Origin of the sequence: Prochlorococcus sp. MIT 1304, from assembly GCF_047305015.1 — a bacterium.
Taxonomy (GTDB): Bacteria; Cyanobacteriota; Cyanobacteriia; order PCC-6307; family Cyanobiaceae; genus Prochlorococcus_A; species Prochlorococcus_A marinus_E.
Map to the genome: position 1 here is coordinate 1,257,901 of NZ_CP138974.1, position 115,343 is coordinate 1,373,243.

Annotated in this window: 127 protein-coding genes and 3 tRNA genes (2 of these 130 only partly in view); 69 read left to right on the forward strand and 61 right to left on the reverse strand. The window is 30.1% G+C overall.

All coding sequences use genetic code 11. The annotated features are described in order from the left end of the window. The 8 genes from urtE to ureE all read right to left on the reverse strand — a co-directional run. Window positions 1-129, reverse strand: the 5' portion of a protein-coding gene (gene urtE, locus SIB45_RS07130) for an urea ABC transporter ATP-binding subunit UrtE (protein ID WP_011862854.1). 582 nt of this gene lie to the left of the window's left edge; only the first 129 of its 711 coding nucleotides appear in the window; it begins with the start codon at window positions 127-129; its stop codon lies off the left edge, out of view. Window positions 130-131: 2 nt separating this feature from the next. Further along, the gene (urtD, locus tag SIB45_RS07135) at window positions 132-881 is read right to left on the reverse strand and encodes an urea ABC transporter ATP-binding protein UrtD (RefSeq protein ID WP_011862855.1); all 750 of its coding nucleotides are present in this window, start codon (window positions 879-881) and stop codon (window positions 132-134) included. Next, complete coding sequence (urtC, locus tag SIB45_RS07140; protein ID WP_011862856.1) at window positions 874-2,004, reverse strand: urea ABC transporter permease subunit UrtC; 1,131 nt, start codon at window positions 2,002-2,004, stop codon at window positions 874-876. The genes urtD and urtC overlap by 8 nt, the downstream gene beginning before the upstream one ends. Next, entirely contained in the window at window positions 2,004-3,158 is a 1,155-nt protein-coding gene (gene urtB / locus SIB45_RS07145; RefSeq protein WP_011862857.1) for an urea ABC transporter permease subunit UrtB, read from the reverse strand. Before urtB ends, urtC begins: the two co-directional genes overlap by 1 nt. Before the next feature lie 82 nt (window positions 3,159-3,240). Next, window positions 3,241-4,518, reverse strand: a complete 1,278-nt coding sequence (gene urtA, locus SIB45_RS07150) for an urea ABC transporter substrate-binding protein (RefSeq protein ID WP_011862858.1) — start codon at window positions 4,516-4,518, stop codon at window positions 3,241-3,243. 128 nt (window positions 4,519-4,646) lie between these two features. Continuing rightward, entirely contained in the window at window positions 4,647-5,258 is a 612-nt protein-coding gene (gene ureG, locus SIB45_RS07155) for an urease accessory protein UreG (RefSeq protein WP_011862859.1), read from the reverse strand. A 3-nt stretch (window positions 5,259-5,261) separates the two neighbouring features. Next, the gene (locus SIB45_RS07160) at window positions 5,262-5,948 is read right to left on the reverse strand and encodes an urease accessory protein UreF (RefSeq protein WP_011862860.1); all 687 of its coding nucleotides are present in this window, start codon (window positions 5,946-5,948) and stop codon (window positions 5,262-5,264) included. Then, entirely contained in the window at window positions 5,941-6,390 is a 450-nt protein-coding gene (gene ureE, locus SIB45_RS07165; protein WP_011862861.1) for an urease accessory protein UreE, read from the reverse strand. Before ureE ends, SIB45_RS07160 begins: the two co-directional genes overlap by 8 nt. 48 nt (window positions 6,391-6,438) lie before the next feature. Here ureE and SIB45_RS07170 point away from each other — a divergent pair, with 48 nt between their 5' ends. The 4 genes from SIB45_RS07170 to ureC are packed head-to-tail and all read left to right on the forward strand — an operon-like array spanning window position 6,439 to window position 9,731. Then, window positions 6,439-7,341 carry an urease accessory protein UreD gene (locus SIB45_RS07170; RefSeq protein ID WP_011862862.1) on the forward strand — a complete coding sequence of 301 codons (903 nt, stop codon included), beginning with the start codon at window positions 6,439-6,441 and terminating at the stop codon, window positions 7,339-7,341. A gap of 50 nt (window positions 7,342-7,391) precedes the next feature. Further along, window positions 7,392-7,694 (forward strand): urease subunit gamma, encoded by a 303-nt coding sequence (locus tag SIB45_RS07175; protein ID WP_011862863.1) that lies wholly within the window; start codon window positions 7,392-7,394, stop codon window positions 7,692-7,694. Between the two features lie 2 nt (window positions 7,695-7,696). Then, window positions 7,697-8,017, forward strand: coding sequence for an urease subunit beta (locus SIB45_RS07180; protein ID WP_011862864.1), 321 nt, complete (start codon window positions 7,697-7,699; stop codon window positions 8,015-8,017). A 4-nt stretch (window positions 8,018-8,021) separates the two neighbouring features. Continuing rightward, complete coding sequence (gene ureC / locus SIB45_RS07185; protein ID WP_011862865.1) at window positions 8,022-9,731, forward strand: urease subunit alpha; 1,710 nt, start codon at window positions 8,022-8,024, stop codon at window positions 9,729-9,731. On the opposite strand, the gene SIB45_RS07190 is transcribed toward ureC, so the two are convergent. Further along, on the reverse strand, window positions 9,728-10,954 hold the full coding sequence (locus tag SIB45_RS07190) for a glycosyl transferase (protein ID WP_011862866.1): 1,227 nt from the start codon (window positions 10,952-10,954) through the stop codon (window positions 9,728-9,730). The genes ureC and SIB45_RS07190 overlap by 4 nt on opposite strands. Window positions 10,955-11,004: 50 nt before the next feature. On the opposite strand from SIB45_RS07190, the gene SIB45_RS07195 reads away from it, so the two are divergent. From SIB45_RS07195 to SIB45_RS07220, 6 genes are all read left to right on the forward strand, one after another. After that, on the forward strand, window positions 11,005-12,765 hold the full coding sequence (locus SIB45_RS07195) for a sugar phosphorylase (protein WP_011862867.1): 1,761 nt from the start codon (window positions 11,005-11,007) through the stop codon (window positions 12,763-12,765). 2 nt (window positions 12,766-12,767) lie between these two features. Beyond that, complete coding sequence (gene yedP, locus SIB45_RS07200) at window positions 12,768-13,565, forward strand: mannosyl-3-phosphoglycerate phosphatase-related protein YedP (protein WP_011862868.1); 798 nt, start codon at window positions 12,768-12,770, stop codon at window positions 13,563-13,565. A gap of 4 nt (window positions 13,566-13,569) precedes the next feature. After that, a complete protein-coding gene (locus tag SIB45_RS07205; RefSeq protein WP_041484757.1) occupies window positions 13,570-14,514 on the forward strand; it encodes a kinase in 945 nt (314 codons plus the stop codon). A 90-nt stretch (window positions 14,515-14,604) separates the two neighbouring features. Then, complete coding sequence (locus tag SIB45_RS07210) at window positions 14,605-14,832, forward strand: DUF1830 domain-containing protein (protein WP_011862870.1); 228 nt, start codon at window positions 14,605-14,607, stop codon at window positions 14,830-14,832. Window positions 14,833-14,921: 89 nt separating this feature from the next. Beyond that, window positions 14,922-15,047 (forward strand): hypothetical protein, encoded by a 126-nt coding sequence (locus SIB45_RS07215; protein ID WP_011862871.1) that lies wholly within the window; start codon window positions 14,922-14,924, stop codon window positions 15,045-15,047. A 63-nt stretch (window positions 15,048-15,110) separates the two neighbouring features. After that, the gene (locus SIB45_RS07220; protein ID WP_011862872.1) at window positions 15,111-15,245 is read left to right on the forward strand and encodes a hypothetical protein; all 135 of its coding nucleotides are present in this window, start codon (window positions 15,111-15,113) and stop codon (window positions 15,243-15,245) included. A gap of 8 nt (window positions 15,246-15,253) precedes the next feature. On the opposite strand, the gene SIB45_RS07225 is transcribed toward SIB45_RS07220, so the two are convergent. Next, the gene (locus SIB45_RS07225) at window positions 15,254-15,526 is read right to left on the reverse strand and encodes a hypothetical protein (protein ID WP_011862873.1); all 273 of its coding nucleotides are present in this window, start codon (window positions 15,524-15,526) and stop codon (window positions 15,254-15,256) included. A 67-nt stretch (window positions 15,527-15,593) separates the two neighbouring features. Between SIB45_RS07225 and SIB45_RS07230 the strand changes: the two genes are divergently transcribed. After that, entirely contained in the window at window positions 15,594-16,394 is an 801-nt protein-coding gene (locus SIB45_RS07230) for an undecaprenyl-diphosphate phosphatase (RefSeq protein WP_011862874.1), read from the forward strand. A gap of 210 nt (window positions 16,395-16,604) precedes the next feature. Here SIB45_RS07230 and SIB45_RS07235 read toward each other — a convergent pair. From SIB45_RS07235 to SIB45_RS07245, 3 genes are all read right to left on the reverse strand, one after another. Then, window positions 16,605-16,678 (reverse strand) — tRNA-Pro (locus SIB45_RS07235). 27 nt (window positions 16,679-16,705) lie between these two features. Then, window positions 16,706-17,434 carry a peptide-methionine (S)-S-oxide reductase MsrA gene (msrA, locus tag SIB45_RS07240; protein ID WP_011862875.1) on the reverse strand — a complete coding sequence of 243 codons (729 nt, stop codon included), beginning with the start codon at window positions 17,432-17,434 and terminating at the stop codon, window positions 16,706-16,708. Window positions 17,435-17,471: 37 nt separating this feature from the next. After that, window positions 17,472-19,217, reverse strand: coding sequence for an ABC transporter ATP-binding protein (locus SIB45_RS07245; protein WP_011862876.1), 1,746 nt, complete (start codon window positions 19,215-19,217; stop codon window positions 17,472-17,474). A gap of 80 nt (window positions 19,218-19,297) precedes the next feature. Between SIB45_RS07245 and SIB45_RS07250 the strand changes: the two genes are divergently transcribed. The 9 genes from SIB45_RS07250 (at window position 19,298) to SIB45_RS07290 (ending at window position 29,069) form a co-directional block, all read left to right on the forward strand. After that, window positions 19,298-19,594 (forward strand): DUF3288 family protein, encoded by a 297-nt coding sequence (locus SIB45_RS07250; protein ID WP_041484758.1) that lies wholly within the window; start codon window positions 19,298-19,300, stop codon window positions 19,592-19,594. A gap of 33 nt (window positions 19,595-19,627) precedes the next feature. Beyond that, window positions 19,628-20,662: an anthranilate phosphoribosyltransferase gene (gene trpD / locus SIB45_RS07255; protein WP_011862878.1), complete on the forward strand. Its 1,035-nt coding sequence runs from the start codon at window positions 19,628-19,630 to the stop codon at window positions 20,660-20,662. A 14-nt stretch (window positions 20,663-20,676) separates the two neighbouring features. Then, window positions 20,677-21,816, forward strand: coding sequence for a glutamine-hydrolyzing carbamoyl-phosphate synthase small subunit (carA, locus tag SIB45_RS07260; RefSeq protein WP_011862879.1), 1,140 nt, complete (start codon window positions 20,677-20,679; stop codon window positions 21,814-21,816). 127 nt (window positions 21,817-21,943) lie between these two features. After that, the gene (locus SIB45_RS07265; RefSeq protein WP_413682147.1) at window positions 21,944-22,243 is read left to right on the forward strand and encodes an STAS domain-containing protein; all 300 of its coding nucleotides are present in this window, start codon (window positions 21,944-21,946) and stop codon (window positions 22,241-22,243) included. Continuing rightward, on the forward strand, window positions 22,240-22,638 hold the full coding sequence (locus SIB45_RS07270; RefSeq protein ID WP_011862880.1) for a ribonuclease III domain-containing protein: 399 nt from the start codon (window positions 22,240-22,242) through the stop codon (window positions 22,636-22,638). The genes SIB45_RS07265 and SIB45_RS07270 overlap by 4 nt, the downstream gene beginning before the upstream one ends. Before the next feature lie 4 nt (window positions 22,639-22,642). Then, window positions 22,643-23,647, forward strand: a complete 1,005-nt coding sequence (gene rlmB, locus SIB45_RS07275) for a 23S rRNA (guanosine(2251)-2'-O)-methyltransferase RlmB (RefSeq protein ID WP_011862881.1) — start codon at window positions 22,643-22,645, stop codon at window positions 23,645-23,647. A 145-nt stretch (window positions 23,648-23,792) separates the two neighbouring features. Further along, the gene (locus SIB45_RS07280; protein ID WP_011862882.1) at window positions 23,793-24,008 is read left to right on the forward strand and encodes a DUF1816 domain-containing protein; all 216 of its coding nucleotides are present in this window, start codon (window positions 23,793-23,795) and stop codon (window positions 24,006-24,008) included. A gap of 30 nt (window positions 24,009-24,038) precedes the next feature. Beyond that, window positions 24,039-25,487 (forward strand): Asp-tRNA(Asn)/Glu-tRNA(Gln) amidotransferase subunit GatA, encoded by a 1,449-nt coding sequence (gene gatA / locus SIB45_RS07285; protein ID WP_011862883.1) that lies wholly within the window; start codon window positions 24,039-24,041, stop codon window positions 25,485-25,487. A gap of 84 nt (window positions 25,488-25,571) precedes the next feature. Further along, the gene (locus tag SIB45_RS07290; RefSeq protein WP_011862884.1) at window positions 25,572-29,069 is read left to right on the forward strand and encodes a DNA polymerase III subunit alpha; all 3,498 of its coding nucleotides are present in this window, start codon (window positions 25,572-25,574) and stop codon (window positions 29,067-29,069) included. A 1-nt stretch (window position 29,070) separates the two neighbouring features. Here SIB45_RS07290 and SIB45_RS07295 read toward each other — a convergent pair whose 3' ends face one another. From SIB45_RS07295 to SIB45_RS07315, 5 genes are read right to left on the reverse strand one after another with little or no spacing between them, the layout of a single operon-like run. Continuing rightward, window positions 29,071-29,520: a PAM68 family protein gene (locus SIB45_RS07295; RefSeq protein ID WP_011862885.1), complete on the reverse strand. Its 450-nt coding sequence runs from the start codon at window positions 29,518-29,520 to the stop codon at window positions 29,071-29,073. 9 nt (window positions 29,521-29,529) lie between these two features. Next, on the reverse strand, window positions 29,530-29,799 hold the full coding sequence (rpsO, locus tag SIB45_RS07300) for a 30S ribosomal protein S15 (protein WP_011862886.1): 270 nt from the start codon (window positions 29,797-29,799) through the stop codon (window positions 29,530-29,532). A 32-nt stretch (window positions 29,800-29,831) separates the two neighbouring features. Continuing rightward, window positions 29,832-30,509 carry a Holliday junction branch migration protein RuvA gene (gene ruvA / locus SIB45_RS07305; protein WP_011862887.1) on the reverse strand — a complete coding sequence of 226 codons (678 nt, stop codon included), beginning with the start codon at window positions 30,507-30,509 and terminating at the stop codon, window positions 29,832-29,834. After that, window positions 30,510-30,872 carry a glycine zipper 2TM domain-containing protein gene (locus SIB45_RS07310; RefSeq protein ID WP_011862888.1) on the reverse strand — a complete coding sequence of 121 codons (363 nt, stop codon included), beginning with the start codon at window positions 30,870-30,872 and terminating at the stop codon, window positions 30,510-30,512. 19 nt (window positions 30,873-30,891) lie between these two features. Further along, the gene (locus tag SIB45_RS07315; RefSeq protein WP_011862889.1) at window positions 30,892-31,782 is read right to left on the reverse strand and encodes a DMT family transporter; all 891 of its coding nucleotides are present in this window, start codon (window positions 31,780-31,782) and stop codon (window positions 30,892-30,894) included. Between the two features lie 96 nt (window positions 31,783-31,878). On the opposite strand from SIB45_RS07315, the gene dnaG reads away from it, so the two are divergent. Next, window positions 31,879-33,912 (forward strand): DNA primase, encoded by a 2,034-nt coding sequence (dnaG, locus tag SIB45_RS07320; RefSeq protein ID WP_011862890.1) that lies wholly within the window; start codon window positions 31,879-31,881, stop codon window positions 33,910-33,912. A gap of 16 nt (window positions 33,913-33,928) precedes the next feature. On the opposite strand, the gene SIB45_RS07325 is transcribed toward dnaG, so the two are convergent. The 5 genes from SIB45_RS07325 to SIB45_RS07345 all read right to left on the reverse strand — a co-directional run bounded on the left by SIB45_RS07325 (window position 33,929) and on the right by SIB45_RS07345 (window position 36,973). Further along, window positions 33,929-34,396 (reverse strand): serine hydroxymethyltransferase, encoded by a 468-nt coding sequence (locus SIB45_RS07325; RefSeq protein WP_413682119.1) that lies wholly within the window; start codon window positions 34,394-34,396, stop codon window positions 33,929-33,931. 10 nt (window positions 34,397-34,406) lie between these two features. Then, window positions 34,407-35,693: a Y-family DNA polymerase gene (locus tag SIB45_RS07330; RefSeq protein ID WP_011862892.1), complete on the reverse strand. Its 1,287-nt coding sequence runs from the start codon at window positions 35,691-35,693 to the stop codon at window positions 34,407-34,409. After that, window positions 35,690-36,106: a LexA family protein gene (locus tag SIB45_RS07335; RefSeq protein WP_011862893.1), complete on the reverse strand. Its 417-nt coding sequence runs from the start codon at window positions 36,104-36,106 to the stop codon at window positions 35,690-35,692. The genes SIB45_RS07330 and SIB45_RS07335 overlap by 4 nt, the downstream gene beginning before the upstream one ends. Before the next feature lie 98 nt (window positions 36,107-36,204). Beyond that, a complete protein-coding gene (locus SIB45_RS07340) occupies window positions 36,205-36,621 on the reverse strand; it encodes a 23S rRNA (pseudouridine(1915)-N(3))-methyltransferase RlmH (protein ID WP_011862894.1) in 417 nt (138 codons plus the stop codon). Window positions 36,622-36,640: 19 nt separating this feature from the next. Beyond that, window positions 36,641-36,973 (reverse strand): hypothetical protein, encoded by a 333-nt coding sequence (locus SIB45_RS07345; protein WP_011862895.1) that lies wholly within the window; start codon window positions 36,971-36,973, stop codon window positions 36,641-36,643. A gap of 56 nt (window positions 36,974-37,029) precedes the next feature. Here SIB45_RS07345 and rsmA point away from each other — a divergent pair, with 56 nt between their 5' ends. From rsmA to secF, 6 genes are all read left to right on the forward strand, one after another. Continuing rightward, a complete protein-coding gene (gene rsmA, locus SIB45_RS07350; RefSeq protein ID WP_011862896.1) occupies window positions 37,030-37,854 on the forward strand; it encodes a 16S rRNA (adenine(1518)-N(6)/adenine(1519)-N(6))-dimethyltransferase RsmA in 825 nt (274 codons plus the stop codon). Window positions 37,855-37,867: 13 nt separating this feature from the next. Beyond that, window positions 37,868-38,803: a 4-(cytidine 5'-diphospho)-2-C-methyl-D-erythritol kinase gene (ispE, locus tag SIB45_RS07355; protein WP_011862897.1), complete on the forward strand. Its 936-nt coding sequence runs from the start codon at window positions 37,868-37,870 to the stop codon at window positions 38,801-38,803. A gap of 20 nt (window positions 38,804-38,823) precedes the next feature. After that, window positions 38,824-39,126, forward strand: a complete 303-nt coding sequence (locus SIB45_RS07360) for a DUF3082 domain-containing protein (protein ID WP_011862898.1) — start codon at window positions 38,824-38,826, stop codon at window positions 39,124-39,126. 179 nt (window positions 39,127-39,305) lie between these two features. Continuing rightward, window positions 39,306-40,289, forward strand: coding sequence for a pyruvate dehydrogenase complex E1 component subunit beta (locus tag SIB45_RS07365; RefSeq protein WP_011862899.1), 984 nt, complete (start codon window positions 39,306-39,308; stop codon window positions 40,287-40,289). Window positions 40,290-40,292: 3 nt separating this feature from the next. Next, a complete protein-coding gene (gene secD / locus SIB45_RS07370; protein WP_011862900.1) occupies window positions 40,293-41,756 on the forward strand; it encodes a protein translocase subunit SecD in 1,464 nt (487 codons plus the stop codon). Between the two features lie 27 nt (window positions 41,757-41,783). Beyond that, window positions 41,784-42,698, forward strand: a complete 915-nt coding sequence (gene secF / locus SIB45_RS07375; protein WP_011862901.1) for a protein translocase subunit SecF — start codon at window positions 41,784-41,786, stop codon at window positions 42,696-42,698. Window positions 42,699-42,902: 204 nt separating this feature from the next. Here secF and SIB45_RS07380 read toward each other — a convergent pair whose 3' ends face one another. Genes SIB45_RS07380 through mnmH form a run of 3 tightly spaced genes read right to left on the reverse strand, consistent with a single transcriptional unit; the run spans window position 42,903 to window position 45,414 of the window. After that, window positions 42,903-43,946 carry an AI-2E family transporter gene (locus SIB45_RS07380; protein WP_011862903.1) on the reverse strand — a complete coding sequence of 348 codons (1,044 nt, stop codon included), beginning with the start codon at window positions 43,944-43,946 and terminating at the stop codon, window positions 42,903-42,905. A 13-nt stretch (window positions 43,947-43,959) separates the two neighbouring features. Next, window positions 43,960-44,313 carry a photosystem II reaction center protein Psb28 gene (psb28, locus tag SIB45_RS07385; RefSeq protein WP_011862904.1) on the reverse strand — a complete coding sequence of 118 codons (354 nt, stop codon included), beginning with the start codon at window positions 44,311-44,313 and terminating at the stop codon, window positions 43,960-43,962. Window positions 44,314-44,373: 60 nt separating this feature from the next. Continuing rightward, a complete protein-coding gene (gene mnmH, locus SIB45_RS07390; RefSeq protein ID WP_011862905.1) occupies window positions 44,374-45,414 on the reverse strand; it encodes a tRNA 2-selenouridine(34) synthase MnmH in 1,041 nt (346 codons plus the stop codon). A gap of 36 nt (window positions 45,415-45,450) precedes the next feature. On the opposite strand from mnmH, the gene SIB45_RS07395 reads away from it, so the two are divergent. Continuing rightward, the gene (locus SIB45_RS07395) at window positions 45,451-46,170 is read left to right on the forward strand and encodes a GUN4 domain-containing protein (protein WP_011862906.1); all 720 of its coding nucleotides are present in this window, start codon (window positions 45,451-45,453) and stop codon (window positions 46,168-46,170) included. Window positions 46,171-46,218: 48 nt separating this feature from the next. Then, entirely contained in the window at window positions 46,219-46,653 is a 435-nt protein-coding gene (locus SIB45_RS07400; protein WP_011862907.1) for an ATP-binding protein, read from the forward strand. Here the strand turns inward: SIB45_RS07400 and SIB45_RS07405 are convergent. From SIB45_RS07405 to glnA, 3 genes are all read right to left on the reverse strand, one after another. Then, entirely contained in the window at window positions 46,632-46,895 is a 264-nt protein-coding gene (locus tag SIB45_RS07405; protein WP_011862908.1) for a DUF6439 family protein, read from the reverse strand. The genes SIB45_RS07400 and SIB45_RS07405 overlap by 22 nt on opposite strands. Before the next feature lie 12 nt (window positions 46,896-46,907). Beyond that, window positions 46,908-47,963 carry a class I SAM-dependent methyltransferase gene (locus tag SIB45_RS07410; RefSeq protein WP_011862909.1) on the reverse strand — a complete coding sequence of 352 codons (1,056 nt, stop codon included), beginning with the start codon at window positions 47,961-47,963 and terminating at the stop codon, window positions 46,908-46,910. Window positions 47,964-48,065: 102 nt separating this feature from the next. Then, window positions 48,066-49,487, reverse strand: a complete 1,422-nt coding sequence (glnA, locus tag SIB45_RS07415; RefSeq protein WP_413682120.1) for a type I glutamate--ammonia ligase — start codon at window positions 49,485-49,487, stop codon at window positions 48,066-48,068. A 213-nt stretch (window positions 49,488-49,700) separates the two neighbouring features. Between glnA and SIB45_RS07420 the strand changes: the two genes are divergently transcribed. Next, complete coding sequence (locus SIB45_RS07420) at window positions 49,701-50,885, forward strand: pyridoxal-phosphate-dependent aminotransferase family protein (RefSeq protein WP_011862911.1); 1,185 nt, start codon at window positions 49,701-49,703, stop codon at window positions 50,883-50,885. Here SIB45_RS07420 and SIB45_RS07425 read toward each other — a convergent pair. Further along, complete coding sequence (locus SIB45_RS07425) at window positions 50,860-51,375, reverse strand: nucleoside deaminase (protein ID WP_011862912.1); 516 nt, start codon at window positions 51,373-51,375, stop codon at window positions 50,860-50,862. The genes SIB45_RS07420 and SIB45_RS07425 overlap by 26 nt on opposite strands. Window positions 51,376-51,418: 43 nt before the next feature. On the opposite strand from SIB45_RS07425, the gene SIB45_RS07430 reads away from it, so the two are divergent. Next, complete coding sequence (locus SIB45_RS07430; protein WP_011862913.1) at window positions 51,419-52,804, forward strand: pyridoxal phosphate-dependent decarboxylase family protein; 1,386 nt, start codon at window positions 51,419-51,421, stop codon at window positions 52,802-52,804. 133 nt (window positions 52,805-52,937) lie between these two features. Here the strand turns inward: SIB45_RS07430 and SIB45_RS07435 are convergent, their stop codons facing one another. From SIB45_RS07435 to pyk, 5 genes are read right to left on the reverse strand one after another with little or no spacing between them, the layout of a single operon-like run. Then, window positions 52,938-54,437 carry a GTP-binding protein gene (locus SIB45_RS07435; protein WP_011862915.1) on the reverse strand — a complete coding sequence of 500 codons (1,500 nt, stop codon included), beginning with the start codon at window positions 54,435-54,437 and terminating at the stop codon, window positions 52,938-52,940. A 1-nt stretch (window position 54,438) separates the two neighbouring features. Further along, entirely contained in the window at window positions 54,439-54,897 is a 459-nt protein-coding gene (gene lspA, locus SIB45_RS07440) for a signal peptidase II (RefSeq protein ID WP_041484685.1), read from the reverse strand. After that, window positions 54,897-55,466, reverse strand: coding sequence for a biotin transporter BioY (locus tag SIB45_RS07445; protein ID WP_011862916.1), 570 nt, complete (start codon window positions 55,464-55,466; stop codon window positions 54,897-54,899). The genes lspA and SIB45_RS07445 overlap by 1 nt, the downstream gene beginning before the upstream one ends. Before the next feature lie 15 nt (window positions 55,467-55,481). Next, the gene (locus SIB45_RS07450; protein WP_011862917.1) at window positions 55,482-56,714 is read right to left on the reverse strand and encodes an ABC transporter permease; all 1,233 of its coding nucleotides are present in this window, start codon (window positions 56,712-56,714) and stop codon (window positions 55,482-55,484) included. Continuing rightward, window positions 56,707-58,497, reverse strand: a complete 1,791-nt coding sequence (pyk, locus tag SIB45_RS07455) for a pyruvate kinase (protein WP_011862918.1) — start codon at window positions 58,495-58,497, stop codon at window positions 56,707-56,709. Before pyk ends, SIB45_RS07450 begins: the two co-directional genes overlap by 8 nt. A 61-nt stretch (window positions 58,498-58,558) precedes the next feature. Here pyk and SIB45_RS07460 point away from each other — a divergent pair, with 61 nt between their 5' ends. Further along, a complete protein-coding gene (locus tag SIB45_RS07460; RefSeq protein WP_011862919.1) occupies window positions 58,559-58,888 on the forward strand; it encodes a nucleoside triphosphate pyrophosphohydrolase family protein in 330 nt (109 codons plus the stop codon). 2 nt (window positions 58,889-58,890) lie between these two features. Here the strand turns inward: SIB45_RS07460 and SIB45_RS07465 are convergent, their stop codons facing one another. From SIB45_RS07465 to ilvA, 3 genes are all read right to left on the reverse strand, one after another. Next, on the reverse strand, window positions 58,891-59,169 hold the full coding sequence (locus tag SIB45_RS07465; protein WP_011862920.1) for a YggT family protein: 279 nt from the start codon (window positions 59,167-59,169) through the stop codon (window positions 58,891-58,893). Window positions 59,170-59,207: 38 nt separating this feature from the next. After that, on the reverse strand, window positions 59,208-59,714 hold the full coding sequence (gene scpB / locus SIB45_RS07470) for an SMC-Scp complex subunit ScpB (protein WP_029969066.1): 507 nt from the start codon (window positions 59,712-59,714) through the stop codon (window positions 59,208-59,210). A 66-nt stretch (window positions 59,715-59,780) separates the two neighbouring features. Beyond that, window positions 59,781-61,322 (reverse strand): threonine ammonia-lyase, biosynthetic, encoded by a 1,542-nt coding sequence (gene ilvA, locus SIB45_RS07475; protein ID WP_011862922.1) that lies wholly within the window; start codon window positions 61,320-61,322, stop codon window positions 59,781-59,783. 116 nt (window positions 61,323-61,438) lie between these two features. Between ilvA and dxs the strand changes: the two genes are divergently transcribed. Then, window positions 61,439-63,328, forward strand: coding sequence for a 1-deoxy-D-xylulose-5-phosphate synthase (gene dxs / locus SIB45_RS07480; RefSeq protein WP_011862923.1), 1,890 nt, complete (start codon window positions 61,439-61,441; stop codon window positions 63,326-63,328). A gap of 19 nt (window positions 63,329-63,347) precedes the next feature. On the opposite strand, the gene psaK is transcribed toward dxs, so the two are convergent. The 9 genes from psaK to SIB45_RS07525 all read right to left on the reverse strand — a co-directional run bounded on the left by psaK (window position 63,348) and on the right by SIB45_RS07525 (window position 69,545). Continuing rightward, the gene (gene psaK, locus SIB45_RS07485; protein WP_011862924.1) at window positions 63,348-63,608 is read right to left on the reverse strand and encodes a photosystem I reaction center subunit PsaK; all 261 of its coding nucleotides are present in this window, start codon (window positions 63,606-63,608) and stop codon (window positions 63,348-63,350) included. Between the two features lie 66 nt (window positions 63,609-63,674). Next, entirely contained in the window at window positions 63,675-64,010 is a 336-nt protein-coding gene (locus tag SIB45_RS07490) for a DUF3593 domain-containing protein (protein ID WP_011862925.1), read from the reverse strand. After that, the gene (locus tag SIB45_RS07495; protein WP_011862926.1) at window positions 64,003-64,305 is read right to left on the reverse strand and encodes a DUF2499 domain-containing protein; all 303 of its coding nucleotides are present in this window, start codon (window positions 64,303-64,305) and stop codon (window positions 64,003-64,005) included. The genes SIB45_RS07490 and SIB45_RS07495 overlap by 8 nt, the downstream gene beginning before the upstream one ends. 4 nt (window positions 64,306-64,309) lie before the next feature. Next, window positions 64,310-64,843: a peroxiredoxin gene (locus tag SIB45_RS07500; protein WP_011862927.1), complete on the reverse strand. Its 534-nt coding sequence runs from the start codon at window positions 64,841-64,843 to the stop codon at window positions 64,310-64,312. 5 nt (window positions 64,844-64,848) lie between these two features. Next, complete coding sequence (rpmB, locus tag SIB45_RS07505; protein WP_011862928.1) at window positions 64,849-65,085, reverse strand: 50S ribosomal protein L28; 237 nt, start codon at window positions 65,083-65,085, stop codon at window positions 64,849-64,851. 39 nt (window positions 65,086-65,124) lie between these two features. Beyond that, the gene (gene htpG, locus SIB45_RS07510; RefSeq protein ID WP_011862929.1) at window positions 65,125-67,029 is read right to left on the reverse strand and encodes a molecular chaperone HtpG; all 1,905 of its coding nucleotides are present in this window, start codon (window positions 67,027-67,029) and stop codon (window positions 65,125-65,127) included. A 117-nt stretch (window positions 67,030-67,146) separates the two neighbouring features. Then, entirely contained in the window at window positions 67,147-68,298 is a 1,152-nt protein-coding gene (locus SIB45_RS07515) for an ATP phosphoribosyltransferase regulatory subunit (RefSeq protein ID WP_011862930.1), read from the reverse strand. Window positions 68,299-68,316: 18 nt separating this feature from the next. Next, entirely contained in the window at window positions 68,317-69,165 is an 849-nt protein-coding gene (locus SIB45_RS07520) for an inositol monophosphatase family protein (protein ID WP_011862931.1), read from the reverse strand. A 5-nt stretch (window positions 69,166-69,170) separates the two neighbouring features. Further along, window positions 69,171-69,545 (reverse strand): 2Fe-2S iron-sulfur cluster-binding protein, encoded by a 375-nt coding sequence (locus SIB45_RS07525; protein WP_011862932.1) that lies wholly within the window; start codon window positions 69,543-69,545, stop codon window positions 69,171-69,173. Window positions 69,546-69,594: 49 nt separating this feature from the next. Between SIB45_RS07525 and SIB45_RS07530 the strand changes: the two genes are divergently transcribed. The 5 genes from SIB45_RS07530 to SIB45_RS07550 all read left to right on the forward strand — a co-directional run bounded on the left by SIB45_RS07530 (window position 69,595) and on the right by SIB45_RS07550 (window position 73,697). Beyond that, window positions 69,595-69,681, forward strand: a tRNA-Ser gene (locus SIB45_RS07530). A 214-nt stretch (window positions 69,682-69,895) separates the two neighbouring features. After that, on the forward strand, window positions 69,896-71,893 hold the full coding sequence (gene dnaK / locus SIB45_RS07535; protein ID WP_011862933.1) for a molecular chaperone DnaK: 1,998 nt from the start codon (window positions 69,896-69,898) through the stop codon (window positions 71,891-71,893). After that, complete coding sequence (locus SIB45_RS07540; protein WP_011862934.1) at window positions 71,844-72,803, forward strand: DnaJ C-terminal domain-containing protein; 960 nt, start codon at window positions 71,844-71,846, stop codon at window positions 72,801-72,803. The genes dnaK and SIB45_RS07540 overlap by 50 nt, the downstream gene beginning before the upstream one ends. 33 nt (window positions 72,804-72,836) lie before the next feature. Then, the gene (locus SIB45_RS07545; RefSeq protein ID WP_011862935.1) at window positions 72,837-73,220 is read left to right on the forward strand and encodes a DUF3110 domain-containing protein; all 384 of its coding nucleotides are present in this window, start codon (window positions 72,837-72,839) and stop codon (window positions 73,218-73,220) included. 39 nt (window positions 73,221-73,259) lie between these two features. Beyond that, window positions 73,260-73,697 (forward strand): peptidylprolyl isomerase, encoded by a 438-nt coding sequence (locus SIB45_RS07550; RefSeq protein WP_011862936.1) that lies wholly within the window; start codon window positions 73,260-73,262, stop codon window positions 73,695-73,697. Window positions 73,698-73,701: 4 nt separating this feature from the next. Here SIB45_RS07550 and ribBA read toward each other — a convergent pair whose 3' ends face one another. Beyond that, the gene (gene ribBA, locus SIB45_RS07555) at window positions 73,702-75,426 is read right to left on the reverse strand and encodes a bifunctional 3,4-dihydroxy-2-butanone-4-phosphate synthase/GTP cyclohydrolase II (protein WP_011862937.1); all 1,725 of its coding nucleotides are present in this window, start codon (window positions 75,424-75,426) and stop codon (window positions 73,702-73,704) included. Window positions 75,427-75,514: 88 nt separating this feature from the next. Between ribBA and argC the strand changes: the two genes are divergently transcribed. Then, on the forward strand, window positions 75,515-76,570 hold the full coding sequence (gene argC / locus SIB45_RS07560; RefSeq protein WP_011862938.1) for an N-acetyl-gamma-glutamyl-phosphate reductase: 1,056 nt from the start codon (window positions 75,515-75,517) through the stop codon (window positions 76,568-76,570). On the opposite strand, the gene purN is transcribed toward argC, so the two are convergent. Then, entirely contained in the window at window positions 76,554-77,210 is a 657-nt protein-coding gene (gene purN, locus SIB45_RS07565) for a phosphoribosylglycinamide formyltransferase (RefSeq protein WP_011862939.1), read from the reverse strand. The genes argC and purN overlap by 17 nt on opposite strands. A 181-nt stretch (window positions 77,211-77,391) precedes the next feature. Between purN and SIB45_RS07570 the strand changes: the two genes are divergently transcribed. Beyond that, on the forward strand, window positions 77,392-78,975 hold the full coding sequence (locus tag SIB45_RS07570; RefSeq protein WP_011862940.1) for a glucose-6-phosphate isomerase: 1,584 nt from the start codon (window positions 77,392-77,394) through the stop codon (window positions 78,973-78,975). On the opposite strand, the gene leuS is transcribed toward SIB45_RS07570, so the two are convergent. Beyond that, a complete protein-coding gene (leuS, locus tag SIB45_RS07575; RefSeq protein WP_011862941.1) occupies window positions 78,972-81,542 on the reverse strand; it encodes a leucine--tRNA ligase in 2,571 nt (856 codons plus the stop codon). The two genes, SIB45_RS07570 and leuS, sit on opposite strands and share 4 nt — an antisense overlap. Before the next feature lie 107 nt (window positions 81,543-81,649). Between leuS and dapF the strand changes: the two genes are divergently transcribed. Genes dapF through SIB45_RS07595 form a run of 4 tightly spaced genes read left to right on the forward strand, consistent with a single transcriptional unit; the run spans window position 81,650 to window position 85,533 of the window. After that, entirely contained in the window at window positions 81,650-82,510 is an 861-nt protein-coding gene (gene dapF, locus SIB45_RS07580; protein WP_011862942.1) for a diaminopimelate epimerase, read from the forward strand. Continuing rightward, window positions 82,510-83,682 carry a cysteine desulfurase family protein gene (locus SIB45_RS07585; RefSeq protein WP_011862943.1) on the forward strand — a complete coding sequence of 391 codons (1,173 nt, stop codon included), beginning with the start codon at window positions 82,510-82,512 and terminating at the stop codon, window positions 83,680-83,682. The genes dapF and SIB45_RS07585 overlap by 1 nt, the downstream gene beginning before the upstream one ends. Then, window positions 83,682-84,308 (forward strand): DUF1995 family protein, encoded by a 627-nt coding sequence (locus SIB45_RS07590; RefSeq protein ID WP_011862944.1) that lies wholly within the window; start codon window positions 83,682-83,684, stop codon window positions 84,306-84,308. Before SIB45_RS07585 ends, SIB45_RS07590 begins: the two co-directional genes overlap by 1 nt. 7 nt (window positions 84,309-84,315) lie before the next feature. After that, the gene (locus SIB45_RS07595) at window positions 84,316-85,533 is read left to right on the forward strand and encodes a D-alanyl-D-alanine carboxypeptidase (RefSeq protein ID WP_011862945.1); all 1,218 of its coding nucleotides are present in this window, start codon (window positions 84,316-84,318) and stop codon (window positions 85,531-85,533) included. A 7-nt stretch (window positions 85,534-85,540) separates the two neighbouring features. Here the strand turns inward: SIB45_RS07595 and coaD are convergent, their stop codons facing one another. Beyond that, complete coding sequence (gene coaD, locus SIB45_RS07600) at window positions 85,541-86,014, reverse strand: pantetheine-phosphate adenylyltransferase (protein WP_011862946.1); 474 nt, start codon at window positions 86,012-86,014, stop codon at window positions 85,541-85,543. A gap of 59 nt (window positions 86,015-86,073) precedes the next feature. Between coaD and SIB45_RS07605 the strand changes: the two genes are divergently transcribed. From SIB45_RS07605 to SIB45_RS07620, 4 genes are all read left to right on the forward strand, one after another. Then, window positions 86,074-86,562, forward strand: a complete 489-nt coding sequence (locus SIB45_RS07605; protein WP_011818417.1) for a flavin reductase family protein — start codon at window positions 86,074-86,076, stop codon at window positions 86,560-86,562. Window positions 86,563-86,571: 9 nt separating this feature from the next. Then, entirely contained in the window at window positions 86,572-88,530 is a 1,959-nt protein-coding gene (uvrC, locus tag SIB45_RS07610; protein ID WP_011862947.1) for an excinuclease ABC subunit UvrC, read from the forward strand. An 88-nt stretch (window positions 88,531-88,618) separates the two neighbouring features. After that, complete coding sequence (gene hemJ / locus SIB45_RS07615; protein ID WP_011862948.1) at window positions 88,619-89,185, forward strand: protoporphyrinogen oxidase HemJ; 567 nt, start codon at window positions 88,619-88,621, stop codon at window positions 89,183-89,185. Continuing rightward, window positions 89,178-89,825, forward strand: coding sequence for a PHP domain-containing protein (locus SIB45_RS07620; RefSeq protein ID WP_011862949.1), 648 nt, complete (start codon window positions 89,178-89,180; stop codon window positions 89,823-89,825). The genes hemJ and SIB45_RS07620 overlap by 8 nt, the downstream gene beginning before the upstream one ends. A gap of 1 nt (window position 89,826) precedes the next feature. On the opposite strand, the gene cobN is transcribed toward SIB45_RS07620, so the two are convergent. Then, the gene (cobN, locus tag SIB45_RS07625; RefSeq protein ID WP_011862950.1) at window positions 89,827-93,564 is read right to left on the reverse strand and encodes a cobaltochelatase subunit CobN; all 3,738 of its coding nucleotides are present in this window, start codon (window positions 93,562-93,564) and stop codon (window positions 89,827-89,829) included. Window positions 93,565-93,636: 72 nt separating this feature from the next. On the opposite strand from cobN, the gene SIB45_RS07630 reads away from it, so the two are divergent. Together SIB45_RS07630 and metH are read left to right on the forward strand one after the other, a co-directional pair. Continuing rightward, window positions 93,637-94,551: a branched-chain amino acid transaminase gene (locus tag SIB45_RS07630; protein ID WP_011862951.1), complete on the forward strand. Its 915-nt coding sequence runs from the start codon at window positions 93,637-93,639 to the stop codon at window positions 94,549-94,551. A gap of 13 nt (window positions 94,552-94,564) precedes the next feature. Beyond that, window positions 94,565-98,131 (forward strand): methionine synthase, encoded by a 3,567-nt coding sequence (metH, locus tag SIB45_RS07635; RefSeq protein ID WP_011862952.1) that lies wholly within the window; start codon window positions 94,565-94,567, stop codon window positions 98,129-98,131. Between the two features lie 9 nt (window positions 98,132-98,140). Here metH and SIB45_RS07640 read toward each other — a convergent pair whose 3' ends face one another. After that, the gene (locus SIB45_RS07640) at window positions 98,141-98,359 is read right to left on the reverse strand and encodes a hypothetical protein (RefSeq protein WP_011862953.1); all 219 of its coding nucleotides are present in this window, start codon (window positions 98,357-98,359) and stop codon (window positions 98,141-98,143) included. Between the two features lie 99 nt (window positions 98,360-98,458). On the opposite strand from SIB45_RS07640, the gene SIB45_RS07645 reads away from it, so the two are divergent. Together SIB45_RS07645 and SIB45_RS07650 are read left to right on the forward strand one after the other, a co-directional pair. Then, window positions 98,459-98,842 carry a DUF2237 family protein gene (locus SIB45_RS07645; RefSeq protein WP_011862954.1) on the forward strand — a complete coding sequence of 128 codons (384 nt, stop codon included), beginning with the start codon at window positions 98,459-98,461 and terminating at the stop codon, window positions 98,840-98,842. 48 nt (window positions 98,843-98,890) lie between these two features. Further along, the gene (locus SIB45_RS07650) at window positions 98,891-99,721 is read left to right on the forward strand and encodes a DUF4922 domain-containing protein (protein ID WP_011862955.1); all 831 of its coding nucleotides are present in this window, start codon (window positions 98,891-98,893) and stop codon (window positions 99,719-99,721) included. 3 nt (window positions 99,722-99,724) lie between these two features. Here the strand turns inward: SIB45_RS07650 and SIB45_RS07655 are convergent, their stop codons facing one another. Further along, on the reverse strand, window positions 99,725-99,904 hold the full coding sequence (locus SIB45_RS07655; RefSeq protein ID WP_041484687.1) for a hypothetical protein: 180 nt from the start codon (window positions 99,902-99,904) through the stop codon (window positions 99,725-99,727). 146 nt (window positions 99,905-100,050) lie between these two features. On the opposite strand from SIB45_RS07655, the gene SIB45_RS07660 reads away from it, so the two are divergent. Next, window positions 100,051-101,061, forward strand: coding sequence for a molecular chaperone DnaJ (locus SIB45_RS07660; RefSeq protein ID WP_011862956.1), 1,011 nt, complete (start codon window positions 100,051-100,053; stop codon window positions 101,059-101,061). Window positions 101,062-101,482: 421 nt separating this feature from the next. Here the strand turns inward: SIB45_RS07660 and SIB45_RS07665 are convergent, their stop codons facing one another. Together SIB45_RS07665 and pheT are read right to left on the reverse strand one after the other, a co-directional pair. Further along, the gene (locus tag SIB45_RS07665; RefSeq protein ID WP_041484688.1) at window positions 101,483-101,731 is read right to left on the reverse strand and encodes a hypothetical protein; all 249 of its coding nucleotides are present in this window, start codon (window positions 101,729-101,731) and stop codon (window positions 101,483-101,485) included. A 105-nt stretch (window positions 101,732-101,836) separates the two neighbouring features. After that, complete coding sequence (gene pheT, locus SIB45_RS07670; RefSeq protein WP_011862958.1) at window positions 101,837-104,281, reverse strand: phenylalanine--tRNA ligase subunit beta; 2,445 nt, start codon at window positions 104,279-104,281, stop codon at window positions 101,837-101,839. A gap of 100 nt (window positions 104,282-104,381) precedes the next feature. Between pheT and rpmG the strand changes: the two genes are divergently transcribed. The 5 genes from rpmG (at window position 104,382) to lptC (ending at window position 108,264) form a co-directional block, all read left to right on the forward strand. Continuing rightward, window positions 104,382-104,576, forward strand: a complete 195-nt coding sequence (gene rpmG, locus SIB45_RS07675) for a 50S ribosomal protein L33 (RefSeq protein WP_041484759.1) — start codon at window positions 104,382-104,384, stop codon at window positions 104,574-104,576. 16 nt (window positions 104,577-104,592) lie between these two features. Then, a complete protein-coding gene (gene rpsR, locus SIB45_RS07680; RefSeq protein ID WP_002806014.1) occupies window positions 104,593-104,814 on the forward strand; it encodes a 30S ribosomal protein S18 in 222 nt (73 codons plus the stop codon). Window positions 104,815-104,859: 45 nt separating this feature from the next. Further along, a complete protein-coding gene (locus SIB45_RS07685) occupies window positions 104,860-106,044 on the forward strand; it encodes a ribonuclease catalytic domain-containing protein (RefSeq protein WP_011862960.1) in 1,185 nt (394 codons plus the stop codon). 68 nt (window positions 106,045-106,112) lie between these two features. After that, entirely contained in the window at window positions 106,113-107,657 is a 1,545-nt protein-coding gene (gene metG / locus SIB45_RS07690) for a methionine--tRNA ligase (protein WP_011862961.1), read from the forward strand. After that, complete coding sequence (gene lptC, locus SIB45_RS07695; protein ID WP_011862962.1) at window positions 107,641-108,264, forward strand: LPS export ABC transporter periplasmic protein LptC; 624 nt, start codon at window positions 107,641-107,643, stop codon at window positions 108,262-108,264. Before metG ends, lptC begins: the two co-directional genes overlap by 17 nt. Here the strand turns inward: lptC and SIB45_RS07700 are convergent. Further along, window positions 108,261-108,887, reverse strand: a complete 627-nt coding sequence (locus SIB45_RS07700; protein WP_011862963.1) for a cofactor assembly of complex C subunit B — start codon at window positions 108,885-108,887, stop codon at window positions 108,261-108,263. The genes lptC and SIB45_RS07700 overlap by 4 nt on opposite strands. Window positions 108,888-108,998: 111 nt before the next feature. On the opposite strand from SIB45_RS07700, the gene SIB45_RS07705 reads away from it, so the two are divergent. The 6 genes from SIB45_RS07705 (at window position 108,999) to SIB45_RS07730 (ending at window position 111,087) form a co-directional block, all read left to right on the forward strand. Then, complete coding sequence (locus SIB45_RS07705) at window positions 108,999-109,310, forward strand: hypothetical protein (protein WP_011862964.1); 312 nt, start codon at window positions 108,999-109,001, stop codon at window positions 109,308-109,310. 10 nt (window positions 109,311-109,320) lie between these two features. Next, window positions 109,321-109,881 carry a bifunctional adenosylcobinamide kinase/adenosylcobinamide-phosphate guanylyltransferase gene (locus SIB45_RS07710; protein ID WP_011862965.1) on the forward strand — a complete coding sequence of 187 codons (561 nt, stop codon included), beginning with the start codon at window positions 109,321-109,323 and terminating at the stop codon, window positions 109,879-109,881. 2 nt (window positions 109,882-109,883) lie between these two features. Continuing rightward, window positions 109,884-110,366, forward strand: coding sequence for a tRNA (cytidine(34)-2'-O)-methyltransferase (locus SIB45_RS07715; RefSeq protein WP_011862966.1), 483 nt, complete (start codon window positions 109,884-109,886; stop codon window positions 110,364-110,366). A 29-nt stretch (window positions 110,367-110,395) separates the two neighbouring features. After that, window positions 110,396-110,469: transfer RNA gene (locus SIB45_RS07720), tRNA-Met, on the forward strand. Window positions 110,470-110,536: 67 nt separating this feature from the next. Beyond that, a complete protein-coding gene (gene clpS / locus SIB45_RS07725) occupies window positions 110,537-110,824 on the forward strand; it encodes an ATP-dependent Clp protease adapter ClpS (RefSeq protein WP_011862967.1) in 288 nt (95 codons plus the stop codon). A gap of 11 nt (window positions 110,825-110,835) precedes the next feature. Continuing rightward, entirely contained in the window at window positions 110,836-111,087 is a 252-nt protein-coding gene (locus SIB45_RS07730; RefSeq protein WP_011862968.1) for a DUF1651 domain-containing protein, read from the forward strand. On the opposite strand, the gene SIB45_RS07735 is transcribed toward SIB45_RS07730, so the two are convergent. Beyond that, the gene (locus tag SIB45_RS07735; protein ID WP_011862969.1) at window positions 111,084-111,233 is read right to left on the reverse strand and encodes a hypothetical protein; all 150 of its coding nucleotides are present in this window, start codon (window positions 111,231-111,233) and stop codon (window positions 111,084-111,086) included. The genes SIB45_RS07730 and SIB45_RS07735 overlap by 4 nt on opposite strands. A gap of 205 nt (window positions 111,234-111,438) precedes the next feature. On the opposite strand from SIB45_RS07735, the gene SIB45_RS07740 reads away from it, so the two are divergent. Beyond that, on the forward strand, window positions 111,439-111,588 hold the full coding sequence (locus tag SIB45_RS07740) for a hypothetical protein (RefSeq protein ID WP_011862970.1): 150 nt from the start codon (window positions 111,439-111,441) through the stop codon (window positions 111,586-111,588). A gap of 23 nt (window positions 111,589-111,611) precedes the next feature. On the opposite strand, the gene SIB45_RS07745 is transcribed toward SIB45_RS07740, so the two are convergent. Continuing rightward, window positions 111,612-112,001, reverse strand: coding sequence for a hypothetical protein (locus SIB45_RS07745; protein ID WP_011862971.1), 390 nt, complete (start codon window positions 111,999-112,001; stop codon window positions 111,612-111,614). Between the two features lie 405 nt (window positions 112,002-112,406). Next, the gene (locus tag SIB45_RS07750) at window positions 112,407-112,769 is read right to left on the reverse strand and encodes a hypothetical protein (protein WP_011862972.1); all 363 of its coding nucleotides are present in this window, start codon (window positions 112,767-112,769) and stop codon (window positions 112,407-112,409) included. A gap of 76 nt (window positions 112,770-112,845) precedes the next feature. Here SIB45_RS07750 and SIB45_RS07755 point away from each other — a divergent pair, with 76 nt between their 5' ends. From SIB45_RS07755 to SIB45_RS07765, 3 genes are all read left to right on the forward strand, one after another. Continuing rightward, the gene (locus tag SIB45_RS07755; protein ID WP_011818444.1) at window positions 112,846-112,998 is read left to right on the forward strand and encodes a hypothetical protein; all 153 of its coding nucleotides are present in this window, start codon (window positions 112,846-112,848) and stop codon (window positions 112,996-112,998) included. A 996-nt stretch (window positions 112,999-113,994) separates the two neighbouring features. Then, a complete protein-coding gene (locus SIB45_RS07760) occupies window positions 113,995-114,165 on the forward strand; it encodes a hypothetical protein (RefSeq protein WP_011862975.1) in 171 nt (56 codons plus the stop codon). 63 nt (window positions 114,166-114,228) lie between these two features. Further along, the gene (locus tag SIB45_RS07765) at window positions 114,229-114,450 is read left to right on the forward strand and encodes a hypothetical protein (RefSeq protein WP_011862976.1); all 222 of its coding nucleotides are present in this window, start codon (window positions 114,229-114,231) and stop codon (window positions 114,448-114,450) included. A gap of 4 nt (window positions 114,451-114,454) precedes the next feature. Here SIB45_RS07765 and SIB45_RS07770 read toward each other — a convergent pair whose 3' ends face one another. After that, window positions 114,455-114,613: a hypothetical protein gene (locus tag SIB45_RS07770; protein WP_011862977.1), complete on the reverse strand. Its 159-nt coding sequence runs from the start codon at window positions 114,611-114,613 to the stop codon at window positions 114,455-114,457. 294 nt (window positions 114,614-114,907) lie between these two features. Here SIB45_RS07770 and SIB45_RS07775 point away from each other — a divergent pair, with 294 nt between their 5' ends. Continuing rightward, window positions 114,908-115,343, forward strand: partial view of a peroxiredoxin gene (locus SIB45_RS07775; RefSeq protein WP_011862978.1) — the 5' portion only. Its footprint extends 149 nt past the window's final position; the window shows 436 of its 585 coding nt (coding positions 1-436); its start codon is at window positions 114,908-114,910; its stop codon lies beyond the right edge, outside the window.

A 115,343-nucleotide genomic window follows, 5' to 3' on the forward strand; every position in this document is an offset into this window, starting at 1 on the left:
CTTGCCAACTCCATTTCTTCCAATCAAACAAACCATTTCTCCTGTTTGAACATTTAAATCTACATCTCTGAGAATATGACTTTCGCCATAATATGTATTCAATGACTTGATTTCCAGTAAGTTTTTCATAACTAATTCTCCGGCCTTCCTAGATAAACATCAATAACTTTTTGATCCTTTTGTATAGTTTCCATTGTCCCCTCGCATAATACTGTGCCTTGATTTAATACTGAAACATTACTATCAAGTCTTCTTATAAATTCCATATCGTGATCTATTACCACTACGGTATTTTCTCCTGATAATGATTTTAATAAATCAGCAGTAAGATCAGTTTCTTCATCAGTTAAACCAGCAACAGGTTCATCAACTAACATTAAATCTGGCTTCTGTCCTACTAACATGGCTATCTCGAGCCATTGTTTTTGACCATGTGATAAAGAACCAGCTTTAGAATCAACTTTTTGAGCTAAATTGACAATCTTCATAAGACGTTCAATCTCATTAAGCTGCTCATCCTTAATATTTTTATTTATAAGGTTTAAGGGACTTTTAGGTGTTGACACTGATATTTCAAGGTTTTCTTGTACTGTTAGATTTTCAAAGATTCTTGGACTTTGGAACTTTCTTCCCACTCCAAGTCGAGCAATCTTATGTTCCTTTCTACCTAGTAAAGATTTTCCTTTAAAAATTACTTCACCTTTTGTTGGCTTAACCTTTCCAGTTATTACATCAAGAAATGTGGTTTTACCTGCCCCGTTGGGTCCTATTACAGCTCTTAATTCACCTTTCTTTAAATTTAAATTAAGTTTGTTGAGAGCTAAAAAACCCTCGAAACTAACAGTAATATCTATTAAATTCAGAAGAACTTTATTATTCATTATTCCCCTCCTTATTGTTAATTTCTAAGCTTGGATAGGTTTCAATCTTCCTTTTTAAACCAAATCTTTGAAGAAGATTCCTAGGACCATCTCCTTGAATCCATCCTAAAACTCCTTCTGGCAGAGCTGTTACAACTAAGATAAATAACCCTCCTTGGATAAACATCCAGCTAGCAGGTAAAGCTTCACTTACTAGACTTTTTGCGTAGTTGATGAAAACTGCTCCTAGTATTGCTCCCAATAAAGTTCCTCTACCTCCAACAGCAACCCATATAACCATTTCTATAGAAAAGGGAACTGTCATAAATTGAGGAGATACTATTCCAGACTGAACAGTATATAAAGCTCCCGAAATCCCAGCGAGACCTCCAGCAATAGAAAATACTATCGTCTTGAATATAACTGGGTTATATCCTGTAAACCTAACTCTTGGTTCATCATCTCGTATTCCTATAAGAATATTTCCAAATCTTCCTCTGACTACCCACTTTGCAAAAAACCATGCAGCTATTACTAGTATGGCTGTTATCCAAAAGAATATTCTTTGCATGGACTCAGAACCTACCATCTGACCAAATAGTTGTGTTACATCTGTTTTTAATCCATTTGTTCCATTTATAAGTTTTTGTTGTCCATTAAAGAAGTTAAAGAACACAAGAAGAGAAGCTTGAGTAAGTATAGAAAAATAAACCCCTTTGATTCGATTCCTGAAAACTAGAAATCCAATTAAACCCGCAACCAATGCTGGAATTATCCAGATAGCGAAGAAGGTGAAAATTGGCGATTTAAACGGTTCCCAGAAAAAAGGCAATTTTTCAACACCATATAAAGCAAAAAATTCAGGAATATTATTTGGGAATTCAGAAGAGCTTGTTATTTGCAAAAACATTGCTGCGCAATATCCACCTAATGCAAAAAATATACCTTGTCCAAGACTTAGTAAACCTGTATATCCCCAGATAAGATCTACACCAAGAGCAACTATTGACAAAGATAAGTATCTACCAAGAAGATTTAGTCTAAATACAGGGAGTAAGGTTGGAGCTGCAATAATTAGAGCTAATAATATTATCCAGAATGACAATACTATTCTTTTATCAAATTTAAATTTACTTTGAGACATTAGTTTTCCACCATCCTGCCTTTTTGTGGAAATAAACCTGTTGGTTTAAATTGCAAGAATATAACTATTAGTGCAAATATCATTACTCTTGCCATACTTGTTGTGGCAAAAAAGTTGATTGTGTTTGAGAGTGGTAAAGGCATATCAGGCCATATTGATAAGAGCCTTCCAGCTCCAATTAAATCCGTCATTATTCCTATTCCAAAGGAAGCAAGTACTGTACCTAATAAATTACCCACTCCTCCAAGTACTACAACCATAAAACAACCTACTATATAATTTCCGCCAACATTTGGTCCTACAGAACCTAATAGTGACACTGCTACTCCAGCAACTCCTGCTAAGCCAGATCCTATCCCGAAAGTGATTATATCCACTTTTTCAGTAGATATACCAAGGCAGTCACTCATTTGTCTGTTCTGAGTAACTGCTCTAATACGCATCCCCCAAGCACTTTGGTTTAGAAATAATGTTATTGCTATTACAGAGATAAGTGTAATTACAATTATCATTAATCTTGTTTTAGGAAATGCAGTTCCTAAAATTTCTACTTGACCTCTCATCCATGAAGGAGCTGTTACATCAACATTACGAGCACTCGCTCTACTTAGTTTGCTTACTGTGGATGAAATAACGCCACCGGTAAGAACCCCTGTTAAAGCAGCTAATATCCAAGAACTAAATTTAAAATATTTAAAATTTATTGATTCTTTTATTTTTGGAGGAAACGTTGTTGGTAAAAATAAACCAACTATAAGACTTATAACTAGACCGGTCCCATAAGCCAATGGCACACTTCTGACAAATTGTTGAAGAATTAAGCTAACTCCCCAAGTGGCGAGAAGAGTTTCTAGTGGACTTCCATAAAGCTTCCTTATTATAGTTTTTTCCAGAAGAATGCCTACAACTCCACTAACAATAAAAGCAAGGAAAATTGAAACTATTATGTATGAATTGTAGAAGGGCTTTAATACAGGTAATTTGAAAATTAATTGTGTAACGTATGTTGTGTAAGCTCCAAGCATCATAAGTTCTCCATGGGCAAGATTAATAACACCCATAAGACCGAATACAATCGCTAGACCTAATGCAGCAACAAGTAGTACAGATCCGATCGCAACACCATTAAAAAGACTGTCGAGAAGTAACTCCAATTTGAAAAAGAAAATATTTGTTTATATAAAATAAAAGGAGGTGTTAACCTCCTTTTATTTTGAAGCATAGGTTTTAATTAAATTAAAGCTTATACTTTTCTCCTTTTGAAGGATCTGTCCAATCGCATGCAAATCCTTTTGAGCTTGGATGCTTTTGGTTCCATGCTTGAGGTAGAACAACTCCTGTCTCTTCAAGAATTGTAAAGCCACCTTCTGCATTAATCTCTCCGATTCTCACAGTTTGAGATAAGTGATGGTTTGGCATAACTTCAACTGGACCTTGTGGGGCATCAAACTTTTGTCCAACTAGGGCTTCCCTTACTGCGTTGTCGTCGAAAGTTCCAGCATCTTCAACTGCTTGTTTCCATAAGTAAACCATGTTGTAAGCAGATTCTTGAGGATCAGCTACAACACGATCTGCTCCCCATCTTTTCTTGAAACTTTTAGCAAATTTCTTTGATGCAGGAGTATCAATTGACATCATGTAGTTCCAAGCACCATAGTGACCTTCAAGGAACTCAGGTCCAATTGTACTAATCTCTTCTTCAGCAATTGAATAGTTCATTACGTAGTAGCCACTCGAAGGTGTGATACCAGCGTCTTGAATCTGTTTGAAGAATGCAACGTTTTGGTCACCATTAAGTGTATTAATGATTATTCCACCTTCAGGAAGCGCCTTTTTGATTTTTGAGATAATTGGAGCAACTTCAGTATTTCCTAATGGAAGGTAATCTTCTCCAACAACTTTGCCGCCTAACTGTTTTACCTGGGCTTTTGTGATTGTATTTGAAGTTCTTGGGAAAACATAATCAGAACCTACAAGGAAGAAATCTCCACCAGCTGCGGGAGAACGCTTATACATGAAATCTGTAGCAGGTTCCGATTGTTGGTTTGGTGTGGCTCCTGTATAAAAAATGTTATTAGAACATTCTTGGGCTTCATATTGAATCGGGTAGTAGAGGAACGCATCTTTTGATTCGTAGACAGGTAACATTGCCTTTCTACTTGCAGATGTCCATCCACCAAATACGACAGGAACTCCGTCTTGGTCTATAAGTTTCTTTGATTTTTCAGCAAAGGTAGGCCAGTCAGATGCACCATCTTCAACTATGTATTCTATTTTGTAGCTTTTGCCGCCAACTTTAACGCCACCAGCAGCATTTATCTCTTCAATAGCCATTTTTTCTGTATCAACAAGAGTTGATTCAGAGATAGCCATTGTTCCGGATAACGAATGCAAAATACCAACGGTTACTGTGTCATCGAAACTTCCGGAGGTTCCGCCTCCACCACACGAAGTTGCGGTGACTGCAAGTGAGGCAGTAGCTAAACCTGCCAAAATACGCCTTGAAATTCTCATGAATTAGGATAAATTAAGTAATTGACCCTCATTAGGGGGATAAAATAAAAGTTATTAACGAGTGAGGATTAGTTTTGTATCAGTCGTAACTTTTTGTTGAATCCAATATATTAGTAATGAACATTTTTCTAGTTTCTATTGTTGGGTATATGTGATTCTAAAAATTGAGTTATTTCTTCAACTCCTATGCCGATACTTAGGTTGGTAAAAAACCAAGGTTTCCCTTTTCGCATAAATTCAGTATCACTTTTCATAATATTTAAATCTGCACCAACTTTATCTGCTAGGTCAATTTTGTTTATTAATAATAAATCCGATCTTGTTATCCCTGGTCCCCCTTTTCTAGGAATTTTGTCTCCGGCAGATACATCAATTACATATATTGATAAATCTACAAGTTCTGGACTAAAACTAGATGCTAGATTATCACCTCCACTTTCTACAAAAACAAAATCTAAAGGATTATATTTATTTTCTAAATCTAAAACTGCATTTTTATTTAATGAACAATCTTCTCTTATCGCGGTATGAGGACAACCTCCTGTTTCCACTCCAATAATCCTTCCTTCCTCTAAAACCTTTTTATTTATAAGAAAGTTAGCATCTTCTTTCGTGAAGATATCATTTGTGACAATTGCTATCTCATAATTTTTTTTCAGGCTTAAGCATAGAGTCTCTACTAATGCAGTTTTTCCTGAACCTACAGGCCCAGCAACCCCTACTCTCAATTTGCTGCTCATAGATTAATTTCTAAAAAGTTTTGTATAAAGGTCATTATGATTTTGTTGTGCCATAGCTAAACCTACATTGCCAAAATAGAGGTCATCAATTTCTTTGTCCATAATTTCTTTAGAAACTTTTGAAATTATTGCTAATAAGTCTCTCTGAATTAATTGTGCTTTTGTTGACCCAATAGGAATAATTCTTAACGCAGCACTAAGTTGATTTGCACTCCATGCATAGAAAAAATTCTCAACCATTTCTAATTTGGTAATTTCAAAACAATAACAAGCCCAACTCCATGCTAACGACCAGGAGCTTTTTTTATCATTTTCATATAGATATTCAAATCCAAATTCTTTGGTTAAATCGAAGAGAGATTTTGCCATTTGAATTTGTTGTTCTCTCATTTCGAGAGAGTCCTTTGATGAGAGGATCCATTTATCCAAACTCATTAGCTTTTGTAAATTACCTTTTAAATTTTTGCGATCGTTTATCTGATTGAAAATATCAAAAAAATCTAGTAAAAGCCTTGCATCTAGTCTTATCTGACCAATTTCTAGTTCACTTATGATTAATTCTTTTACCGAATTAGAATCTGTTAAATTTTTATTATGAAGAAAACTCTCCATTCCCTCCGAATAACAAAATCCTCCAACTGGTAAGTTAGGACTTATTAATAAATATTTTAATAAGTGACTTTTACTCATGACTATGGGCACCTCTTTCCGGAAAAAACTTTTTTTTCGTATTTTTTATATTAACTTTAAAATTAAGAAGCATATTTTTAATAACATAATCACTTTTTGTTAGAAGAATGCCTTCTTCGATTTCTAGTTCTACGTGCCTATTTCCAAGATGGTAAGCAGTTTTAATAAGTTCAATTTTAGAATTTGAACTTATTTCAATTAAATTTTCTTTTTTGGCAACTATCTCTACATAAAAGTTGGACTTATTAGTTGAAAGAATATCTCCATCATTTAATTTGCCCTCTCTAGGTAATTGTAAAATTATTTCTTGATCACAATCAGTTAATCTTTTTCCTCGTAGTATTCTTCTTTCATCTGAACTTAGGGTAAGTTTTAAAAATGAACCTAATTTCGGTTTTTCCTTAATCCAATCAGTTACAACAATTTGTTTATTCATTCTCATAATCAAAATTTTTGGTTACTTTAATTTAGTAATTAAAGAAAACAATTTATGATTAAAACTTCTTGGGAAGGTAATTGTTTCTTAAATTTTTTCAATAATAAAGCAAGTTTAGGAAATGTTGATAAAACAATCTTTAAATCTAAATCAACTTCTCCTTACAAGTTATTAAAGTCTACTCATGACCAGGAAGGTAGGTGCATTTTACCTGTTCTTCATACTGCAGGGGGATTGGTTGGCGGAGATTCACTTGAGTTTGAGGTAAATCTTGAAAAAAACTCTAAGGTATTGTTGACTACTTCTTCAGCTCAGAAAGTATATGGATCAGTTGGAATATCTAAAATCAATCCAAAAGGAACTTTTTCAAAGCAAAAAAATCTCATAAAAATTCTTGATAATTCTCATTTGGAATATCTCCCTCAAGAGACAATTATCTTTGCAAATGGTTTATATGAACAAAAGTTTAAAGTATCTATTTCAGAAACTTCAAGTTTTTTATTTACTGATTTAATAAGACTTGGAAGATCTTCTTCTGGAGAATCTATTGAGAGTGGAGTTTTTAGGTCTAAATTAGAAATTATGAGAAATAATGATTTATATGATGATTGGGAATATGTTGATCAAATTGAATTATCAAAGGAAAGTTATGCGGCCAAGTCAGGTATGGATTACATGCCTGTTTTTGGATCTTTAATTTGGGTTTGCGAAAAAGATTTTTCTGCGTCAAAAATAAATAATCTTGTGGGAAATATAAAAAAGATTTTCAATGAAACTGATAATAATTTATCTATTGGAATCCTTGAAAATGGAATCTCTGTAAGATTCTTGGGGAGTTCTTCTCAAGAAGCTAGGAAATGTTTTTTTTGTATTTGGAAACAAATTAGGTCTGTTAGTGGATTTTGTGAGCCAAAATATCAAGGTGTATGGCCTTTACAAGATTCTATGAATTATTAATTATGTTCAGAAAGAACCTTTTTTAAGAATTTATAGATTAATTTTTTATTATGCATCTTTCACCTCAAGAAAAGGATAAATTATTGATTTTTTCTGCTGCACTCTTAGCTGAAAGAAGGCTTAGTCGAGGTCTTAAGCTTAATTATCCTGAAACAGTTGCTTTTTTGAGTTTTCAAGTTCTTGAAGGAGCACGAGATGGAAAAAGTGTAAGTCAATTAATGTCAGAGGGAACTACCTGGCTTTCAAAATCACAAGTTATGGAGGGCATTCCTGAAATGGTCGATGAAGTCCAAATAGAAGCAGTTTTCCCTGATGGGACAAAGTTAGTTACTATCCACAATCCAATTAACTAGTTATGAGTAATTTAATTCCTGGCGAAATAATTCCCGAACAAGGTGAAATCGAATTAAATCTTGGTAAGGAAGTTAAAACAGTAAAAGTTTCTAATTCTGGAGATAGACCTGTCCAAATTGGATCTCATTATCATTTTTTTGAAGCTAATAAGGCTTTAATTTTTGATCGAGAATTAACACTTGGCATGCGTCTTGACATTCCTGCGGGAACAGCAATTAGATTTGAACCTGGAGACACAACTGATGTCAAATTAGTTCCATATAAAGGTTTAAGAATTGCATATGGTTTTAATTCATTGGTTAACGGTTCTTTAGATACTTAAAATTATGTCCTATAAAATTGACAGAAATACTTATGCGCAAACTTTCGGACCCACTACCGGAGATAGAGTAAGGCTTGCTGACACTGAACTTTTTATAGAAGTAGAAAAGGATTTAACAACATACGGGGATGAAGTTAAATTCGGAGGAGGTAAAGTTATTCGAGATGGGATGGGACAGTCTCAAGTAAGAAGAGCTGATGGAGCTGTAGATACGGTAATAACTAATGCTTTGATAGTAGATTGGTGGGGAATAATTAAGGCTGATGTAGGTATAAAAGATGGAATGATTTTTGAAATTGGTAAGGCTGGTAATCCTGATATCCAGGACAATGTTGATATTGTTATTGGTGCATCTACAGAAGTAATAGCTGGAGAGGGGCATATTCTTACTGCAGGTTCAATAGATACCCATATTCACTTTATCTGTCCCCAACAAATTGAGACAGCACTAGCCTCAGGAATTACAACTATGTTGGGAGGAGGAACTGGGCCTGCAACTGGCACAAATGCCACTACTTGTACTCCAGGTTCTTTTCATATTTCAAGAATGCTCCAATCTGCAGAAGCATTTCCCATGAATTTAGGTTTTTTTGGAAAAGGAAACTCAACAAATGAGACCAATCTTATTGATCAAGTTGAAGCTGGTGCATGTGGATTGAAGCTTCATGAGGATTGGGGAACGACTCCATCTACAATAAATTCTTGTCTTAATGTTGCAGATAAGTTTGACGTACAAGTTTGTATTCATACTGATACTTTGAATGAGGCAGGCTTTGTTGAAGATACTATTAACGCAATTGCAGGAAGAACTATTCATACCTTTCATACAGAAGGAGCAGGTGGAGGTCATGCGCCAGACATTATTAAAATTTGTGGAGAAAAAAATGTTCTTCCAAGTAGTACTAATCCAACAAGACCCTATACCAGGAATACATTAGAAGAACATCTTGACATGTTAATGGTCTGTCATCATTTAGATTCTAAAATCCCGGAAGACATTGCTTTTGCTGAATCAAGGATCAGAAGAGAGACTATCGCAGCTGAGGATATCTTGCATGATATGGGTGCTTTCTCAATTATTGCTAGTGATTCTCAAGCCATGGGAAGAGTTGGTGAAGTAATTACAAGAACTTTTCAAACCGCTCATAAAATGAAAGTTCAAAGGGGGCCGCTATCGCAGGATTCTGATATAAACGATAATTACAGAGTAAAGAGATATATTTCAAAAGTCACAATTAATCCTGCAATAGCTCATGGTATTGATAAACATGTTGGGTCTATAGAAAAGGGTAAAATTGCGGATTTGGCATTGTGGAAACCATCCTTTTTTGCGGTAAAGCCTGAATTAGTTGTTAAAGGAGGATCTATCGTTTGGTCCCAGATGGGTGATGCAAATGCTTCAATTCCTACTCCAGGTCCTGTACATGGTCGACCTATGTTTGCAAGTTTCGGCCAATCTCTTATTAAGAGTTCTTTTACCTTTTTAAGTAAAAATTCAATTGATCAAAATATTCCAAATAAATTAGGCTTACAAAAGAAATGTATTGCTGTAGAAAATACAAGAAATATCAATAAATCACACTTAAAACTTAATAGTAAACTTCCAAATATTTCAGTTGATCCTCAAACTTATGAAGTTTTTTCTGATGGGGAACTTCTTACTTGTGAACCCCTTGATGAAGTTCCAATGGCTCAAAGGTACTTTTTACTTTAGAAGTTTTTAATTAATTCTTTTTTAGTTGTTTTTATATCTTGTGACCCAGCAATTGCCAAATCTTCTTGCAGTTTGTCCTCACAAGATAGAACTCTTGACCAACTTGGTAACTGCTGTGTCGTAGGGCAAGCTAAGTAATCTTCTGTAGCCGGTCTCAATAACTTCGCAAATTTTTGTACTGATAGCTCTTCTTCATGCCTATCGTACGGAATTTGATTAACTGCTGAATCTAGTCCAAATTGTTTTACCCGATCTTCCCCAACTCTTTTGTAAAGAACTTCTAATGTTGCTAGTTGAGTACTCGTTAAAGTCTCTGCTTGATGCTCCATGAGACCTCTTAAAACACTTGAAAGTATTTCTTTACACATTTTTTGTAATCCTTCTTTAGAAGAATCGCCAATATTCTTATGTTTATGATCAAACAAACCTAGGTCAACTTGGGCTATTTTTGAAGTTCTTACGTTTCTATAAACCTCTGATAATAAACCTATCTCTAAACCCCAGTCACAAGGAATTCGTAAATTCATAGCAAGATCTTTAGTGAAAGCAAACTCACCTGCTAATGGATATCTAAATGATTGAAGATATTGTAAAAAGGGACCCTTCCCTACTAATTGCTCAAGACTTGCTAATAAGGGACCCACAAATAATCTTGTTGCTCTTCCTTGTAATTGATTTGTCTCTAAAGATAACCTGCTGTAAAAAGCTTTTACATATGATATTCCATATGATTCATCCAGAAGTGGAAGTATCATTCTTGAAGGATACAAAGAACTAAAAGTTCTTATGTCAGCATCAAAAAGAGCAACAACTTCTGATTTTCTTGTCGCAACTCCTATCCCCTGCCAGACAGCCCATCCTTTACCTGGAGTTCCTAAAAGTTCTAACCCATTTTTTTCTTGGCTTTTTAATAGTTCTATTACAGAGGGAGAATTTGTCCATTGAACATGAACTGGGAATGGCATTGAGTCAAAAAACGATTTTGCTGCGTTAACTTGCTCAACAGTTTTTGCAGAAAGAGCAATAACTAATTCATTTAAGCCTGTAAGGTCTTTTAAAACTTCTCTTATGTCTTTTAGTGCTGGACGCTCAAACTCTTCATATAAGCAAGGTATTAAAATGCTAGTTGATCTTTTTTTAAGACTTTTGTTTAATTCTTTAAGTAAATTTCTTGTGACTCCATATTCATGTATTGTTGTGATTAACCCTTGTTGAAAGTCCATTTTCTAATTGATGTGCAGAATAGTATTAATACTTCGTTGATTTTTTCAAAGTGAAGCAAATTGATTCAGAGAAAAAAATAGATAGATTAAAAATTGATAAATTGCTAAAAACAATTTATTCAAATAATACTACAGAAGAAATTAATTTTATTTCAAATCAATTATTACAGATTTTAGATGATTTCTCAGAGAAATCTGCTTATGAAGAAAAAAGAGACAAGGAAAGGTGGAATGAATCTCATTCGGTTTTGATAACTTATGCAGATAGTATTTATAAAAATGGCGAGGCAACATTAACAACTCTTAATAAGTTTTTAAGTAAACATTTTGGCAGTCTTTCTAAAGTTGTACATATTCTTCCTTTTTTGAAATCCACAAGTGATGGAGGTTTTGCCGTCTCAAGTTATGATTCCTTAGAAGAAAAATTTGGTGGTTGGGATGATCTCAAAAGTATTTCTAAAAATCATGATTTGATGGCTGATTTAGTACTAAACCATGTTTCGTCATCTCATCCATGGGTTCAACAATTTATTAAATACCAAGAACCGGGTATATCAAATGTTTTTTCACCAAAACAAAATCTTGACTGGTCAAATGTAGTTAGACCAAGAAGTTCCTCCTTGTTTTCTCAAATAAATACTGAAGATGGCCCTAAGCAAGTTTGGACAACTTTTGGTCCAGATCAAATTGATTTGAATTGGCACAATCCAAAAATGACTATTGAGTTCTTAAATTTAATTATTACTTATTTATCTAATGGAATTAAATGGTTAAGGCTTGATGCTGTAGGTTTTATTTGGAAGGAATCAGGGACAACATGCTTACATTTGCCGAAAGCACATTCAATCGTGAAACTCTTGAGAGTTCTTTTAAATAATCTTCTTGATGAGGGAGTTTTAATAACTGAAACTAATGTTCCCCAGAAGGAAAATCTATCTTATCTGATTCCTGATGATGAGGCCCATATGGCATACAATTTCCCATTGCCTCCCCTTCTCCTAGAGGCAATTATTACTTCAAGAGCTGATATTCTAAACTCATGGATTTTTGATTGGCCCATACTACCTAAAGAAACTACTTTATTTAATTTCACTGCATCGCACGATGGTGTTGGGCTAAGAGCTCTTGAGGGTTTAATGAATGAACAGAGAATTAAAGATTTATTAATTAATTGTGAGAAAAGAGGTGGATTAGTAAGTCATAGACGTTTATCAAATGGTGATGATAAGCCTTATGAATTAAATATTAGTTGGTGGAGTGCAATGGAAGACTCCAGTAGAGATGCTAAAAGATTTCAATATGAGAGATTTATTTTGAGTCAATTATTAGTAATGGCTCTAAAAGGGGTTCCTGCATTTTATTTGCCAGCATTATTAGCTTCAGAAAATGATATAAAGAGTTTTTCTTTGACAGGTCAAAGAAGAGACCTTAATAGAGAAAAGTTTAAATCAGAAAATCTTTTAGCGGTTTTAAATAATCCTGAATCTAATGCTAATAAAAACTTAAAATGTCTTCGTAATGCAATGGATGTCAGATCAAAATTAAAGCAATTTCACCCTTGTTCAGAAATGAAATGTTTGTCTAAAGGTAGAAGTGATATTGTTGTAATCAAACGAGGTAATGGTCCTGAGTCGGTTTTTGCAATCCATAATATGACTGAAAATAAAATTAACTATCAACTGAATGATAATGATTTACCAAAAATAATTGATAACGATTTCAATACCCATGATTTTTTATCATCCATTAAATATAATCGCAAAAATATTAGTCTTGATCCTTTTCAAGTAATTTGGCTTAGTGCTTTATAAAAATGATAGAAAATTCTTCTATTTGGGTAGTAAGTGACGTAGATGGTACTTTAATGGATCACTCATATGATTTATCACCGGCTAAAGAAACTATTAAAAAACTACAAAAATTATCTATACCCGTAATTCTTTGTACAAGCAAAACCGCTTCTGAAGTAAAAGTTATTAGAAAGGAACTTAACTTGACGGATCCTTATATTGTTGAAAATGGTGCAGCAATATATGGTGAATCTCTTAAAAGAGTAAATGGAGAAATTATTCTTGGAATAAAATATGAATCTCTTGAAGAAATCTTAAATTTTATTTCTAATGAAATCGATTATATACTTACGCCTCTTAATAATCTCACTGATCAAGAAGCCACTCAGCTTACAGGTTTAGAGGGTAACTCATTGAACTTAATGCGTGATAGGCACTGGAGCATGCCTTTTTTAAATCCGCCAAGTTACTTAGAAGAGAAAATTAATATCTGTTGTAAAAAATTTAATGTTGATATTTTTAAGGGAAATAGAATGAGTCACTTATTATCTACAAAATCGAACAAAGGTAAAGCAATAAATGCACTTAAAGAATATTCAAATGTTCAAAATATTGAAATTATAGGTTTAGGCGATTCTCCAAATGATTTGCCTCTACTTTTAAACTCAGATATTAAGATTGTTATTCCTGGAATAAATGGACCTAACTTAAATTTACTAGATCAATTAAAAGATTTTGAATTTACTTTAGCTTCTGAACCAAATGGATATGGTTGGAAAAATGAAATCAATAAAATGATAAATAAGCTAGAACTAAGTTAGAATGATGAAAGATTTAGATATCAATTTTCCTCTTGATAAGTTTGAAAAATTAATTATTGATATTGGTTGGGAATCCTTGGATGATTGGTTCAATTTTTGGAATAATAAAAGAAACATCCTTTCAATTGATCAATATTGGAACAATAAAGTAAATGATGACTGGATTTGGGGTTTAGCATTACCTCTTTTATCTCAGGCTTATAAATTTCAAAATAATTTTTCTGATAGAAAAATTATTGGAATCTCAGCTTTACCTGGGACAGGTAAAACAACTCTAGGTAAATGGCTCGAAACTATATCATTAAAATTAAACTTCAAAATTGCAGTTATTTCAATTGACGACTTTTATCTTCCATCAAATGAAATGAAATTAGCAATTAAGAATAACCCTTGGAATGTTGCAAGAGGGTTCCCTGGAAGTCACTCAGTAAATTTAATGCATGAAAAATTATTAAATTGGAAGATGAATGGGGAATTAAATGTACCAGTTTTCGATAAATCTTTAAGAAATGGATTAGGAGATAGATCTCATTGGAGATTAGAAAATCCTGATTTATTAATTCTTGAAGGATGGTTTTTGGGAGTAAAACCTTTTTCTGATGACATAACTGATCAACTCATAAATACAAAAAATTTGAGTCTTCATGAATCATCTTATATTTTAAAAATTCAAAATAACCTAAACGAATATTCAGATATTTGGACTTTAATAGACAATATTTGGCACTTAAAGCCCTTGAAGATTGAATATATGAATACATGGAAAACAAATCAGGAAAAAGAAATGTTTTTACAGAAAGGTAATGCTCTTAAAGATGAAAAATTATCTAATTTCTTGAGAATGCTTAATGTCTCAATTCCTCATAAAAGTTTTGATGTTATAAAATCATACGCGCTTTTATTAATTGATCAAGAAAGAAATTTAGTTGAGGCTGGATTGAATTTGTAGAATTTTCAAGATTTCTTTTTTTCAGTAATTTTTTATACATTTTTTTAAGCTATTAATAGTGTTTAATTATTAATATTTTGTTGTTTAGGGATGGTTGAGTTTTCTTACAAAAATGAAGGCTGTAGGATGGTTGTATTGAGATGTATTGGTCCATCAAATTTTTTCTTAGAGAGAGTTTTATTTCCAACTGACATTCTTACTTTTATGGCTCCAAATGATTCAAGAGTTGAAATCTGGGGAAATGAATTATATGGCCCTAAGTTGGAGGAGAGAATAAGAATTTCGGCTGATAACGAAGATTCAACTTTAGTGGCATAGAACAGTTATTCTCTAATTGTCTTCGAGTCAAAATTTTTTACAAATACCTAAATTTTATTGATATTATCTAACTAGTTTTAGTTTTTTAGATGTACTATTTTTCTTCCTTTGCAATAGGAGGCTTCGTGCCTTCTGCAGCTGTCGCTGGAGTTTTAATTTTAGTTGGTTTAGGAGCGTTCTTTTATCTTGGTATTAAAGGACCTACAGATTATTAAACATCAGCTAATGAGCAAAATTTAATTTTAATTTTTCATAATCTTCTTGAATAAGTTAACACTATGGATTTAACAACTACTTTATTTATATTAAGCTTACCTTTCGTTTTATTAACAGTTTATTTTGGGACAAAAAATGATTTTTACGAAAGTGATAACTATAAAGGTGATGGTTGTGCTCACGATGTTAAAAGGTAAATATATTCCTAATCACCTCTAAATACGCAGGTCCATCTACTATCAAATTGCCAAACAGGTTTGTATATTTCATTAGTAATCTTTTCCCCTGCTTTATTACAAGTTTCTAAATCTTTCATGGGAATAGAGTGTAATGAAGGACTTGTTATTCCACTAACCTCTGGCCTTCCTCCCGGCCCTTGTCTGTAAGTCCCAATTATTAACCAATAGTTAGCTTTTGCAGAAACAGAAAAGATTAAGGAAAAAAGAAAAAATAATATTAAGATAGATTTTTTTTTCATTTTTTCATACTAGCTTTTAATTTTTAATTGTAAATTGCTATTAATTAATTAGGTAATTTAATAATTATTGGAATATTTAAAATTTGTTTTATATGGATTAATTCAAGGGTTAACTGAATTTATCCCTGTAAGTAGTACAGCACATTTAAAAGTTATATCTCTTTTTTTAGGTATTGATGATCCTGGAGCATCTTTGTCCGCTACTATTCAACTTGGAAGTGTTATAGCCATAGCTTATTATTTTAGGAATGATATTTTTAATTTCAGAAGTCAATCTTCCAAAAAATTTCTTGAATATCTCTTCCATGAAAGATTATTAAGATCTATTTTTATTGGGACTATACCAATTGTTTTACTTGGTGGGAGTATAAAAATATTTATCCCTTCTTTTTTTGAAAACGTTCTTCGTTCAAATTTATCAATAGCATTGGTCTCATTCCTAATGGCTTTTTTTATGTACTTGGCAGATAGTTCAAAAAGAGGTTCTATTAATATTAAAAACCATAATTTTTCAAATAGTTTTTTGATAGGTATCTTTCAAGCATTTGCAATTTTTCCTGGCGTTTCAAGATCGGGGGTCACTATCTCTAGCGCTTTAATATCAGGATGGGAAAGAGGAGATGCTGCGAAATTTTCTTTTCTTTTAGGTATGCCAGCTATTTCTCTTGCTGCGATTGTTGAGTTTGTTTCTTCTTTTAATGATTTTTTTTCATTAGGCTTTTTCCCTCTTTTTGTTGGCCTTATTACTACATTTTTGTCATCTTTATTAGCAATAGATTTCTTATTAAAGTATTTTTCTTCAAATGGGTTGAAAATATTTATCATCTATCGAGTAATTTTTGGTGTTGTAATTCTTTTGAATTTATAATTGGATGAAAAAAAATATTTTGCAATTGTGTTAAGGTTTTAAAAAAATTTATTCCTAATGAACATTTTTATATCTTTCCAATTAGGTGAGGTGGAAGTTTCAAATCTTACTATATTGGTTTTAGCTTTTTTTTCTTCTTTTACATTCATAGCAGTAGGCATAAGTTCATATAAACTATATAAATCGCTTATAAATGAAGACGATAAATAATCGGAACGGCGGGATTTGAACCCACGACCCCCACTACCCCAAAGTGGTGCGCTACCAAACTGCGCTACGCCCCGTGTCTTTACTATAAAGATTAGATTGATTTAAATGTTATTCTTTATAGGATTGTTATCAGATCTCAATACGCACTTTTCAACTTCCCAATTAAAGTTTTCCCATATATGGTCCTCTAACTTATAATCACTTCCAGTAAAAACTCCTAACTTAACTTTTGTAGGTGAAGCAGAACAATACTGTCTGCTTCCAGCTGATGCAAGATATTGTTGATGGTATTGTTCCGCATAAAAATATGAATCAATCATTTTTATTTCCGTTTCAATTAAACCAAGATTTTTTTTGCTTAGTTCCGTTTGATATTGTTCCTTACTGGCTAATATAGTATTAATGTTATTTTCATTTTTATAATATATTGCTGATCTATATTGTGTTCCCATATCATTTCCTTGCCTGTTTTTTTGGGTAGGGTCATGACATTCCCAAAACATTTTTAATAAATCACTTACATCTATTTCCCTTTTATCCCATATAACTCTTACTACTTCTGAATGACCAGTTAAGCCGGAACAAACTTCATAATAAGTTGGATTGATTTTTTCACCTCCAGCATAACCCACAGAAGTTGTGATAACTCCTGGAAGTTTCCAAAAACATTTTTCGGCTCCCCAGAAACAACCACATCCAAAAATTATTTCATCTTCTTTTTCATTAGGATCTTTTTTGATATCTGTTTTTAATACTCTATGTAATGAATATGGATCATTAGTTAAATTTGACTCCTCATTATTCATAATATTTTTTAGGAATTTAAACATAATTTAAAAATATTATTATAAGTAAATAAATTTCTTTTTAGCTCTTAACAATTTTAGTAGCTAGTTCTCTTTCCCAAAGTTGTTTATATAGCCCATTCACTTTTACTAAATCTTTATGAGTCCCTTCTTGTACTATTTCTCCTTTATCCATTACTAAAACCCTATCACAGGTAGCTGCAACAGAAAGTTGGTGACTAATCATTATGATTGTTTTATTATTTCTATCACTCATTTCATCTATTATTCTTGCTGCTGTTTTATTATCTACGCTTGCTAAAGCATCATCAAGAACAACAATTGGAGAATTAACAAGTAGTGCTCTTCCAAGTGCAGTTCTTTGCCTTTGTCCACCACTTAGTGTAATACCTCTTTCACCAACAATAGTTTTAAATCTTTGTGGAAAACTATTGATATCATCAATTAATCCAGCTTTTGTAGCGCTTTCTTTAACTAAATATTTAGAAGCTTTGGGTTCTCCAAAACTTAAGTTTTCTGAGATTGTAGAAGTAAATAAGAATGCTTCTTGAGGAACGATTGAAATATTTTTTCTGAGATCGCTTAATTTTAGGGTTTTTACATCAATTTCATCTAGAAATAATTGATTATCTGGAATTTCAATAGTCCGTCCTAAAGACTTTGCAAGTGTTGTCTTGCCACAACCTACTGGCCCAACTATTGCAATAAGTTCTCCAGGATAAATTTTAAAATTGAGATTATTTAATGAATTAAATTTTGATTCTGGATATTTTATTGTTAAATTTTTTGCTTCGAGGAATCCTTTAACCTTTCTATTTAAAAATTTAGTTTCTGCTCTATCTACAATATTTGGATTATTCTGAAAGATTTCTTCCACACGATCTAAACTTACTTGACCAAGTTGAAAAGTATTTAATGTAAAACCTAATAAAGCAGTTGGGAAGACAAGTCTTTCTACGTATAGAATTAAAGCTACTAAACCTCCTATCGAAATAAATCCACTCTCTAATTGAAAAGTTCCTAATGATAATAAAATCAATAATGAAATTGAGGAAATCCCTTGTAACAAAGGAAATAGGGTACTCGCTGTCCTGGCAAGTTTTATCGCTGAATTTCGATAGTCATTATTATATATTTTAAATTCTTTTTTCTCAGCATTCTCTTGAGCATAAATTTTAATGGCGCTTATGCCAGAAAGATCTTCTTGTATTAGATCACTAAGTTTTGATAATGATTCTTGTTGAGCTTTTCTTTGTTTAACCATTCTTCCGCCAAATAGACTTACAATTCCAAGAATTAATGGAAATATCATTAAAGCTGATATTGTTAATGTTTTATTTATCGAAAACATTGAAGGAATAGTGAATGAATAAGCCAATACAATGTTGCATAAGCTTAAAACTGTAAAACCTAAAAGCCTTCTTATGTTTTCAACATCGCTTGTAGCTCTACTAATAATGTCTCCACTACCTTTTTTTTGAATCCATTCTGGATCTTGAATAAGTAAATGGTCAAAAAGTTTTTGCCGAAGATTTACTTCTACTTTTCTACCTATGCCGAAGACAATCTGTCTTGAAAACAATCTTATTAAACCCATACAAGTAGCTAAAAATATTAACCACAAAGATTTAGAAATAACAAAATCCGAAGAAAAGCCATTTTGTAATTGGTCAATTATATTTTTTACTTCTAAGGGTATTACAACACTGAGTAAATTTACTAGTAGGAGCGCTAAAGCTCCATAAAAGAATTCTTTTTTGTAAGGTCTTAGATATTTAGATATGACTTTTATCTTTAAATTTTTCATTTTATTTTGCCGATATGATTAAGATAATGTTTCATTTTTGAATATGTGAGCTAATTTTATAAATGATTCAGTATTTATTTATGGGTAACGAGCAAACTCATCCACTACATGAAACAGATAAGAATATTATAGATTCCCTTATCACTAAAAAAACACCAGAAGATATCGACTATATAAATTTAGCTAGATTAATAAATCGTTATACTAATTTCCCAGGAGAAATTGAAATTAAAAACGATATTGAAAAAATTCTAAATTTTTGGAAGATCACTAAAAATGAACTTTTTTCAAAAACAAAAAATATTTGGTCAAAAAGCTTCAGGCCTTCTAATACAAATAAAGATTTAGTTGGCTCAGGTTTTGATACCTCAAATTGAAATTTATCTGCATAATTTTTCTTCCACAAATGTATGTCTACTAATCTATCAAACGCTGAAATCCTAAATAATTTGTTGGAGGGAAGGGACCTTGATGAATTAACTTCTAGAGCTTTAATGCAAAGATGGCTTAATGATGAAATTTCAGATGTTGAAACAGGAGCTTTTTTGAGTGCTTTAAGAGCTAAGAGCTCTACAGGTGTCGAACTAAGTTCTATGGCGAAGGAACTTTTAAATGTTTGCGAATTGCCAGTAGCAAGGCCAAATTTGTATTTGGTAGATACTTGTGGAACCGGAGGAGATGGAGCTAATACATTTAATATTTCAACTGCAGTAGCATTTGTAGCCGCATCTTGCGGGGTAAAAATTGCAAAACATGGAAATAAAAGTGCTAGTGGGAAAGTTGGCTCTGCTGATGTTTTGTTAAATCTTGGTTTGAATTTAAATTGTTCTTTAGAAAAAGTAATCAATGCAGTAAGTGAGATTGGAATAACTTTTTTGTTCGCACCTGTTTGGCATAAATCTTTAATAAAACTTGCTCCATTAAGAAAGACCCTTGGAATAAGGACAGTATTTAACCAACTAGGACCATTAGTAAATCCCTTAAGGCCCAATGCGCAAGTTTTGGGTGTTGCTTCTGAGGATCTTTTACAACCTATGGGAAGCGCCCTTTTAAATTTGGGTATGAATAGAGCAATAGTAGTTCACGGTTCTGGCGGCCTTGATGAAGCTTCGCTTCAAGGAAAAAATAAATTAGTGTTTATTGAAAATGGTGAATTACGTTTTTCAGAAATAAATATTTCAGATTTTAACCATGAAAATATTGCTAACGAAAACCTTGTGGTTTCTGATCTTGACTCTAATGAGGAAATATTAAAGTCTGTTTTAAATGGATCCGGACAAAAATCTCATATGGATGTTGTTGCATTGAATGTTTCTTTAGTCCTGTGGGCAGCAGGAATTGAGGATAACTTAAATGAAGGGTTTAATAAAGCTTTATTTTCGATTAATAAAGGAGATCCGTGGAAAAAGTTTTTACTTTTAAAAAATTATTTATCAGCAAATTAATTAATTTCACCTAGATGATTAATCCATATAAGAAAAACGCAAAATTAGTTTTAAGTAATGGAATTGTATTTCCTGGATTTTATTTTGGTGCTTCTGGTACAGCTTTTGGTGAAATAGTATTTAATACTGGAATGACTGGGTATCAAGAAGTTATTACTGATCCAAGTTATTACGGCCAGATATTGACATTTACTTATCCAGAGATTGGGAATACTGGTATTAATTTTGAAGATTCCGAATCAAATACTAATGTTAAAGGGATAATTGTTAGAAATTTTTCATCTAATAACAGCAATTGGAGATCTAAAAAGGATTTCAATCAATGGTTAGTTGAAAAAAATATAGTAGGTCTCCATGGAATTGATACTAGAGCTCTTGTTAAAATTTTAAGATCAAATGGCTCTATGAATGGAGTTATTACCTCTGAAGATAAAACTTTAGAGAGTTGTTTGAAGATAATTCATGATACGCCAAATATGGAGGGATTAAATTTATCAAAAGTTGTTTCAACAAAGCAAAAATATTTATGGACAACTCACACACAAACAAATTTTGATTTGAGGATAAGAAATGCTGAATCTTCTAAAAAATTAAAAATTGTAGCTATTGATTTTGGAATTAAAAACTCAATTCTAAATAGGCTCGTATCCCATGGTTGTGAAGTTTTGGTTTTACCTTCTCGATCCTCTCTAAAAGATGTTCTATCTAACAAGCCTGATGGTATTTTTTTCTCAAATGGTCCAGGCGATCCTTCTTCTGTTTCTGAAGGTATAGACTTAGCAAAATCACTAATTGAATATGGCGATATACCTATGTTTGGTATTTGCCTTGGTCACCAAATATTTGGGTTAGCATTAGGAGGTTCAACTTATAAATTACCTTTCGGACATCGTGGCTTAAATCACCCCTGTGGTGAAAATAATAAAATTGAGATAACTAGTCAGAATCACGGTTTTGCTATAGATCCTAATTCTCTCTCAAAGGAAATAGTTAGAATTACCCACTACAACCTTAATGATAAAACTGTGGCTGGCATAGAAGTTAATAATAAGCCAATATTTAGTGTGCAATATCATCCAGAGGCGGGACCTGGCCCACATGATTCAGATTATTTATTTAAAAAATTTGTTTCTCTTATGTTAGAAAGATGTTGACATATTGTTTTCTTTTGATTTGATAATTACATTTGATACATTAATTAATTGGAGGAATTAAATCATAGAAGATTTCCAGAAGTTAACGGTTTCCTTAAGAGGAAACCTTGATGTTAAGACAAACGTTATTGTCTTTACTTTTAAAGGACAACTTGATGCTTTCTCAGAAAAACAATTTAAGACTTTTGTTACTAATAACTTAAAAAATGAGTTTCCATTTGTTATTGATCTTACAAAAATAGATTTTTTAGATTCTTCGGGGCTTGGAGCTCTTGTTCAGACTGCTAAAGAATGCAAAAAATCGAAACTCGGTTTCTCTGTCGTTGGTAATTCGAGAGTGGCCCAAACAATTAAACTTGTTCGTTTAGGCGATTTTCTTAACTTGAAGTCAAGCCTTGAAGATGCATTAAATTATTTAAAAAATTGAATTATTGGATTCAAAACTTAATTCCATATGGATCTCCCGAGGATATAGGTGTTATTCAACTTGCTTGGCTTGGAGATTCGGTATGGGAGCTTCACCAAAGATTAAGACATGTACATTTCCCTTTGAAATCAAAAGATCTACATTTATCTGTAGTAAACGAAGTAAAAGCAAAATCTCAGTCAAAATCATTAAGTCAAATTGAACATTTATTAAATACAAATGAAATTGATCTAATTAGACGTGCTAGAAATAAAATAAAGAGATATCCAAAGTCTTCAGACCCTACTATATACTCAAGAGCAACTGGTTTTGAAACTCTTATTGGCTGGCTATTTTTAAAAGATCCTCAAAGATTATCAACAATTTTTGAATATTTAGAATTAAAAATGAATTGAATCTATGAAAAACTCCTCAAATAAATTTCGCGGAAGAAATATTAAAGAGTACAAAAAAAATTCAGATTTTAGCTATTACTCAAAAAATACAAATCGTTCAGAAAAAAATGATAAATTTTTGAACAAGTACGCTAACAATAAGAAAGTAGAAAATTTAAGTAAAAATAAAGAATCTAATACTTTTTCGTCTTTTAAAAGAAGAAATACAAAATTTAAATCCAATACAGAATTTTCTAATAAAAATTCTGATATCCATCAAGAGTTTACTAACAAAAGAAATTTTGATGATTGGATATGGGGTAAACATTCGGTTTATGAGACTCTCAGTAGTGATAGAGCTATTAATAGGATTTGGTGTACTTCGGAAATTTTTTCTTCAGATAAATTCTATATTTTGCTTAAGGATCTTAAATCAAAAGGAGTTCTTATTGAAGAAGTTTCTTGGAATAGGCTTTCGCAATTGACATGTGGTGCTTCACATCAAGGTGTTGCATTGCAGTTAGCATGCTCTAAAACAATACCTCTTGAACAATTAATCTATTTTTCTAAACACAATTGTCCAAATCCTATAATCGTCGCATTTGATGGTATAACCGATCCTCATAATGTTGGCGCGATAATAAGATCAGCTGAGGCATTTGATTGCAAGGGTGTAATTATTCCTCAAAGAAGGTCTGCAGGATTGACTGGAACAGTCGCCAAGGTAGCTGCAGGAGCCTTAGAACACCTTCATGTAAGTAGAGTTGTCAACTTAAACAGAGCACTTGAGGAACTTAAGAAAAATGGTTTTCTTGTTGTTGGCTTATCTGGCGATGGTCAAATATCTATTTCAAATTTTCAAGAAAAAGCACCTTTGGTAGTTGTAGTTGGCTCTGAAGATAAAGGTATTTCTTTGCTTACTCAAAAAAAATGCGATTATATATTAAGCATTCCTCTTAAAGGCAAGACTTCAAGTTTAAATGCCTCCGTGGCAGCCGCCATTTCGCTATATCATTTGACAGGTAAATAATTTTATTGTTAATAGTCGCTGTTTTTTAATAACAATAAAATGTTGTTGTTTCAATACATTAATATAATTAATAAAAATTTATTGAATTTTCACTACAAAATTGTATAGAATTTAACAAGAATTTAAGGTCTAAAGGCCAAAAAAATTGATTAGAAACTTTGGAAACAAACTTGGTTTAGCCTGGTGGGCTAAAATTGAGACAGATCAGCCTAGTATTACCTACTGGTTCGGCCCATTTATTACAAAACGTAGTTTAAAAGAAAATATGTCTTCGTTTATTAAAGATCTTTCTGATGAAGGATCTAAAAATATTAAACACAGTTTAATACGTTGTAAAAAAGAAGAACCATTAACTGTTTGATAACTTTGATTTTAAGAAATAAATTAAGAAATGAATTTTAATTCTTTAAGAAAAGAAATTTTCAGCAATAATGCTTCTGTTAAGGAACTAGTCAATGATATCTTTACCAATATCGATCATAAAGACCCTGAAATTAACTCATATATTTGTACTACAAAAGATAATGCCATCGCGCAAGCAGAGAACATTGATAAATTAATTCAATTTAAAGAAAAACTGCCCCCTCTCGCTGGGATGCCGATAGCAATAAAGGATAATATTTGCACTAAAGGAGTTGCAACAACCTGTGCAAGTAAAATGCTCAAAAACTTTGTTGCTCCTTATGAATCTACAGCTTCAAGTAAATTATGGTCTTCAGGAGGAATTTGTTTAGGAAAAACAAATTTAGACGAATTTGCAATGGGTAGTTCAACGGAAACCTCTCTATTTGGTGTTACTTCAAATCCTTGGGATATTAATAGAGTGCCAGGAGGAAGTTCAGGCGGTAGTGCTGCTTCAGTTGCTGCTGGATTTTGCGCGGCTGCTATAGGTTCTGACACAGGAGGATCAATAAGACAGCCAGCTTCATTTTGTGGGGTTGTAGGTCTTAAACCTACTTATGGCAGAGTTAGTAGATGGGGACTGGTAGCATTCGCTAGTTCTCTTGATCAAATTGGACCAATCACAAATACTGTCTCAGATGCTGCTGAAATTCTTTATTCAATTTCTGGTAAAGATCCCTTTGACTCTACATGTCTTGATAAGCCAGTACCAAATTACTTGACTCACTTAAATAAATCTATAAAAGGTTTAAAAATTGGAATCATTAAAGAATGTTTTGAGCACCCAGGTCTTAATCCAGAAGTTAAGGAATCTGTTCTTTCTGGAGTTGATAGATTCCAAGCTTTGGGGGCTGAAATCATCGAAGTTGAATGTCCGAGATTTAACGATGGAATTGCGACCTATTATGTCATTGCACCATCTGAAGCCTCCGCAAATTTAGCTAGATATGATGGAGTCAAATATGGCTACAGATCGAATGATGGCTCAAATCTTATAGATATGACTTCTAAAAGTAGAGCTGAAGGTTTTGGAGATGAGGTACAAAGAAGAATTTTGATAGGTACTTATGCTTTGTCAGCTGGATACAGTGATGCCTATTACAAGAAGGCACAAAAAGTTAGGACACTCATTAGAAAAGATTTTGATAATGCTTTTAATAAAGTAGATGTTTTATTAACTCCAACTTGCCCAACTACCGCTTTTTTGAAGGGAGATTTTGTCAATGATCCACTTTCAATGTATTTATCTGATCTATTAACTGTTCCTGCTAATTTAGCTGGCCTCCCAGCAATCAGTATTCCTTGTGGTTTTGATACGAAGGGATTACCTATTGGAATGCAATTAATAGGCAATGTATTAGAAGAAGATAGAATATTGAATGCCGCAAATATCTTTGAAATTGATGCTCAGGTAATTAAGAACAGACCTTCATTTTAAATTTGTATTAATAATTAATTTGTAATCACAAAGTATAGATCTTTTAGAAATTTTCTCTATCTTATATATATAAATTGATTGAATATGGCTTTCGTACCGCTTCATAATCATAGTGACTACAGCTTACTTGATGGTGCCAGTCAAATTTCCAAAATTGTTGATAGAGCTTGTGATCTTGGAATGGAATCGATAGCTCTTACTGATCATGGAGTTATGTATGGTGTTCTTGATTTAGTCAAGAAGTGTAAAGAGAAAGGTATAAAACCAATTATTGGTAATGAAATGTACGTGATTAATGGTTCTATTGATGATCCTCAACCAAAAAAAGAAAAAAGATATCATTTGGTGGTTTTAGCAAAAAATTATACTGGTTATAAGAATCTAGTTAAGTTGACAACAATCAGTCACCTAAATGGGATGAGAGGTCGCGGCATTTTTTCTAGGCCATGTATTGATAAATCACTTTTAAGTAAATATAGTGATGGCCTTATAATTTCTACAGCTTGCCTTGGAGGAGAGATACCTCAGGCTATTTTAAAAGGCAGATTAGACGTAGCAGAGGATATAGCTCTTTGGTATAAAAAATTATTTGCAGATGACTTTTATCTAGAAATACAAGATCATGGCTCTATTGAGGATAGAATTGTTAACGTTGAATTAATAAAAATTGGGAAGAAGCACCAAATAAAAGTTATCGCCACCAACGACGCCCACTACTTATCAAATATGGATGTTGAAGCACATGACGCTTTGCTTTGTGTCTTAACTGGAAAACTAATTAGTGATGAAAAAAGATTGAGATATACCGGAACAGAATATATAAAAAGTGAAAATGAAATGCTTGAGCTTTTTAAAGATCATATTGATGATGAATCAATTATTGAGGCAGTGAACAATACTGTAGAAATTTCTCAAAAAGTTGAAGTATTTGATTTATTTGGTAATTATAGAATGCCAAAATTCCCTCTTAATGAAGATACAGATTCATTTTCTTTCCTTACACAATTATCTAATAAAGGCCTTTTAAAAAGACTTAAAAAAAATGATCTTACAGAAGTTGATGAGAACTACAAAAAAAGACTATCTTCCGAATTAAAAATTATTAAAGATATGGGCTTCCCAGATTATTTTTTGGTTGTTTGGGATTACATCAAATTTGCTAGAGATAACTCTATCCCTGTAGGACCAGGAAGAGGTTCTGCTGCAGGCTCATTAGTAGCTTATGCTCTTCAAATTACAAATATAGATCCTGTTGAGCATGGATTATTATTTGAAAGATTTTTAAATCCAGCAAGAAAGTCAATGCCAGATATTGACACCGACTTTTGTATTGATAGGAGAAATGAAGTTATTGATTATGTAACTAATCGTTATGGAGAGGATAAAGTTGCACAAATAATTACTTTCAATAAGATGACCTCTAAGGCGGTTTTAAAAGATGTTGCAAGGGTTCTCGACATACCATATGGAGAGGCTGATAAATTGGCTAAGTTAATACCGGTAGTAAGAGGGAAACCTCATAAATTAAATGAAATGATTGATAAGAATTCTCCTAGCCAAGAGTTTAGAGACAAATATATTAATGATAATAGGGTGAAGAAATGGGTCGATTTGGCTTTGAGAATTGAAGGAACTAATAAAACATATGGAGTTCATGCTGCTGGAGTTGTTATAGCATCAGATCCTCTTGACGAACTTGTACCTCTTCAAAGAAATAATGAAGGACAAATAATAACTCAATATTCTATGGACGATATCGAATCACTTGGATTATTGAAAATGGATTTCTTGGGTCTTAAGAATCTTACGATGATTGAAAAGACAGTTTCTCTTATTAATCAATCTACTGGCAGGAAAATAAATATTGATGAGTTACCGCAAAATGATGGTAAAACATTTGAGCTTATTGGGAGAGGAGATCTTGAAGGTATTTTTCAACTTGAATCTTCTGGTATGAAACAGGTCGTTAAGGATTTCAAACCCAACTCTCTAGAAGATATTTCGTCCATACTGGCTCTTTATAGACCTGGTCCTCTTGATGCTGGTCTTATACCTAAATTTATAAATCGAAAAAATGGGAACGAAAAGATTGATTTCCCTCATCCTTTTATTAAGTCAATTCTTACTGAAACATATGGAATTATGGTTTACCAAGAACAAATCATGAAAATTGCTCAAGACCTAGCCGGTTATTCTCTAGGTGACGCTGATTTACTTCGAAGAGCGATGGGGAAAAAGAAAGTTTCTGAAATGGTAAAGCATAGAAATATTTTTGTAGATGGTTCTAGGAAGAAAGGTGTAAATGAAAAATTAGCAAATGATCTTTTTGATCAGATGGTTTTATTTGCGGAATATTGTTTTAACAAAAGTCACTCAACTGCTTACGGTGCTGTAACTTATCAAACGGCATTTTTAAAAGCCCATTTCCCTGTTGCATATATGGCAGCCCTTCTAAGCGTAAATTCCGGCTCTAGCGATAAGATGCAAAGATATATTTCTAATTGTTATTCCATGGGAATAGAAGTTATTTCACCGAGCATTAATTTTTCTGGGGTTGATTTTACTATTAAGAACAATCAGATTTTATTTGGTTTATCTGCAATTAAGAATTTAGGGGATTCTGCAATAAGAAATATAATTGAAAACCGAAATAGTTTTGGAACCTTTAAGTCATTATCTGATTTGTGCGACCGTTTGCCATCTAATATTCTTAACAAAAGAAGTCTTGAATCTCTGATTCATTGTGGAGCACTAGACGAGTTTTCAAAAGATAATAATAGAGCTCAGTTATTGTCAGATCTTGAGCATGTTGTTGAGTGGGCCTCTTCAAGAAATCGTGATAGATTATCTGGCCAAGGAAATCTATTTGACTCTAAAGATGAATTTTCTAATGTTGCTTTTTCGGATTCACAATTAGCTAAGGTTGATGATTATTCACTTATTGAGAAGTTAAAGTTAGAAAAGCAGCTATTAGGCTTTTACTTATCTGATCATCCTCTGAAGCATTTAACTAAGCCAGCAAAACTTGTATCACCTATAAGCATTTCTCAGTTAGAAGAAATAAAAGATAGAACAAAAGTCTCTTTAGTTGGAATGATTCCTGATTTGAAGCAAATTACAACGAGAAAAGGAGATAGGATGGCTATAGTTCAATTAGAAGATCTTTCTGGAAGTTGCGAAGCAATAGTTTTTCCAAAAACCTATTTAAGATTATCAGAATTTCTTTTGACTGATACTAGATTATTGGTTTGGGGAACAATAGATAAAAAAAGTGATAAGACTCAATTAATAATTGATGATTGTAGAGAAATAGATAACCTTAAATTGCTTATTATTAATCTTGATAGTTCTCAAGCATCAGATGTAAGAGTACAAAATATATTAAGAGACTGTTTAATTAAATTTAAACCAGCTAAAGACACATGTGGAATCAAGATTCCAGTTTTAGCTGCGGTAAGAAATAAAAATAGTGTTACCTACGTTAAATTTGGAGATCAATTCTGCATTGGAGATATTCAAGGAGCTCGCAAATTATTAGAAGATAAATCATTCCAAGTTAATTTTAAATCTTTAGTTTCCTAGATTAACTTTTATCTTCAAAATTTTGAGTTGCAGGTTTAAAGGCAGCTTTTGCACGTTGTATGTTCATTGGTATATTTTCAATACCAAAAAAAGATCCAGGCTCTTTATCCCAACTAGCTGATAATATTCCAAAACTCAATCCTGCTAGACCTAACAAGAAAAACAATGCTGAAATTGCAATGGTTGAGGAAGGAGGTATTTCAGCAATATTTCTTGTAACTATAATGTAGCTAACAACAAAAACAGACATTCCTAATATTGTCGGTATTCCAGCTGTAAAGAATATTCTTCTTGCCATTCTGTCAGCAACATATTTTGGGATGCCACTTGATGATCGCTTTGGCTTGGTTGGAGGAATAGATGTTTTTTCTATGTTAGCGAAAGCAGTTGTTTCAGAATAGTTTTTTTTCTTTTTATTTTGAGTCTTTTTTTTTGATTGCTTTTTTTTCATTAATTGAGATCATCCTCTGATTCCAATTTTCTTAACTAGTTCTTGATATTTTTGAACGTTTTTGTCTTTTAAGTAAGACAGTAATCTTTTCCTTTTACCAATCATTTTTAATAATCCTTGCCTTGAAGCGAAATCATGAATGTTTCCTTGAAGATGGTCACTTAATTTTGATATTCTTTTAGAAAGCATTGCTACTTGTACTTCAGCTGAACCTGTATCAGTCGGATGTACTTGATGATTTTCAATCAGCTTCTGTTTTTCAGCTGTATCTAATGACATAAAATTTATTTCTTTTAATCTATGATACTACGTCATCTAGCTATATTACTACTATCCTCATCTAGATAACGCATAGCTAATTTCAATAGTTTTTCAAATGATAAATTATTTTCTTTTTTACCTAAGAGATCAATTTCTTTAATAATAATTGGCAAAATGTTATTTATTTCTTTGTTTTTGTAACTTAATGATTGAAGGGTTAACTGAAGGTCTTCTATCATTTTATTTATTTCAGGATCCTTAATCTCAAGTTCACCTTTGCTTTTTTCTTCTTCAGATAATATTTCGCTTTTAAATTTACTTTTTAATTCTAAAATTAAACGCTCACTCATTTTTTGTCCTATACCAGGTACAGAACATATTAATTTTTTGTCTTGTGTTTTTATTGCATTTATAACTTCACTAATAGAAAATTTGTTTAATATCCCAATACCAATTTGAGATCCAACACCTCGAATACTTAAAATTTCAATAAAGAAATTCTTTTGCTCATTTGATGTAAAGCCAAATAATAAATCTGAATCTTCTTTTTTTATATGCTTTACCCAAAGAGTGATGTTTTTAGTAGATATCTGATTTTTTCTTAATTTGAGAAAAAAGGATTCTAGTATTTGTATTTCGTATCCTAATCCTTGACAATTTATTAAAACAAAAAATTTTTGATTAGTTTGCCATAAATCAACTAAATCTCCATTTATCCAACTAATCAATTAACCACCATCCACCTGACATCCAATTAGAGCTCCTGCAGTACCGCCCGCTGGTACGGCCCAAAACCTGTCTTTCCCTCTAGATGAGGATAATGCAATTCCAGCACCAAGAATACCCCCTATAACAGAACCTTCACTACAATCATTATCATCTATTTTTTCAGCTTTGTTTTGACCTCCACAGGGTATTACAACGTCTACCTCATAACTTTTAACGTATCCTGGGTTTGATTTCGTTCCAGGAATGTACTCTTCTCTATATTCGGTTCTTGTACAAGTTACTGATTTTGGGGTTGTTGCATTAACTTGAGCAATAGGAGAAAAACAAAATAATAAAGCCAAATAGTGAAATTTCATTATCATTTTTTTATCTAATAATATTCTATGTCCTTTTGATTATTTTGGTAGTAGATATAATAGTTCCTAATAAAACTAGTGAGGCGCCTAATAAAAAATTTATGTTAATTATTTCGCTAAAAAACAAAATCCCCCAAATTGAACCAAATAAAACTTGTAAATAATTAATTATTGATGCTTCAGAAGCAGGTAAATTTTTTAATCCTATAGTTAAGAAAGTCTGACCTAATTGTGTAAATAAGCCAATTCCTATTATCCAAACTAGTTCACTCAAATTTGGGGTAACCCAATTGAGTAATACAATTGGTAATAGAGTTATAAAAGAAATAAGTGGAAAATATCCAATAATTACATATATATCTTCACTAAATGAAAGTTTCTTAACTGTAACGTAAGCTAATGCGGTGCAGATTGCTCCAAGAAATGCTATCAAAATCGAAATAATTTCAATTTCAACGTTTATATTTGATAATTGGCTTGGATTTAATATTACTAGTATTCCAATCCAGGCAATAATTAAAGCAATAATTATGTTACGCGTTATTTTTTCTTTTATAAATATGCCAGCAAATATTGATATAAAAATTGGATATGTATACTGAATGACTGTAGATATACTAAGAGGCATATTTCTTATCGCATAAAAAATACAAACTAAAGCTAAAGTTCCTAAAAAACCTCTTAAGATAAGTAATGGTCTATTTTTGCCCCAAGGATTTATATTTTTTATATTAATTATTAATAATGTAATGATTAAACTCAACAATGATCTGAATAAAACTAATTCATAAATAGTTATCCTTTTATCAATTTTTTTTACACACAAAGTCATCAAACTGAAGAAAAATGAGGCAAATACCAAATTATACTTTTTTAATGAATTAATTCTTTTTTCTAATTCTTCGATATTTATCATTTAAAAAAAATAATTTTTTTGTGAAATTAAGTAGATTCTTATTTGATTTTGACCTATAACAAATAAATCATTATTTATTTTTCGATAATAATCTCAATGGTTCATTCTATACACCCAAGAACTATTCAAGAGGTTAAGGAAAAAGCAGATATTGTTGACGTTATATCTGAACATATTGTTCTTAAGAAGAAAGGAAAAGAATTTGTTGGGATTTGCCCTTTTCATGATGATACTAAGCCATCTATGACAGTATCACCTAGTAAACAATTCTATTATTGTTTTTCTTGTGGTGCTGGTGGTAACTCTATTAAATTTTTAATGGAATTTACTCGTGCAAATTTTTCAGATGTTGTACTTTCTCTCGCTAAAAAAAATAATATTAATGTTGAAAATCTCGAGGGACCTCAAGTAGAAGCTTATAAAAAACAATTATCTAGAAAGGAAGAGCTTTATAAAATATTAAGAGTCACTAAAAATTGGTTTAAGTCTCAATTAAATAATTCTCTTGGTCTTGAAGCATTGAAATATTTAACATCAAAGAGAAACTTGAGTAACAAGATTATTGATAACTTTGAATTAGGTTTTGCCCCAAATTCATGGAATGATTTATTTAACTATCTATCCAAGGTAGAAAAATTTCCTATTAATTTAATATTAGCTTCAGGCCTTGCAATTTCTAAAGATAATTCTGACAAGATTTATGATCGTTTTAGAAATAGATTAATTGTTCCAATACATGATATGCAGGGAAGAGTAGTTGCTTTTGGAGGAAGATCTCTTGATGGTCAGGAACCTAAATACCTTAATTCTCCTGAATCAGAGATATTTGAAAAGGGCAAAATGTTGTTTGCATTTGAAAAAGCTTCTAGCAATATTAGGAAAAGAGATAAAGCTATTATTGTTGAAGGCTACTTTGATGTTATTTCTCTTCATTCAAAGGGTATTACTAATTCTGTGGCTTCTCTCGGTACCGCATTAAATAAGTATCAAATTTCTCAATTATGTAGATGTACAGATAATAAAAATATAATTTTGAATTTTGATTCTGATAATGCAGGTATTTTAGCTACAAAAAGAGTAATTAAAGAAGTCGAGAGTCTATCCATTCATGATCAAATTAATCTTAAGATACTTCAACTAAGTGATTTTAAAGATCCTGACGAATATTTAAATAGCCATACTCCTGAAGATTATTTTAATTTAATTGATAATTCATCCTTTTGGATTGATTGGGAGATTGATCAGATCTTTAAAGATAAAGATTTAACTAAGTCTGAAATTTTCCAGAGTGTTATTTCGTCATTGGTAAAATTGTTGAGTAAATTACCTCAATCATCAACCAGAACTCATTATCTACAAAAAGTTTCCGAAAAATTAAGTAAGGGACAAGCTAGGTTAGCAATACAATTTGAACAAGATTTAAGAAATCAAGTAAAGGGATTTCGTTGGCATGGTAGATCAAAAAAATTTGAACAACCAAATGAAATTTCCCGACGGGAGAAAAATGAATCGGAAATAATTTTTTATTATTTACATTGTCCAGAACTTAGGCTATTTATTCGTGATGAATTTCAGAAAAGAGAAATTAATGGATTTAATACTAGTTATATTCAAAGTCTATGGGAAGCTATTTCAAAAATTGAACAAAATAATTTAGGTTTAAACTACTTAAATGATTTAAAACAATCAAATAGTCAAAATCTTCAAAAAGATTTTTCTTCTATTAACTTAATTTCACTTTTGCCTGATTACTTAGCTCTCAATAATCCTGAATCATCAAATAAAATTAACATTCTTATTAATCCAAATGAGTTGTTTTTAACATTGCTGAGTAATCCTAAAGACAATTTACTAGGAACATTATCACTTCTTGAGAAATATAATTCTCTTAAAAGATGTAGACACTTAATCGAATCTTGGGGATCTCAAAGATTAAAAACTTTAGAAAATTGTATATCTATTTTAATTGATAATCCTTCTTCAGGTTCTTCAAATACAAATAAAGAGATAGATGATCTTTTTAAGGATTTAAACGCAGATGCGATTAAATTTCAGGAATTATATTACTTAGAAAGGCAACATATTAATTTTTTAGATAAACAACGTTGTGGCAATTTCATCGCTAGTTAATATAAAAATTTTTAATTTATAGGCAGTATTTTTTAATCAAGTTTTTAACTTTTTTGGGTTTATCTTCAAGAACATAAGCTTCTACTTCTTTCGCATAAGTCCCAGAAAAATTTGAACTAGAGAACTCTAATGCTTTTCTTTTATTTTGATGCAATTTGCTTTCTAATTTTTTTATATCTCCTATTGTTTTATTGTTATTACATTTTTGTATCGCATGAGTTGCTTCGTGTCTTAATACTTTTCTTACCGCCCTTTCTGTTTTGAAGTTATCTTTATTTGGTTGTTGATTCTTATTTCTATAATTTGTTTTCCTTTTTGCGTTTTCAGTACATATTATTATTTTATTTTCTTTAAAATTATGTAGCCCTTTTATTTCCTTGTTTAATAGACATTCAATTTTATTTTCTTCAACTATGTAGTTTGCTTTATTTAATAAGTTAAGAATCTCTTTATCTAATTTGCTCAAAAATAATATAAATTCCATTCTATTTTGTTTACTTCATTATAGTTGGGATTTGTTCTATATCAGTTGTAGATGAGCGACTTAAGAAATTCTTATTCATCTTCCAACTTTGTGGATTTTTTGTAATGGCCCATGTAATTGCATTGTTATTAAATCTTTTATTTAATAAATCAATCGTTCTCATAAGATTTGCTGATTTTTTTAAGTCTTTCTGAGATTTGTAATTGATAACTGATTGCTGTAAATATTCGCTATTAGTTAAATCCTGCATTAAAACGCCAGCTTTTGAGAATTTATATTCGGGATTATAAATTTCTTTAGATAATTCAACTACTATTTTTAAAATTTTATTTGTGTCATCTGTTGCATTTGTAAGTTTTCTATGAGCACTTCTTTGATAATTTTGACTTGAATATTTACTGGTTCTGGCAAATACTCTAATATCAGATGATTGCAAATTCTGACTTCTCATTTTTTCAGAGGCTTTTATTGCGTGAACCGCCAGTGCTTGAGTTAAGTCTTCTAATTTTGTGATAGGCGTGCCGAAACTCCTGCTCACCTGAATTTCTTTTTTTGATTTCTTGTTTTTTTCTATGGGCAGGCATCTATGGCCTTTAAGTTCTAATTGCAGTCTTTTCCCTACGATGCCTAATTTCTTAATGATTTCATTTTCTTCCATATCTCTTAGTTCTCTCGCATTTTTAATACCTTTACTTTGTAACCAATTAGAGGTTTGTTTCCCGACTCCCCATATCTTATCTATACTAATTCCTTTCAAATAATTATTCTCATTTTCGGTTCTAGCTAAATCAAATATTCCAGCTGAATAATCAATATTTTTAGCTAGTTTATTAGCAATTTTTGCTCTTACTTTATTTTCCCCTATTCCTACTGTTATGGTAATCCCTAGATTCTGATATATTAATGATCTTATGCTTCTTGCCCAAGGATATAGATTTTCATCATTAGGCCTGCAAATCGAGACGAATGCTTCGTCAATAGAATAAATTTCTATATCTTCACAATAGTTTTTCAGTAAATTCATTAGTCTTCTGCTAATATCGCCGTAAAGCGAGTAGTTTGAGCTTAAGACTGCTACATCTAATTTATTTAATCTTTCTTTGACCTTAAAATACGGAGTTCCCATTTTAATTTTTAAAGCTCGCGCTTCAGGACTTCTTGCAATGATACATCCGTCATTATTAGATAAAATTACTACTGGTTTATTTCTCAAATGAGGATTAATATTTTGTTCGCATGACGCGTAAAAATTATTAGCATCTATAAGAGCTATTGCATCAATATTTGAAATTCTCATAAATAGCTATGTATTGAATAAATAACAACTCCCCATATCTGTACATCAATATGGTTTTTAAATCTAAAATCAGGATAATTATGATTTTCTGCTTTTAAATATAATTCATTATTTTTTATAGATAATCTTTTTATTGTAAATTCTCCGTCTATCATTGCAATGATGATATTCCCTGGCCTGGCTGTTAAGCTCTTGTCTACTATTATTAAATCTTTATCTTTAATTCCTGCATTTACCATTGAGTCACCTTTAACTCTAAGAAAAAAAGTGCTAAACGGATTAGATATTAAATGTTCGTTTAAATCAATATTTTCTTCTTCATAGTCATCTGCAGGAGAAGGAAACCCTGCTGATACCGAATCAGTTAATAAGGGGATTTTAAATTTTTTAGTAGTTGAATCAAAATAATCCAAGATTTAAATCAATAGTATATATGTACTATATATCAAAAAATCAAAAAATAGTTAGTTATTAAACTTTTATAGATTAATTTTAGATTGAATTTAATCTTTTAAGAACGATGGTAAGGGGAGTTGTTAGATATAGAAATAGCTCTATAGATTTGCTCGATTAGGATTAATCTAGCTAATTCATGAGGAAAAGTTAGAGGAGACAGGCTTAGTACAAGATCTGATTTTTCTTTTATATCTGAACTAACTCCATCAGTATCACCGATTAAGAAATTAATTTTTTTATTTTTAAAATTTAAGAGTAAGGAACATAGTTCAACTGAATTAAACTGTTTCCCTTCTTCACTTAAGCAGATAATAATATTGTTATTGGATCTAAGATTATTTAAATTAAAAGTCTTTAACTCATTAATGATAAGTTCAGGCATTCTTTTTTTGTATTGATTAATTCCATCTCTAATCCAAAGTTTCTTTATTTTGCCGATAGCATAAATTGCTAATCTATTACTCTGAAGCATAAGTAAATATTAAAACTAATTATTCATCAAGAAGATAATTAAATTCATCATATAGTTCCTCTTCTGTTGTTAATTTCTTGGAAAAATTATCTTTTTTAGAATTCATATTAATTTGATTAATCTCACTTTTTCTTAGTGAATTATTAACGTTAGAAGTCTCTTCTAAAGATTCTGAATTATCAATTAACGAATAAAAAATATTATTGGGATCTTCTGAATTAAGTGGATTGGTGATTAAATTATCATTATTAGTTAAATTTGTGTAATTATTTATATTCTTAATTTTGTTATTTAAATTTTCATTTTTTTTAAATTTATTGAGTTTATCTAAATTTTTTTTTGATAAGCTCATGATATAAAGTATTAAATAAATTCATATTTAATTTAAACATATTATTTATCTTTTAGATGAATTCTAAAAACTATCATCAAAAAAAAAGATTTGGACAACATTGGTTGGTCAATAAAAAAATATTAGAAAAAATTAAAGAAATTGCTGTTCTTAATGAAAATGACTTTATTTTAGAAATTGGTCCTGGTAAAGGAGCTTTAACATCTAAGTTATTAAATTCAGAAATTAAAAAATTACATGCAATTGAATTAGATAAAGATTTAATAAATTTATTAAATGATAAATTCAATAATAATGATAAGTTTTCACTGCAGCAGGGAGATATTCTCTCTGTTAATTTAGATTCGATCAATAAGAAGATTACAAAAGTAATTGCAAATATTCCTTACAATATAACTGGTCCAATATTGGATATTTTTATAGGTAGATTGGGCATTATAAGAAAATATAATTACGAAAAAATAATATTTTTAATGCAGAAAGATGTTGTAGATAGGATTTTGTCAAAAGAAGGTAGTCCTAATGCTGGTGCGCTTAGTATAAGAATGCAACTTTTATCAAAAATAAAAAGAATATGTGATGTGCCCCCTTCATCATTTAGTCCACCGCCAAAAGTTTTTTCTTCTTTAGTAGTTTTCGAACCAATTAAAAATGATTTAAGATTAGATATTAGTCTAGAAAAATATATAGATAAACTTCTTCGAATTTCATTTAATTCAAGAAGGAAAATGCTTAGAAATACTCTTAATACAATACTTTCGAATGAAGAGATAAATGAATTATCTGAATCTTCAAAAGTTTGTTTTAATTTAAGACCACAAGATATTTCAATTGATCAATGGATTAAGCTTGCAGAAAATTGTATTAAAATTAAAAAATAAAAATTTTAAGTATATGCAAGATTTAGCTAAACCGAAAATTAAGATAAAATCTCCTGCCAAAATAAATTTGCACCTTGAAGTTATTGGTAAAAGAGAGGATGGATTTCATGAGTTAGCAATGATTATGCAAAATATCGATCTTTCTGATTATTTAGAATTTGAAATAAATAATGAAGGTTTAATTAAACTTGAGTCTGATTGTAATGATTTAAGCTTGTCTGATGATAACTTAATTGTTAAATCGGCAAATCTATTAAGAAAAAATTCAAATATAAATTACGGTGCGAATATATTTTTAAGAAAAAATATTCCAATTGGCGCAGGATTAGCTGGTGGATCCAGTAATGCAGCAGCAACATTAATTGGTCTTAATAAGTTATGGAATTTGGACTTAGATCATGGAACATTATGTTCATTAGCATCAACTTTAGGATCTGATATTCCCTTTTTTATAAATGGTGGCATTCAGTTATGTTTTGGAAGAGGAGAAATTTTGGAGAAATTAGATTCAAACTTTGAATATGGAGTAATTCTTTTAAAAAATCCAAATGTATCAGTATCTACAGCTGAAACTTATAAAAAATATAGTAATAGATTTTGTGATAATCATCTTAATGATAGAAAAATGATTGAGAACATAAGAAAAAATTTAAGGGATAATGGTTTGAATAAATTAAATTTTGATAATCAACATTTATTTATTAAAAATGATTTGCAGTTAGTTGTTGAAAATGAAAATGATTCTGTAAAGCAGGCATTATATTTACTTTCTAAACTAGAAAATTGTCTCACATTTTCAATGAGTGGATCAGGACCTACATGCTTTGCACTCTTTAAAGATATAGAGACTGCAAAAAAAGAATTAACTGCTAATTCTAAATTTTTTAAAGATAAAGGCTATGATTCATGGGTTTGCACTTTCCTTGAAAAGGGAATAACATTCATTTAAATTTTTATATAAAATCTATTTTGGCTGATAATAGTAATGAGAATATTGAAAAAAATATTCCCGAGAAAGGACCTTTAAATTTTATTGTTGGATCATTAACAAGTTTTTTATTATTTATATTTTTTTATTTTTTAAGTAATAAAATTGCAATTTATTTTTCAGTACATAAACCATCTAATTCTTCTGAAATAGTCCAAAATATTTCCTCTAGTATTAATACCTTAATAATTGGATTATCTTTTTTGCTAACTTTCTCTTTTGCTTTTATAGGTATAGGACTTTTTATTGTATTTATTCGAAGTTTTATTGTGAAGAAAAGTTGAATTGGCAATATTATTAAGAAAACACTTTCTTTGAATGTCTTTACATGACTTAGGCCTTTTAGTCCTCTTGCTGTCACCCGGAATGATTTTATCAATATTACTACTCATAACCTTCGCTGAAGGAGGTTGAATTATTCAAAGTGGTAGGATTATATATGTGATTAATTAGGTAATTAATTGTGGCTGGAACATTATTATTTAATGCTTTGAAAGAGGCAATTGATGAAGAAATGGCAAATGATGTAAATGTTTGCGTAATGGGGGAAGATGTTGGTCAATATGGAGGATCTTATAAGGTAACTAAGGATTTATATGAGAAATATGGAGAGTTAAGAGTCTTAGATACTCCAATTGCAGAGAATAGTTTTACGGGTATGGCTGTGGGTGCAGCAATGACTGGCTTAAGACCAATAGTAGAAGGAATGAATATGGGTTTTTTGCTTTTAGCTTTTAATCAGATATCAAATAATATGGGTATGCTTAGATATACAAGTGGCGGAAATTATAAAATACCAACAGTAGTTCGAGGCCCTGGAGGAGTTGGGCGTCAACTTGGTGCTGAGCATAGTCAAAGACTTGAAGCATATTTTCATGCGGTTCCTGGCATAAAAATCGTTGCATGTAGTACACCCACAAATGCCAAAGGTTTAATGAAAGCTGCTATAAGAGATGATAATCCGGTTCTATTTTTCGAACATGTTCTTCTATATAATTTGTCTGAAGAATTACCTGAGGGTGATTATATTTGCGCTTTAGATCAGGCTGACGTTGTAAAAGCAGGTAAAGACATTACTTTATTAACTTATTCAAGAATGAGACATCACTGTCTTAAAGCTGTTGAAGAATTAGAAAAAAAAGGAATTGATGTTGAGTTAATAGATTTAATAAGTTTAAAACCATTTGATATGGAAACTATCTCAAAATCAATAAGAAAAACAAATAAAGTAATTATTGTTGAAGAATGTATGAAGACTGGAGGTATTGGTGCAGAATTAATTGCCTTGATAACAGAAGAGTGTTTTGATGATCTTGATGCCCGACCAATTAGATTATCAAGTCAGGATATTCCGACTCCGTATAATGGAAATCTTGAGAATTTGACAATAATCCAACCACATCAAATAGTTGAAAAAGTTGAAGATTTAATTAGTGGGAGTATATAAGCAATGAAAAAAAGGCAAGGCTGGCTTTTTTTTATTATATTTCTACTTACTTTATCTGTTTATCTATTAATAAATTATCCTTTACAGTTGGGATTGGATCTACAAGGGGGTTCTCAACTTACACTACAAATTATTAAAGATGAAGGTAAGGTAACAACGGATGAACTTGAGGCAGTTAATTCGGTTATAGATAAGCGCGTTAACAATTTAGGAGTTTCTGAGTCTAATTTGCAGACCCTCGGTGGAGATCAATTGATTTTAGAATTGCCAGGTGAACAAAATCCATTAGTTGCTTCAAGAGTATTAGGTAAGACTGCTTTATTAGAATTTAGAACTCAAAAAGAAGGAACATCTACAGATTTAAAAATCCTGCAAGTACAGAGATTGAGTATTAAAGATTTAATGGAACAATATTCCTTTGCAAAAAATAGTCAAAATGAGGATAATTTCTTAAATGTTATTAAAGATGATCTTAAAAAGATAGAGCAAGAATTGAATTACTCATCTACTAGTAATGATTTATATGGGAAGTTAATTGAAATCAAAAAATATGTTGATAACGAAATTACAAATTTATTTATTAAAACAGATTTATCAGGTAAGGATCTTATTAACGTAGGAAGGAGACAAGAACAAACAAATAGTAATTGGGAGGTTTTATTAACTTTTAGTAATTCAGGAGGTGAAAAGTTTGCAGAAATTACAAAGTCAATTGCTGGTACTAATCAACTATTAGCTATCATTCTAGATGGTGAATCAATAAGTGAAGCCAGTGTTGGTATGCAGTTTGCTAGTACTGGGATTACAGGTGGATCAGCAACAATAAGCGGTAATTTTAGTGCTGAAAATGCTAGAGAATTAGAAGTTCAACTTAAAGGAGGCTCATTGCCATTGCCAATTGAAATAGTAGAAACTAACACAATAGGGGCTCTGTTGGGATCCAAAAATATTTTAAAAAGTCTTTATGCAGCTATTAGTGGGTTAATTTTTGTTGGTATTTTTATGATTTTTAATTATAGAATTCTAGGTTTTGTTTCAGTTCTTTCTCTAGTACTTTATGGTTTCTTTAATTTAGCCATATATTCTCTAATTCCTGTAACTTTGACCTTGCCGGGAATATCTGGGCTTATACTAAGTATTGGTATGGCTGTTGATGCAAATATTCTAATATTTGAGAGGATTAGAGAAGAATTATATGAAGGCAATACTCTAACAAGATCTATTGATAGCGGTTTTCAGAGAGCTAATTCATCCATAGTTGATGGCCATATTACAACTCTTCTTAGTTGTTTTGTATTGTTTTTATTAGGAACAAATTTTGTTAAGGGTTTTGCAGCAACATTAGGTATTGGAGTCTTAATTAGCTTGTTTACCTCATTAAATTGTTCTAAGACTATTTTGCGATTTTTTACAACATATCAATCTTTAAGGCAAAAAAATCTCTATCTACCCAAGAATAATTTTTAAAATTAATTTTTTTGTTTCTAATTTCCTATGAAATACAATCTTCAACTAATAAAGAATAAAAGAAAGATAATTAGTTTTTCAACTTTTCTTATTTTGTTAAGTCTTTTAGGAATTTTATATTCAACTTTTAATACTTCTTATAAGAAACCTATAAATTTAGGGATGGATTTTGTTGGAGGAAATGAACTAAGAATTGAAAGAGTTTGTGAAGAAGAATGTTCTAATCTTTCCCCTGATTCAGTTTTAGAAAATTTAAGAGATATCTCTAGTAATAAAAACTTTATAAATAATATTAAATTACAATTCCAAAATAATAATAAATTAATTTCTATTAGAACACCTTATTTGAGTATCGAAGAATCAAATAATCTAATTACTAATCTTGATAATATTATTGGACCTCTAAATTATGAGAGTAAAGATTCAAGATTAATAGGCCCAAAGCTTGGGAAAAGATTACTAACCAATTGTGTTACTTCATTGTTGGTTTCTTTATTTGCAATATCTTTATATATAACTATTAGGTTTGATAAAAAATATGCATTATTTGCATTATTAGCTTTATTCCATGATTTATTAATTGTTTTCGGTATATTTTCCTGGTTGGGAATTATATTATCTGTCGAGGTAAATAGTTTATTTGCGGTGTCCTTATTAACTATTGCTGGTTATTCTGTAAATGATACTGTTGTTATTTTTGATAGAATTCGTGAGAATTTAAAATCAAAGGAAGAAGGCTATAACGAAACTATTCAATTATCAGTAAACGAATCATTTAGGAGAACAACTTTTACCAGTATTACAACCCTTATCCCTTTATTAAGCATAATTTTGTTTGGATCTTACTCGCTATTTTGGTTTTCCTTGGCCTTATCATTAGGAATTATTGTTGGAAGTTATTCAAGTATTTTATTGGCTCCATCTTTGTTGCTTAAAGATTGAGCTTAAGCTTCTCGTTTTATGAAATTAAATTACTATTTGATAATTTTATTTTCTTTAGTTTTAATAGATCTTTCTACTGAGCTAAGAATATTATTTGATCATTTTACTTTTAGTTCTCTATATTTTGCTATTGGTAAACATCCCTTAGCTATCTTTATACTTTTTTCATACCCATATTTATATAAAAAATTAATTAAGTAGTTTTTAAATATCTTTAAATGATTCTTTGATTAAAACCTGTATTACTACTGCTAATGGAAGAGAAAGTATTAAGCCTAATGGACCAAAAATGAAGGTAAATCCAAATTGTGATATTAATGTCAAACCAGGAAGTAGGTTTGCTTTTTTCTTCATTATAGATGGCATTATGATATAGCTTTCAATATTTTGAATGATTACATATGATCCTAAAACTGCCAGTGGTTTCCAAAAATTATCTAGTAGTGCAATTGAGATTGGAAATATACCACTAATAACTGGACCTATATTCGGAATTATATTAAGAACCATTGCTATTAAAGCATTCGAGACAACGTATTTGACATCTAATATAGATAAAACTATTAATGATAATAAACCTACTGATAATGAGCTTATAACCATAGAAAAGGTCCAATTTGCTAATGCAATATTGCATTTTTCCAGAATATTTCTAAATTTATTACGGTAATTTTTTGGTATTAATAGAAGTATATTTTCTTTATATTGTTTTGGTTCAATAGAAATCATCAAACTCACTGCTAATACGAATATTAATCTCAAAAGACCTGAACCTAGATTCCCCGCAATATTAATTAAATTCTTAAAACTTTCTTGAATAGCTTTTGCAATAGTTGAGACATCTGGAATGGTAACTACATTATTAATTAGACTGAATATGTCTATAACATTTTCTGATTGTTCGCCATAAAATAAGCTATTAAATTTGTTCAGATTTGTATTGATCAATGTATTTATTTTTGATAAACCATTTGGAATTTCAACTAGTATTTCATTGAATTCTTTTATAAACGGAGGTAATACAATAATAAAAATAGTAAATATTATTACTGATATGGCGGCTAAGACAAGAAACAATGAAATCGATCGAGGAATTTTCAAACCTTTTTGGATTTGATTAGATAAATTACATACAATATTTGAAATTACTAAAGCACAAATTATTAGTAGGAGAAAATCCTTTAGCGTCCATACTATTAATAAAGTGATTAATATTACTACTAACTTGAAATATGATAAACTATTCAATTTTCATGATTTTCTACTTCTTTTCAGAATATCCTAATCCATTTGATTTGGCATAACTATTTGCAAATCTCATAAATCTGTCAAAGTCTGGTGTGTTCTTCCAAATATAAACCGCTTCTAAAAATATTGGTTCTCCATCAACAAACTTTACTTTAACTTCTCTAGTTAATATTTCACCTTCGGAATCTATCATCCGCATACCTGTGATTTCACCGTCTGTAATTGAAGATAATGCCTGAGGTTTTTCAAACAAAAATAATGCTTGACCGGTGGTACCATCTTTACTCCTAGTTAGTCTTATTTCAGGCACTACTGGTTCATCAGTTCCCTCATAAAATTGTATTTTTGCAGTTTTATTTGTCGTCATAATATTTGGTCAATAATTTTTTATATTAGGAAATATTTTTCATATTCGTTTGTAGTTATTTTATAAAACATTATTTATTAACTCTAGGATACTTTTATCATATTTTTTATCAGTTAAATCTATTATCTCTATATTAGTTTTGCCAACCTTTTCATATTCATAACACTTATCGTAATAATCTAAAACTGATTTGCAAACTAAGTCCCATTTCTCATTATGAATTGATTCAAGAGCTATTTTTGTTCTTTGCGGTCCTAGTCTTTTTTTTATCCTTAGTACTGATTCTTGGAGTTCCTCTTTTTTAAATACACTATAAGTATCTATTAACTCATCTAACCTGTTAGATTCACTCCTTATAATTTCAATCCTCCTAGAGTTTTTCATCTGATTGAAGAATTCATGAGGAATTTTACATTTACCTATATTTGCACTTTCAGCTTCTACAAAAATATTATTAGAAAATTTAAAAGAATTTAATTTTTCTGCAATTATATTTTCAAATTGTTCATTTGAAGGTTGTTTTTTCATTCCTAAACCTCCAAATGTACTTCCTCTATGACAAGCAAATCCTTCAAGATCAATAGTTTGATATTTATATTTATCAAGTAATGATAATAATCTTGTCTTCCCTGTTCCTGTTTTCCCGCCAATAACTACTAAATTCAACTTATTTGAAAAACTATCTAATACCCATCTTCTATATATTTTGTATCCGCCATTAAGTGTAACTATATTTAATTTAAATTTATCTAATAACCATCCAATACTTTGTGAACGCATTCCTCCTCTAGAGCAATATATCCTGATAAATAATTCATTATTTTTATTAGGAATAGTAGTATGAGACTCAATACTCTTGAATAAATTATCAAGAAGTAATTCCATTTTATTTTCAAAAAATTTTAATCCCTCTATGACTGCTTTTCTTCTACCTTCTTTTTTGTAAATTGTACCAATTATAGATCTCTCATCATCATCAAATAGAGGAATATTAATAGAATTAGGCATGTGTCCTTTATAATATTCACTCGGGCTCCTAACATCTATAAGTGGTCCTTTAAAACATCTAAATTTCTCTAGTTCTTTTCTTTTGAAATACATGGATAGTTTTTATTTTTTTAGATTGAATTTTTTAAAATGAATAACAAAGAACAGGATAACTATAGTAATGCTACATTAGAACTTATAAAAAAATTTGTAGATTCCAATCAAAGAAAAAGAATAAATTCATTAACTCAAATAGAATCTGAAGTCGAAAATATTTTTAATCTTGGCCCATCACTGTTTGATATGTTTGATAGAGAAGGAGATGACTGGGCTGCTGGTTGGATATTGCAAGTTTTAAAAAAATTTAAGCCAGAATTCTTTGAAAACTCTAAATTCAATAATTGGTTTAATACATATTCAGATATTGATATTAATTATGAAGATTTGCAATTGATGTTAGTTGAGCAAAAATTTGAAGATGCAGATAGATTAACAAGTTCCTACTTACGAAAATTAGCAGGAAAATTAGCTGAAAAACGTGGATATGTTTTCTACAGTGAAGTTAAAAATATGTCAGGAAAAGATCTAGAAACAATGGATAGATTATGGACTATTTATTCTACTGGTAGATTTGGATTTTCAATTCAAGCAAAGATATTAAAATCAGTAGGGAAAAAATATGAATTAATGTGGCCGAAAATAGGTTGGAAAAAAGAGGGCTTATGGACTAGATATCCTGGATCTTTTTGCTGGTCATTGGATGCGCCTGATGGACATATGCCCTTAATAAATCAACTAAGAGGAGTAAGACTTATGGACTCCATCCTACGGCATCCTGCTATTTCAAAGAGACACAATAATATTCTTTAAATTTAGGTATTTAATAAGTTAAAATTAAGACAGTGTAAAAATATTATTATGTCCTTATTCCGGGGCAAAAATATTTTAAAAAGATTTTTTAAAAGACCAAAAATTAACTGGTCAAACTACGAATTCGAATCATCATTACAGTTAAATGAATTTGTCGATCAATTATTAGAACCTATTAAAAATTCTCAATCAAGCTATCTTATAAAACTTGGTTTACATGAAGCTCTAGTTAACGCTGTAAAACATGGAAATAAATTAGATCCTAAAAAAAATATTAGAGTAAGAAGAATAATTACTCCTAATTGGTGTGTTTGGCAAATTCAAGATCAAGGGAATGGTATAGAAATAAAAAAAAGAGACTACAAATTACCCAAAAAAATAACTAGTGTAAACGGCCGTGGCCTATACATTATTAATGAATGTTTTGATGATATTAGATGGAGTAGTAAAGGTAATAGGCTTCAGTTGGCTTTAAAAAGGTGATTCTTACTAGGGCAAGGTTGATCCACGTTTATTTCTTTTAACCAATTAATACTTTCTTCTATATACTCAATAGTTTCCTTGTCATTGCAAGATATAATTAAATGGCATAATCCAGCCGAAATTAGTTCTGCAGCTCTTTTATATTTATTTCCTTTATCTTTATGCCATTTAGAATGATCAATCTTTAATTTGTCATTAAGACTTTGAACAAGTTGAATAGTATCTTTATCCCAATAAGTCATAGAAGTTTTTTTTTACTTTACAGCAGACCATATTTTGGTCATAAAAAAGGAATTTGATTTTACATCTTTAAACCCCACATCCTCAATTTTAGAATCTATATCCTCTTTTATGTAATCACAATAAAAAGGCTCATGAAAAGATTTATAGAAGCTTTCCATTACGGATGTAAAGTCAGGTGAATCACTTATTTGAATTGAATCAGCTAATACTAATATTCCGCCGGGTTCAAGAACTCTAAAAAATTCATTTAATACTTTAGCTCTAATTGTTCTGGGTAATTCATGAAATAGGTAAACACAAGAAATGCATTGAAAACTTTCATTTTCAAAAGGTAATTCCTCAGCATTACCTTTTATCAACTGAATTAAATCTCCATCCAAATCTGAAATATATCTACTTGCTTCTTTTAAGTATGAATCAGATAAATCAATGCCTGTAATTTTTTCTTTAGGAAATGCTGCTCTTAATTGTTTTAATGTTCTTCCTGATCCTGTAGCCACATCAAGTATTTTTATAGAACTTTTTTTTCTATCTCTAAAAATTTCAAGTCCTTCTTTTATTGGCTTAATTATTCTTCTCCTCATTGAGTCGGCACTACCATTGAAAAGTATCTCAACTTGCAGGTCATAAATGCTAGCTGAAAAATCTGATAAATAACCATCTGTTTGATGATGAAAATTTCTCAAGTAATATTGAGGATAATTATCTTTATCAATTGATTTTGGAAGATCATCAAAGTTTTGTTTTCTGCGTCTATCCCATGTATTAGGCATATCAAGCCAAATTTTAGGATATTGAGTTAGATATCTAAGCCATGGTTCGTCAAACAATAATTTTTTTGGATATATATTTTTTTCTGCATCATTCCAATCTTCCTCTCTTAATAAATCCATTGAATTTTGGATTTGCATAAGAAGATCTCTGTCTATATTAAAATTTTCAAGTTTAGAATCGGGAAGAATAAAGTTCATTAATCTTGAACTAATCTGCTTGTGAGCGAAACCTGCAATGCTTTTACTTTGTTGTAGCGTTTTATATGCAATTTTTGAAATTGATTCCCTAGCCATTTTTCGATTTATATATGTATATTCCAACAAAAAAAAAATCAATTTGAGAATATTTTGTGATATTTCTCAAATTGATTAATTTAAAATATTGTTTTCTTTTATTTATGCATCGTAATACATGAAGAATTCATGTGGATGAGGCCTTTGTCTTAGTTGTTGTACCTCTTCGTATTTTATATCGATAAAGTTATCAATAAAATCTTCAGTAAATACTCCACCAGCTAATAGATAATCCTTATCTGCTTTTAGCGCATTAAGTGAATCATTTAGAGATGAAGGGACTGTATCGATTTTTGCAAGTTCATCAGCTGGAAGTTCAAATAAATCTACATCTACTCCATCACCAGGGTCAATTTGATTTTTAATTCCATCAATACCAGCAAGCATCATTACAGAGAATGCTAAGTAAGGATTTGCAAGTGCGTCACCTGATCTGAATTCTAATCTCTTAGCTTTGGGGCTTGGTCCTGTTAAGGGTATTCTTACCGCAGCTGATCTATTACCCTCAGAATAAACTAGATTTACTGGTGCTTCGAATCCTGGAACCAATCGTTTATAACTATTAGTAGTTGGGTTAGTAAATGCTAAGAATGATGGCGCATGTTTAAGTATGCCTCCGATGTACCATCTTGCTGTTTGAGATAAATTTGCATATGATCCTTCACCAAAGAATAGTGGCTGTCCACTCTTCCATAAACTTTGGTGAACATGCATTCCTGTTCCGTTATCGTTAAAAACAGGTTTTGGCATAAATGTTGCTGTTTTTCCATATTTTTTTGCAACATTTCTGACAACGTATTTATAAGTCATAACGTTATCAGCAGCATTTATTAACGAATCAAATTTCATTCCAAGCTCGTGTTGGCCTGCACCAGCAACTTCATGGTGATGTTTTTCGGTGGGGATACCTAATTCACCCACAAGAAGTAGCATCTCAGATCTGATATCTTGCGCAGTATCATTTGGAGCTACTGGAAAATATCCTTCTTTATATTGTATTTTGTATCCAAGGTTTCCCCCTTCTTCAATTCTCCCTGTATTCCATGGAGCTTCAATAGTATCTACACTATAAAAACAACCTCCTTCTTTAGAGTCATATCTAACATCATCAAATAAAAAGAATTCTGGTTCTGGTCCAAAAAATGCAGTATCTGCTATACCAGTCGAGTCTAAATATTTTAAAGCCTTTTGAGCTAATGCTCTTGGACACCTATCATAAGGTTCCCCGCTTCTTGGCTCTTGAATAGAGCAAATCATACTTAAAGTTTTATGTTTATAAAAAGGATCTATCCAAGCTGTACTTGCATCGGGAACCATTGACATATCCGAGGCATTAATTGCTTTCCAACCTCTTATTGATGAGCCATCAAATGCCAAACCTTCTGTAAAAGAATCCTCCTCTATCATGTCTGAGGTAAGGGTTAAATGTTGCCATTTTCCATGAATATCAGTGAATTTTAAATCGATGAGTTCAATTCCTTCGTCTTTAATTTGACTTAAAACATCTTGAGGGGATTTAGACATAGTTTTGTAATACCTTATATGAAATTAATAACTTGATGATTCTTGTTATGTATCAACGGTAACTTTTTTTAAGACTTGATGTCTTCTTTTAGTGTTTCAAGTCATAAGTTTAATAATTGTTTACTTAAATATTTAAATTGAATTAATTTCTTTAAATAAATATCGCTTATATGGAGATATTAGTTTAATTTAAAAGTAATTGAATGTAATGCTTTGACGGAAGCAAAAATTATTTCGGCTTTAAATGAAGAGAATTTTTCTCATTTCTCAAAGACTTATGTTCCCTCTAGACTTTTATTAGGTCCTGGTCCTTCAAACGCACATCCAGAAGTCTTAAGCGCTCTTTCTTTGAATCCTATTGGCCACTTAGATGAAGCATATATTTCATTGATGTCTGACGTTCAACAACTTCTTAGATATACCTGGCAATGTAATAATCGTCTGACTCTTCCAATGAGTGGCACTGGAAGTGCAGCTATGGAAGCCTCAATAGCTAATTTTATAGAGGAGGGAGAAAAAATTCTTATCGCTAAAAAAGGATATTTTGGAGACAGACTTGTTGATATGGCAACAAGATATAAAGCAGATGTATCTGTTATGGAAAAACCTTGGGGTGAATCCTTTTCTTATGAAGAAATCAAGTATGAAATAGAAACTAAAAAACCAGCAATTTTTGCTATCGTCCATGCTGAAACATCAAGTGGGGTTTTACAACCTCTTAATGGAATTGGTGAAGTATGTAGAAAAAATAACTGCTTGTTTTTAGTTGACGCAGTTACATCCCTCGGCGCTCTTGAACTATTGATAGATGAATGGAAAATAGATTTAGCATATAGTTGTAGCCAGAAAGGATTAAGCTGTCCGCCTGGACTAAGTCCTTTTACAATGAATAAGAGAGCTGAAGATAAACTAAGTTCAAGAAAAACAAAAGTCCCAAACTGGTATTTAGATTTATCTCTTTTAAATAAATATTGGGGTTCTGATCGCGTTTATCATCATACGGCCCCTGTAAATATGAATTTTGCTATTCGAGAAGGTTTACGATTAATTGCAAATGGTGGTTTAGATAATGTTTGGTATAGACATAATACTAATGCAAAGAAACTTTGGAAAGGATTAGAAAGTCTAGGCATGGAATTACATGTATCAGAGGATTATAGATTGCCAACTCTTACAACAGTTAAGATCCCACCTGCAGTAGATGGAGATGGTTTTAGAAATCATCTTTTAAGAAAATTTGGAATAGAAATAGGAAATGGACTTGGAGAATTGTCTGGTAAGGTTTGGCGCATAGGATTAATGGGCTTTAACTCAAGTGAGGAGAATGTAGATAGATTATTAAACCTATTTGATACTGAATTAAAAAAATATTCTATTTTTGAGTCCTCAACTTTTTAAACCATAATTGTAAATTTTTACAGCATTCGTCTTCTAAAATACCTCCTACGATTTCCATTTTGTGATGAGAACTTTTATGCTTCGATAAATCAATTGAGCCGCCCAATCCACCTCTTTTTTTATCGTAGGCCCCAAAAACAACTTTACCCATCCTTGCCTGTATAAGTGCCGAAGCACACATAGTACATGGTTCTAAATTTGTGATGATAATACATTCATTAAATCTCCAATCATTTTTTATTAGAGATGCCTGCCTTAGTGCCATAATTTCAGCATGACCCAATGGATCATTATTTATATTTCTCCTATTAACCCCTCTTCCAATACATCTTCCTCTCTCATCTAAAATTATTGAACAGATTGGTAACTCAACTTTTCCAATTTCTTCTGATCTTCTTAAAATAGAACTCATCCATTTGGTGTATTTTAGAGTATTTGTTCCTTTCTGTTCATCATAATTACTATTTACATTTTCAAAAATATACCTCATTTACAAATATTAAGAATAAACTTATTAATAGATATCTTATCTGATGACTGAAGATTTAATTAATAAAAAAGATATATACTTCCCTTCGTATTCAGGGACTAACGATAACTTAATTACTCTCCTAAACAAAACAACTCAAATTCTTTGTGACTGGTACTCTAAAGCAGATAAAAATGGTCCTTTACCTTTTGATGAGAGTTTCAATTGTATTATGCCTTCGGAAGATGGTAACTCTGAGGAAGATTTGTTTTCTGAGATTGAATCTCTTTTGAATAATTCATTTAATCCCGTTCATCCTGGCTCACTAGCTCACCTTGATCCCCCACCATTAATTTTCTCTATTTTGGGAGATTTGATTGCTGCTGGTTTAAATAATAATCTTCTTGCATACGAATTATCACCAAGTGTAACCTTGCTTGAGGAATCATTATGCAAATGGATTGCCAAGAAAATAGGGTTTAATGATTCCTCAGGAGGTATAGCTGCTAGCGGAGGTACATTAAGTAATCTGAATGCACTTATTGCAGCTAGAAATAATGCTGGATTAGCTACAAATCCTAATTCTGTATTACTTGTTAGTGAAGATGCTCATTCTTCTTTCGTTAAATGTATAAAAGTAATGGGTCTTGATACTAGGAATCTTGTCAGGATTAAAACTGATAATCATGGTCGAATGGATATAAACGATCTGAGAAACTCTTTAGATAAATGTTCAACAGAAAATAAAAAAATATTTGCTATTGTTGCCACTCTTGGGACAACTGTAAGAGGAGCCATTGATCCTATTAAAGAAATAAGTGAAATCTGTAAACAAAGAAACATATGGTTACATATTGATGGTTCAATTGGAGGGATTTTTGCTATAACTTCTATTCCAGTAGAAGGTCTAAATAATATTAATCAGGCTAATTCGATAACGATAAATCCACAAAAAATTATTGGTATTACAAAGACTTCATCTTTGTTATTGGTTTCAAATATGAGTACTTTAGAAAATACTTTTAATACTGGACTACCTTATATGTCATCTAAAGAAAATATTATAAATAGAGGAGAAATAGGCATACAAGGTTCTAGACCTGCAGAGGTTATCAAACTATGGCTTGGGTTACGTTTTTTAGGTCTCAAAGGAATAGAAAATATATTAAAAACATCAATTAAAAGAAAAGAATTTTTTGTAAAAAATATTAGTAAAAATAAATTTGATATATATTCAGGTCCTCTTCATATTGTTTCATTCTTACCAAATAAACTTGAGCAAAAAGACTCTGATGCATGGACTCAAACTAAAGTAAATGAACTAAGTAATAATAATTTTATGCTTTCCAGACCAAAATTTAAAGGTAGATATTTTTTAAGGGTTGTCATGGGAAATTACAATACAAAGGATTCTCATATTGAAGAACTTTTGAGACTTCTTGATGCTTAACTAATGAATATGGGAAGACCAAAAATTATTGCAAAAGTAACAGGGTTTATCTCTATAGCTATTTGCATTGCTTATTTACTATTAATAACCATCTTTGATTTCAGAACTTATCTAAATGATCAATTATCCAATATTAATTAGTAAATGGAGGTAAACTTTTATTTGATTTAAAATATTTTTTCATTTCAATTTTTGAAATAGCTTCTTTTACGAAATTATTTAAAATATCCTCTCTTTTACTTATTCTATAGATCTTATCTACTACTTCTTGAATTCCTCCATCACCCCAATCTTGACCATTTTTAAAATATTCAATCAAACTTAATCCTACTATTCTTATTAACCAGCCTGCTGTAACTGATTGTATAGATTTAGATAATATTATTTTAGTCAAGCTTGTAGCTAAAGCAGGAGAAAGAATGGCGAGACCCCCTTTTAATATTCCTTGTTTAGCCAATACACTTAGCAATGAAGTCGCCAAATCTTTTGCATCTTTTTTTGTAAGTTTTATTTCATATATTTTTGATAACTCCATTATCATTTGAAGGTTTACGGAGGTAGTAGTAAGAAAATCAACAGCTGGTAATGGATTAACTAGTATTACGCCTCCTGTTATCCACATATATTTTTTAATAACTTTATTGGACATTAAATATCTTTGTTCTTGTACGAAATTTTTACTTTTAATACCTAACTTATTTGAGCGAAAAAGAATATTATCAGCCAATAACTCTTCACCATTATTATCGAGGGTTTCAATTATTTCTCTAAATAAACTTCCTACCTCAGGGATTAAATTTAAAGAATCAGATTTTGTATAGGTAGATTTTTGAGGGACCGCAATTGTTTGAACGACGGATATTTTATTTTTTATAGCGGATGTTATGGAAATTATATTTTCTTTGATAAGGTTATTTTCATCTCTAGACCTCAAATCACATTTATTTAGAACTATTATTATTTTTTTCCTTAATTTCAATAATTCTTTAATTAAATAGTTTTCGTATTTATTTATGTCCTGATCTAACACAAAAAGAACTAAGTCAGAATTTGATGCTTGTATTATTGTTGCTTTTTCTCTTTCTTCACCTAATTTAGATGGTTCAAATAAACCTGGAGTATCTAAAATATTAATATTTCTTTTTAAAATCGGTATACGAATTTTATAGCTATTAATTTGCTTAGTTGTACCTATTTTTGCTGAGGTTTCTCCTACAATATTTTTCAATAAGGATCTTGCTATAGATGTTTTTCCTGAGGAACCTGCTCCAAAAAGAGTAACTTTATAATCTCCTGTTTTTAATTGGGACTCTAGTTTATTTTTTTGGTAATTTAACAATTCAGCTTTTACTTTATCGCTAATTTTTTTGTTAATTTTCTCGACTCCTTCCAAACTTATCTTGGCAGCCCCATATGCATTTTTGAATGAAAGTGTATTTTTTTTATTTTTATATATAACTTTATAAACTATTTTTTTAAATAATTTTTTATCAATATTATAAAAAGTATAAATAATTATAATTAAAAATAAAAGAGTATAAATATTTACTATTCTTACAAATATAGAAAATAAAATATAAAGAAATAATATCAATACTACATACTTTATGTACTTTAATTTCAAGTAATTCATTTTATCGATTATTTTTAAAAATGTTATACAGTAAAATAATGAACCCAATATTAATAGATATATCAGCAATATTAAATACTGGAAAATTTATAATATTTAAATTTATAAAATCAACTACAAAACCTTTATATATCCTATCTATACCATTACCAATAGTTCCTCCAAGAATAAAGCTATAAGAATATAGATCTAATGAGTTTAAAGTATTCTTCCTAAACATTAAATAAATAATTAATATAGAGAAAAAAATACTTATTAAAGATAAAAATACTCTACTACCACTAAATATATTAAATGCTGCTCCGTAATTTTTTACAAAGTCTAATTTGAATAAAAGAAAATCTTTATTTAAAAAAATTTTATGATTATAAAATATAAAATATTTCGTAAACTGATCTATTAGAACAATAAAAATACTTAATGAAAAAAAATATAATTTTGTTTGTATTTTATTAATCATTATTTGTTATGTTTTAAACGTTCTATAGGTTTAATAAGTAATAAAAGTGGAAAAAGCATTAAAAAATGATATCCAATCTTACCTAATGAGTATTTCCCTAAATTATATAAAAATAAATTAAATTGACTGTACAATATTATTTGTACGAAGTTGTATAATATTCCAGTTAAATGCATAGCAACTATTGCTATTAATCCGTTTTTTAAAAAACTTCTAACGTTTATTTTATTTCTATTGTTTAAATTATCAATTATTTTGATTAATGGATAATAACCTAATAAATAACCAAAATTTGGAGTGAGCAAATAACCCATTGAACCTCCTTGATGAAAGATAGGAAATATAAATAACCCCAAAATTATATATATAGAAAATGCTCTGAAAACAACCTTTTTATGGAATATAAGTGTTAATAAAATTACGGTTGGAATTTGCCATGTGATAGGCAACTCAAAGTTATTGCTAGATTTATAGATAAAAGGTAGAGGAATATAAACAGGTATCATTGATGTTATTACAAGTGATTGAAGACTCACCAGTATCTCAATTAATTTATAAAAATTGAGCATTATTATAAATTCTATTTATAAACTTCTTAATGCAACAATTGGATCTAATTTAGAAGCTCTTTTTGCAGGTAAAACGCCAAAGATTAAACCTATTGATCCTGAAATGATCATGGTGGAAAAAGTAGTTGTAATTCCTACCGATGCAGGAAGAGGTGTTATCAGAGATAAAAGAAAAACACCTGATAATCCAGTTGTTGTTCCAATTAATCCTCCAATTGTAGATAAAATCAATGCCTCAATTAAAAATTGAATTAATATATCTGACTGTTTAGCTCCTATTGCTTTTCTAAGTCCAATCTCTTCAGTCCTTTCGCTTACAGAAACTAGCATAATATTCATGATTCCTATGCCTCCAACCACTAAAGATACTGCACCAATACCAGCCAATAAAAACGTTAATCCACTTGTTATGTTGGTTACTATATTCAGCGCATCTTCTTGCGATCTAACCGCAAAGTCATCATCTCTTATTATTTTATGTCTTTGCCTTAATAAATTAGTAATCTGAAATTTAGCAGCACTAGTTGCATTTTTATTTATCGCTTCAACACTTATGAAGCTTAAACTTACTCCATATGTCGGGTCCTTTCCTGTAATCCTATTGACCATTGTGGTTAATGGAATATAAGCATTTTTGTCTTGATTACTTCCAAATACAGCACCTTTGGGTTTTAATATTCCGATAATTTCATAAGTATGGTCTTTAATTCTGATTTTTTTTCCAAGTGATGAAGATTTATCTTTGAAAAATTCATCTTTAAGATCAGGACCTATCACAACATAACTTCTTGCACTATTAACATCACTTTTTGATAGAAATCTACCCTTATCAACTTCAAAGCTTCTTACTTCAAGAAATTCAGGAGTAACACCAGCAATTGATATATTTAAACTTTTAGAATTTGATTGCACTATTTCGTTAGCAGAGATTTGAGGAGCTACTTTTTTAACTGTTGGTACTTGGTTGCTTATTGCTATTGCATCTTCTAAAACTAGGTTTTTAGGAAATGAAATACCCCTTCTTCTTGTGTCATTATTTCCTGGAACGATAAATAAAACATTGGCACCTAAATTACTTAATTGGTTCTTTGCTAATGTTTGAGCACCTCTACCAAGTCCAACAAGTGTAATAACTGAGGCATTTCCTATAATTATCCCAAGCATTGTTAACGAACTTCTCAATTTGTTCGAAACTAAAGTTTTTGTTGCCATGCCTAAGGCTTCTTTTATTGAAATATTCCTAGACATATTTATATTTATCTATTGCATCATCATCTTCAATTTGGCCCATGTATATGACACCTTCATTAAGCTGGAGAGTAATGAGATCTCCATTACTGATTTGATGACTATCCATATTTTCTAAATTACAAATTGTAGAAATCTTTTTATTATTTTTGTTAAAAAAAGCATAAACATCATTTACATTTTGGTTCGTAACAATGCCTGCAATATTTTTACTCAGTGGAATATTTTTCATTAATTCCTTCGGAACAAATAATATTTCACCTGGGCAAATTAAAGATATATCAAGATTATTTTTAATTATTCTTGCTTTACCTGTAACACCGATTTCCCCTATTGAAATTCCTCTTGATACAATCCTTCTTACTAAACCGACTTTTATTAAATCTGTAGAGCCACTAATTCCAGTTAATGTACCTGCGGTTTGAACTACTAAATCTCCTTGATTAAGGATCCCCATCTCTTGAGCAATTTGCATAGCTAAACTAAAAGTTTTTGCTGTTCTTTCATCATTTTTAACTACTATTGGAGTAACTCCCCAAACAAGTTGCAATCTTCTCGCTACACTTCTTTCTGTAGTAGTTGCCAAGATGGGTGTTGGTGGTCTGAACTTACTTACATTTCGAGCGGTAGAACCTGATTTAGTTAAAGGGATTATAGCTCCTGCTTCAAGTTGTCTAGCTATATTGCTTACTGCTGCGCTAATAGCATTTGGGATCGTACTGGGTAAGTGGCTTTCAATAGCCTTAAGTGGATAATCCCTTTCAATTCTTCTTGCTATAGTTGCCATCGTTTCAACTGCCTCCACAGGATAATCGCCAACTGCAGTTTCGTTTGAAAGCATTACTGCATCTGTACCATCCAGAATTGCATTTGCAACATCACTAACTTCGGCCCTGGTTGGTCTTGGGTTAGAAGCCATTGAATCAAGCATTTGAGTCGCTGTAATTATTGGGATACCTAATGAATTAGCTTTTCTTATTAATTCCTTTTGTAAAAGAGGAACTTCTTCGGCAGGCATTTCTACTCCCAAATCACCTCTTGCAACCATAACCCCATCACATAAGGGTAATACTGTATCGATCTGATCGATTGCTTCAAATTTTTCTATTTTTGCGACTACAGGAGTTGAATGACCATTTTTATTTATTAAATCTTTTATCTCATTTATATCGGATGGATTTCTTACAAAACTTAGTGCGATCCAATCAACTCCTTCAGATAATCCAAATTTTAAATCCTTTTTATCTTTTTCTGTTAATGCTTTTACTGATAATTGAACATCTGGAAAATTAACACCTTTATTGTTTGAAAGAACCCCTCCTACAGTTACCATGCACTCCAAATTATTAGCTTTTGTATCAACTTTTTCTACAATCATTTCTATTTTTCCATCATCTAAAAGTATTCTTTTTCCTTCGCTAACTTCTTGAGAAAGTTTTTCGTAGGTAACATTTGCAATAGTATTCGTACATTCGACTTCATTTGATGTAAGTGTGAATTTATCGCCTTTTTTAACTTTTACTGGCCCATCTTTAAAGCGCCCTAATCTTATTTTAGGTCCTTGTAGATCTTGCAATATCCCAATATCTATATCTAACTTTTTTGATACTTCCCTTATGGTTTTTATTCTATCAGCATGATCTTTATGATCGCCATGTGAGAAATTTAATCTGAATGTTGTTACTCCAGCTTTAATTAAATTTGTAATTATCTCTTCAGATTGAGTTGCAGGGCCAATAGTTGCTACTATTTTTGTTCTTCTTTTTAAATCAATATTCGACATATATAGATAATATTGCTAGATATAAATAAATTTACCATACCCAAAGTTAGTTATTTAAGTCATGGATTTTAAAACTTATCAGAAAAAAGCTAGAGAAACAGCACAATATCCAGATTTAGGTTCAAATAATATTTATCCAACTCTTGGTTTAGTCGGGGAGGCTGGTGAGGTGGCAGAAAAAGTGAAAAAGGTTTTAAGAGATAAAAATGGAATATTTGATAACGAATCAAAATTAGGTATTAAAAAAGAGTTAGGAGATGTTTTGTGGTATTTATCAAATCTTTGTACAGAATTAAATTTCAATTTAGAAGATGTTGCATTACAAAATCTCGAAAAATTAAAATTAAGAGCTGCTAAAGGCAAGATAAGAGGTTCTGGAGATGATAGATAAAGTCAGCTATAACCTAAGCTTGCATACTGGAGATTTGTAATTAAATTTTGGATAACATTTAAAAGTAAAAAAGCTAACAAAGATGAAATATCAAATCCACCTATTGGAGGGATAATACCTCTAAAAATGTTTAAATAAGGATCTGTGATAGAAGTTAATGCAGATAAAACACTGTTACTCCAATCAATACCTGGAAACCATGTAAGTAAAATTCTTATTATCAATATGAAAGAATAAATTGATAAAGTTTGACCCAGAACTGCAAAAATCTCAGATACCATTATCTTTTCGTAATTTAATACATCCTAACATTTACTTATTATTGCTGCTTATTATTACCGCTTCCTATATTTGAGAGATATTCATTACTTACAGCAAAAGTTTGAAAAAACTTTTCTGATAATGATAGCCAATATGATCTCCCATCTTTTTGCTTCCGTTTGACGATGAATTTCTTTTCTAATAATTCTTTAATATGATCATAGGCACCTGAACCTCGAAGAAGTATAAGATCTGATTGAAGTATCTTTTTTTTGATCGCAATAGTTGCCAATGTCCTTAATTCGGATGTTTTCAAATCAGAAGGAAGTAAATCATCGACGAATTCATTAAGACTAGATTTTAGTTCTAGAGAAAAACTGTTATTAACTGCATTTAATTCAATAGCTGAGTTGGGATTAGAGTATTTATTTTTTAGATCTTTAATTGCATCATTTATTGAGTTTATATCAGAATTAGTAATTTCTGAAAGATCTTTTTTTGTTATTGGTCTGCCTTTTAAGTATAGAACAGCTTCAACTTTTGTAACTAGATCTATATCAGATATTGGCGTGGTATTTATATCAGATTGATTGATTTTAATTACCGAAATCTTTCCTAATTTACCTTAAATTTAATCTGATGCACCAAGGAATAATCTATATGTATCGTTTTGCGTTTCATCCCAGAATTTATAGCCTAGAATTTTTACAAAATTATTCCACTCTAAAATCTCATTTTTATCGATCAAAACTCCAATAACAATTTTCCCTACATCAGCTCCATAATTCCTGTAGTGAAATACGCTTATAGACCAATTAGATTTCATATTATTTAAGAAGTTTATTAATGCGCCAGGCCTTTCAGGAAACTCAAATCTGTATAAAAGTTCAATAAAGTTTCTATATTCCATCTCTTTAAAATCCCTTGGTAATCTTCCACCTACCATATGTCTGAGATGATTTTTAGATAATTCATCATCACTTATGTCAATAAATGAGTACTCAGAATTTCTAAATACATTTAATAGATTTTTTTTATCATTTAAACCATAAACTTGAACCCCTACAAAGATCTGTGCATTCTTAGAATTCGACATCCTATAGCTAAATTCAGTTAAATTTCTACTATCAAGTAACTTACAAAAATCAATAAGACTACCAGCACGTTCAGGAATTTCAACAGCCAACATTACTTCTTTACACTCTCCAAGTTCTGCTCTTTCTGCAACAAATCTAAGCCTCTCAAAATTCATATTTGCACCACATGCAATCGCAACCATTTTTCTATTTGAATGATTCGAATTAAAAATATCTTTTTTCATTCCCGCAATTGATAAGGCACCTGCAGGTTCTAGTATTGATCTAGTATCCTCAAAAACATCTTTTATAGCAGCACAGATTTCGTCAGTATTAACCCTAATCATCTTATCTATATACTTTCTACCAATATCAAAAGTATTTTTACCAATTTTTTTTACCGCCACTCCATCTGCAAATTGACCAACAGAAGATAGTTCAACAATTTTTTCTTCTTCCAAGGATTTCGTCATAGCGTCTGCATCTTCAGGCTCTACACCAATTATTTTTACTTCAGGCCATATTTTTTTAACGTATAAGGATATTCCTGATATCAATCCCCCACCACCTACAGCAATATAAATTGCATAAGGTTTTTCATTAAGCTGCTGTTCAAGTTCTATAGCTATAGTACCTTGTCCTGCTATTACTTCTGGATCATCAAAGGGATGAATGAAGCATAAATTTCTTTCTTGGCTAATCCTTATTGCCTCTCTGTAGGTTTCATCATAGTTATCGCCATATAATATAACTTTTGCTTTTAAATTTTTTACTGCATTAACTTTTACTAGAGGTGTGGTAATGGGCATTAATATGGTTGCTTGGCAATTTAACTTAAGGGCACTTAGTGCAACCCCTTGAGCATGATTACCAGCACTAGAAGTAATTACTCCCTGAGCAAGCTGTGAATTAGTGAGCTTACTCATTTTGTTATAGGCACCTCTTATTTTGAATGAAAATACATCCTGAAGATCTTCTCTTTTTAGAAAAACTTCATTATTAAGTGTATTACTTAAATTATGAGCTTTCTCTAGTGGTGTTTTTTTTGCGACTTCATAGACTTCAGCTTGAAGTATTTTTTCAAAATAATCATCCATATATATATTTTTAGCATTAATTATTAATCTAATAAAACATTACATGATCTATTTCAAAAAAAATACTCATTTTGCACCTCGGCGTTTTAGATTATATAGATACCAAATTTTGTTAAATGCTTTTAAGTGAGTTAAGTCATCCAAATCAACTTCATGGCTTAACAGTTTCACAATTAGAAGAAATTGCTTGTCAAATTAGAGAAAGACACCTTCAGGTAGTGTCTACTAGTGGAGGACATCTTGGTCCTGGATTAGGTGTAGTTGAGTTGACCTTGGCTTTATATCAAACTCTTGATCTTGATTTTGACAAAGTTGTTTGGGATGTAGGACATCAAGGCTACCCTCATAAATTAATTACAGGACGTTTCAGTCAATTTGATTCTCTAAGGCAACAAAATGGAGTCGCTGGATATCTAAAAAGAAGTGAAAGTAAATTTGATCATTTTGGTGCTGGACATGCAAGTACTTCTATTTCAGCTGCTTTAGGAATGGCAATAGCAAGAGATAGAAAAGGTGATAATTATAAATGTGTCGCTGTTATTGGAGATGGAGCACTAACTGGAGGAATGGCATTAGAAGCTATAAATCATGCAGGTCACTTACCAAATACCCCTTTAGTAGTTGTATTGAACGATAATGATATGTCTATTTCACCTCCGGTTGGAGCCCTTTCATCTTACTTAAATAAGGTAAGAGTAAGTCCACCATTACAATTTTTGTCCGATAGTGTTCAAGAAAGTGTAAAAAATATTCCCCTAATTGGTAAAGATATCCCAGAAGAGCTCAAAAATATTAAAGGAAGCGTTAGACGACTATCTGTGCCAAAGGTTGGAGCTGTTTTTGAAGAACTTGGATTTACATATATGGGTCCAATTGATGGTCATGATATTGGTAACTTAGTTAAGACCTTTAACGCTGCCCATAAACTTAAGAGACCTGTACTTGTTCATGTTGTTACAACAAAAGGGAAGGGTTACCCATATGCAGAAGCCGATCAGGTTGGATATCATGCACAGTCTGCATTTGATCTTACAACTGGGAAATCTATTCCATCAAAGAAACCTAAACCTGTTAGTTATAGTAAAATATTTGGTCAAACCTTATTAAAAATATGTGAGCAAGATAGCAAAGTCGTTGGTATTACTGCTGCAATGGCTACGGGTACTGGTTTAGATATTTTGCAAAAAAATATTCCTGATCAATATATCGATGTAGGAATAGCAGAACAACATGCAGTTACTCTTGCGGCAGGAATGTCTTGCGATGGTCTTAAACCTGTTGTAGCTATTTATAGTACTTTTCTTCAACGTGCTTTCGACCAATTAATTCATGATGTAGGGATACAAAATTTACCTGTATCATTCGTACTTGATAGAGCTGGTATAGTTGGAGCTGACGGTCCTACTCACCAAGGTCAGTACGACATCAGTTATATGAGATCTATACCTAATTTTGTATTGATGGCTCCAAAGGATGAGTCTGAATTACAGAGAATGTTAATAACTTCAATAAACCATAATGGTCCTACAGCTCTAAGAATACCCAGAGGCTCTGGATTAGGAGTGGCTATAATGGATGAGGGTTGGGAACCTTTGAATATAGGCGAAGCTGAAATAATTGAAGGAGGAGAAGATATTTTAATTATTGCTTATGGTTCAATGGTTGCATCAGCAATCGAAACTGCAAAGATCTTAAAAAATATGAACATTAATGCATGCATTGTTAATGCAAGATTTGTTAAACCTCTCGATAAAAATCTTATTATGCCTTTAGCAAGTAGGATTCAAAAAGTTGTAACAATGGAAGAAGGAACCTTAATAGGTGGATTTGGTTCCGCAATAGTAGAATTATTTAACGATAATGAAATAAACATTCCAGTATACAGAATAGGTATACCTGATGTTTTAGTTGATCATGCTTCACCTGATCAGAGTAAAGAAAAACTAGGACTTATGCCTGATCAGATGGCAGATAACATTGTTAAGAAATTTAAGTTAGTTAATTAAAAATTTAATAAATAAATATTTATAAAACACCTCTTGAGGCTAATCCTAAGATTGCTCCAATACCAAAAATATGACCTAGGCAATTAGCACCTACAACTGATGCGTGACTTAAACCACCATAGAATTTTGAATTAGGTATTTCAAAGCCTTCATTGGGTTTTCTAATTGTTGCTCTAGCAATTGCATAAGCAAAAACATTACATGCAATCATTACGACGGCACACTTTGGAGACCAAGAAAAAGTTGCTGGATCTGCAGCTGCAAATAATGTAGTAATCATAAAAAATCGTTATTTTTATATATTCTCTAATACTTTTACCTAAAAAACATAAAATTGTAAAAGGTCTTAAGAGTTGTTTACTTCTAAGCTATTTAATAACCTTATAAAACCAAACAAAATAACAAAATCACTTAGAGTTAGGAAGGATTCTGCAAATCCATGCAGGATGTCAACCTCCACAAGGGTTTTATCATAGTAATTTAGTGTGAAGATAGATACCAATATAGTTATAAATACGAATAAAACAGTTAAGGAAAATCCTGTTTTTACAAAATTATTAACAGATTTGATTTTATATAAGTAAAACAAAAATATTGCATATGGAATTATTGATGTAGCGAACAATAATGTATTATCAATTGAACCTAATTTTTCTATAAATTTAAAAAATAAATCATTCATAAGTCTCTTTTCCTTTAAAAATTATTATTGCAGCTAAGGCTAATGTTGAATTTCCAATAAATGTAAATATTCCTTGAAGTGATACTAGACCGTAAAGATTTTCTTGGTTGTCATACATATGCCATGTGATCGCACACATAGCACCTATTAAGTTTGGGACCATCGCAAGGCTTAACCAAAAAAATAAATTATATTTTTTATATGTAGAAATTTTATTTATGACTAATATGGCAAAAATCCATTCTATTACTGATGAGATATGTATTAACCAAGTTACAAAAGATAATTCGTGCAAAATTTTATATTTTTTTCTTTAAAACGTTGAGGACTTCTTTGGCATGATTTAAAGGTAGAACACTAATCCATCTGTAACTAATTTTCCCATCTGGAGAAATCAAAAAAGTATTTCTATCTGAGAATGGAGGAATCCAGGAACCATATTTATCACTAATAATTCCGTCAGGATCAGATAATAAAGTGTAGTTTATGGATCTCTCGCTGCAGAAACTTTCATGAGAATCTTCATTATCTGCGCTAATCCCAACAATTTCGGCATTATATTTTGAAAAATCTTTTTTTAATTCTGAAAAACCTTTAGCTTCAAGAGTGCAACCTGCTGTAAAGTCTTTTGGATAAAAATACATAACTAGCCACTGACCTTCAAAATCACTTAATTCCCATGTTTTTTTTGTTTTTATGTTTTTATTAAAACCTTCTAACTTAAAGTTAGGAGCATAATCACCTACTTCAGGAGCAAAATCAAAAGATAAGGCTGAATAACAATTAAATAAAATAATAAATGGTATTAATATACTTACAACTAAACTTCTCATCAAATTTAGAATTTATTTAAATCAACTCCATTTGATTTAGCAAATTTATCTAAACCTACTTTTTGAATAGACTTTAGGGCTTTGGTACTTATTTTTATATTTACCCATTTTTTGCCTTCTTCCCACCATAATCTCCTTTTTTGGAGATTAACTTGTTGCAATTTTTTTGTGCGAATATGTGAGTGACTCACTGCCATCCCGTTATTAGCTTTTGCACCTGTCAGTTCGCAAACTCTTGACATATTTATTGAGTTATATCTTTAAAAATTCTAACACATGGCTCAATTTGTTGAATTAAGTAATTCTGAAATTAATTCGGCATTATTATTTTGTAAATTAATGATCTGTTCTTGATCTAATCCACCAACTGAAAGCTTAGCCATATCGTAAACATGATTTGCAATTTTAGATGCCAATGGATTCTCAGTAGGGTCTTTCTCATCAATAATTATTTTGTTGCCTGTAATTTTATTAAGACCAACAATAAGTGGATGTTCTTTATTAATTAAGAGCACATGATATTCAGGTAAGCCAGGCATCTTTTGTTCCATGTAAGCTCCCATATCATTAATTCTTCTCATTTGTTCTGGAAGCAATATCATCGCTGGTGGAGCATCTTTACTTGAAAGTGACTGTACTTTAACTGTTACTTTCTCATTGTTAAGGGCCTTAACTATCGTATCTCTAAGATTATCTGTATTTGATTTGCCATCCTTATCTACAATTTCTTTTGATTCTTTATCTTCTATTTCATTTATCTCTGAATCTACCCTTTGGAATTGAAAATCTTCATTTTTACTTTCCAACCATGGAAGAAATTGTGCGTCAATTAAGGGATCTGATTTAATCACTTCTTTATTATCAGATAAACAGATTTTTAATGCACTAGACTGCGCAATCAAATCTGAACAGTAAATTATTTTTTTTGAATCAGTTAATTTATTTCGCTCTTTGTAATTTGCGAGAGTTGTGAAATATTTATCATTGGATTTGATGAGGGATTTATTTTCAATATTTTTGGTTACGTTTTTCTCTGAATTTATTATTGTTTCAAAAATTATACTGTTATTTACTAATTCAGCAAATTTTTCATCTTCGATAGCACCAATCTTAATAAATGCAGAGATTGAATCCCAAATTTCTGCATAAAATTCTGGAGAATTTTTTATTAAATCCTTCAGTTTATTAGCGATTTTTTTTGAGATAAATGATGATATAGATCTTACTTTTCTATCTGTTTGTAATGCACTTCTACTAACATTTAGGGGTATATCTGTAGAGTCAATAACTCCTCTTAGAGGTAAAAGGTATTTTGGTACTATCTCCTTAATTGAATCGCTTACGAATACTTGATTGCAAAATAGTTTTATTTCTCCCTTTTCCCAATCAGCTCTACCTGACAACTTTGGAAAATACAATATCCCTTGTATGTCATATGGATAATCTGTATTTAGATGGATCCATAATAGTGGATCTCCCTGGAAAGGATAAAGGTATTTATATAACTCAATATAATCTTCATCTTTTAATTCACTAGGTTGTTTTCTCCAGGGAGGATTTTTCTTATTAATTGTCTCTCCTTCTAGTAAGACATCTATTGGCATAAAATCACAATATTTTTTAATGAGTGATTTAATCCTTTCAGGCTCAATAAACTCTTTCTCTTCTTCAAGTAGGTGAAGAATTACATCTGTACCAATTGTCTCTCTTTCTGATTCCTCTAACGTGAAATTTGGCGATCCATCACAAGACCATTTGAAAGCTTTTGATTCCCCAATTGCCGACTTAGTTAAAATATCAACTTTATCTGCAACCATGAAACTTGAATAAAAACCTAGTCCAAAATGACCTATGAATTCATCATTATCTTTTTTGTATTTTGTTAGAAATTCTTCAGCACTAGAAAATGCAACTTGATTTATGTACTTCTTAATTTCTTCATCATTCATTCCAATTCCATTATCGGAAATTGTTAACGTATTTTTTTCACGGTTAATTGTTATTTTTACTTGTGCCTCCTCAGTATTTTCGCAATCGCCTGCCATAGAGGCCATTCTTCTTTTACTAATTGCGTCAACACCATTACTAACAAGTTCTCTTAAAAAGATTTCATGGTCAGAATATACTGCCTTCTTAATAATTGGGAAAATATTTTCAGTATTAATACGAATTTCGCCTTTTTCCATTTAAAAAAAATCAAACATATTAAATCTTATTTCGTAAAAACTAGTTAATCAAGTTTAATTAGGAGTATTGTCCGAACAATATATGAATTTAAAAGTTAAATAAATTTTAAAAAGGCTTTATTTTACCCACAAAATCTCACTACAATTATTTTCTTTCATAATTTGATTGGCTTTAGCCAAGTCATTAATTGGATTTAAATGTAAGACAGCAATATTTCCTTTTTTCTGTTGTACTTTTTGTTCATTCATCCCTTTTTCTAACAAATAAGAATCTTTAAACATCAATAAAATCTTTTTTTTATCTGTCTTTTCTTCCTTAATTAAATTTCTTAAAATGTCTACTGAAATTGTAAATCCAATCCCATTAAATATTTTCTCATTAGGACTAAATGATCTCACTAACTCATCATATCTTCCGCCTTTTGCGATGACGCTTTTATTTTTGCCATTATCCCCTATTAGTTGAAAAACTATTCCTTCATACAAATTCAAGTGAGGTTGAAAAGTGGGATCAAGTTGTAATTTAACACCATATTTATTTGATACATTTGATAATGTCTCAAACAAAAAATTTAAGTCATCTAATGTTTTACTAGTACCAAATATAGTTTTTAATTTTTTTAATATTGCAATGGGCTCTCCTCGTGTGAATAAAAGATCTTTAAGAATATATTTATCATTTTCATCTATTCTTAATTTAGATAAATTATCTTGATCAAAATTAACCAGACATTTCTTAATTTCTTCAAAATTATTATTCTTATATTTGTTCAGGATCAAGTCCATTATTTTTGTTGTGCTTACTAGTAGAAATAAATTACAACCATCCTTCAAATTAATATTATCGATTGAATCAAACAAAATATTAATAACTTCAATTTCTGGGTATTTTGTATCATATCCAATTAATTCAATTCCACTCTGCAATTTTTCTTGTAACTTAAATGAATTTTTATTATTTTGTTTTTTATCAAAAACCATTCCATTGGTGAATAACCTTATAGGTCTTTTCTTATTTATTAATCTAGTGGAAGACAATTTAACAATCGATGTAGTCATTTCTGGCCTAAGACATAATGAATTATTACTTACTATTCCTACAACCTGATTTTCATCAATAACGCCACGGCCTTTTATGGTCTCTAAAGTATTTATAAATGAGGGTGAAACCTCTTCATATCCCCATAGTTTATAAATACTATTTAAATTATTTATGATGTTTGAGTTATTTTTTACATCGATTAATTTAATTTCCTTTATATCGGTCATTTTAATATTTAACTATTTTTAGGTATAGAGATTTTTTTTTAATGGAGAAACTTTATCTAGTTCATTTTTTAATTCATTCTCAAGGCTGGGAGAACAAGCTAAAATTCTTCCTGAACTTAAATTAAATTCGCCTGATGGATAATCAGAAATAATACCACCAGCCTCTTTAACAATAATAGCACCGGCCGCTAGGTCCCATACCTCTAATCCTCTTTCCCAATATCCATCTACCTTACCTGCCGCAACAAATGCTAGATCAACTGCTGCTGCACCTCCTCTTCTAACACCTCTAGTTTTATGTGTTAAATAACAAAATTCTGCATAGTTATTATCCTCTGTCTCAAATCTGTCATAAGAGAAACCAGTTACAAGTAGACTATCAGAAAGATTAGATGGATTCGATACTTTAAGTTCACTATCATTGCAGAATGAGCCTAAACCAATACAGGCTGAATATAGTTCATTTAAATAAGGTACTGATATAGCGCCTATTATTGGCTTATTTTTATATACAAGACCAATAGAGGTCCCAAAAAAAGGATATCCATGGGAATAATTTGTTGTACCGTCTAATGGGTCTATACACCACGTTAAATCCGAAGATTTGGTTAATTTACCCGATTCCTCTGCATTTATAGATATGTTTGGCGTCTCTTCTAATAAATATTCTTTTATTTTGTTTTCAACTTCCAAATCTACATTGGTAACTAGATCACCTTTTCTACCTTTTGATGATATTTTTTGAATTTTATTGTAATTAACTTTTAAAATTTCATTACCAATTTGAGCGGAATTCTTGGCTATTTCATACAAAATGGATAAGTTAAATTGATTTGCAAGTTCCTCTATTTCACATAATTCAAACATGATAGTTAATCTTCCTCAAATTCCCAAGGTGGCGCAACTCTTGTATTTCCTCTCCCAAAATATTGTCCAAATTGTAAATCGTAAACTTCATCTTCATATGTAGTTTCTACCTCAAGATCTGAAGTTGCTTTAGCGACACAAAGAAGTGCGTAACCTTTGTCTTTTAAAGTCTGAGATACACCCATAGCTTCAGGTTGTTGTAGGGTACCAGATTTAATTTTAACTGCACAACTTGTACAGCAACCATTTCTACATGAAAATGCAAGTTTGAAACCTTTCTTTTCAAATTCCTTAAGTATGTAATCATCACTATTAACCTGCTCTTTGTAGACCTTTCCAGTTTCCTTATTTTTAATCGTGACTGTGAAAGTCTTTTTCAAATAACTTTCCTCTAAAATGGGATGATCAAGGGTTAAGATGGTTTTCTTGGGAGAGGTGGCCGAGCGGTTGAAGGCGCAGCACTGGAAATGCTGTATAAGGGCAACTTTATCGAGGGTTCGAATCCCTCTCTCTCCGTTTTATATTAGTTTATTTTGGTTAAATACATCAACACCTTTGTATTTAAAATATCTTTTAAAGTAGATGGTAATCTTTTTGACAGGTTATAAATAATCTTATTTATTTAAATTGAGTTGAAAATATTTGATTAATACTATTATATGTAGATATCTAAGAAAAAATTTTAATTAAATTATTAGTAAATTTTGCTTTAATTTAGCGATCTAAAATCATGGGGCAAATAGTTGGAATTGATTTGGGTACTACTAACTCTGTTGTCGGAGTTATAGAAGCTGGTCGTCCAATTGTTATTGCTAATTCTGAAGGTACTAGAACTACACCTTCAATAGTTGGATTTACAAAAGACAAAGAAATAGTAATAGGAGATCAAGCAAGAAGACAGCTTGTTCTAAATCCAAAGAATACCTTTTATAACCTAAAAAGATTTATTGGTAGTGACTGGGATGAATTAGATGAGAATAGTATTTCTGTTCCTTACAATGTAAAGGCTAATAATACAGGAAGCGTTAGAGTTCTTAGCCCAAATACAGAAAGAGAGTATGCACCAGAAGAATTAGTTAGCTCATTAATTAGAAAATTAATTAATGATGCTGAAACATATCTTGGAGATACTGTTGACTCTGCTGTTATTACAGTCCCTGCCTATTTCAATGAATCTCAAAGGCAAGCTACAAAGGATTCTGCAATATTGGCTGGTATAAAAGTAGATAGAATCCTAAATGAACCTACAGCAGCAGCTTTAGCTTATGGTTTTGAAAAAAGTTCTTCTAATAATGTGTTAGTTTTTGATTTAGGTGGAGGAACATTTGACGTCTCATTATTAAAAATTTCTAATGGTGTATTTGATGTTAAAGCCACTTGTGGTGATACACAGTTAGGAGGGAACAATTTTGATTCTAAAATAGTTGATTGGCTTGCAGAAAAATTTCTTGCTAAACATAATATTGATCTAAGAAGGGATAGGCAAGCTTTGCAGAGATTAACTGAGGCTGCTGAAAAAGCTAAATGTGAATTATCTGGATTGCAAAAAACAAAAATATCCTTACCTTTTATCACCACTAGTAAAGAGGGTCCATTACATATTGAGGAAACCTTAGATAGAAAAATATTTGAATCATTATCTCAAGATCTTCTGGATAGATTATTAGAGCCTGTGCAAATAGCATTAGATGACTCCGGTTGGAACGCAGATGATATAGATGAGGTAGTTCTTGTCGGCGGTAGCACAAGAATTCCAATGGTTCAACAATTAGTAAAGACTCTTGTTCCAAATGACCCTTGTCAATCTGTTAATCCTGATGAAGTTGTAGCAGTTGGAGCTGCGATACAATCTGGAATAATTAGCGGTGATTTACAAGATTTACTCCTAAATGACGTTACTCCCTTATCTTTAGGTTTAGAAACTATTGGTGGTCTTATGAAGGTCCTCATTCCTCGTAATACTCCAATACCAGTTAGACAATCTGACGTTTTTAGTACTTCTGAAGCTAATCAATCATCAGTGGTTGTTCAAGTACGGCAGGGGGAAAGGCCTTTAGCATCTGAAAATAAATCACTAGGTAAATTTAGACTATCAGGAATACCTCCAGCTCCAAGAGGAATACCTCAAGTTCAGGTTGCATTTGATATTGATGCTAATGGTCTTTTAGAAGTAAGCGCAACTGATAGAACCACTGGAAGAAAGCAAACAGTTACAATTTCTGGAGGTTCTAATTTAAATGAACAAGAAATAAATTCGATAATTGAAGAAGCAAAAGTAAAAGCCAATGAAGATAGAAAGAGAAGATCTGTAATTGATAGAAAAAATAGTGCTTTAACTCTTATTGCGCAAGCTGAGAGAAGACTTAGAGATGCTTCATTGGAATTTGGCCCTTATGGTGCTGAGAGGCAACAACGAGCTGTTGAATTAGCCATTCAAGATGTTGAAGAGTTTATAGATGATGATGATCCTCAAGAATTAGAAATCTCAGTAAGTGCTCTTCAAGAAGCATTATTCGGTTTAAATAGAAAATTTGCAGCAGAAAAGAAAACTGATAATAATCCCTTACAAAGCATTAAAAATACATTTGGATCATTAAAGGATGAACTCTTTTCAGATGATTATTGGGATGAAGATCCTTGGGATAATCAAATGAATAGAAATTATAGAAATTCGAGGTATGGTAATTCTAGGGACGATGATCCATGGGACAATGACTACTTCCTCTAAAAAAGACTATTTGTCGATTTTGGGTTTATCCCCCGATTTCGATGATAAAGAACTTAAAAAGGCTTTTCGAAGAGAAGCGAGAAAATGGCACCCAGATTTAAATAAAAACGATCTTAATGCAGAAGAGAGATTTAAATTAATTAACCAAGCATACGAATATCTACGCAATCCCAATATAAGAAAAGATATTTCTGATGAAAATATTCAGGATGATTACGAAAATAATAATTTCAAGACAGGTTTTCCTGATTTTCAAGATTATCTTGATTCATTATTTGGATATGAATACTCACCAAAGAATTACGAGGATTATGATAATGAGCCATTTGAGGATGAATCAATAAATACAAATAATGATGAATTTAACAATTATGAATACCCTACAACCTCTCCAGTAGAGCCGCCTCCAGTTAAACTCCACCAAGATATTGAAACAATTATTGAATTAACTCCTGATGAGGCCTTAAATGGAGCTTCAATTTTAATAGAGCTTGAAGATGAAACCGTAGTAGAAGTCGATACGCCTCCTTTTGCTGGAGATGGGTGGCGATTAAGACTTGAAAATATAGCAAGAGGAGGTAAAGATCATTATCTGCAGTTAAAAGTTCAAACCGAAAGTGGTCTAAGAATAGACGGTTTAAGAGTTCTTTATAAATTAGAATTATTTCCTCATGATGCTCTACTTGGTTGTGCAGTAGAGGTCCCCACCCTTGAAGGAAATGTCACACTTCAAGTGCCACCAAAATCATCTACGGGAAGAATGTTACGTTTGAAAGGTAGGGGTTTAACTTTCGAAGATAATGTTGGTGATCAATATGTTGAAATCTTGGTAGTGATACCTGCTGATATTAATGATGAAGAAATTGCTTTATATACAAGATTACAAGAATTATCACTTTCTGATTCTTAATCAAATATTATATAAATAGAAAAATCGATACTTATGAACATATTTGTTCTTTTATATAATTCAGGAACAGATAAGGAAGGAATCCATTCAATAGAACTAAAAGGCAGGACGATCGTTCTTATGTTTGAAGATAAGGATGATGCAACAAGATATTGTGGTCTCTTAGAAGCACAAGATTTTCCATTGCCAACAGTTGAAATGATCAACATTGAGGAAATAAAAGATTTCTGCATTAAATTAGACTATGAATGCAAATTAGTAGAAAAAAATTTTGTACCTAAAACAGCAGAAGATAGATTGTTAATTTCACCACCACAGAAAAACCTAGAAGTTGAAAATTGGGAGGAAGACAAAAATAGTAAAAAAGATAACATTGATATAAATACCATTAAGGAAAACCTTGAAAAGTTACTTTAGCTATTAAAATATCATAATTAATTATTAAACAAATAAAACATGACATCCGCATTATTTGAAACAGAAGTAGGGAACATTAATATTGAATTTTTCTCTGACGACGCACCTAATACAGTAAAAAACTTTACGAATTTGATTAGTGATGGTTTTTATGATGGTCTAGCATTTCACAGAGTTATTCCTGGATTTATGGCTCAGGGTGGATGTCCTAATACTCGTGACGGAGCATCTGGGATGCCTGGAACTGGAGGCCCTGGATATAATATTAAATGTGAAATTAATTCCAATAAACATTTAAAAGGCTCACTTTCTATGGCTCATGCAGGAAAGGATACAGGTGGTAGTCAGTTTTTCATAGTCTATGAACCTCAGCCTCATCTAGATGGAGTTCATACTGTTTTTGGTAAGACTGATGATATGGATGTAGTTCTAAAGCTTACTAATGGTTCAAAAATTCTAAAAGCAACTTTAAAATAGTAACTTAGCCTTCAAAAACAATACTAAACGTCTCTTTATCTAGATTAAATTTTCTTGTAGATGAATATAAAATTTCATTATTAATAGTAAATTTTGTATTGATTAATTTGATGCTATTTGTTGGGTGTAAAGCCTGTTCAATGTTTCTAGAAACTATAATTCCAATCTTTGTACTATTTTCATAATTAGATAAAAACTGAATAAATAATTCTATATTCTTTATTTCTTCATCAGTAATGTTGGAATTAGTTCTGTTCTGATCATGCAAAATTCTCCAAACTAATTTTGGTCGATTCCAAAAAGCCAATAATCTTGGCGTACTTTCTAGTTTAATATTAATGTTCTTATAACTACAGAATTTAATAACGGCATTTTTTATTGGAACTAGATCATTAGATTTATATTTACCGTCAAGAAAAATTGATATGAATGGATCGATATTCCTTGAATTAGAATTTTCTTCATCAATCATATGGCCTAACTTGGTTTTTTTTACACTCAAATATTCTGCATTATTATCGTTTGGACAAATAACCAATGGAACTCTCTCAATAACTTCTATTCCATAACCACCTAATCCAGCAATCTTTCTAGGATTGTTTGTAAGTAATTTTAGTTTTTTTATCCCTAGATCGGTTAATATCTGTGCTCCAACTCCATAATTTCTTAGATCAGCTGGAAAACCTAATTTTTCATTAGCTTCTACGGTGTCTAATCCACCATCCTGTAAACTATAAGCCTTTAATTTATTTATAAGACCAATACCTCTACCTTCTTGTCTCAAGTAAACAACAACTCCTTCTTCTTCCTTTTCAATCCTTGATAAAGCAGCCTCTAACTGAGGTCTACAATCACAACGTAAAGATCCAAAAGCATCGCCAGTTAAGCACTCTGAATGCATTCTTACAAGTACAGGCTCTCTTAATTTGGATGATTTTTGTTTAACTAATGCAACGTGCTCTGAACCATCAAGTTCATTAACGTATCCATAAGCTTTGAAATTACCAAAAATACTTGGAAGTACCGCATCAGATTTTCTAAATACAAATCTCTCAGTTTGAAAACGATAACTAATTAAATCGGCTATGGATATTAATTTCATTCCCCACTGTTTTGCATACTCTTTAAGTTGTGGAAGTCTAGACATGGAACCATCAGGATTTTGTATTTCGCAAATCACTCCAGCGGGATAAAGACCTGACATTGCCGCAATATCTACTGCCGCTTCAGTATGACCTGCTCTTTTTAATACTCCACCTTTCTTAGCTCTTAATGGAAAAATATGTCCTGGCCTTCTCAAATCATCGGGTTTTGTATTTGGGTTTATAGCAACTTGAATTGTCTTTGCCCTGTCTTCAGCAGAAATTCCAGTAGTAACATTATTTTCAGGTCCAGCATCAATTGATATCGTAAAAGCTGTTTGATTTTCATCTGTATTTCTATCTACCATTAATGGTAAATCTAAAGAGTCAAGTTTTTCACCTTGCATGGCTAGGCATATAAGTCCACGTCCTTCGGTAGCCATAAAATTAATTTGCTGTGGAGTTGCAAACTGAGCCGCACATATTAAATCTCCTTCATTTTCTCTTCTCTCATCATCTACAACAATTATGCATTCCCCATTTCTTATAGCTGCCAATGCATCGCTGATAGGGTCAAATTCAATTTTAAAAGAATCATTTATATCCAAAATTGTTCCATTATTTGATTTGGGACTTGTTTCTTTCATTATTCCTATCAATATATAAAAATAGTGTTTTAGTTACCCTAAATTCAACACTTATTAATCCTATCTCAAAGTCTGCCAATTCAAAGAAATGAATGTTGCAATAGTAGGTGCTACAGGTTACGGCGGTATTCAAGCGGTAAATCTTTTAAAGAAAAATAAAAATTACAAAATTTCATTTTTAGGAGGTAATAAAACATCTGGATTAAAATGGAATGATAATTTTCCTTTTATTTATCTTGATAATGATCCTTATATAGAAGAAATTTCAGTTGATAATATTTCAAAAAATGCTGATGTTGCTTTGCTTTGCTTACCAAATGGCTTATCTTCAACATTGACAAGGAAATTATTAGATAAAGGACTTAAAGTTATTGATTTATCTGCTGATTATAGATATAAGTCTTTAGATGAATGGAAAAAAGTATATTCCAAAGAAGCTGCTATTTATAAAAGGAATGATGATGATTTATGTAAAGAAGCAGTTTACGGTCTTCCTGAAATAAATAAAGAAGCCATTTCAAAAGGAAGATTAATTGCCTGCCCAGGATGTTATCCAACATCTGCTCTTATTCCATTGGCTCCTTATCTCTCTCAAGGAATTATTGAAAATGAAGGTATAGTTATTGACTCTAAAAGCGGAACTTCTGGAGGTGGTCGAGAACCAAACCAAAAGCTACTCTTATCAGAATGTGGAGAAGGTCTGTCAGCATATGGATTGATAAACCATAGACATACCTCAGAGATCGAGCAAGTGGCATCATTAATTTCTGGAACTAAAATTGAACTGCTTTTTACACCTCATTTAGTCCCAATCTCAAGGGGTATGCATTCGACTATATATGGGAGATTAAGAGATCCAGGATTAACTTCTGATGACTGCAGGATTCTTCTGGATAATTATTATAGAAATTTTAAAAATATTAAAGTCTTACCTGTAGATACATTCCCATCAACAAAATGGGTTAAAAATACAAACCAAATATTACTTTCTGTTAAAGTTGATAATCGAAATGGAAGAATAATTATATTGTCTGTAATTGATAATTTGTTAAAAGGTCAGACTGGGCAGGCAATTCAAAATTTAAATATTATGAGTGGATTTTCAATGGATGAAGGTCTTGATTTAACTAATAATTTTCCATAAAGTTACTTCTTATCAAAAAACCAGCAAGAGAGATTGAGTGAGGTAAAATTTTATGTTCAAGCATTTGTATTCTTTTGGAAAGTGACTCAATATCATCATCATTTCTAATAGACAATGCAGCTTGCATAATCAGTGATCCACTATCTACCTCCTCTTCAACAAAATGTACGGAACAACCAGTTATTTTTGAACCATTCAATATAGAGTCCTTTATCGCAGAACCACCTTTATATGATGGGAGTAATGAAGGGTGAATATTTATTATCTTATTCTTAAATTTATTAATAAAAAATGGAGTAACAATTTTCATCCAGCCTGCCATAACTACAAGTTCGACATCGTAATGAATTAAAGTATTCACAATTTCTAATTCAAATGCCTCTTTTTGCAGAAAGTCTTTGCCTCTTATAATTTTGTGAGGTATTTTTTTACTTTCAGCTCTCTTTATACAACCTGCATCATCTTTGTTAGTTATTAGAACTCTTATATCTATATCTAATTCTCCTTTTTCTGAGAGATTAATTAATTCCTGAAAGTTTGTTCCTTTCCCAGAAGCAAGTACACCGATTTTTAATTTTGGGGAAAATCTTCTAAATTCAGATATCTCAGGGGAAATTATGTAATTAAATGATCTATCCAAAGTTTTTTATTTTATCCAATGATAAATTCTTATGAAATAAAAAGAACCCTTAATTTCAATTGTTTATATTCAAAAACATATTTATTTGAAGATAATAATTTAAACAAATTTAAATGAATCAAATCTATGTACTATTCGTATAGATATAATTAAATAAAAATAAAAGAAACAAATATATAAAATGAATGGAGATTTAAACTCTTGGGATAAATTTTGTAATTATCTTTGGTTTGATAAAAAATTAAATATTTGGTTAGACATAAGCAAAATTAATTTCACAAGTAAAGAGATAAATAATTTAGAAGATAAATTTGTAGATGTTTTTTCATCAATGAAAGAATTAGAAAATGGTGCAATTTCAAATATTGATGAAAATAGACAAGTTGGACATTATTGGCTTAGAAATCCATCAATTTCACCCTCTTCAAAAATAGCAGAGGAAATTAGAGCAGATATTAATGCAATCTCTGAATTTGGAAAACAAATTTTAAATGGAGATATTAAGAATAAGAATAATAAGCAGTATACTGATGTTCTATGGATAGGAATTGGTGGAAGTGGGTTAGGACCTTTACTTATTACAGAATCACTGCAGAAGTGTTCTAGAGGCTTAAATTTTTCTTATATCGATAATGTTGATCCTTTTTTAATTAGCGAAAAGTTAGAAGAGTTATCTGAAAAATTATCAACAACATTATTTGTAGTAGTAAGCAAATCAGGTGGTACGCCTGAACCTAGAATTGCTATGGAAATTATTAAAAGTCACTGCGAAAAAAATTCTCTTGAATGGAATTCTAATGCTATAGCAATAACTATGAAAGATAGTAAGTTATTTAAAAAAGCCACTTCTGAATATTGGTTAAAAATATTTAATTTGCAAGATTGGGTTGGAGGAAGAACTAGTATTACAAGCTCTGTGGGATTACTTCCATTAGCTCTTATTAATGAAAATATATCTGAATTTATTAAAGGTGCATCATTAATGGATGAAGCCACACGTATAAGTGATTTTAAAAATAATCCAGCAGCACTATTGTCATCAGCATGGTATTTAACTGGTGATGGCACTGGAAAGAGAGATATGGTCGTATTACCTTATAGAGATAGGTTACAGGTATTTAGTAAATATCTTCAGCAATTAGTAATGGAATCATTAGGAAAGAAATTTAATAGGAATGGTGAAGTAGTTAATCAAGGTATTTCCGTTTTTGGTAATAAAGGATCTACAGATCAACATGCTTATGTTCAGCAACTCAGAGATGGTATTGATAATTTCTTTTGTATTTTTATTGAATTATTAGATACTCCATCTACTAATATTTTTGATGATAAAGAGAATCCTAAAGAATATCTTTCTGGTTTTTTGCAAGGAACCAGATCAGCACTCTCTAGTGAAAACAGACAAAGTATCACCATAACATTAGAAAAGTTAAATTGTTTTTCACTAGGTGCCTTAATCGCTTTATTTGAGAGGGCTGTATCCTTCTACGCTGAATTGGTAAATATAAATGCATATGATCAACCTGGAGTTGAAGCTGGGAAGAAAGCAGCCGCAAATATTATTGAGTATCAACAAAAAGTAAGTAATTTATTAGATGCAGGTGGAGAATATTCTATAAATGACATAACATCATTATTTGATAATTCAGTGAGTGAATCTATATTTTTCATACTCCGTGAAATGTGTTTCGGTAATGATAATTATTTGGTTAAGGGCGATTGGTCAAATCCAAATTCATTAGTTATTCAGAAACTAAATTCTTAAACAACAATATTCATAATTTTTCCTTTAACAATAATTATTTTTCTTATTTCCTTATCTTTAGTCCATTTAAGTATGTTAGGTCTTTTGAGAGTCAATTCTTTAATTTGATCTTCATTCATATCATGATTAATGTTTACTTTCTCTCTAACTTTTCCATTCACTTGTATTACTAGTTCATATGAATCTTCCTTTAGTGCCTCGGCATTGAATGAAGGCCAGTGTTCTAAATGCACAGATTTTTTAAATCCTATAAGATGCCATATTTCTTCTGCAATATGAGGTGCAAATGGAGCCAACAAAATACAAAATGTTTTTAAAGCATCAATTTTTAAATTATTGTTTACGTCATTAATGGAATTTGATAATGAATTATAAAACTTCATTAGTTCTGAAATAGCAGTATTAAATTGGTTATTTAATATGTCATTTGAGATTTCTTTTATAGCGATATTCATTGACTTTATTAAACTTTTTTCTTTATCTGGATAGGAATTAGATTTAATATTTACATTTTTTGCACAATTTATATAAAGCTTCCAAATCCTGCTTAAAAATCTAAATTGTCCTTCAACATCTGTATCTCCCCATTCCAAATCTTTTTCTGGCGGTGCTTTAAATAATATAAACATTCTTGCGGTATCTGCTCCATATTTTTTAATTACTGATTCAGGGTCTATTCCATTATATTTTGACTTAGACATCTTCTCGAAAAGAATTTCGAGTTTGGTATTGTCAATTGGATCTGTAGGATTTGATAAGTCATTAATATCGGAAGGAGAAACATATTTACCCGTTTTATTGTTTTTATAGGCTGCAGCTTGAACCATACCTTGAGTTAATAGTTTTTTAAAAGGTTCATCAATTTCAAATAGTTGATTATCCCGCAAAGCTTTAGTGAAAAATCTTGCATATAACAAATGCAATATTGCATGCTCTACTCCTCCAACATATTGATCTACAGGTAACCACTTATTAATTTCAATCTTTTCAAATGGCTTATTTGGACATTTTGAAGATGGATATCTTAAAAAATACCATGATGAACACATAAAAGTGTCCATAGTATCAGTTTCTTTTTTTGCTGCTATTCCACATTTTGGACATGTTGTATTTACCCAATTCTTATTATCACCTAAAGCATTAATTTTGTTTGCAGAGATATCTATATCTTTTGGTAATGCAACAGGTAATTCAGATTGATTTAAAGGAACAGATCCACATTTTTTGCAATTAACGATAGGAATCGGACATCCCCAATATCTTTGTCTAGATATTAACCAATCTCTTAAACGATATTGTGTCTTATTTTCAGCCCATCTATTATTTACGCCCTCCTCTGAAATTTTTAATTTAGCAATAGTATTTGCTACTCCATCGTATTGATTTGAATTAATAAGATATCCATTTTCCACATAAGCTTCATCAAGCTCTTTATTCTGTTCACTTTTATCTTTTATTATTACCTGTTTAATATCAATATTATTTTTCTTGGCAAATTCAAAATCTCTTAGATCATGAGCAGGCACGCCCATAACAGCACCTGTACCGTATTCATCGAGAACATAACTTGCCACCCAAATAGGAATAGGTTCAGAATTAACTGGATTTATTGCTATTAAGCTAGTTTTTATTCCAATTTTTTCAAGTTCATTATTTTTATTTTTTTTCAGATATTTTTTAAGATTTTCTATATGTTGTATGGTTTCTTGATCAGAAATATTTTTAATTAATGAATGATTAACAGAAATTGCTAAATAAGTAACTCCAAATAAAGTATCTGGCCTTGTTGTAAATACAGTTAATTTCTTTTCTGGGTGGGTATTGATATTGAAATTAATATTTGTACCAATTGACTTTCCAATCCAATTATCTTGCATTATTTTCACTCTTTCTGGCCAGTTATCTAATTTTTCTAAATCCTTCAATAGCTCATCCGCATAATTAGTAATCCTTAAAAACCATTGCTTTAATAATTTTTTTTCAACTATTGCCCCAGATCTCCAAGATTTACCCTCTGAATCAACTTGTTCATTCGCTAAGACTGTATTATCTATTGGATCCCAATTAACTTCTGATTCCTTTTGATATACAAGACCTGCCTTGTATAACTCTAAAAATAGATATTGTGTCCAAACATAGTAATTTTCATCACAGGTTGCAAATTCTCTATCCCAATCAACTGATAGTCCCAAAAGCTTTAATTGTGACTTCATATGAGAAATATTTTTTTTAGTCCAGACACTTGGACTAATTCCTCTTTCAATCGCTGCATTCTCAGCAGGTAAACCAAAAGCGTCCCAACCCATTGGATGTAAAACAGATTTGCCCTTAAATCTTTGGAACCTAGCTATTAAGTCTGTAATAACATAATTCCTAACATGTCCCATATGAAGATTACCTGAAGGGTAGGGAAACATTGATAAGGCATAAAATTTATCGCTATTGTCAGTTAATTCATCGGTTTTGTATAAATTGTTTTCTGTCCATATTGACTGCCATTTTTTTTCTATTTCAGATGGATTATATAAATTGGTATCAGTCTCATATTGTTGATCGGGAGAAATCACTTAATTTTTATTTGTTAAATTATTATTTTAATATCCATTGTATAAAATAGAAATAGATTGTTAAAAGGAATAATTTATAATTAAAATTTAAAATATATTATCTACCAATGAAAAATATAACTTTTGAAAAATATCAAGGTAACGGAAATGATTTCGTAGTAATTGATTCTAGAGGAAATGATTTATATAAAAATTACAAGACAAATAAAATATTTGATATAAAACAAATTTGCAACAGGCAATTTGGTATTGGAGCAGATGGTGTGATTTTTATAGAAGAACCTAAAGAAGATAATTATGCAAAAATGATAATCTTTAATTCTGATGGTTCTGAAGCACAAATGTGTGGAAACGGAATTAGGTGTTTAGTTGAGTATCTCCACCTAAATGATTCAATGAATAATAAAAATATAGAATATAAAATTGAGACTAAAGCAGGTTTAAAAATCGCAAAATATATAAATGATGAAATTACAGTAAAAATGGGAGTTCCAATTTTAGAATGTCAAAATATTCCAACAACAATTGAAAAAAAAATAAATTCAATTCCTTCACACGAATTTATTGAGAAAGATTTTAATAATATGGGTTATGCCGTAGGAATGGGCAATCCTCATTTAATATTCTTTGTAAAAGACATAGAGTCAATTATTCTTTCCAGACTTGGTCCTATACTAGAAAAAAATGAATTATTTCCTGAAAAAACTAATGTGCATTTTTGTCAAATTTTAAATAGAGATAATATCAAAGTAAAAGTATGGGAAAGGGGTGCAGGACCAACCTTAGCTTGTGGAACAGGTGCCTGTGCTATTCATGTAGCAGCTTATAAATTAGGCCTTTGTAATTCACAAACCATAGTAACTTTACCAGGAGGTAATCTTAAAATTGATTGGTCAAAAGACGATTGTGAAGTCATGATGACCGGTAATGCTAAAAAGGTTTTCTCAGGATCAATGCTAGTAAATTAATGGAAAATAATTTTATCTATTTAGATAATGCATCCACAACTCCATTATCTGAGAATGTTTTAAATATAATAAATTCAACTTATAGGGATTATTGGCATAACCCTTCATCTACATATGAGTTAGGGATAAAATGCTCTACATATCTTGAAAAAATTAGATCTAAAATTGCTTGTATATTTGAAGCAGATCCAGAGGATATAATTTTTACATCTGGTTCTTCGGAATCGACATATATTGTATTTGATAATATTTATGAGAAATTTAAAAATGGTAGAGTTGTAATTTCAAATGTTGAACATCAAGCAACAACTATTTGTGCTAATAAACTAAGAAAACAAAATTGGGATATTTACGAATGGACGGTAAATAATGATGGAATTTTAAATATTTCTAATATCGAAAAATTTTTAAACAATAATACTAAGCTTGTATCAATTATTTGGGGACAAAGTGAAATTGGGACAATACAACCTGTCCAATTTATTGGTTCCAAATGTGAAGAATTAAATATAATGTTTCATTTAGATGGAACTCAAATATTAAGTAATGGAATATTCAGTTGGAAAGATCTTAAATGTGATTTTTTAAGTCTATCCGCTCATAAATTTGGAGGTCCAAAAGGGATCGGTATTCTTTTAACAAAAGAAAAGTCTAGACAAATTTTAAAAAATAATGACATATCACTTACTCAGGAATTTTCAATTAGACAAGGTACACAAGCTTTGCCATTAATCGCTGGAATGTATGAATCACTAAAGAATATTGAAGGAAAAATAAAACTATATGATTACATAACTGAATTTCCTTCTAATAATATTAATAAACTTAAAAATTATTTTTTTCAAAAAATTAAAGATAATAATCATATAAAGATTACCGGTAGTATTAACCATAGACTGCCCAGTCATATTTCTTTTCTACTATTAAATAAAATATTTGAGCCTATTAGGGCCTATAAGATTGTTAATTTTATGTCAGAAAATAAAATAGCCATAAGTAGTGGAAGTGCTTGTTCAAGCTCATCTGGGAAACCTAGCTCAACACTTAAAAATATTGGTTTAAAAGATGATGAACTATATTCAAATATTCGTGTTACTTTAGGTTCAATAAACAATAAGTCAGAAATAGATAAATTTTTAGAACTTATTCAAATATGTATTGACAAATTTTAATGGAAACCAATTACAGACTACCTAAAGATTTAAATGAATCTCTTAAGAATATGGAGGATGCAATTATTCCAAGTTTATTAGATTCAAATAAAAGATTTACTATTGAATTTAATTTTGAAGGATTGAAGTTTAACAGAATTGGAATAACTATCTACAAGATATTGTCTAAAAATAATAATGTATTCATAACATTTGCTGATCAAGGTGCTGTGGCTTTGGCTCAAAGAGACTATCCAGATATCAAAGATAAAATCTTTACTTTTAAATCATTTAATGAATCAAATAATATAAATAATATTGATAGTGCAATGATATCCATACTACCTCAGCCATATGATTTCGATTCATTTGAACCAATGTCTGATAATTATCAAGGTACGCATTATTCATTAAATCCAAAATTTGAAGATGCCAATATTGGTATAGGAAGTGTTATTAGAGAGCGACGTAAAAACTTTGTCAAAACATGGAATAATATTTATTTTCTGCAGCCTTTAAATAAAGCTGCTCTCATGCATATTTATCCAAATAACTGGTTGCTTTTCAAAGAAGAAAATAATAGATATTTTTTTAAAAAAGAATTTGAAATTAAACCCGACAATGAATCTATTTTTGTAAATTTATAGGTTGAATGTGAAAAAAAATATATATTCATTTTTCTTTATTGTTCTTGTATTAGTAACATCTCCTTTCTTAATAAGATATTTAATAGCAAATCAGAAAATAACTATTTTAAATAGTATTTATTTTAATTTCCCGGGAATAATTACTAAAAACAAAATATGTCCTACTTATGATGCTTTATTGAATCAAACGCTTGATAATTCTTTTAGTGTATCAATTATTAATAATAAAGGGGAAATAATAAGTTCCTACAATGAGGATGTTCCAAGGTTGCCAGCATCTAACCAAAAATTATTCTCATCAGCTTATGTTTTAAGTAAATATAAACTAAATAATAATTTAAAAACTTCCTTATTTAAAAATAAAAACGATTATTATTTACACGGTCAAGGTGATCCAGATCTTAATTATGAAAATATAATCGAACTAATTTCAAATGTTAAAGAAAATAAAATTATTAACTTTAATATTATAGAAATTGATTCGAAATTATATTGGCCTAATGGTTGGACAAATACTGATAAACTTTACGAATATGGATCTCCAATTACATCTCTTGCAATAGAAAGTAATCACAATAAATATAATGATATTTATGCATTAAAAAATTTTATTAAAAATTATTTAAAAAATAAATTTCCAAATTCAAAAATATATATAAATTTTTTTGATTCAGAAAAAACTTTTTATTTAAAAAATTTTAAAGAGATAAATAAAGTATATTCAACTCCAATTCTTTCATTATTAACTCTAACAAATTCTGAAAGCCATAATTTTACGGCTGAATCTCTTTTTAAAAATGCCTCAAATACATGGAACGATAATAACTATATAAAATTGAAAAGATGGCTTGAAAATAAAGGCCTCCCAGCAACTAATGCATACTTTGCAGATGCTAGTGGATTGTCTCGAAAAAATAGAATTACAACAAAGTTAGTTGTATTGTTTTTAGATAAAATGAGATATTCTAATGATTTTAATGCTTATCAATCTACACTTTCAATTACGGGAGTGAGAGGAACGTTAGCTAAAAGATTTGTAAATAGTGAATTGTCTGGAAAGTTTTTTGGCAAAACTGGGACTCTTTCGAATGTCTTTGCATTATCTGGCTTTTTATATAAAAATGATAAGCCAATAATTATAAGCATTATCCAAAATTCTAATAAAATTGATAAAGAAAAAGCTTTTAATTTATTACGTGATCTTTATTACTTGAGATCCTGTTAAAAAAATATTATTTAAAATAATCTTTTAAATCCTTCTCAACAGAGGGGGGTACCATGTGATTAATTTCACCACCAAATTTTGCAACTTCTTTTACTAAAGAACTACTAAGAAAACTATAATTTGTATTTGTCGATAAAAATATAGTTTCAATATCATTATTAAGTGATTTATTTGTATGAGCAATCTGTAGTTCATACTCAAAATCACTCATTGCTCTTAAGCCTCTAAGAATAAGATTAGCTTTTAGATCATTTGCACAATCAACAGTTAGACCAGAATAAGAAATAACTTCAATATTAGGTAAATGAGAAAGAGAATTTTTTATTTGTATTATTCTTCTTTCAAGATTAAATGTTGGTGTTTTAGAGGTATTTTCTAAAACAGCAACTACTAGTTTGCCAAATATTTTTTCAGCCCTTTCTATTAAATCAAGATGCCCATTTGTTAAAGGATCAAATGTACCTGGATAAAGAATTTTCATGAATTTATTATGATCGAATAAGAAATTTAGTTAAAATAATATTATTAGTTAAATCAATTATGACATTAAATCTAGAAGCAAAAAAAATCTTATTAAGAAAAATACCTCACGGATTATTTATTTGTGGTGTTAGAGACGAGGATAAAAATGAAGTGAATGGATTTACTGCAAGTTGGGTGACTCAAGGTTCTTTCACCCCACCATTAGTTGTAATGGCTGTTAGAGCAGAGGGTTCTAGTCATGAAATAATAAAGTCAACCAATAAGTTCTCATTAAATGTGCTCAAAAGTGATCAAAAGGATCTAGCGGCTGTTTTCTTTAAACCTCAAAAAGCATTAGGAGGTAGATTTGAATCTGTTGAATTTAATTTAGGTGAGCTTGGATTGCCTATTTTAGTTGATAGTGTTGGAGGTGTTGAATGTAATGTTGTTGGAAGTGTTATGCATGGAGACCATACCGTTTTTGTAGGAGAGGTGCAATCTGCTTATCTGAATAATGATGTTGACTCACTAAATTTATCTTCAACTGGCTGGAACTATGGAGGTTAACCACTATAAATGAGTAATTCCTCTATCGAAAAAATAAATAACAAATATAATTTTAAAATTGAATATAAATTAATTAATAATAAGGAGTTATTAAAATCAAGATTATCCGAAATTCCAAAGTCATCTGGTTGTTATCTTTTTAAAGATATTGATAATAACCTACTTTATATCGGTAAATCTAAAAAACTACGCAGTAGAGTAAGTAGTTATTTCAATAATTATTCAGATTTAACTCCCCGATTAAGTTTGATGGTCCGTCAAATAACTGAAATAGAAATAATAGTCACAGATAGCGAATATGAAGCATTAAATTTAGAGTCAAATTTAATTAAAACAAACAAACCATATTTTAATATTCTTTTAAAAGATGATAAGAAATATCCATATCTTTGTATAACTTGGAGTGAAAAATATCCTCGAATATTTATTACAAGAAGAAGAAGAAATAGAAATAATTTAGATAGATATTATGGACCTTATGTTGATGTTGGATTATTAAGGAGAACATTATTTACGATAAAAAAAATATTTCCACTTAGACAAAGACCAAGGCCAGTCTATAAAGATAGAACTTGTTTGAATTATTCAATAGGAAGATGTCCAGGTGTTTGCCAAGAAGTTATATCATCTGACGATTATAAAAAAATAATGAAACAAGTATCTATGATATTTCAGGGAAGAAATGATGACTTAGAAATATTTTTACAAAAAAAAATGCTTCAATTTTCAAATGATTTAGATTATGAGAATGCAGCAAAAATAAGAGACCAAATTTCAGGTTTAAAATTATTAACTGAATCACAAAAAATATCAATACCAGATTCTTCAATTAATAGAGATATCTTTGGAATAGTTTCAGAAAAAAATGTAGCTAGTATACAAATTTTCCAAATGAGATCAGGTAAGCTCATTGGGAGAATTGGCTATAGTCAAAAATTAAATAATGAAGATGAAAATCTTATTTTACAAAAGATATTAGAAGAGCATTATATGAATGTTGAACCTGTAGAAATACCATCAGAAATTCTTATTCAATATAACCTTCCAAAACAAGCAACCATAGAGGATTGGTTAACGGAGCTAAGAAAAAAGAAAGTAAAAATCCTAATCCCAAAAAGAAATAAAAAACATGAAACTGTAGAAATGGTTTTAAAAAATGCAAAATTGGAATTAGATAGAATATTAAATGGGATACAAGATAATGAATCATCAATTGAGGATCTTGCCCAAATACTTGAATTAAGCGAACAACCTAAAAGAATTGAAGGCTATGATATAAGCCATATTCAAGGTAGTGACCCTGTAGCATCACAAGTCGTTTTTATTGATGGGGTTCCTTCTAAACAGCATTATAGGAAATATAAAATTAAAGATCCAAACGTTTCTATAGGACATAGTGATGATTTTGCTTCGATATATGAAGTAATACAAAGAAGGTTTAAAAAATGGTCAAGATTTAAAGAAAGCGGAGGGGATTTTTCAATATTAAATGATAAAACGAACAGTAAATTAGACAATGAACTTCTATCAGATTGGCCTGATTTAATAATGATTGATGGAGGAAAAGGACAGTTAAATGCAGCTATTAAAGCATTAAAAGAATTAAATCTTGAGGAAGAAGTAACTATATGTTCATTGGCAAAAAAAAATGAAGAAATATTTATTCCAGGATTTACTAAGTCTCTTGATACTGATGAAAATCAAAAAGGAGTTCTTCTATTAAGAAGGGTAAGAGATGAAGCACATAGATTTGCATTATCTTTTCATAGAGACAAAAGATCTAAAAGAATGAATAGATCTCAATTGTCCCAAATCAGTGGATTAGGACCATCAAGAATAAGAGAATTGCTTGAGCATTTCAAATCAATAGACGCGATAAGAATAGCTAGTAAGGAGGATTTATCAAAAGTTAAAGGACTTGGAAAAAATTCAGTTAATGATATATATGAATATTTTAACGAGTTATAAATATTAATTAAATTTTGAAAAATAGATTTCTTGATATTGTTAAATATAACTATATTAAAAACATATATTTTTAAATTAATCTAGTAATTTGGCAGCTGAAGCATATCTCTGGTTTAAATCACTTCACATTATTGGTATAATCGTTTGGTTTGCGGGACTTTTTTATTTAGTAAGACTTTTTATATATCATGAAGAATCTAAAAATATGGATAATGAATTAAAAATTGCCTTTAATAAACAATACACCTTGATGGAAAAAAGGCTTGCGAATATAATCACAACACCCGGGATGATATTAGCTTTAAGTATGGCTATTTGCATGGTTATTATGCAACCAAGTTGGTTAAGTGAGAAGTGGTTGCAAATTAAAATTTCTTTTGTTTTGGGATTAGTAATTTATCATTCTTATTGTTATAAAATAATGTATTCATTACAAAATGGTACTTCAACCATTTCAGCAAAAAGCCTTAGATTATTAAATGAATTGCCTACTTTATTATTATTTATAATTGTACTTTTAGTTATTTTTAAAAATAATTTTCCAACTAGTATTGCTACATGGAGCGTAGTTGGACTAATTATTTTCATGTTGGCTTCAATTCAATTATATGCAAAGATTAGAAAGAAAAATGAGAATTCATTAAGTAATGAATAGGGAAGACTTAGTAAAATTAACTTCCAATATTAATAAAAATAGTTGTCCTAATAATATTAATTTTCACTGTCATACAAAATTTAGTGATGGGAGTTTAGAACCATATGAACTTTTAGATCAAGCTTATAAAAATAACTTGAAATTTTTATCAATAACCGATCATCATACAATTAAAGCTCATGAATATATAAAAAAAAATAATATACTCAAAAATTATCCTAAAGATTCCTTTACATTAATTTCGGGAATAGAAATTAATTGTTTGATTTTAGGATGTTTAGTACATGTAATTGGATTGGGAATAGATATAAAAAGTAAATACCTAAATCCCTACATCCTTGGAGAGTCTCCAATAGGTAATGATTTAAATATTAAATCAGTTATAAAAGCAATAAATTTAGCTGGTGGTTTATCATTTCTTGCACATCCAGCGAGATACAGGATTCCCTTTTATAAATTAATTCCAGAGGCCAAAATACAAGGTATTGATGGAATAGAGGTTTGGTACGATTATGAACTTAATGAAGTATGGAATCCTAGTTTATTTGTATGTTCAGAAATAGATAAATTAGCAGATAAATATTCAATGCTAAAAACATGCGGAACAGATAGTCATGGACTTTCGCTATTAGGTAGATAATTTAGAATTCATTTTTTTCAATTATTGAATCAGTATTAATAATTATGTTCTTTAAATTTTCAATGACATCTGATGAACAATTATTCCACATTTTTCTATTTACAATTTCAAGAAATCTTTGTGCAATATCTCTTAAAGCCCATGGATTATTCTCTAGAAAGAAATTCCTAAGATCCAGATCACATAACCATGATTTATAAACTTCCTCATAACACCAATCTGAGACTACTTCAGTAGAAGCATCAAAAGCATATAAGTAATCTAGTGTAGCTGAAAATTCAAACGCTCCTTTATAACCATTATCCTTCATTCCATTTATCCATTTAGGGTTAAGTATTCTTGATATAACAACTTTATTAATTTCATCTTGTAATTTTGAAATTTTGGATAATCCAAATTTTGATAAATCACCATGATACATTTCAGGAAATTTACCGCTCAATTTTTTTACTGCTGAAGATAAGCCACCCTGAAACTGATAATAATCATCAGAATCTAAAATATCATGTTCCTTATTATCTTGGTTATGAACAACTAACTGAACATTTTTAAGAGCATTTTCTAATGATTTTTTATCCTCTATAGGTTCAAGATTATCACTGTAAATCCACTTACTCCAATTAAGAAAAGATTCTCCAAAATCATCAATATTTTCCCAATTAGAATTAGAAATTAGTTCTTGTAGTCCAGCTCCATATGAACCTGGCGCTGAACCAAATATACGATTAATTGAATCACCATCCCTTAATGCCCCAGCAAGAGGGTTAAATTTATCATCCTCATTAAGATTAGAAACAAGATTTATTGCTTTAGAAGTTAATTTAACTAACTGTGGAAATGCATCTCTAAACATTCCTGAAATCCTTAAAGTAACATCAACCCTTGGTCTTTCGAGAACAGATAAAGGAATGATTTCTAGATCTACTACTCTTCTTGAGGGCCCATCCCAAATAGGCTGTACTCCTAATAAATATAGTATTTGACAAATGTCTTCACCACCATTTCTCATTGTGGATGTTGCCCATACAGATATTGCTATATTTTTTAAATCTTCTCCATTATCTTGTTTGTATAAATCAAGTATTTGTGAGGCGGATTGACAACCAACACTCCATGCTGATTCAGTTGGCAGACCTCTCGAATCAACTGAAAAGAAATTTTTACCAGTGGGTAAAGCTTCAGTTTTACCTCTCGTAGGGGCTCCAGATGGACCACTTTTTACATATTGTCCATTTAACGAATTAATAAATGATAATTTCTCATTATATGAAGAATTAATGATTGGATATAGAATCTCATTTTTTAATAATAAAAAATACTTATTATGTTTTTTTTCATTAAAGAAATAGTCTATTATTTTCTGATTTTTATATTTCTCAAGATTTTTTATATTGGTATTCTTTTTGTAAAAAAACAAATATATTAAATACTTTGCTTGTTGTTCCAAAAAATCAATAGCCATTCTAAAGTTTAAAATGTTTTTGTTGGAAAAAGTCAATAATATTTTTTTATCCTTTTCACTTAACTTTTGATCATATATATTTGTCCAAGGATCCAAATCTAGTTTTAAATGTTTTGCTATATATTGAACAATCCCAATTCTATTGGCATTTGGCACTCTAGCGACACACAAGAATAAATTTATTTCATTAATGTCATTCTGCCTATTACCAAAAATATGCAAACCTGTCCTAATTTGAGATTCTTTAATTTTGCAAAGAAAAGAATCAATCTCTTCAATTTGATTATTTTTATTATTTAAAGTGATTTCGTTAAAATCTTTTTTAATTAATTCAAAAATGGCTTTTTCTATAATTTCGATCCGATTAGAATTTAATAATTTTGCTTCAAAATATTCTTCTAAATAATTTTCTAATATTGAATATTTTCCATATAATTCTGACCTATCCAAAGGAGGGGTTAAATGATCAATAATTGTTGCAGCAGTTCTTCTTTTAGCTTGGGATCCTTCCCCAGGATCATTTACGATAAAAGGATATATGTTTGGTATTGCTGGACAAATAATATTTGGAAAACATTTATTACTGAGACCTATAGATTTGCCAGGTAACCATTCAACAGTCCCATGTTTACCAATATGGCAAATAGCATTTGCGTTAAAAACTTTTTCAATCCAAAAATAATGTGCTAAATATCTATGGGGAGGTGGAAGATCGGGAGAATGAATATCTCTATCAGTGAAAGAGTCATAACCTCGTTGAGGTTGAATCAATAATGTTATTTTTCCAAATCTAATACCATTTATTGAGAAGCCTTCATTATCAAGATCGATCGCTTCTGATGGTTTACCCCAACGGTTAACAATAATATTTTTTGGTTCAAGTTCTAAATAATTCCAATATTTTAAATATTCACTAAGTGGTAAGTAATCTAATGGTTTATTATTTTGAGATTCAATATCATTAGTTCTAGTTTTTATAAGTATTGACATTAATTCCGAAGAATCTTGAGGATAATTACAAGATCCAAGATCATAACCTTCTTCTTTTAACCAGTTAAGAATATTTATTATCGAAGATGGTGTATTAAGACCAACACCATTACCGATTCTTCCATTCTTTACTGGATAATTACTTATTATTAAACAAATTTTTTTTTCAAAATTATTAAGTTGTTGAAGTTTCACATAATTTGTTGCGAATTTTGAAATCCATTTAATACCTACTTGATCAGCTTTGTAACTGGTTATTTCACTGTAGAGTGTATTTTTTTTAGAAATTATTTCTTTAAATGCTGAAGGACAGGTAGTAATCCTTCCATCAAATTCAGGAATAATTATTTGCATCAATAAATCAGATGAATTCATTCCAATGGATGAATTTAACCAATTTTTTCTTGATCTATTTGAAGAGAGAAGCTGTAAAATTGGAATTTTAAGAGAAGTAAAAATATTTGTAGAATTTTCAATTAATTCGTTATTTTTGATTTGAGATGAAGAAAATGAAGTTGTGGTAATTATTAATTTAATATCTTCCTTTTTAAAAATTTCTATTAATTTCTTTTGAATAATATGATCTTTTAGTGTTGAAATAAATAACGTTTTAGGCGATAGTCCGCTTCTTCGTAACTGCAAGTTAAGTTTTTCGTTTACTTCAATTTCATTAGCCAAAAAAAGTGATTTATAGGATATTATTCCAATCTTTTCTCCTTTTTCAATTTTCCAATCATATAAATAAGGATCTGGATAAAAACTAATATTCAAAAACTCATCAGGAATTAATGTTTCATTTACCTTTAGATAATTTAAACAATTAAGAAATTTTCTATAATTCTCCATTCCTCCCGATCTTAGTAATCTAGAAATATTTAATGCAATATTTTTATCTATACTACTTATTTCACTTAAGGACACTTCCTGATCAACGGTACCTGATAGGATTACTAACTTCCTTTTTTTATTGACTGCTTGCCAATTTAAAAGTTGTTCAATTCCATAGTTCCATGTACCTTTATCGCCAAAAATTCTTAGTATGACAACTTTTGCATAATTAATTGTTTTTAATAAATAATTATCTATTTGAGCTGAGGAATTTAAATTAGAAATTTCTAAAGCTCTTATATTATTATTTAATGAAGCAAATTCTTTTTCTAACAATAATTTTGATATGAGATTTAAATCAGCTTTTACACTTGTTATAAAAATAAAATCTGCCGCTGGTTGCTCAATTAAATCATCATTATTCTTTTCATTTCCTGCTACATTTAATATCCTGTGCATTTTTATATATAAATAAGGTTTAGAATACGTAAGTAGGATAAAACAAGTTTACCTTAATTAAATAAATTGAATATGCATGAATTTCTTCCATACGCCTGGTTCGAAGGTAAATGTATTCCATTTAAAGAAGCAAAAATATCAATAGCTACTCATGCACTACATTATGGTACTGCTGCATTTGGAGGAATGCGAGCGATACCTAACCCTACAAATAAAGAAGAATTCCTTTTATTTAGAACTGATAAACACATAAAAAGATTATCTCAAAGTGCAAAATTACTCTTAACTGATATATCTGAAGAATATATTTTTAAAGCCTTAGAGGAAGTTATAAAAAGAAATAAGCCACAAAAACCTATTTATATTAGACCATTCGTATATACAAGCGATTTAGGTATAGCTCCAAGGTTACACAATATTGAAACAGATTTCTTTATGTATTGTATTGAACTAGGAGATTATCTATCCCCAGATGGGGTTTCATGTAGAATGAGTAGTTGGACTAGACAAGAAGATAGATCTCTCCCATTGAGAGGAAAAATAAGTGGAGCTTATATTACTAGTTCATTAGCTAAAACAGAAGCTAGTTTATCGGGTTTTGATGAAGCCCTGCTATTAAATTCAAGTGGTAAGGTAAGCGAAGCTAGTGGTATGAATTTATTTATTGTAAGGAATGGAGACTTAATCACTCCTGGTGTTGATCAAGATATCCTTGAGGGTATTACTAGAGCTAGTGTAATTGAATTAGCAAAATCATTTGGAATAAATGTAATTGAAAGGCCTGTTGATAAAACAGAATTATTAATAGCAGATGAAGTTTTTCTAACTGGTACAGCAGCAAAAATTACACCAGTTAAAAAAATTGAATCAAGTGAATTAAATGGTGACAGACCAATAATGAATAAATTAAAAAGTAAGCTTATAGAAATAACAGAAGGTCGTTCTCAAGACTATGATAATTGGGTAACAAGAATTTCTCTAAAATAATTTTCACCTAAAAATGGAATCTTTCAGAACCTATCTAAATAGAGATGAAAAGCCATTAATAATTTTTGACGGAGGTACTGGAACATCATTTCAGAACTTAAATCTTACAGCAGACGACTTTGGAGGAAAAGAATTAGAGGGTTGTAATGAAAACCTTGTTTTATCCTCACCAAAGATAGTTGAAAAGGTCCATAATTCATTCTTAGAAGCAGGTTGTCATGTTATAGAAACTAATACTTTTGGTGCCTCATCAATAGTTCTTGATGAATATGATATTAAGAATAAGGCATATGAGATAAATAAAAATGCTGCACTAATAGCAAAAAAAGCTGCTGCAAAATATACATCAGTTGATAAGCCAAGGTTTGTTGCTGGTTCAATTGGACCAACAACTAAATTACCCACATTAGGACATATAAATTTTGATGAATTAAAGGAATCATATAAAGAACAGATATATGGTCTTACGGATGGAGGAGTTGATCTACTTTTAATTGAAACTTGTCAAGATGTATTGCAAATAAAATCTGCCTTATTAGCTTCTAAAGAAGTACTTGATAGTAAAAATATAGATATACCTATAATGGTATCTATAACAATGGAAACAACAGGTACTATGCTTGTTGGATCTGACATTGCCTCTGCATTAACAATATTAGAGCCGTTTAATATAGATATCCTTGGACTAAATTGTGCTACTGGTCCAGAACAAATGAAAGAACATATTAAATATTTGTCTGAAAATTCTCCCTTCGCTATAAGCTGTATTCCCAACGCAGGACTTCCTGAAAATATTGGCGGTGTTGCTCACTACAGATTAAAGCCAATAGAATTAAAGATGCAGTTAATGAATTTTATATATGACTTTAATGTTCAATTAATAGGTGGATGTTGTGGGACAACACCCGAACATATTAAATATCTTTCTTCAATAATCGATGAAATTATTGATAAAGAAATGCCAAATAAAAATGGTAAGAACAATTTAAGTGGCTATATTCCTTCTGCATCATCAATATATAATTCTGTACCGTACAAACAAGACAATTCTATTTTGATTGTAGGCGAAAGATTAAATGCAAGTGGATCTAAAAAGGTAAGGGAGTTGTTAAATAACGATGATTGGGATGGACTAGTATCAATTGCCAAGCAACAACAAAAAGAAAATGCACACGTTCTTGATGTGAATGTTGATTATGTAGGGAGAGACGGAGTGAAAGATATGAAAGAAATAACATCAAGACTTGTTACCAATATAAATTTGCCATTAATGATTGACTCTACAGATGCTGACAAAATGGAAAGTGGATTAAAGTCAGCTGGTGGTAAATGTATTATAAATTCAACCAATTACGAAGACGGTAATGAAAGGTTTGATCAAGTTCTTAATTTAGCCTTGGGGTATGGTTCAGGTCTTGTTGTAGGAACTATTGATGAAGATGGAATGGCAAGGAATGCAGATAAAAAATATGACATTGCTAAACGAGCAATTAATAGAACCAGGGAATGCGGTTTGTCTGATTATGAGCTCTTTTTTGATCCATTAGCTCTTCCAATATCTACTGGGATAGAAGAAGATAGATTAAATGCTAAAGAAACAATTACTGCTATATCAAAAATTCGTGAAAATTTTCCTGAGATTCACATCATACTTGGGATATCAAACATTAGTTTTGGTCTTTCACCATTATCCAGAATTAATCTAAATTCAATATTTTTAGATGAATGCATTAAAGCAGGATTGGATTCTGCTATCATCGCACCAAATAAAATTTTGCCATTATCAAAAATTTCTGAAGAAACCAAAAAGCTTTGTTTAGATTTGATATATGACAAAAGAAAATTTGAAGATGATATTTGTATTTATGATCCATTAGTAGAATTAACAAAAGCTTTTCAAGATTTATCTATTCAAGATTTCAAAAAAGCATCTTCAGAAAATAAAAACCTAACTCTGGAAGAAAGCCTAAAAAACCATATTATTGATGGAGAGAAAATAGGTTTAGAGGATCAACTAAATAAAGCTTTAAAAAAATATAAACCTCTAGAAATAATTAATACCTTTCTACTAGATGGGATGAAAGTTGTAGGTGATTTATTTGGCTCAGGTCAAATGCAATTGCCATTTGTACTCCAATCCGCCGAAACAATGAAATTTGCCGTTTCAATTTTAGAACCACATATGGAAACTGTAGAAGAAAACATATCAAATGGAAAACTCTTAATTGCAACAGTCAAAGGCGATGTTCATGATATAGGAAAAAATTTGGTTGACATAATACTTACAAATAATGGTTATGAAGTAATAAATCTTGGAATAAAGCAAGATGTTTCAGCAATTATAGATGCACAAAAAAAGCACAATGCAGATTGCATCGCTATGAGCGGATTACTTGTTAAATCAACAGCTTTTATGAAAGATAATTTAGAAGCTTTTAACAATCAAGATATTAGTGTACCAGTAATATTAGGAGGTGCAGCCTTAACCCCAAAATTTGTAAATGAGGACTGCAGCCAAATATATAAAGGGAAAATTTTATACGGAAAAGATGCGTTCACTGATCTTAAATTCATGAATGAATATATGGACAATAAAAAAAAGGGTAATTGGTCAAATACAGAGGGATTCATCAACAATGAGGGAATAGATATTAATTTAGCCTCATCAAAGTCCAACTCTCAAGCTGTTAAAAAATCAATATCTATAGATATAGAGACTTCTAAATTTAATTTAAAAGAAAATTTTATAAGATCTAAATTTATAAATGAAGAAGAACCAATTCAAGCTCCTTTCTTGGGAACGAAAGTCTTGAACGAGATTGATATAGATTTAAATAAGTTAATTTTTTATTTAGATACAAAAGCTCTATTTAGCGGACAATGGCAAATAAAAAAAGGAAAAAACCAAAGCGTAGATGAATACAATAACTATTTGGATTCATATGCTAAACCATTGCTAGATAGATGGTTAGAGACAATTGTAGAAAAAAAACTTATTTCACCCAAAGCAGTTTATGGATATTTCAGATGCGGTAGAAAAGATAATAGTATTTTCTTATTTGATGATAAATCATTAAATAAAATTTCCGAATTTAATTTCCCAAGACAAAAATCTGGGAATAATTTATGCATAGCTGATTTTTATTGTGATTTGAAAAAGGATAAACCGATAGATATATTTCCTATGCAGGCAGTAACGATGGGCGATATTGCCAGTGAATATTCTCAAAAATTATTTAAAGAAGATAAGTATAGCGATTATTTATTATTCCATGGACTTACAGTGCAATTAGCAGAAGCTCTAGCTGAGTATGTCCATGCATTAATTCGTATTGAATGTGGTTTTAGGACTGAAGAACCAGACAAAAATAGAGAAATACTAGCTCAAAAATATAGAGGAGCTAGATATTCATTTGGTTATCCTGCATGTCCAAAAGTATCTGATTCAAACATACAATTATCATTGTTGGATGCAAAAAGAATAAGCTTGACCATGGATGAATCTGAACAACTTCATCCAGAACAAAGTACTACAGCTATCATTTCACTGCACTCAAAAGCTAAATATTTCAGCGCTTAATCTAAATCTTTAGTTGTTTTCTAAATATTCAATAATTTCTTCTTGAAGTTCTTCCATCGTTTCATTATCACCTAAATCAAGTCCCTCACCCGCCGCGTCCTGTGTTAACTCAAGATAATATGAAGCGCCATCACTAGATAAAAATTCAAATGCGGAAGTTTCATCACTATCTTTAAAAGCTTCATAAAGAGCTTTAAATGCTATGTTTTCAGTAAAGTCCCAATCCATAATGAAAAAAACCTTATTAGAATTATTACCTCCTTACCCCCCATACTCGTCAACCTTTTTTAAAGAAATGTTGGTGTTTTATTATTATTAAAAAAATCTATGAACATAAATAATCAAAATCAGTTAAATGTCCTTGGGGAAAAAATTGAGATTTGTAGTTGCGCACCTATGACAGGGTGGTTCAGGGATGGATTTTGCAACTATGACAAGAATGATGGAGGGAATCATTCCATATGTTGTGTGATGGATGATAATTTCCTGAAATATAGTAAATCACAAGGTAATGATTTAATTACTCCTATGCCTATTTATTCCTTCCCAGGACTAAAGGATGGTGATCATTGGTGTATTTGTCTTGATAGGTGGAAGCAAGCATTATTAGACGGTCTTGCACCAAAAGTCATATTAGAATCAACTAATATTGTAGTCTTAGAATCAGTACCTCTTGAAAAATTGAAAGAATATCAATTTAATAAAAAGTAATTACAAGTTTATTTTTTTTTTTAAAATGGTTATGATAAATTTTTTTTAATGAGTTTAGAAATATATTGGAAAAAAGCATTAGAACAAACTCGATTATCAATTGATGATGAATCTTTATATCCTCTCAAAACTGATATTATTACAAGAGATTTATATGAAAAAGACGACTTCATAATTAGGAAACTCGATACTTCAAAATTTATTAAAAAAAAAATTTATGGTCCTAAGCAAAATCCGTTTTGTCCTTGGGAAAAGATACTAGAAATTGATAAAATTGGTGATAATCATCAACTAATATTAAATAAGTACCCTGTACAAAAAGGTCATATTTTACTTATTACAAATAAATGGAAACCTCAAAATGGATGGTTAGATATTAAAGATTGGAGAGCGATCCAACAAGTTAATAATGATACTAGTGGATTATGGTTTTTCAATAGTTCTCCAATTGCGGGAGCAAGTCAACCTCACAGGCATTTTCAACTTCTGCGTAGATCTAAAGGTGAAATATCATGCCCTAGAGAAAAGTGGTTTTTAGAGATGAACTCATATCAAGATCTAGATAGTAAGCTTAAAAAAAATATTATTGTATCCAAATTTGATTTTTTAGAAAATCCATCATGTCTTTTTGAGTTTTACTTAGAATTATGCAAGAAATTGGGACTTGGGGATCCTATTAGTGATAAGAAACCGATATATCCCTACAATATTTTAATAACTAATAAATGGATCGCTATTATAAAAAGAAAAAAAGATCATATTCATGGTTTCAGTATTAACGGTTTAGGATTTGCAGGATATCTACTAGTAACTGAAAATTCAAATATTAATTATTTAAAGAAATTTGGCCCTGAAAAACTTCTAGAAAGTTTTGTTTGAATACTAATTAGTTACCTCAACTTCCTTATCCCTGCTTATTTGGCTTTCTAGAACTTCTATAGATGCTGTTACTGATGCAATTTTACGTTCAAGTGAATCCTTAATATAGTTGAGCATTTCTAATTTCTTGTGTTGATAAAAACTCTTTTTTTCTTTAGATGACTTGGAATAACAATTTAACATTTTTTTATTTTTATTATAAAAAGATACTTAATTGACTTGTGACAGAAAAAATAAATTGGTTTTAATTTAAAAACAATATTCCTTGTGGACTTTCAATATATTTTGAATAAAATTAAATAAATTCCATACTCTTCAAGAAAATATTATTGAATAGTCCTGAAAATTCAAATACAAAAAGAATTTCAATTGATTTACCTGAGGAACTAATTTCCAGGTTTGATCAATTACGAAAAGAGTGGGGATTTAGAGCAAGAGGACCTGTAATAGAAAAGATACTTAAAGAACTTCTTCAAGAAGATGATTTACTACCTAAAAACCAACAGCAAGAAATAGACTTTAACGATAAGAATACTAATGAAAATTTAAATATTGATGAAGATACTGCATTGGTATTAATTAAATCAGACGTAAAAAAAGAAATTAATGAGATATCTTTAAATAAAAGATCTACAAATAACAATCAATATAAAGAAACAGCCAACTCAAATATAAGCCTTCCCAATTTCGTTGAAAAAAAAGTAAAGAATCTAAGAAGAAGTATTAATAGTGAAAAATTAAAGGAGAATATTAATGATATTCAAATTAATACAATCAAAGAAACTGAATTAATAAAATGTCGAATTGAGTTAATTAGTCATTGGGAAACACTATATGGATCAGTTCCTAATGACCATGTAGTAGAAGCTTCATTGGATTGGTTTGAAAGGGATATATGGCCAAATCTTGATGGGACTGAAAATCTACCCTTTACTTGGAGTGCAGCCAATAAATTAATGTCAGAATTATGCCCATTTTGGATAAAGAAAAATCCATCACTTGAAATTGTTTTATTAATGATTGGCGTTTTAGAAGACCCTTTTGCAACATCAGATCTGATAAATAGAATACCAACACTTATGAGAAGGTTTGTAAGTAGATTTAAGCGAAATAATAGATCAAATTCATTTGAAACTTTGGACTCAACAATGACAGTACATGGAGCACTTAAATTATTGAATTTATCAACATCAGCAGGATCAGCTCATACATTCCGTAAAATTAGGGAGGCCTATAAATCAATAGCCTTAGAGACACATCCAGATGCTGGAGGATCAACAGATCAAATGAGAAAATTAAATGAAGCGTATCAATTGTTAAAAAATCTATATAGAGACTAGTATAGTAATTCCCATATAAGACTAATTACAAGTCTAATTAATAGTCTCATATAAGAGAGCTGTTAAGCAAAAAATTTCTTATTTTAATCAATTATTTTTATTCAAATTTATTTAAGCAAAAAAATATGTATTAATGAAATTAAGATAAAATTTCTTTTAAAAAATAAAAATTTCCTTGTATAGCAATTCTTAAATAAGACTTATTATTAGTCTATTATATAGTCTCAAAATAGATAAGTAAGATATATAAATTAATCGATTTGAATGAATAATGTCCAAACTGCTTAATGCCTGTGAAAAATTAAAAATTGAATAATAAATCAATAAATTATGTCCTTTAAATGTCCAAGAAATTAATAAGGACTAGAAAGCATCGCTATAATTGCATTTTATGTGCCCTCGTACTGCCTTAAAGACAGTACTACTTAGATTGAAGCTTTTCAATGGCAGTTTGTTTATCAATACTAGGGACGTCACTCAATCCATTAGCATCAAACCAAGGAGCGCTAGCCCAATCAAATCCTTCGCCAAAAGTATTATCTGGTGCGGTTATATACCAGTGACATGACGCATCTGGTATGTCAACAGCGCATTTTGACCAATCATCTGACCACTGAGGGACTTGTACCCACAACACTGAAGATAGAAGTAGAGATAGCAGACTTATCATGTGCTTTATCATACAACATTAATTACTTTTATAGGATTATTATTTATCTTATACAAGAATCATAATTAGACTAGTTTATAGACTTATATGAGATTAGCAATACAATTAATTCCTCAATTTAGTGTTAAAACTTTTTTCAATATTAGAAATGATATTTGAATGTATAGATGTGATGTCCGAGTCTAGTAATGTTTTATCTTTATCTCTATAAGATAATCTAAATGTATAACTTATATGATCATCTCCAAATTTAGTATCTTCAAAAACATCAAGTAAATTTACATCCTCTAAGAGATTTTTTCCTGTTTTTTTTATTTGTGATGTTATTTCGCTAATTAGAAATTTCTTACTGAAAACAAAATTTATATCTCTTTCGATTTTCGGAACAATTGGGTATTGCTTATATATTGGAATCCATTTATTTTTTCTTGTACTAGCTCCCAAGAGGTTAGAGACATTTATGTTAAATAAATAAACTTTTTTTAATGACTTCTTCTCTAATATTAGTTTGGGATGTATTTCACCAAAATAACCTGCATCTTTCCCTTCAATAACTAATTTCGCTGTTCTTCCTGGATGAAGAAAATCAATTGAATCAGTAGGTTTATCATCAATTTTTATGTTCAAAGATGATAAAGCCTCCTTTAACTTTCCTCTGGCCTGGAAATAATTTAGATCATTATCCTTACCTGAATTTATCCATTTTCCAAATTTTTTATTTCCATAAATCGCACCATTTAGAACTTCTTTTTGAATAAACTCAGATTTATTTTGAAAAACATTTCCAATTTCAAATATATAACAACTTACTTGACCAGCTTTTATATTACGGTTCACTATCTCCAAATGTTCTTTCCAGATATTATCTCTAAGACAGCTTGTTTCTAATAACAAAGGATTAGAAATCTTTATAAGTTTTTCATCATCTTCAGGAACAAGAGAATAGCTTAGTACCTCGTTAAAACCATTTTCTATAAAACCATTTTTTACTTTTCTCAATGCCAACTGTTCTGATGACAATTTACCAGGCTTAATTGGATTAGGAAGTTTTAAGTCGAATCTGTCATACCCTATTAATCTTGCTATTTCTTCAATTAAATCTATTTCTCTTATTAAATCATGTGATCTATTAGGAATTACTGCTACATCCCAGCCATATTCTTTATTCTTTAAAGTACAACCTATGAGTGTTAATTTATCAACTATTTCATTATCAGATAAATTTCTTTTTTCAAATTGATCGTTAATTAGTAATGGGCCAAGAATTTTATGTATTCGATTCCTCCGTAGTTTAATAAATATATCCTCATTACTTATTAAATTTGAAGTATTGATGATTGGTGAATTAATAGAAAAATATTCTTCTAAAAGATTAATTGCCCTTGTTACTGCATTTATTGTATTTTTTGATGAAATCCCTTTTTCATACCTGCTGCTAGATTCTGTTCTTATGCCAACCGCCTTGGAAGATTTTCTTATAGTAACTGGATTAAAAACAGCGCCTTCAAGGTAAATAGATGAGGTAGTATTACTTACAGAAGTCTCTAAACCGCCTATTACCCCTGCAATAGCTACCGGTTTATCACAACAAGTAATAACTGTGATATTGTCATTTAATTTATATTCTTTACCATCTAAGCAAAAAAGGCTTTCGTTATCCTTGCCTTTTCTTACAGAGAAATCTTCTGGAGAAACTTCCTTACCAATTAAGTTTGACAGTTTATCTTTATCAAACGCATGCAAAGGCTGACCTTGTTCTAAAAGAATATAATTTGTCAAATCAACTAGGAGATTAATAGATTTTATACCTGATTTTTCTATACGGTCTTTAAGCCAATTTGGTGATAATTTCTCACCATTTACTCCATCAATGCAGCTTATTGTATAAATGCAATTAAATTCTATAGCCTCTGGACAAAGTTTAATTCCTTTAAGTAAATGAATATTGTATTTATGGTTTAATTCTGGAAAATTTAAGGTGGATTCTAAAAGAGCAGAAATTTCACGGGCTATACCTATAACTGACATTCCATCAGGTCTATTAGCTGTAATGGCTAAATCATATATAAAATCATTTAATTGAAGAATGTCAGACCCTGGAGTACCCAATTCATGTTTTAGGGCCAAATCCTCATCAATGATCTCTATCCCTTCACTAGAGTCCTTTAAGCCCAGTTCCTGCAGTGAACATATCATTCCTTCACTCATGACACCTCTAATTTCACTTCTTCTAATAGTTAAATCAACTGCATTTAATTTCGTGCCGACAGTAGCAACATAAACATAAATATTTGGTTTAATATTGCGCGCACCACAGATAATTTGTAAATTCTTTGAATTACCAATATCGACTTGGCAAATTGAAAGTTTGTCAGATCCTTCGTGTTTTAAAACTGATAATACCTTACCTAAAACAACACCATTTACATTTTTTGAACAATCTTCTAATGATTCAACCTCAAATCCACCGATAGACAATTTCTCAGAGAGATCTTCAGGAGTAGAAGTAATTTCTACTAAATTTTTCAACCAATTTTGAGAAACTTTCATATATATTTTTAATCAATGATAATAAATGAAATGAGCATATCTTCAAAAAAGTTTGTTGAAGATGTACAATAGAAAATTATACAATAAAGTATTAATTAAAATGGCTAAAAAAGGGACAAGAGTTGTAGTGACCCTGGAATGTACTGAAGCTAGGACAAGCTCAGATCCTAAGAGATCAAATGGTGTCTCAAGATATACTACTGAAAAGAATCGTAGAAATACAACCGAAAGATTAGAACTAAAAAAGTTTAATCCTCATTTAAACAGAATGACAATTCACAAAGAAATTAAGTAATCAAATCCAATTAATCATGCCTAATTCAATTTTTAAAAAACAATTATCACCAATAAAACCAGGAGATCCTATCGACTATAAGGATGTAGAACTCCTTAAAAAATTCATAACTGAGAGGGGCAAAATCCTACCAAGAAGAATGACAGGTTTAACCTCTAAGCAACAAAGAGATCTCACATTGGCTGTTAAGAGAGCCAGAATTGTTGCTCTTTTACCCTTCGTAAATCCTGAAGGATAATTTCAAATTGAATATAGTTGGCACTTTAATTAATATTTCAAATATTTGAAAGATTTAACTGATTTAAAAACATATATTATTGACTCTGATGATCCACATGAGGTCGATGACGCTATTTCATTAGAAATAAAAGAAGGAAATAAAAAAAATTTATGGATACATATTAGTAATCCATGCAAACTCTTTTTGCATGACTCTAATGTTGATTTAAATGCAAGAAAGAGAAATAGCAGTTTATATTTAATTGATCAATATGTCCCAATGCTTCCTAATGATATTCTTGAAAAGGCAAATCTAGCTCAAAATAAAGTTTCAGAAACTATTAGTGCAGCAATAGAATTCAATGACGATGGATCAATAAATAAATATGAAATAACCGAAGCAATAATAAAGCCAAAATATCAATTAACATATGAAGATGCAAATGAAATATTAGAAATAGAACCTAAAGAAGAAATAGAATTAATTGAGATTAAAAATTTATTAAAAAAAAGTATTACATTCAGAAAGAAACAAGGAGCAATTATTTTTGAAAGTCCTAATAATAAAATTAAATTATTTGAAGATAAGATTATATTAACTAAATTAGAGAAAACAATATCTCAAATTATAGTTGCAGAATCAATGATATTAATGGGTTATGTAACAAGTTTATTTTTAGATAAATATAATTTAGCGGCTGCATTTAGAATTCAAAAAATAAACTGCAATCCATCTGAAATACTCAATAGATACATTGATAGTGATATTAAATATATAATATTAAAACAATATATGGGAAGAAGTTACATAACTATTAAGCCAGGAATCCATGAATCATTAGGCCTTAAAATGTATGTACAATGTACATCCCCATTGAGAAGATATCTTGATTTAATTATACAAAGGCAAGTCTATAACAAAATTAATAATTACGAAGTTCTAAGTAAAGATTCAGTCTCTAAGATTATCGATTATTCAAAAAATAGACAATCAGAGAATAATAATATATTTAAAAATGATAAATTTAAGTATTTAAGATTATTTTTTAATAATGAAAAAAAACTTTTTTATAACATAATATTCGTTAAGTGGATTAATCATAAAAAAAATATAGCTTTGGTTTATTTTCCAGATTATTCACTAGAAATACTTATTACCCTTTTTATTTCAATAGAAATATATAGTAATAAAATATATAAAGTTAAATATATTATAAATGATAGTAATCTTTTAGAATTTATTTATTAATAGGATAATAAATACAATAGGTTGTTATTAGTTTAAAAAATATCTGTTAGTATTAATAAAAAAGCTTTATGACTTTTGTCATTACTACACCTTTATACTATGTTAATGATAAACCTCATTTAGGGAGTGTATATACGACAATAATTTGTGACTCAATAGCTAGGTATAAAAGGCTTGCAGGTGAAGATGTTATTTTCATCACTGGTGTTGATGAACATGGTTTAAAAATACAGAGAACAGCTAATGAAAAGGGTATTGAACCAAAATCACATTGTGATGAAATTTCAGAAGTTTTTAATAATAATTGGAAAGATTGGAATATATCCTTTGACAAATTTATAAGAACAAGCTCCAAAAATCATGAATTTGTTGTTAATGAATTTTATGAAAGAGTAAAAGCATCAGATGATATCTATATGGGAGTTCAAAAAGGTTGGTATTGTGTCGGTTGTGAAGAATTTAAAGATAATCCAGAAAACTCATCAACATACAAGTGTCCAATACATCAAAAAAATCTAGAATGGAAAAATGAAGAGAATCTCTTTTTTAGGCTTTCAAAATATCAAAAAGAAATCGAGAGAATAATCAACGAACCTTCTTTTATAGAGCCAATAGAAAGAAAGAATGAAATTATAAATTTTGTTTCTAGAGGTTTAAAGGATTTTTCAATTTCAAGAACAAATGTTAAATGGGGAATTCCTGTCCCTGGTTACGATAACCATACCTTTTATGTGTGGTTTGATGCTTTACTTGGATATGTTAGTGCCATTAGTTCTGATGCGACAGAACATTCATTAGAAAAATCAATTAATGGAGGATGGCCAGCTGATGTTCATTTAATTGGTAAGGATATTCTGAGATTCCATGCTGTATATTGGCCTGCAATGCTAATTTCTGCCAAAATGAAAGTTCCAAAAAAGGTTTTTGGGCACGGATTTCTTACAAGAGAGGGGCAAAAAATGGGTAAAAGCTTAGGAAATGTACTCGACCCTGATTTATTGCTTACAAAATATGGAAATGATCCTGTAAGGTGGTATCTCATTAAAGACATATCACTAGGAAATGATGGAGATTTTCAAGATAAAAGATTTGTTGACATTATTAATAATGACTTAGCTAATACGATTGGTAATCTATTAAATAGAACATCATCTATGTCTAGAAAGTGGTTTAATAATAAAGTTCCAAATAAGGAAAAAATTTTCAATGAAAAAAAATTAGAGAATTTTGCCAAAATTGCTGTCGAAAACTATATTTATAACTTTGATAATTACAAATTAGATCTAGCAGCTAATGAAGTACTTAGCCTAGCAATTAATACAAATTTGTATTTGAATGATAATCAGCCATGGCTGTTAATAAAAGAGAAAGATAATCTACCTTTAGTTAAAGAAATTATCTATAACGTTTTAGAAAGTACACGAATAATAGGATTATTATTAATACCTTTATTGCCCGAATTATCTACAAAAATTAATGACCAACTTGGTTCTATATACAGAGAAGAAATTCCATGGAAAAAACAATTAATTTGGGGATTATTAGTTAGTAACTCAAGTCTTCCTAAACCCACTCCAATCATAAATAAATTGGAGTATGAAGAACATTTATAGATTAATAATATTCCTTCCATTATTTATGCTTGGTTGCACCCCAAATGTAATTGATGAAAATAAAGTTATACAAAAAATTGACAGTTTAGATATGACTATTTTCTCTAATAGTGGAGATAAAGTATATTCAATTACCAGTCCCAATTCAAGTTATGACAATATCGAATTAAAATTCGAATTAAAAAAACCTATTATTAATATTCATAATGGGACAGAAACTAAGTATATTATTAGTTCCGAAGAATCTACTTTATCAGACAACAATAAACTCTTGAAATTGAAAGGCAATGTTAAATTAAAAACTCTTAAAAAAGATGAGTATTCTTTAAATGCTGATAATTTTATTTGGAATATAGAAAGTACTAACTATCTATTAGAGGGTAATATAAGATTTGAAAATCAAAACATCATCTTAAATTCAGGAAAAGCCATATTGGGTTCGGATAACATAATTGAATTTTTCAAACCAGTAAAATATATTATTAAAGATGAAAATAAGGAAAATAAATATGAAATAAATTCAGAAAATGCATTTTATAATTTAAATACTGAATCGGTAAGTTTTGAAGCAAAAGATAAAAGAGTTAAGTCAATAATTTATTTTTAAATTTTATTTTTTGAAAAAATATTATTAATTTTTTTGGACCAGTTATTAATCCATTTTTCATCAGACTTCGTGAAACACTTAGCACTCCAGCCTCCTATCAATATAAATGCCTTATTATTTATAGGAACAATTAAAATAGATGGGATTTCAGCACAAAAATTAAAAAATTCATCTCGTCTAGGATAAAATTTTGTGTTTGCCAATGATATTAATTTCATATCTTTTATTGATCTAAGACAAGTTTCGCCAGGTTTAAAATCATTACTTGAAGTGATTCCCCTCCTCAATATATTAACGCCATCATTGTGGATTAATATTGCTGCTGCTGCCGTAGAAGTTAATATCGCTTCAGAACCCCATGCAAGTTCATCGATAACTTCATCAGGCATGTTTCTATCGAAGAGAAACTTATTTTCTCCTTTTAAAGCAGCTTTCTCACCAGCTAATGGTTGGAATTGTTTAAATAAAAAACCAATTAAAATAATAATTAATGAAGCTATTGCAGCTAACACTTGCGCTCTTTCAAGCTCAGGAGTGATTGTCTCTATTGAAATGAAATTTGCTATCTGAAATACAAAGAGAATTGCACCGACTAATATTAATGATTTCCCATTGAATCCCATATTTTAAATATGTTATTTCTAATTAAATTATGCAAATATTATATTGTTTAGTAAATTTAAAATTACTCAAACATATGATTTTTAATATATAATTAACCAAAACAAACTAAAATGAACCTAAAAATCAATAAATATATATTTTCGCTTATCTTTACTGGCTTGATTTTTATTCTTATCCCCTCGACTTCATTCGCAAACGAAGTTAGTAATATAAATAAATTTTTTGGTATTACTCAACAGAAGACTGTTATAAATTACGAGAAAAGTCAGCCTTCATCTATTGATAACCCTGTAGTGGATCCAAATTTTAACACTATGAGATCAAAAGATACTGAGAGTTCAACTGCTACTTATATAGTAATAGGTTTGTTAATTGCTGCCACAATTATTCCTCTAGCAACATGGTGGTATTTCTCTAAATAATAGAGAATTTATGAATGCCAATGATTTAAGTATTAGTGAATATTCATCTCATATAGTTTTTATTACAGGAGGGACAAAGAGTGGGAAAAGTGAATTCGCAGAGTATCTTGCAAAGAAAGTAAAAAAATTATCATATGTTGCCTTATCTGAAAACAATTTGGATGATAAAGATTGGCAAGATAAAATTAAATTACATCGAGAAAGAAGGCCAAAAGATTGGAAATTAATAGAAACGACAGATCTATTAAATACATTAAGGAAAGAAGAAGGTCCACTATTAGTAGATTCTATTGGCGGATTCGTTATGAAAAGTATTGGGAAGGAACAAAATGAATGGTCAATAAAAATGAATTTACTTATGAGTCTCTTAATGAAAAGAAAAAGCATAACAATTATTGTTGGAGAACAAGTAGGTTGGAGTCTCGTCTCTGAATATAAAATTGGTAATACTTATATTGAAAGAATTGGCGAACTTCAAAAGAGAATAACCAAAATATCAAAAGATAATTGGTTGGCAATAAATGGTAGAGCAATCAAAATAGATGAAATAAGTATTGAAATACCTACTTAAAATTGGAAGTCGCTCTTTTTGAACCTAGAATACCACAAAATACTGGTAATATTGCCAGATCATGTGCTGCGTTTGATATACCTTTAAATCTTATAGAGCCCCTGGGCTTTAAACTAGAAGATAAATATTTAAAAAGAGCAGGATTAGACTATTGGCCTTTAGTTACTGTTAATAGGTATGAGAATTTTGAAAAATTTATGACGGCAAAAACAACAAAAAGAATAATTTCTTTTAGTAAAAAAAATGGATTATATTTGAAGGATTTTAAATTTAAGCAAGATGATATTTTGCTATTTGGGAGAGAAGATTCAGGATTACCCGATTCAATTATTGATAAAAGCGACTTTTTAATATCAATATTTATGCCGAATATACAGACTGGAAACAATGATCAAAAAGGTGTTAGAAGTCTAAACCTTTCTGTAGCATGCGGAATTGCTATATATGAGGCCCACAAACAAATAAATTTTCAAAATGGTAATTAAGTACAATCAATGCTTTACAATATTCCCATGTCTCGGTAGCTCAGCTGGTTAGAGCGGCGGATTCATAGCCCGCAGGTCGCGTGTTCAAGTCACGCTCGAGACATTTTCAATACTATTCAATTGAAGCACATAGGTGAAATTTTAATTTAATTAAACTATTAAATACAACAATGTTTAATTCACTCGGCACAGTCTTAGATCCCAAAAAATCCAAAGCAAAATATCCAGAAGCAAGGGTTATAGTTCTTGATGACAATTTTAATACTTTTCAGCATGTCGCAAATTGTCTTCTAACAATAATCCCAAGCATGAGTGAACAAAGGGCATGGGATCTAACCATAAAAGTTGACAAGACAGGATCTGCAGAGGTATGGAGAGGTAATCTTGAACAGGCAGAGCTATATCATGAGCAACTATTCAGCAAAGGATTAACAATGGCTCCAATTGAGAAAACATAAAATAGGTAAGATTGACAGAAAATTTTTGGCTTATAAATTCGAATCGTTCAAGGGTTAAAAGGTTTTCAAAGAATAATCAAAATAAAGATAAATTTTTTGAATATATGTTTATTGACTCTGGAAGAATTCTTGGTGTTTTAGGAAAAGAACCACCTCTTATGACAACCAGAGAAGAACTTAAAGTTGATAAAGCTAGAGATGAATGGAGAAAGTTAATCGCACAAGGTTGGAGGAGAACCAAACCAGTTTGGGAAGACTATTAGTATCCAAAAGTGTTAATTGGATTAGTTATGTAAATTATGAGATTTAGGACGTAGTTAGCAGGTAAATTTAATGGCTTCAAAAGTAACAAAGCCATTCCTTGAGTCACATTAAATTCATTATTTTTCATAAAAAATAAAAGTCTCATTTTAATTATAAAAAGACTGTCAAATACTAACTAAAAATACAAAAAAAGATCTATAAGTATTTATTGATTAAGGATTTTTCAAGATAACTAATTTCTAAAACTTATTTGAACAAATTATAGATTTAGGGTTACTTGTTATTTTTTTAAACAAAAAACTCTACGTTATATTTAATAATTCCTACTATTTAATACTTATAAATCCTCAATGAAGTATCTAATCTCAAGCAAAAGATCAAGAGCTTTATTAAGTATTGGAATAGTTGCTATAGGTATTGGATTAATTTCAAAGAAAGTAATTAACTATCCATCTGGAGGATGTATGAAACGTTCTCAAGAAATAACCTCAAATATTTAGCCATTAATCATCTTACATTTTCCTTAATTCTTAAATCCAGTCAACTTTGATAACTCTTTTAGTGAAAGTACACCTAAAATTAGTTTTCCATTTATTTCCCACGTGGGAAACCCTTTAATTCTTTTATCAATGCATAATTGCGTTTGACTGTTTATGCCATCTCTTGCACATTCAACTACATTAAGTTCTTTATAAGCTTGCTTACCAAATAACTCACTTTGATTAAGGCAATTAGGACACCAATATGCTGAATATTTAACTACACCATTATCTTTAAGGTATTTTGCCAACTCGATTGATTCCCTAGTGCTTTCTGTGGTGACAATAAGTTCTCTCTGATTTTTTAAGTGGGAGCTATCTACAACAATTGGTAAAGTAAGCAAAACTAATAGTGGGATTAACAGGCGTTTCATTTATTTACAACTTTTCCTCCATATTTTCTAACTATCTTATCAAGCAAAATTCATATATCTTTGTTTTTAAGTTTCTCTATTTTCTGAAGATAGCATATTTGATCCTGTGTATCTTCATTTAATTCACTTACTGCAATTTATATTTAGAGATTTTATATTCCAATTTTAAATCAAAAGTAAATTTACATATTTATTGTATTTATATTTTTTTGTTGCTATTTTTTTAAAGCGGGCTAAGGTTCATATCTCCACGAGGATTTAGTCCGCTGAATTTTTAAAGATTCAATTTATTTTGGATCCCTTTTTAAAAAGTTGATTAGAAATATTCAAAAATATTTAACTTTTCTTAATTTCTAAATTCCATTGAAAAGCATTCTCATATAAACATTAATAGTGTGACACTATTTATTCCATAATGTTGCTATTTCGCTTCATAACTTTCTTAAAATACTTAAACTCAATAAATTCATGCATCATTTTGATATCATCAGACAATACTTTTTTATTAACTGCATAGTCGTCATTAAGTGGAGAATTATTATTTTCAGAAAATTTTTCGTAATCAAAAGAAAAATTGATTAAATCGCGCTTATCTTTTTGATTTTGACCATAAGATTCATTTAACACACCTCGAGACCTCAATGCTTCCTCAACCAATAAACCTGTAATCTTTGACTGACTAAACTCATTAGCTGTGCACAATTTTTCAATAATTTCATGCACTTCTTCACTTGGCAAAAAACCAATTCTTTTCCTCGGTGATGGCATAATTCAAATAAATTAGTGTCACACTTGCACATTATAAGTGTTGCACTATATTTGATTTAAGTCAACAAATTTTGCTATGCATATTTTATTATTTCCTGTCGGATTTATTCTTTGGTATCTAGCTTATGAAGCAAAACCTATCATTAATGATGAAGTAACACTTAATTGGGAAGAAAAAAATACAATTAAAAGAAATAAACTTTTAAATATAATCAACGAAAGCTTTTAAAATTTACTATTAATCGATTTTGACCATTCCTTGTGCTTATTATCTAGATCTGAGATTAACTGTTTTTGATAAGTAAATTTGAGTTGATTTTCGTTAAGTGATTTTTTTGTGATAATCATCTCTTTTGAGAAAAAATAAGGAGTGTTAGAACTACTAATTTTTTTTTGACTTCCATATTAATGAGTTTATCTATTTTTTTTATATGACTTAAAAGTTTATGGTCTCAATATTTTTATATTCTTTTTATATTTCCTTAATAAGTGTTTTTAGCACGTTTGTAAAAAAAATTAGTTTATTAAATAATAAAGGGTATATTTAAACAAAATATATGTTTTATCATGAATCTAAAGGAGAGAGGGATTACTGTTGGTGATTTACTAATAATATTACTAATAATAATCACTTCTACAATATTAGTTAAATCAATTAGTAAGGATAAAAAAACAACACTTAAATATATTAATCAAGAGCAAGTTTCTTATATGAAAAATCACTATCAAAAATTTATTTGAATAGCTTAAATAGATTATTAATAAAACTCTTAATTAATTCAATTAACTTTTAAGTATGTCTTATTTAAACTTCAAGAATTAATAATTATCAAACAATGAGCTTATTTATTTAAAATATTTTGATGAAATGACTTAGAATTTTCCCATTTCAAGTTATCCTTTAAATCATTGATATCATTTGATATTGAAACTAAATTCACCATTTGAAGAATTTGACTGTTATTTAGCCTATTAATAACAATCAGTTTATTAAGCATTTCTAAAACAGATTTATCATTAATATTCATAGTGTGTATAAAATTTTTATTCTTAAATTCTGATATCTTATCTTATAATTTTAAAAATTTCCCTTTAAATTTCATTATATTTTTTATGCTAGATATAAAAAATATTTATAAAATCATCAAAAATAAAACTCTTATTTATAAGAAAATATTTTAAGCTCACTTTCTTATAAATTCGTTTATTGTAAAAAGAAAAAAAAATGAAAAAAAACTCCAAGAAAGAATATCTTAATAGAGATGAAATTAATGAAATGATCGAATCAGCATTAAGGAGACACAATAGAAGATCTACAATAATATCAAGTGTACTTGGCTGGATTTTAATAGGAGGTTATTCATTTGGACTTTTTCAAGCAGTTCAAAATGTCTAATTTATCCTATCTTTAAAGCAGAACATGCCAGATGATAAATTTATATAAGATTAAGTTTTTATTATGAGGGAATATATTGAGGCAAATCTTACGGTGATAAGAAAATATTTAAAAAAACGAAAAAAGTATATATCAAAATTAAATAATGCTTCGATAATGGAAGAATTCAAAGAATGGAGCAAAGATCCATTACCTGAGACAGAATCAATTTGGACTTTACCTGACTTAACGAGAAATGAAAGACTAAAAAATTTTTGTCGCTCGATTAAAAAGGAAATAATATAATTAATTAACTACCTAGTTGTATATGATTGACCTTTAAGTAAAAATATCCTGCAAACCCAACTATATTCAAAACTATAACGAAAATCCAAGCTCCAATTGGCTGATTAGAATCAATTTTTTTTATTTTCACTCTACTCTTTAGTCTTTCAATATATTTAGCCATAATTAAAATTATTATTCTTAATTATAAGTAATTGAATTTAAAGGAATATTAAATAAAATAAAATTTCTTTTAATTCGAAGTTTTATTGTCAATCCTGTTAATGGGATATTTAATTAACTCCTTTTTGAGATTTTTTAAAAGTTTATTATGATTCAAAATTGTAAATTTTCTGGTAAAAGAATAATGCCATTTCATTGAATTAAAAAAAAACTTGCTAATTCATTATTAATAAAATTATAATACTTACTACGGTCATTAAGACCATACATTATTCAAATAAGGACAAATTTTTTCATGAGCTTAAGAGTTGGCCAAGAAGCACCAGACTTTAGTGCTACAGCAGTATATGATCAAGAGTTTAAGGAGATTACACTTTCAGGTCTAAGAGGTAAATGGGTTGTTTTATTTTTTTACCCACTAGATTTTACATTTGTATGTCCTACTGAAATCACTGCATTTAGTGATAGATACCAAGATTTCTCAGCTCTTAATACGGAAATACTTGGGGTATCAGTTGATAGCAAACACTGTCATTTAGCTTGGATACAAACCCCAAGAAATGAAGGTGGAATTGGTGATATTAACTATCCGTTGGTTTCTGACTTAAAAAGAGAAATTTGCCAAGCGTACAATGTTCTTAATGATGATGGAGAGGCCGATAGAGGGTTATTTCTTATCAATCCCGAAGGAATAGTTATGCATACGACTGTTAACAAGGCTCCAGTAGGAA

What these genes read in the sequence shown, in the direction of transcription:
- secF (WP_011862901.1), top strand. Translation starts at nt 41,784, where the DNA reads ATGAAATACAATCTTCAACTAATAAAGAATAAAAGAAAGATAATTAGT.
- SIB45_RS07290 (WP_011862884.1), top strand. Translation starts at nt 25,572, where the DNA reads ATGGCTTTCGTACCGCTTCATAATCATAGTGACTACAGCTTACTTGAT.
- SIB45_RS07705 (WP_011862964.1), top strand. Translation starts at nt 108,999, where the DNA reads ATGAACCTAAAAATCAATAAATATATATTTTCGCTTATCTTTACTGGC.
- SIB45_RS07295 (WP_011862885.1), bottom strand. Translation starts at nt 29,520, where the DNA reads ATGAAAAAAAAGCAATCAAAAAAAAAGACTCAAAATAAAAAGAAAAAA.
- SIB45_RS07710 (WP_011862965.1), top strand. Translation starts at nt 109,321, where the DNA reads ATGAATGCCAATGATTTAAGTATTAGTGAATATTCATCTCATATAGTT.
- msrA (WP_011862875.1), bottom strand. Translation starts at nt 17,434, where the DNA reads ATGTTTAAATTCCTAAAAAATATTATGAATAATGAGGAGTCAAATTTA.
- SIB45_RS07750 (WP_011862972.1), bottom strand. Translation starts at nt 112,769, where the DNA reads ATGCCATCACCGAGGAAAAGAATTGGTTTTTTGCCAAGTGAAGAAGTG.
- rpmG (WP_041484759.1), top strand. Translation starts at nt 104,382, where the DNA reads ATGGCTAAAAAAGGGACAAGAGTTGTAGTGACCCTGGAATGTACTGAA.
- SIB45_RS07550 (WP_011862936.1), top strand. Translation starts at nt 73,260, where the DNA reads ATGACATCCGCATTATTTGAAACAGAAGTAGGGAACATTAATATTGAA.
- psb28 (WP_011862904.1), bottom strand. Translation starts at nt 44,313, where the DNA reads ATGACGACAAATAAAACTGCAAAAATACAATTTTATGAGGGAACTGAT.
- SIB45_RS07755 (WP_011818444.1), top strand. Translation starts at nt 112,846, where the DNA reads ATGCATATTTTATTATTTCCTGTCGGATTTATTCTTTGGTATCTAGCT.
- SIB45_RS07770 (WP_011862977.1), bottom strand. Translation starts at nt 114,613, where the DNA reads ATGGCTAAATATATTGAAAGACTAAAGAGTAGAGTGAAAATAAAAAAA.
- SIB45_RS07655 (WP_041484687.1), bottom strand. Translation starts at nt 99,904, where the DNA reads ATGTTAAATTGTTATTCCAAGTCATCTAAAGAAAAAAAGAGTTTTTAT.
- gatA (WP_011862883.1), top strand. Translation starts at nt 24,039, where the DNA reads ATGAATTTTAATTCTTTAAGAAAAGAAATTTTCAGCAATAATGCTTCT.
- dnaK (WP_011862933.1), top strand. Translation starts at nt 69,896, where the DNA reads ATGGGGCAAATAGTTGGAATTGATTTGGGTACTACTAACTCTGTTGTC.
- SIB45_RS07445 (WP_011862916.1), bottom strand. Translation starts at nt 55,466, where the DNA reads ATGCTCAATTTTTATAAATTAATTGAGATACTGGTGAGTCTTCAATCA.
- lptC (WP_011862962.1), top strand. Translation starts at nt 107,641, where the DNA reads ATGAAGAACATTTATAGATTAATAATATTCCTTCCATTATTTATGCTT.
- SIB45_RS07160 (WP_011862860.1), bottom strand. Translation starts at nt 5,948, where the DNA reads ATGAGTAAAAGTCACTTATTAAAATATTTATTAATAAGTCCTAACTTA.
- dnaG (WP_011862890.1), top strand. Translation starts at nt 31,879, where the DNA reads ATGGTTCATTCTATACACCCAAGAACTATTCAAGAGGTTAAGGAAAAA.
- urtC (WP_011862856.1), bottom strand. Translation starts at nt 2,004, where the DNA reads ATGTCTCAAAGTAAATTTAAATTTGATAAAAGAATAGTATTGTCATTC.
- SIB45_RS07435 (WP_011862915.1), bottom strand. Translation starts at nt 54,437, where the DNA reads ATGAATTACTTGAAATTAAAGTACATAAAGTATGTAGTATTGATATTA.
- SIB45_RS07210 (WP_011862870.1), top strand. Translation starts at nt 14,605, where the DNA reads ATGGTTGAGTTTTCTTACAAAAATGAAGGCTGTAGGATGGTTGTATTG.
- SIB45_RS07250 (WP_041484758.1), top strand. Translation starts at nt 19,298, where the DNA reads ATGGGTAACGAGCAAACTCATCCACTACATGAAACAGATAAGAATATT.
- metH (WP_011862952.1), top strand. Translation starts at nt 94,565, where the DNA reads ATGGAATCTTTCAGAACCTATCTAAATAGAGATGAAAAGCCATTAATA.
- SIB45_RS07460 (WP_011862919.1), top strand. Translation starts at nt 58,559, where the DNA reads ATGGATTTTAAAACTTATCAGAAAAAAGCTAGAGAAACAGCACAATAT.
- SIB45_RS07395 (WP_011862906.1), top strand. Translation starts at nt 45,451, where the DNA reads ATGAATAACAAAGAACAGGATAACTATAGTAATGCTACATTAGAACTT.
- ureG (WP_011862859.1), bottom strand. Translation starts at nt 5,258, where the DNA reads ATGAGCAGCAAATTGAGAGTAGGGGTTGCTGGGCCTGTAGGTTCAGGA.
- SIB45_RS07190 (WP_011862866.1), bottom strand. Translation starts at nt 10,954, where the DNA reads ATGGACTTTCAACAAGGGTTAATCACAACAATACATGAATATGGAGTC.
- SIB45_RS07645 (WP_011862954.1), top strand. Translation starts at nt 98,459, where the DNA reads ATGAACATAAATAATCAAAATCAGTTAAATGTCCTTGGGGAAAAAATT.
- rpmB (WP_011862928.1), bottom strand. Translation starts at nt 65,085, where the DNA reads ATGTCAAGAGTTTGCGAACTGACAGGTGCAAAAGCTAATAACGGGATG.
- SIB45_RS07620 (WP_011862949.1), top strand. Translation starts at nt 89,178, where the DNA reads ATGAATAGGGAAGACTTAGTAAAATTAACTTCCAATATTAATAAAAAT.
- clpS (WP_011862967.1), top strand. Translation starts at nt 110,537, where the DNA reads ATGTTTAATTCACTCGGCACAGTCTTAGATCCCAAAAAATCCAAAGCA.
- coaD (WP_011862946.1), bottom strand. Translation starts at nt 86,014, where the DNA reads ATGAAAATTCTTTATCCAGGTACATTTGATCCTTTAACAAATGGGCAT.
- psaK (WP_011862924.1), bottom strand. Translation starts at nt 63,608, where the DNA reads ATGATTACTACATTATTTGCAGCTGCAGATCCAGCAACTTTTTCTTGG.
- rlmB (WP_011862881.1), top strand. Translation starts at nt 22,643, where the DNA reads ATGAAAAACTCCTCAAATAAATTTCGCGGAAGAAATATTAAAGAGTAC.
- mnmH (WP_011862905.1), bottom strand. Translation starts at nt 45,414, where the DNA reads ATGTATTTCAAAAGAAAAGAACTAGAGAAATTTAGATGTTTTAAAGGA.
- uvrC (WP_011862947.1), top strand. Translation starts at nt 86,572, where the DNA reads ATGAGTAATTCCTCTATCGAAAAAATAAATAACAAATATAATTTTAAA.
- SIB45_RS07400 (WP_011862907.1), top strand. Translation starts at nt 46,219, where the DNA reads ATGTCCTTATTCCGGGGCAAAAATATTTTAAAAAGATTTTTTAAAAGA.
- SIB45_RS07430 (WP_011862913.1), top strand. Translation starts at nt 51,419, where the DNA reads ATGACTGAAGATTTAATTAATAAAAAAGATATATACTTCCCTTCGTAT.
- ilvA (WP_011862922.1), bottom strand. Translation starts at nt 61,322, where the DNA reads ATGGATGATTATTTTGAAAAAATACTTCAAGCTGAAGTCTATGAAGTC.
- ureE (WP_011862861.1), bottom strand. Translation starts at nt 6,390, where the DNA reads ATGAGAATGAATAAACAAATTGTTGTAACTGATTGGATTAAGGAAAAA.
- SIB45_RS07220 (WP_011862872.1), top strand. Translation starts at nt 15,111, where the DNA reads ATGGATTTAACAACTACTTTATTTATATTAAGCTTACCTTTCGTTTTA.
- SIB45_RS07175 (WP_011862863.1), top strand. Translation starts at nt 7,392, where the DNA reads ATGCATCTTTCACCTCAAGAAAAGGATAAATTATTGATTTTTTCTGCT.
- SIB45_RS07315 (WP_011862889.1), bottom strand. Translation starts at nt 31,782, where the DNA reads ATGATAAATATCGAAGAATTAGAAAAAAGAATTAATTCATTAAAAAAG.
- cobN (WP_011862950.1), bottom strand. Translation starts at nt 93,564, where the DNA reads ATGCACAGGATATTAAATGTAGCAGGAAATGAAAAGAATAATGATGAT.
- SIB45_RS07500 (WP_011862927.1), bottom strand. Translation starts at nt 64,843, where the DNA reads ATGAGAAGTTTAGTTGTAAGTATATTAATACCATTTATTATTTTATTT.
- yedP (WP_011862868.1), top strand. Translation starts at nt 12,768, where the DNA reads ATGATAGAAAATTCTTCTATTTGGGTAGTAAGTGACGTAGATGGTACT.
- SIB45_RS07735 (WP_011862969.1), bottom strand. Translation starts at nt 111,233, where the DNA reads ATGAGACTTTTATTTTTTATGAAAAATAATGAATTTAATGTGACTCAA.
- ureC (WP_011862865.1), top strand. Translation starts at nt 8,022, where the DNA reads ATGTCCTATAAAATTGACAGAAATACTTATGCGCAAACTTTCGGACCC.
- SIB45_RS07630 (WP_011862951.1), top strand. Translation starts at nt 93,637, where the DNA reads ATGCATGAATTTCTTCCATACGCCTGGTTCGAAGGTAAATGTATTCCA.
- SIB45_RS07520 (WP_011862931.1), bottom strand. Translation starts at nt 69,165, where the DNA reads ATGTTTGAATTATGTGAAATAGAGGAACTTGCAAATCAATTTAACTTA.
- SIB45_RS07410 (WP_011862909.1), bottom strand. Translation starts at nt 47,963, where the DNA reads ATGGCTAGGGAATCAATTTCAAAAATTGCATATAAAACGCTACAACAA.
- SIB45_RS07405 (WP_011862908.1), bottom strand. Translation starts at nt 46,895, where the DNA reads ATGACTTATTGGGATAAAGATACTATTCAACTTGTTCAAAGTCTTAAT.
- SIB45_RS07585 (WP_011862943.1), top strand. Translation starts at nt 82,510, where the DNA reads ATGGAAAATAATTTTATCTATTTAGATAATGCATCCACAACTCCATTA.
- ribBA (WP_011862937.1), bottom strand. Translation starts at nt 75,426, where the DNA reads ATGAAAGAAACAAGTCCCAAATCAAATAATGGAACAATTTTGGATATA.
- SIB45_RS07450 (WP_011862917.1), bottom strand. Translation starts at nt 56,714, where the DNA reads ATGTCTAGGAATATTTCAATAAAAGAAGCCTTAGGCATGGCAACAAAA.
- dxs (WP_011862923.1), top strand. Translation starts at nt 61,439, where the DNA reads ATGCTTTTAAGTGAGTTAAGTCATCCAAATCAACTTCATGGCTTAACA.
- SIB45_RS07605 (WP_011818417.1), top strand. Translation starts at nt 86,074, where the DNA reads ATGACATTAAATCTAGAAGCAAAAAAAATCTTATTAAGAAAAATACCT.
- ispE (WP_011862897.1), top strand. Translation starts at nt 37,868, where the DNA reads ATGCAAGATTTAGCTAAACCGAAAATTAAGATAAAATCTCCTGCCAAA.
- SIB45_RS07740 (WP_011862970.1), top strand. Translation starts at nt 111,439, where the DNA reads ATGAAGTATCTAATCTCAAGCAAAAGATCAAGAGCTTTATTAAGTATT.
- SIB45_RS07215 (WP_011862871.1), top strand. Translation starts at nt 14,922, where the DNA reads ATGTACTATTTTTCTTCCTTTGCAATAGGAGGCTTCGTGCCTTCTGCA.
- rsmA (WP_011862896.1), top strand. Translation starts at nt 37,030, where the DNA reads ATGAATTCTAAAAACTATCATCAAAAAAAAAGATTTGGACAACATTGG.
- pyk (WP_011862918.1), bottom strand. Translation starts at nt 58,497, where the DNA reads ATGTCGAATATTGATTTAAAAAGAAGAACAAAAATAGTAGCAACTATT.
- SIB45_RS07650 (WP_011862955.1), top strand. Translation starts at nt 98,891, where the DNA reads ATGAGTTTAGAAATATATTGGAAAAAAGCATTAGAACAAACTCGATTA.
- rpsR (WP_002806014.1), top strand. Translation starts at nt 104,593, where the DNA reads ATGCCTAATTCAATTTTTAAAAAACAATTATCACCAATAAAACCAGGA.
- argC (WP_011862938.1), top strand. Translation starts at nt 75,515, where the DNA reads ATGAATGTTGCAATAGTAGGTGCTACAGGTTACGGCGGTATTCAAGCG.
- SIB45_RS07180 (WP_011862864.1), top strand. Translation starts at nt 7,697, where the DNA reads ATGAGTAATTTAATTCCTGGCGAAATAATTCCCGAACAAGGTGAAATC.
- metG (WP_011862961.1), top strand. Translation starts at nt 106,113, where the DNA reads ATGACTTTTGTCATTACTACACCTTTATACTATGTTAATGATAAACCT.
- SIB45_RS07325 (WP_413682119.1), bottom strand. Translation starts at nt 34,396, where the DNA reads ATGGAATTTATATTATTTTTGAGCAAATTAGATAAAGAGATTCTTAAC.
- SIB45_RS07540 (WP_011862934.1), top strand. Translation starts at nt 71,844, where the DNA reads ATGGTAATTCTAGGGACGATGATCCATGGGACAATGACTACTTCCTCT.
- SIB45_RS07700 (WP_011862963.1), bottom strand. Translation starts at nt 108,887, where the DNA reads ATGGGATTCAATGGGAAATCATTAATATTAGTCGGTGCAATTCTCTTT.
- htpG (WP_011862929.1), bottom strand. Translation starts at nt 67,029, where the DNA reads ATGGAAAAAGGCGAAATTCGTATTAATACTGAAAATATTTTCCCAATT.
- SIB45_RS07490 (WP_011862925.1), bottom strand. Translation starts at nt 64,010, where the DNA reads ATGAATGATTTATTTTTTAAATTTATAGAAAAATTAGGTTCAATTGAT.
- SIB45_RS07205 (WP_041484757.1), top strand. Translation starts at nt 13,570, where the DNA reads ATGAAAGATTTAGATATCAATTTTCCTCTTGATAAGTTTGAAAAATTA.
- SIB45_RS07760 (WP_011862975.1), top strand. Translation starts at nt 113,995, where the DNA reads ATGAAAAAAAACTCCAAGAAAGAATATCTTAATAGAGATGAAATTAAT.
- SIB45_RS07640 (WP_011862953.1), bottom strand. Translation starts at nt 98,359, where the DNA reads ATGGATTGGGACTTTACTGAAAACATAGCATTTAAAGCTCTTTATGAA.
- SIB45_RS07515 (WP_011862930.1), bottom strand. Translation starts at nt 68,298, where the DNA reads ATGACCGATATAAAGGAAATTAAATTAATCGATGTAAAAAATAACTCA.
- urtD (WP_011862855.1), bottom strand. Translation starts at nt 881, where the DNA reads ATGAATAATAAAGTTCTTCTGAATTTAATAGATATTACTGTTAGTTTC.
- SIB45_RS07170 (WP_011862862.1), top strand. Translation starts at nt 6,439, where the DNA reads ATGATTAAAACTTCTTGGGAAGGTAATTGTTTCTTAAATTTTTTCAAT.
- SIB45_RS07765 (WP_011862976.1), top strand. Translation starts at nt 114,229, where the DNA reads ATGAGGGAATATATTGAGGCAAATCTTACGGTGATAAGAAAATATTTA.
- dapF (WP_011862942.1), top strand. Translation starts at nt 81,650, where the DNA reads ATGAAAAATATAACTTTTGAAAAATATCAAGGTAACGGAAATGATTTC.
- SIB45_RS07570 (WP_011862940.1), top strand. Translation starts at nt 77,392, where the DNA reads ATGAATGGAGATTTAAACTCTTGGGATAAATTTTGTAATTATCTTTGG.
- SIB45_RS07425 (WP_011862912.1), bottom strand. Translation starts at nt 51,375, where the DNA reads ATGAGGTATATTTTTGAAAATGTAAATAGTAATTATGATGAACAGAAA.
- SIB45_RS07345 (WP_011862895.1), bottom strand. Translation starts at nt 36,973, where the DNA reads ATGAGCTTATCAAAAAAAAATTTAGATAAACTCAATAAATTTAAAAAA.
- SIB45_RS07745 (WP_011862971.1), bottom strand. Translation starts at nt 112,001, where the DNA reads ATGAAACGCCTGTTAATCCCACTATTAGTTTTGCTTACTTTACCAATT.
- trpD (WP_011862878.1), top strand. Translation starts at nt 19,628, where the DNA reads ATGTCTACTAATCTATCAAACGCTGAAATCCTAAATAATTTGTTGGAG.
- SIB45_RS07340 (WP_011862894.1), bottom strand. Translation starts at nt 36,621, where the DNA reads ATGCTTCAGAGTAATAGATTAGCAATTTATGCTATCGGCAAAATAAAG.
- SIB45_RS07310 (WP_011862888.1), bottom strand. Translation starts at nt 30,872, where the DNA reads ATGATAATGAAATTTCACTATTTGGCTTTATTATTTTGTTTTTCTCCT.
- SIB45_RS07590 (WP_011862944.1), top strand. Translation starts at nt 83,682, where the DNA reads ATGGAAACCAATTACAGACTACCTAAAGATTTAAATGAATCTCTTAAG.
- carA (WP_011862879.1), top strand. Translation starts at nt 20,677, where the DNA reads ATGATTAATCCATATAAGAAAAACGCAAAATTAGTTTTAAGTAATGGA.
- SIB45_RS07465 (WP_011862920.1), bottom strand. Translation starts at nt 59,169, where the DNA reads ATGGTATCTGAGATTTTTGCAGTTCTGGGTCAAACTTTATCAATTTAT.
- secD (WP_011862900.1), top strand. Translation starts at nt 40,293, where the DNA reads ATGAAAAAAAGGCAAGGCTGGCTTTTTTTTATTATATTTCTACTTACT.
- SIB45_RS07245 (WP_011862876.1), bottom strand. Translation starts at nt 19,217, where the DNA reads ATGAAAAATTTAAAGATAAAAGTCATATCTAAATATCTAAGACCTTAC.
- SIB45_RS07545 (WP_011862935.1), top strand. Translation starts at nt 72,837, where the DNA reads ATGAACATATTTGTTCTTTTATATAATTCAGGAACAGATAAGGAAGGA.
- rpsO (WP_011862886.1), bottom strand. Translation starts at nt 29,799, where the DNA reads ATGTCATTAGATACAGCTGAAAAACAGAAGCTGATTGAAAATCATCAA.
- pheT (WP_011862958.1), bottom strand. Translation starts at nt 104,281, where the DNA reads ATGAAAGTTTCTCAAAATTGGTTGAAAAATTTAGTAGAAATTACTTCT.
- SIB45_RS07665 (WP_041484688.1), bottom strand. Translation starts at nt 101,731, where the DNA reads ATGATAAGTCTGCTATCTCTACTTCTATCTTCAGTGTTGTGGGTACAA.
- urtA (WP_011862858.1), bottom strand. Translation starts at nt 4,518, where the DNA reads ATGAGAATTTCAAGGCGTATTTTGGCAGGTTTAGCTACTGCCTCACTT.
- lspA (WP_041484685.1), bottom strand. Translation starts at nt 54,897, where the DNA reads ATGATTAATAAAATACAAACAAAATTATATTTTTTTTCATTAAGTATT.
- SIB45_RS07330 (WP_011862892.1), bottom strand. Translation starts at nt 35,693, where the DNA reads ATGAGAATTTCAAATATTGATGCAATAGCTCTTATAGATGCTAATAAT.
- glnA (WP_413682120.1), bottom strand. Translation starts at nt 49,487, where the DNA reads ATGTCTAAATCCCCTCAAGATGTTTTAAGTCAAATTAAAGACGAAGGA.
- SIB45_RS07225 (WP_011862873.1), bottom strand. Translation starts at nt 15,526, where the DNA reads ATGAAAAAAAAATCTATCTTAATATTATTTTTTCTTTTTTCCTTAATC.